The following is a 115,343-nucleotide window of genomic DNA, read 5'->3' as shown; positions in this document are numbered from 1 at the left end:
TTTAATACAGCTTCGTCTCCAGATTATAACCTTCCAGGTTGTCCTTCACACGCTGCAGGAACCGGCCGCAAATCACGCCGTCCAATATCCGGTGGTCAAGGGACAAACACAGATTAGCCATCGAACGAACCGCAATCATGTCATTGATGACAACCGGACGCTTCACAATGGATTCGAATGTTAAATTAACAGCCTGCGGATAGTTGATAATCGGGTAGGATAGAATCGAACCAAATGAGCCCGTATTATTGACTGTGAAGGTTCCGCCCTGCATATCGGCTACTGTCAGCTTGCCTTCCCTCGTCTTGCGGGCAAGCTCATCGATCTCATGGGCAAGGCCCGCAATATTCTTCTGGTCCGCATTATGGATAACCGGTGTCAGGACGGACTCCTCCGTACCCACCACCAGCGAAATGTTGATATCGCGCTTGACGATGATTTTATCGACTGCCCAGATCGAGTTCATGATCGGGTAATCTTTAATCGCATTAACGACTGCCTTGATCAAGAACGCCAGGTAGGTCAGATTAATGCCTTCCCGCTTCCGGAATTCATCCTTAAGCTTGTTGCGAAGCACAACGAGGTTGGTAACATCGACTTCAATCATCGTCCAAGCATGAGGGATTTCCGTTACGCTCTGCCGCATTCTTGTCGCGATCGTATTGCGGATCGGAGTGACATCGATAAAATATTCACCCTTGCCGGGTACCGACTGCTGCTCAACCTGTACGTCAGGAAGACGCGGCGGCTCCGACAAGTGCAGGCCCGAGGAGCGTACGCTTGGAAGCTTGGTCTCAGCCGGTGCAGAAACCGCCTGTTCTGCAGGCTTGCTGGACTGCTGCTCTGCGGCTCTTGGTTCATTCTTCGCGCGAGCACCCGACTCCACATAGGCAAGGACATCCTTCCTTGTAATACGACCGCCAATGCCTGAGCCGCGAATTTCCGTCAGATCCAGATTATGCTCAGCCGCAAGCCGCTGAACAGCAGGCGAATATCTTCCGCGCATACTTTGATCCTCCGCAGCTTCGCTGGTGGTTACAGCTGCTCCGGCAGGCTGTACTGCTGATACTCCAGCCGTACCTGTCTCATCAGCTGTTATGCTTTCCACCAGACAGATTGGCGCGCCTACAGGAATCGTCTCCCCTGCGCCCGCTAATATCTTGACAAGCTTGCCCGCAACTGTTGACGGCAGCTCAGCATTCACTTTATCTGTAATGATCTCGCAAATCGGCTCATACATCTCGATCTCATCGCCCGGCTGCTTCAACCACTTATCAATCGTTGCCGAAACAAGCGACTCCGCCAGCTGCGGCATGACGATTTCCGTTACCGATTTCATCATTGCTCATCCCCTAATACCTTCTAATAAAGCGCTAATTTACGCATGGCATCATACACTTTGTCACGGTTTAGCATAAAGAATTTCTCTCCAGGCGCGTTGATCGGCATGGCTGGAACATCCGGCCCGCATAATCGCATAATCGGAGCATCCAGCTCATACAGCAGCTCTTCAGCGATAATCGCCGCAACCTCGGCACCGACTCCGCCTGTCTTATTGTCCTCATGGACAATGAGAACCTTTCCGGTCCTGCGCACAGCTTCCAGAATCGCTTCCTTGTCAAGCGGCTGAATCGTACGCAGGTCAAGCACATGTGCTTCAATGCCCTCACCGCTGAGCTCCTCGGCAGCCTGCATAATAAAATGCAGCGGCAGGCTGTAGCCAATCACCGTGATATCCTCACCTTCGCGCAGCACATTGGCTTTGCCGATCGGCACCGTGTAATCCGTGTCGGGCACTTCACCGCTTACCAGCTTGTAGCACTTCTTGTTCTCAAAGTATAAGACCGGGTCTGGATCGCGCACCGCTGCCTTCAAGAGACCTTTAGCATCGTAAGGAGTATATGGAGCTACGATTTTCAAACCTGGTGTGCCAAAGAAAACAGACTCCGGACACTGCGAGTGATACAAGCCCCCAAAAATCCCGCCGCCGATCGGCGCGCGGATTACTACGGGACACTCCCAGTCATTGTTCGAGCGGTAACGGATCTTAGCCGCTTCGCTAATAATCTGGTTGGTAGCCGGAAACATAAAGTCGGAGTACTGCATCTCCGCGATTGGCTTCATTCCGTACATGGCTGCCCCGATGGCAACGCCGGCGATAGCCGACTCAGCCAGCGGCGTATCAAGTGCCCGCATCGCGCCGAATTCGTCGAGCAGTCCCTTGGTTGTGGTGAAGACACCGCCCTTAAGACCGACATCCTCACCCAGCACGAAGACATTCTCATCACGGGCCATCTCTTCCTTCATGGCTAGCCGGATCGCATCTATATATTCAATGACTGGCATGGTTAGTTGCCTCCCTCTTCTGCGTACACATGCAGCAGAATATCCTCTGGTGCAGGGAATGGCGCTTTGTCTGCATAAGCAGTCGCATCATCAAGCTCAGCCTTGATGGCAGCCGAAAGCTCCTGCTCCTGCTCCTCTGACCATAGTCCGCAATCGATCAAGTATTGTTTAAATTTAGGAAGGCCGTCCTTCAGCTTGTTCTCCTCGACCTCTTCCTTCGTCCGGTAAGCCAGATCGTTATCAGAGGTGGAGTGCGGTGACAAGCGGTACATCATCGCTTCAATAAGTGTAGGGCCTTCACCGGCAACCGCGCGCTCCCTGGCTTCCTTAACAACCCGATATACTTCCAGCGGATCGTTGCCGTCCACACGAATGCCGGGAAATCCGTAGCCAAGTGCCCTGTCGCTGATTTTCCCGCTTACCTGCCGGTCTATGGGAACCGAAATCGCGTACTGGTTATTTTCACACATCAAAATAACCGGCAGCTTATGTACCCCGGCAAAGTTGCAGCCTTCATGGAAATCTCCCTGGTTGCTCGAACCGTCACCAAAGGTAACAAATGAAACAAACTTCTTGCCCTTCATCTTCGCGGCCAGCGCGAATCCTACAGCATGCGGCACCTGAGTAGTTACCGGACTGGAACCTGTCACAATACGCAGCTTCTTGCTGCCAAAGTGCCCGGGCATCTGACGTCCGCCGCTGTTCGGGTCCTCGGCCTTGGCAAATACCGACAGCAGCAGATCTCTCAGCGTCATGCCAACCGACAGAACGAAGCCGTAATCGCGATAGTAGGGGAGAAAATAATCCTGCTCCCGGTCGAGTGCATAAGCTGCCGCTACCTGAGCGGCTTCCTGACCAATCCCGGAAACGTGGAAATTAATTTTGCCTGCCCGCTGCAGCAGCAGCATCCGCTCATCGAATTTTCGGGCCGTCAGCATGGTGCTGTACATCTGCACGGCCTGCTCATCTGTCAAACCGACCTCACGGTGGCGAAAAGATTGGGTGACTGATTCGGTCTTAGCCATTATGCAGCCTCCTCTTCCTGGTAAAGTTCACTAGTATAAGTCTGTAGTTCCAAGTATTAATCGTTGATCTTAACACCAGGTACTAATAGTTGCTACAGCTATTATAACGCGAGTGGGCAAAAAAAGAAAATGTATCGTTTTGCACACCAGGCTGTATTTAAAACGCAAGCGAATTGCCGTCTACAGCCAGCATGGCTTCACCCAAGGCTTCGGATAGTGTCGGGTGCGGATGAATGAGCTGCCCTACTTCCCACACGGAAGCATTAAGCAAATCAGCAAGAGCTGCTTCCGTAATAAGATCCGTGACATGAGGCCCGATCATATGAACGCCCAGCACATCGCCCGTCGCCTTATCAGCCACCACCTTCACGAATCCGTCCGTCTCTCCCTTAACGACCGCCTTCCCAATTGCGGCGAATGGGATTTTCCCTGTCTTCACTTCAAAACCTTGGCTGCGCGCCTGGCTCTCCGTCCATCCCAGTGAAGCGACCTCGGGTCTCGAATAGACACCTCTTGGAATCCGGTGTGCCTCCACCAAATCAGGCTTCTGACCGGATAAATGCTCCACTGCAAAAACTCCTTCATGAGCAGCGGCATGAGCAAGCTGAACACCGCCAGTCACGTCGCCGATCGCGTAAATATGCGGCTCCCTCGTCTGCAGCATGGCATTCGTCTTCACAAACCCGTTCTGAACCTGGATATCCGTCGCTTCCAGACCAATCTCCTGGATGTTGGCCTCACGTCCCACGGATACGAGCATAGCAGCGGCTTCCAGCTGCAAATGGCCATCGGCAGATTCCGCTTCAATAGCAACTCTGCCTTCCCCCGATTGACAGGATTCAAGCTTAAGGTTAACCTTCGTCAGAACGCGTATTCCTCTTGTCCGGAACAGCTTCATCAGCTCAGCCGATACATCTTCATCTTCACCTGGAAGCAAGCGGTCCGCCGCCTCGACAACCGTTACCTGAGCGCCAAAATCATGCAGCATAGAAGCCCACTCGACGCCAATGACACCACCACCCACAATTAAAATACTGCTTGGCAGTGCCTTCATTTCGAGCACATCATCGCTCGTCATTATATGTACGCCATCATAGTTCAGATGAGGTAATCTGCGGGGTCTGGTCCCGGTTGCAATAATCAGGTTGGCTGAAATAACTGTCTCCATTTCGCCATCAGCCAGCTCAACAGCTAGGGCTCCGCTGCGCGGCGAAAAAATGGACGGCCCAATAATACGGCCCTTGCCTTTGATAACTTCGATCTTATGCTTATTCATCAGATACTGCAGCCCTTTATAAAGCTTATCCACGGTATCCGCCTTCCGCTTGGATACGAGGTCATAGCGGAGCGTGCTTTCTCCCCCGGTTACCACACCGAATTGTTCGGCTTCCTTGACGGTATGGTAAACCTCTGCGCTTCTAAGCAGAGATTTGCTAGGAATACATCCTTTGTGCAGACAGGTGCCTCCCACTTTATCCATTTCAACGATCGCTACTGTCTTCCCGAGCTGTGCCGCCCGAATAGCGGCCGTATATCCGCCCGGTCCACCGCCGAGCACTGCAACATCCACTTGGATGGTCATGTCCATTCGCCTTCTTTCGTATGTACAATTTCGCTCTCTATTGTACCTGTTTTCGGGCACAATAACATGTCCAAATTCGCAAAATGGACAGGTTAAACTGAAAAGGGTATGATAGGAGCAATGCAACTAGCACTTGTTGTTGTAGGAGGGTACCGGCGTGAGACAAGTCATCGCCCGTTTTATCGCCATTCTACTGCTCGTCATTCCCGGCTTCATGGCCACCTACGGCTTCTTGCTGCTTAAGGATTCGCTGTTTGTATTCTTCTCGGAATACGGCAACAATGAAGCAGTGGCTCCAGCCTTTCAGTGGGGCAAGTTTATCGCCGGAATGCTGATGTTTATGGCAGGTGTCGGTTTTATCGGAGGCTGGATTTTCTTTCGGGACCGTAAACGCAATTATGTTGCCCCCCGCTTCAAACCGAAAAGACCGCGCCCGCCAAGACAGGATGCTTGAGCGACAAGATGATGATAATTGGGCACCAGCAGTGGCATCAACTATACTAAAAACAACACCGTCACACTTCGGAGAAATCCGAAGCGAGGGCGGTGTTGTTTGTTGTCATGACCTGCTGCGGATTTAAGAATTAATCCTCACGCTTTCAGGACACCTTATGCTCAATGCGCAGCTTGTCAGCTACCATCGCGATGAATTCGCTGTTGGTTGGCTTAGATTTGCTGATGTTAATGGTGTAACCGAACAAGTGGCTGATGGAATCAATGTTTCCGCGAGTCCACGCGACCTCGATAGCATGACGAATGGCTCGCTCGACTCGTGAAGGCGTTGTCTTGAACTTCTCAGCGATTGCCGGGTACAGCGTTTTGGTGATTGCGCCAAGAATCTCAATGTTATTGTACACCATTGTAATCGCTTCACGAAGATATTGATACCCTTTAATATGAGCAGGAACACCAATCTCATGAATGATGCTTGTGATGTTCGCGTCCAGATTCTTGCCTTTGGCAATTGGTACGACATTGGACTTCGGCAGAGAAGATGTATAGTTGGAACCAGATACAACGGCTGGGTTGCCTACCAGCTGGCGAATCCGGTTAGCCAGGATTTCCATATCGAACGGCTTCAGTATGTAGTATGAAGCGCCGAGCTGGACAGCCTTTTGCGTAATATTCTCTTGACCGAATGCCGTCAGCATAATGATCTTAGGCATTGGATTGAGGTTCATATCACGAAGCCTCTCCAGTACACCCAACCCATCCAAATGAGGCATGATAATATCCAGAATAAGAATGTCAGGCGTCTTTCTTGATTCCTCGAGCAGCCTGAGCACTTCTTCACCATTGTAAGCTACACCGCTAACCGTCATATCACTCTGTTCTGCTATATACTCCGATAATAAGTTAGTAAATTCTCGGTTGTCATCTGCGAGTAAAACCTCAATTCTTTGCAAGTCTGAGTCCTCCCTTGACCGATTTGGATGAAGCATGTTTTTGCTATTATAACATTTTCGACATCCCCCATAAAATTCCTTCTGTCGAAAATTATTTTTCTTTATTTTTTTTCACAGCTTCTATATAATTAATATTTTATTACATAAGGTCTCCTCTTTCGAAGTTTTCCGTATTGATTCGACAATCCTCAGGTGCCTCAAAGAAAAAATCTTAAGGCGCTTTAACCCGCCTTAAGATTTTGCTGTGGAGTGCTGCTCTCCAGTAAAATCCCTGCATCCCGCAGCATCCATTCGATATAACAGCCATAGCCCGATGAGGGATCATTCACGAATACGTGGGTCACTGCCCCAACGATCTTTCCGTTCTGGATGATGGGGCTGCCAGACATGCCTTGAACAATCCCGCCTGTCTGTTCCAGCAGCTTCGGGTCAGTGATCTTAATCACCATCCCCTTCGTTGCGGGAGTCGTTTGCTTTGAGACATGTGTAATTTCAATGTTAAACTTCTCAACACGCTGTCCGCCTACGACTGTATAGATTTGAGCTGGTCCTTCTTTAACTTCCTCTGCGAACGCGACAGGTAAAGTTCCGCTTGTATATGTCGGCTTCGGAAGCTCCTTCATCTTGCCGAATATTCCAAACTGCGTGTTGTGCTCCACATTGCCAAGCACTTTGCCTTCCTTCACAAAATGTGCTCTCTTCTCACCAGGTTCCCCGCTCGAGCTCTTGTTGATTGAGGTTACACTCGACTGAACAACCTGCCCCTCGCCAACCTTAATGGGCGTCTGGGTGTCCATATCCGTAATCACATGCCCGAGAGCGCCATACACACCCTGATCCGGTGCATAGAAGGTTAAAGTGCCCACACCAGCAGCGGAATCACGAATGTACAGACCGAGCCGCCAAGCCTTATCCTCTGGATCGTAGGCAGGCTTCAAATCTTTAGTTACGATCTGTGAGCCGCGCTTGATCTCGAAGTGCAGAGGTTTGCCTGAGCGGCCAGCCTTATCCACAATCTTGCTCATCTTGGCCACTTCATTCAGGTAGGAACCGTTGACCTTAACAATCAGGTCCCCCAGGCGGATATCGCTGTCTTGACCTGGCGATACCTTAACTCCTGGCTTCGTCTCTACTTGGTGATGGCCTACAACCATAATACCATCTGACTTCACTTTAACGCCGATCGTCTGGCCTCCGGGCACAACGCGGAGATCAGGAACAACATTAAGTTTAACTGTCTTAAAGGGTATACGACCAAATAATTTCATCTTCATCTCTGTTGTACCGCTATGGGACGGGACCAGGGATAAAGGCTCGTTAAGGTCGACCTGAGTTGATGCACTGGCCGATCCATTCACCTTGACAACATCCGGATCAACGGTTACCTTGGCATGAACCGGCATTAAGTAGTCCAATTGCTTCAATTGGCCGGAAAAAAGCCTGAGCTCACTTGGAAAAGCCGCGAAATGCTGCAACGGGGCGGAGAAGCCGATCATGCAAACGAAGAACACGAGAATTAATCCTAACCAGCGTTTCCGGTTACTTGCGTTCAATGATTTTCACGCTCCCTAGGTTTCCGTCTCCTGACGAAACGTCATTCGCCAATGGCGTACCTATAAGGTAACCTTGCCCCCAGGGTTTTATGACCGATAAAACCTTCCCGTAATACCTTCCATTACGCGCCCTTCTGTCTGCCGGCTAAATCAAGCATTTCCTGCGCATGGAGCCTTGTTTTGTCCGTGACCTCCACACCGCCCAGCATACGAGCAAGTTCTTCAATCCGTTTCCCGCCAACAAGCTCCGTAACGGAGGTTGATGTGCGTTCATTACGGATGCTCTTACGGATTTCATAATGGTGATCCGCCATACAGGCCACCTGCGGAAGATGCGTAATCGAGAATATCTGGCATCTGTCCGACAGGACAGACATCTTCTCCGCGATCGCCTGTGCTGCACGGCCGCTAACACCTGTGTCCACTTCGTCGAACACCAGCACGGGTACTTCGTCGATTGCCGCAAATATTGTCTTCAGAGCGAGCATAATTCTGGACATCTCGCCCCCGGAAGCGATTTTGCTCAATGGCTTAAGCGGCTCACCCGGGTTGGCAGACAGCATGAAGACCGCTTCATCTACTCCATGTGGTGTTAATCGGAAGCTGTCTGTTCCTTCCTGCAGCTTGTCCAGCTTCACCTTGAAGGTGGTGCGTTCCATCTGCAGCTGCTTAAGCTCCCTCTCGATTTCTGAAGCCAGCTTGTCAGCCGCATGGTGACGAAGTCCGGAGAGCGACAATGCGAGCGACATTGCGCGATCGTACAGACGGCCTTCCTCTTCGCGAAGCCGCTGCAGATGCTCGTCACGGTTCTCAAGCTTGTCTACATCAGACGATATCTTGTCATAATAAGCCAATATGTCTGGAATCTGCTCGCCGTATTTGCGTTTCAGACCATTGATAAGATCAAGCCTGTCTTCGATTTCGGCTAGACGTTCGGGATTAAACTCCACCTGATCGCGATAGTCACGGAGCTGGAACGATACGTCCTCTGCCTGATAATAAGCGGATTGAAGCTGCTCCACCAGCGGCTCCAGCACGGTTGGGTCGTAAGAACGGATGTCTTCTAAATGGCTTAGCGCCTTGCTTAGAGCCTCCAGTCCTTTCGTTCCGTAGAGCAGTGAATAAGCTTCGGTTGCATGCTCCATAAGCCGCTCGGCGTGCATCAGCTTCCGTCTTTCCTCCTGGAGCGATTCATCTTCCCCAGGTACCAGACCGGCAGATGAAATCTCCTCTATCTGGAACTTGTACAAATCAAGCATCTGCATATTGTGACGGGAAGACTCTTCAAGCTCCCGCAGCTTCGTACGTGTCTGCTGAAGCTTATGATAAGCCGCCTGATAACCGCGTTTTTTCTCAGCCAGCGTATCGCCAGCGTACAAATCGAGCCACTCCAGATGACGGTCAATTCGAAGCAGGGATTGATGCTCATGCTGGCCGTGAATGTTAACCAGACAATCGCCGACTTCCTTCAGCATGGTCAAGTTAACCACCTGGCCATTAATGCGGCTGACACTCTTCCCGTGAGCGGACAGCTCACGCCTGATAATCAGCATTTCTTCACTCGAAGCGCCTATGCCCAGCTCGTTAAGCACACGCCATACACGATGACCTGGATGGAGGTCGAACATCGCTTCGATTTCAGCCTTGTCACATCCGTAGCGAACCATATCGGAAGCACCGCGTCCCCCGATGATGAGGCTGAGTGCATCAATGAGTATCGATTTGCCTGCTCCTGTCTCACCTGTCAACACATGAAAACCGTTATGGTAGCTTACAGACACTTGCTCGATGACCGCCAAGTTTCGAATGGACAATTCCCGAAGCATGTTCTCTCCCTCTCCTTCTCTCATTACCATGTGTAATTGGCGTATCCGCCATTCATCAAAATTCTGTCCTCTGTCAAACCAGAATTCAGTTCAGCATATCCAGCAGTGACTGTACAATCTCAGTGCTCTGTTCTCTTGTCCTGCAGATGATTAGAATGGTATCGTCACCTGATATAGTTCCCATAACTTCCGACCATTCCATATTATCAATCAGGGCCGCAATGGAGTTCGCTGTGCCCGGCAGGCACTTCATCACGACAAGATTGTCGGTGTAATCAACATGAACAAAATTATCGAGCATGGCTCTGCGCAGCTTGTGAACCGGGTTAAACTTCTGTTCCTGGGGAAGCGAGTAACGATACCTGCCATCTTCCGTCGGAACCTTGATCAGCTGCAGTTCCTTGATATCCCTCGACACAGTGGCCTGGGTAACAATCATCCCTCCGCGCTTGAGCGCATCGACCAGGTCATCCTGTGTCTCGATGGGTTCGCTATTAATAATTTCTCTGATCTTCAAGTGGCGTATTGCCTTCATTCCGCAGTTCCTCCTAGCCCTGAGCCGTTATCTGAAACGTCAGGGTCCGTATCCATTTGTCGCGTGCATCCATAATAATAATTCCCTCTGTGCCAGGCACAAGCAGTGCGTACATGAACAGCCTGTCCCGCAGCCCGCTGCCTGTCCACTCATAGGGCATCCGGTCACGAGCCGTCTTCACGAGGTAAGTCAATCCATCCCTCTCGGCCACGTAATCCACATATAACCGCGTCTTTAACTTCTCACCGTCCAGACTGATTGTGACAGGAATCCGGTGTTTGCCGGAAACTACTTCATAGCCTGACTGCTCAAGAAATTTCACATTCTCATCATCAGGCGCAAGCTCTTCACCATCGCCGAGCAGAACCACCCGGGACCCTGAAGGCTCATGAAGCCATGCATAGAAAGAGCGGAACAGCCAAACGGCAAGAAAGGAACCCGCCACCGCCATGATGACCCAATCAGCCGCATTCCCCAAATTCATCCCTCGTTTCTTTAGGTAACATTACCATAAAGATTCGCGCACAGGGGCCGCAATTCCTTGTCAGCATCAACTGCGAACATTTGTTTGCTTTCAGTTTACCAGATCATAAATCAGATTTCCAGTACTTCATAAAAAAAGAGATAAAGCCGCAGTCCGCAGCCTTACCTCTTCGTTCCTTAATTCTATTGCTTCCTAATTTCATCCAGCCGTGAACGTCCCTTTGGCCTCAGCCACAAGGGCATCAATGGCAGCGGAATCCGGTACGTTCGCTTCCCCTTCTCGCCACTTCCAATATGCGAGAAACTCAATATTCCCTTCCCCGCCGGTAATCGGGGAGAACGTAAGACCGTGCAAGCTGAACCCAAGCTCGGCAGCAAAACCGAGAATCCTGCTGAGTACTTCCGCATGAACGGCAGAGTCGCGAACAACTCCTGATTTCCCGACCTTCTCCCGTCCGGCTTCGAATTGCGGCTTAATAAGGGCTACTACGCCTGATCCCGTTTCGAGAAGCCCGGACAGCGGAGGAAGGATCAGCTTTAGCGAAATAAAAGAAACATCAATTGTAGCGAACGTAGGCCGCGGTCCTGTCAGATCGCCCGGCTGTGTGTAACGGAAATTGGTCCGTTCCATAACTTCGACCCGGCTGTCCTGTCTAAGCGACCAATCCAGCTGGTTGTACCCCACATCTACAGCGTAGACAAATGAGGCGCCATTCTGGAGGGCACAGTCCGTGAAGCCCCCGGTTGATGCCCCTATGTCGAGCATAACACAGCCTTCCAGATTTAATTCAAACTGCCGGATAGCCTTCTCCAGCTTCAGACCGCCCCGGCTGACATAAGGATGCAGAGCACCCTTGACGGTTATCTCAGCTGTCCTAGGCACCTTCGTCCCGCTCTTCTCGATCCGCTCGCCATTTACCAGGACAAGGCCTGCCATCAAGGCAGCCTTCGCCTTCTCCCGGCTTTCATAATGCCCCTGCTCTACAAGCAGTACATCAATCCGTTCCTTGTCGGCCATTCACTCACCATCACCTGTCATCATGCTTTATTGGCCTGTTGCCCGCTGCCGCTGCCGCGGCATCATGCCGGTTACCTCTGCTGCAACCCGCTCCGGTGTCAATCCAACCTCTTCACGCTGTTCCTTGATCGAACCATGCTCGATAAAGGCGTCCGGAACACCGACAATACGAATCTGCAGGCCATATTCGCCCCGCAGCGAGTAATGCTCCAGTACGGCACTGCCAAGACCGCCCTGCTGGGTTCCTTCCTCCAGAACGATCATCGGGATCCTCTCTTCCGCCAGCTGCTGCAGCATCTCGGCATCCAGCGGCTTGATAAAGCGGGCATTGACAATTCGCAGCGATAACCCTTCGCGCTTCAGCAGCTCTGCCGCTTCTTCAGCCACCTGGATCATTGGACCTGCGGCAAGCACAACGGCTGACTCACCTTCACGAACGGTTTCCCACTGGCCAATCGGGATAGGCAGCGGCTCCGGATCAACCTCAACGCCACGGCCTGCCACACGGGGATAGCGCACAGCGATTGGACCATTATCATAGTCAACTGCTGTCCTCATCATCCGCCGAAGTTCATTCTCATCCTTAGGCATCATGAGCACCATATTAGGAATATGCCGCAAATAAGCCATATCGTATACTCCATGATGCGTCTCGCCGTCAGGCCCTACGAAGCCGGCCCGGTCAATGGCAAATATAACATTCGCGTTCTGCCGGCAGATATCGTGAACGACCTGGTCGTAAGCCCGCTGCAGGAAGGTCGAATAAACGGCATATACCGGCTTCAGTCCCTCCATGGCAAGCGCGGCACACATCGTCGCGGCATGCTGCTCGGCAATCCCCACATCAATCATCCGGTTCGGGAACCGTTCGGCAAACTTGAGCAGTCCCGATCCGCCCGGCATAGCCGGCGTCACGGCAACGATCCGGTCGTCCTGCTCCGCCAGCTCGATCAGCATCTGGCTGAACACCTCCGTATACATCGGAGGGCCAACTGCCTTGACCACCTGGCCGGATTCAATTTTGTAGGGTGTAATGCCGTGCCACTTGTGCGAATCCGCTTCAGCAGGCGAGTATCCTTTGCCTTTGAGCGTCAAAGCATGAATCAGTACTGGCCCATCGACATTGGCGGCCTGTTGGAATGTTTCCAGCAGCTTGCCAATATCATGACCGTCGACCGGTCCTAAGTACGTATAGCCCAGTTCTTCAAACCACATACCGGGCACCATCATATATTTCACGCTGTCCTTGAGCCGTTCCGCTGTCTTGGCCAGCTTTCCGCCAATCGCCGGTATCCGCCCAAGTAAATGCTGCAGGTCATCCTTGGCTTTAATATAATGCTTGTCGGAGCGTATCTTGCCCAGATAGTTATGAAGGGCGCCAACATTCGGGGCGATTGACATTTCATTGTCATTCAGGACCACAATCAGGTTCTTCTTCTCGTGGCCGATATGGTTCAGCGCTTCGAGCGCCATACCGCCTGTCAGGGCTCCGTCTCCAATAACGGCAACAACCTTGTTGTCTCCGCCCTGCAGGTCTCTTGCAAGCGCCATGCCCATGGCTGCTGACAGCGAAGTGCTGCTGTGCCCTGCCTCCCAGACATCATGCTCGCTCTCGGCGCGTTTGACAAAACCGCACAGACCCTTGTACTTGCGCAGCGTGTCGAAGCGCTCCATGCGTCCGGTCAGCATCTTGTGCACATATGCCTGATGACCGACATCATAGATGAATTTATCCTTCGGGCTCTCAAATAAGTAATGCATCACAACCGTAAGCTCGACAATGCCCAGGTTCGGGGCAAGATGCCCGCCTGTAACCGACAGCTTTTCAATAAGAAATTGACGGATTTCAACCGCCAACTGCTCCAGCTGCTCCGCTGATAGACGCTTGAGGTCTTCAGGGCACTGGATATGTTCGAGCAGCATGTGTTTTCCTCGCTTTCTTGGACTGAAAACACTGTTGTCCAAAGAATGTCCAACGTTGTCGTCTATTATATCACATGTCGCCATTTCATCCCAATGCCTTGCGCATTCCGGTCTGGCGTTAATGATCTCTCTTCATCAGGTAATCCGCAATACCAAGCAGCCTGTCTGGATAAGCGAATCCGGCTTCTTCAACCGCTTGCTTCGCTTCCGCGGTAAGCCGCTCGACTTCTTCACGGCTCTTGTCCATGCCAAGCAGATAAGGATAAGTGACCTTATTCTGCTCTACATCACTATTCGTCTTCTTGCCAAGCTTAGCCTCATCGCCAACCAGATCCAGGATGTCATCTTGAATCTGAAAGGCGAGCCCCAGCTTTCTTCCGAAGATCCCCAGCGCTTCAAGCTGACTGGAGCTTGCACCGGCTGTCCGTCCACCGGCCTGCACCGAGAAGGCAATCAGATCACTCGTCTTGTGCAGATGAATGTAATCGAGCTCCTCGATGGTTGTAATCCCCTGTTCGCCGAGCAGATCAGCTGTCTGTCCGCCAACCATGCCGGGAGCCCCGGCAAGACGGGCGAGCTCCTCCACTATAGCGAGTGTGGCTTCCGCCGATACTCGGCCATTCTTCGCTGCCTGGGCAACGCAGTAGAAAGCATGAGTCAGCAGGGCGTCTCCGGCCAGAATTGCAACCGCTTCCCCGAAAACCTTGTGATTCGTAGGCTTGCCACGGCGGAAGTCATCATCATCCATAGCAGGGAGGTCATCATGAATAAGTGAATACGTATGTACCATCTCTATCGCACAAGCAATCGGCATGGCTGCACCCGCTGCCTCCGCTTCCCCATTCACTGCTTCGGCGGCAGCTAAAACAAGGACAGGCCGGAGCCGCTTGCCTCCTGCATTAAGCGAATACAACATCGCTTCACGCAGGCGCTCAGGCACATCCCATTCCTGCGGGAGCGCCTGATGCAGCGCATCCTGTACGGCTGCCGCTTTCTCTGCTATATAGTCAGCTGTGCTAATCTGCTTCAAATTATTCCCCTCGATCCTCTTGGCCTGGAGCAAACGGCTTGCGCTGCACGCCGTCTTCCGTCTCAATCAGCATTTCGATCTTGCGTTCCACGTGCTCGAGCTTGCTGCCGCACAGCTGTGACAGCCGCATGCCTTCCTGGAACAGCTCAATAGCTGTTTCCAGCGGCACATCGCCATTTTCAAGCCTTGTCACAATCTCCTCAAGCTGCTCCATCGCTTCTTCAAATGTTTGTGTCGTTTCCTTCTGTTCCACCGCTTTTACCCTCTCCTTTCATTCCCCAAACATGACAGTCCAAACTTCCGTCCGCAAGACGGACATGGACAAGATCGCCGGGCTGAACATCCTGAATGGATTTAACCAGATGCTCTTCCTTCTCGTCATATATAAGGCCATATCCTCTGGCCATTACTTTAAGCGGACTTAGGGCATCCAGCTGCCTTACCGCAGAGCCAAGCGCAGACCGCCTGTCCCTGACCTTCAGGCGCATGATGCCTTCCAGCTGCTTCTGCAGGTCAGTGAGCCGATCAGCAGCTGCTTCCGCGCGCGCTCCGGGATGAGAACGCTTAAGAGCCCCCTGCAGACGAACCAAGCGTTCTCTGCTGCGTTCCGAACGACGTACAAATCGGGTGCGCAGCTGTTCCTTCAGACGGTCCAGACGCTGGGCAGGCTCAAGCAGGTACCGGCGCGGGTGCATGAATAACGGGGAACGCCTCACGCGCGCCAGACGTTCCTTCCTCACCTGGACGGTATGCCTCAGAGCCTGTGCCAGCCTGCGTGAGGCTTGATCAACCTGCTGTCTCATCTCCATCAAGTGAGGAACCGCAAGCTCAGCAGCAGCGGTTGGCGTCGCGGCGCGCAAATCCGCAACAAAATCGGCAATTGTATAATCCGTCTCATGACCTACCGCCGATATAACCGGAATTAGCGAGCCCGCGATAGCCCTTGCTACCGACTCCTCGTTAAAGGCCCACAGCTCCTCGAGCGAACCGCCGCCCCTTCCTACAATCAGTACGTCCACCTGCTGTTCCCGGTTCAAAAGTTCTATGGCCTTTACGATAGCAGGCGCTGCCTGGGGGCCCTGAACAAGCACGGGAACAAGACTTACATGAACATTCGGAAACCGGCGCTCGAGCGTAATGAGAATATCCCGAACCGCGGCTCCCGTCGGGGAGGTCACCACACCAATCGCTTTGGGAAGCCGCGGTATCGACCGCTTGCGCGCCGGATCAAACAGCCCTTCTGCCTCAAGCTTTTTCTTGAGCTGCTCAAAAGCAAGATACAGGCTGCCAATACCGTCCGGCTGCATCTGGGTTACATAGAACTGATAGTTGCCGTCCCGTTCATAAACAGAGAAATTGCCCCTTGCCATTACCTTGGCGCCCTCTCTCGGTATGAAGGGAAGGCGCTGGTTATGAGAGGCAAACATAATGCATTTCAGGCGGCTGTCGCTGTCCTTGAGCGTAAAATACATATGACCGCTTGAATGATGCGTGAAATTAGAGATTTCGCCGCGGAGCCAGACATCGCCAAGAAGATTGTCCGACTCCAGCTTCATTCGGATATATCGTGTGATTTCCTTTATGGAATAAATGCGGGGCTGTTTAGCCATAGACATCATCACTCCCCGATGCCGTGTATCCGTTTTGCCGCTTTCAGCGTATTTTTGAGCAGCATGGTAATCGTCATTGGGCCTACGCCGCCCGGTACCGGTGTTATGTATCCCGCGGTCGTAACCGCATCCGAATAGTCTACGTCACCCGCAAGCTTGCCGTCTTCCAGACGGTTGATGCCTACGTCGATCACAACTGCACCCGGCTTGATGTAACGGGAATCAATCGCTTTGGCTTTGCCAATCGCTACGACCAGGATATCCGCCTGCCTTGCAATCTCGGCCATATTCTCGGTACGGGAATGGCAGATTGTTACCGTTGCGTGCTCCCGCAGCAGCAGCATGGAAACCGGTTTGCCGACAATGTTGCTGCGGCCGATCACGACAGCATGCTTGCCTGCTATCGATACACCCGAACGTTTGATCAGCTCAATACACCCGGCTGGCGTACAGGGCAGCAGACTGTCATCGCCGATCATCAGATTGCCGGTATTCAGCGGATGGAAGCCATCCACATCCTTCTCTGCGCTGATTGCATTAATAACCGCTTTCTCGTCAATGTGGGAAGGCAGCGGAAGCTGAACAAGGATCCCATGAACCGACGAATTCTCGTTAAGAGAAGCGACGAGTTCAAGCAGCTCCTGCTGAGATGTCGATGCCGGCATGCGGTGCACCTCGGAGTGAAATCCCATCTGCTGACAGGCCTTCTCCTTGTTCCCGACATAAACCTGCGAAGCGGGATCCTCACCCACCAGCACGACTGCTAGGCCCGGCTTAATCCATTTGGCAGCCAGCTCCGCCGTTTCCTGCTTCAGTTCCTCACGGATTTGATCCGAAATCGCTTTACCTTCAATTCGCTGTGCTGACATGATATCCCCACTCTCCCGTTCGTTTGTTCGCTTACTGCTTGTCCTTTGCCTTCAATTCCTCAACAGCCTTCAGCAGCCGGCCCAGCACGCCGTTGACAAATTTACCGGATTCGTCCGTCCCGAAGTGCTTGGCGAGCTCTATCGCTTCGTTCACTACGGCTTTTGGCGGTACATCCTCACGATATACCAGCTCATAATAAGCGAGCCTCAAAATCTGGCGGTCTACGCGTGAAAGCCTGTCCACCTGCCAGCCGGTCAAATACTGCTGAAGCATATCGTCGATTTCAGCCAGATGATCCCTCACTCCTGCAACCATATCATAAGCAAACCGGCTGAGCGCCTGCAGCCCGCTTCCGCCAGCTTCTACTTCACTGTCTTCCTGCCCCGCTTCCTCGACAATCATGGCCACCGCTTCCTCGGCAGACACCTCATTCATTTCCATCTGGTACAAGCTCTGTACCGCAATCTCACGCGCTAGTCTCCGCTTCATATGTCCTCCTGCAGCAAATTGTTATGGGAACAACGAAAAAAACCTATGATCTCCTCCCTGCCCCGAACGGACTGTAAGCCGACGTCCGGCGTACGGAGGAAATCACAGGGCTATTTGAACCATCTCCACCGCTCGTTTAACCAACCGGTTAAACGTTCCCATGGAAAGACCGGTCCGGTTCGCTCGTCCTTCAGTCTTCCAACATAATAGCCGATAAACGTTAGTAAAGCAAAAAAAAGCATGTCCCAGAAGCCGGCAATCAAGTAAATGCACCCGAAGAACACACCGGCCGCCACGCCGGCGATCCGGCCTCCGTACGTTGACAGGATCTCCTTCCACATCGCCGATGACCTCCTTTATTCGACGCGGCTCTTGAACGTCTGGGTTTGCACGATATTGGCTACAAATACCGAAACGCTGGATACCGGTATACCCGTTATTTCCTCCACATGCTCCTTGACAGCACGCTGAATTTCCTCTGTAACAAGCGGAAGAGAGGTTTCCCCGTCTACAACCGTACGCAGCATAATATCAAGGCCTGATTCAACGATCCGGATACGGGCACGCAAATCCTTGACACCGCGCTGCTTGGCAGCCGCTTTGAGCGCGAGATTCTCTACCGTTTCCACGGAGATTCGGATATCGCCAAATTCCGTACGCTGGTCAATGGAAGGAGAGGATGCATTGCCTCTTCGCAGAGCCACATACAGGAAGCGCAGGCTGATTAACAAGATAATGACAGATACCGTGATGACGATTCCTTGCAGCAGACGGTCCGTTCCGTATAAGGATTCCACCCAATCTTCCGCTTCCCTCTCAGGAATGATCCTGCTGACCAGAAGAAGTGCCACAACACTGACGGCAAAGCCGATGATACTGTAAACAAGCAGCAGCAGCCTGTCCATGATTTTGGCCAACGTTCTTACCCCCTTATGTAGAGATGACCGCATGAAGTGTTATATAAGAAAATAATCCCCCTTCTGGCGAGCGGCATGCCGTCCACGAGGGGGAGATAACCCAAGCGATCGTTCCTAATTACTTGACTCTGTAAGCTGAATCTTCCTCTGCCGGCTTATCAGCGTTCTTGAAGTGGACGTCATGAATATGAACATTCACTTCGACAACGGTCAGGCCGGTCATCATTTCGATTGACCGTTTGACGTTGCGTTGAATTTCTGCAGCAATCTCGGGAATGCGGTTGCCGTATTCGATAATGATGGACACATCCACTGCAGCTTCGCGCTGCCCGACCTCAACCTTAACGCCCTTGGATAAATTCTTGCGTCCGAGAAGCTCAGCAATACCACCTGCGAACCCGCCGCTCATGCCCGCTACGCCTTCAACCTCCACGGTTGCAAGACCTGCAATGACCTCGATGACTTCTGGCGCGATCTGGATGGTGCCCATATCCGTTTTCTCGTAATCGGCGGCTATCGTATTGATCTCCATGTTACACCTCCCGAAAAGTTGCGTTAGCTCTTTAAATCTAGCACTCATGCTGAACAGCTTATCCGCAGTCTTATTACTATACTATAACATTCGGCGTGATTTATGACAAACCAGTGGAAATGTCACAAACCCGCGCCACGCTTACTTTTATGGTGTGTTTACATCGTATTCTTCCAGGAATTTGATATCAAAATCTCCCTCAGCAAACTTGGGGTGATTAAGCAGCTTCAGATGGAACGGGATCGTCGTCCGAATGCCTTCTACAGCAAATTCGGCCAGGGCCCTCTTCATCCTGCTGACCGCTTCTTCCCTCGTCTTGCCCCAGACAATAAGCTTCGCAATCATGGAATCATAATGCGGAGAGATCACATAGCCGGGATAAGCGGCGCTGTCCACACGGACACCAAAGCCCCCAGGCGGCAGGTAAAAATCGATCTGCCCAGCAGCGGGCATGAAGTTGCGGTCCGGGTCTTCGGCATTGATCCGGCATTCGATGGCCCAGCCGTCAATAACCAGTTCCTCCTGGTTGAAGGACAGCGGGTTGCCTTCAGCTACCGAGATCATTTCCTTGATTAAGTCAACACCGGTTATCATCTCGGTTACCGGGTGCTCGACCTGAATCCTGGTATTCATCTCCATGAAATAGAAATTGCCATCCGGCCCGAGGAGGAACTCCAGGGTACCGGCGCCCGAATACTCAACCGCAAGCGCGGCGCGCACAGCCGCCTGTCCCATTCGTTCGCGGAGCTCAGGCGTCATGACTGGACAAGGAGCTTCCTCTACGAGCTTCTGCCGGCGGCGCTGCACAGAGCAGTCCCGCTCAAACAGATGAACTGCGTTGCCGTGCTTGTCGGCCATGATCTGAATCTCGACATGCTTCATGCCGGTCAGGTATTTCTCAAGATAGACACCGGCATTGCCAAATGCCTTCTGAGCTTCCTGCTGGGCTGTCGAGATCTGCTGGATCAGCGACTCTTCATTGTCTGCGATGCGGATGCCCTTCCCTCCGCCGCCGGCTGTTGCTTTGATAATTACCGGGTAACCAATTTCCCTGGCGATCAGAACCGCCTGATCAAGGTCTTCTACCAGACCATCCGATCCCGGGATAACCGGAACATCCGCTTCCTTCATCGTAAGCTTGGCAACCGCCTTATCACCCATACGGGAGATAGCCTGCGGCGAGGGGCCGATAAAGGTCATATTGCAGGACTCCACGATTTCCGCAAAGTCGGCATTCTCGGCAAGAAAACCGTAACCAGGGTGAATCGCATCACAGCCGGTTAGCGTGGCAACGCTCATAATATTAGTCAGATGCAGATAACTGTCTTTCGATAATGTTGGTCCAATACAGTACGCTTCATCCGCAAGCCGGACATGAAGCGAATTGCGGTCTGCCTCTGAATAGACGGCAACCGACTGAATACCGAGCTCGCGGCATGCGCGGATAATCCGCACAGCGATCTCGCCGCGGTTGGCGATCAGGATTTTATGAAATTTCAATGCTTAAACCCCTTTCAGCTTTGAGGTGCATACCGCATTCACTCCGGTTTTACCAAGAAGAGCGGCTGACCGAATTCTACAAGCTGTCCATTCTCGACAAGCACGTCCACAATCTCTCCGCGCACTTCTGCCTCCAGCTCATTCATGAGCTTCATGGCTTCCAGTATGCAGACGACTGTCTTCTCGCTTACCCGGTCGCCGACATTAACGAACGGTCCCGCTTCAGGTGACGGGGAACGGTAGAACGTGCCGACCATCGGAGAAGTAATAGAATGCAGATTGCTTTGTGCAGCTGCTTCGGGCTGCTGTGCCGCTGGCGCAGGGGCCCCCTGCGCGGCTTGGACCGGTTCCGGAGCCGGTGTATATGTATGCGTGACAGGTGCCGTCTGGATGACTTCTGTCTTTCCCGGTTTGCGGATAAGCAGGCGGCTGCCTTCGTTCTCGATTTCGAGTTCTTGCACCGAGGTTGAGTCGATGAGCTTGACCAACTCTTTGATCTCGCTGAGCTTGAACATGGACGCTTCACTCCTTAGACTTTGTAACGCTAGCTAATAACCAAGCTTTCACATACCGTTTGTATTATAGCACAAACATTTCGGAACACGAACCCATTTTTTTGCGGGCAAACAAACCGTTCCCCGCTCGCTTTAAGTCACGGCGGGGAACGGTCTTCTTTCGGCAACTCAAGGAATATACTGCACAGATACCTGGCTGGCTGGTACTTCCATAGTATCGGTTACCTTATTAATAATGTCTGCGGCCTCTGAGCGTTCGAGCTGTTCGCTCTCCACGAGCACCTTGTACGTCCCATTCTCTTCGGCGATAGCCACCTTGCTGAAGGAGTTCTGAAGCTCCATCTCAATCGAGGTTAGCTTCTCTTCCATCTGCTCAAGCTTATCAAGCTCTTCGAGAGCAGCCGTCGCTTCTGTGTCGTCGTGCTTGGTGTCCGACACAATTCCCATCAGCCGGTCCATTTCCTTCTGGAACTCTTCATTTCGTGCATACAGGTACTTCTCAAACTCATCCCCGCCAGTCTCGGCTCCCATAGTCTCAAGCCCCTTCAGCACCTCTTCGTCTGTCAGCGCTCCCGTTCCCTTCCCGTTCTGAGCTTCCGACTCGGCAAGCCAATCGGCTCCCGCAGGGCCTTCACTGACCTCAACACCATCCTGCAATTCAGTTTGCTGAACCGTGTCCGCCGTCAGACTTCCCGAACCGCTGTCCAGATCCTCTGTAAACAAGTAATACGCTGACAAGACAACCATCAAACTCAGCATAGAAACAAGCCAAACCGTTTGTCTCTTCGTATTCATATTCTCCTCTTCCTTCCCGGATATAGACTTTTTCAAGCGACCTTTCTTTTATGGACGGGCATCAGGCTACCCCTGCTTCCTTGGCACCACGGATATGCGATGAGAGGCAATGTTCACGCCGCGCTGCACAGCATCCTCAATCAGCTTTCGCACCGTTGCATTCTCGGCACCCTTGGCCACCACCAGAATCCCCCGCACCCGCGGTTGAATCTTTTTGATTACAACAGGAACACCATCGCCGGACACCTCATAAATGACAACCTGGCCTTCCTTGGTTTCAGATGTGATGTGGCGCCTGCCGCCCTTGACATCCGTTTCCTCTGTTACCTGTTCGGCTGTTTTCCCGTTCTTCTCATACACAACTTCTTCAGTGGCATCCACTGTCACAAGAACATCAACTGTGCCGACCCCCACGATTTTTTCCAGTATATCTTTAAGGCGGGTTTCCAACGGCCCTTCGATTCCTTCAAAAGCGGAACCCTCACCGGACTGCCGTCCCGCAAAAGCTTCCTGGTCGGCTGGCGGCTGATTTTCCGTGTCCGCAGCCGGCTCAACTTCCTGCATGGTCAGAAACGAATTAACGATTATCAGTCCTATGCCCAGGCAGCCGATCAGCAGCAGCCATCTTAAGGACCGGACCCGCTTAGGCCCTCCAGGCCCGCCGCCGACCGCAGACTCCAGACCATCCAGCCATTTTGCCAACTTCCCTCTCTCCCTCCGTCAACTCCTTGGCCGCTTCTATGCCGGCATCCTGATCACGATTTGCTCCGGCTTCACCCCCCAGCGCTGGTATACTAGCTCCTTAATCACTCTGGCAGTCTCCGCATCGGCTTGAGTCCATTTCTCTTCATTGTTCCATGCAGGAAGACTTTCCTGTATGCCCGAATGCCCCCGTTCGACCTGCACAGGATCGATCTCTTCAATGACGACCGGAAGAGCTTCTGCCGCTTGCACAGCGCCAGATGTGGCTGACCGAGCATCCTCTGATGCTTGCCCTGTATGGCCAGAACTCTCCTCTTCTGCCTTGTCCCTCCTAATTTCAGCCATCGTAATGGTAACAGACTTCAGGACAGGGCCCTTATCCTTGTCAACCAGCAGCTCTACTGCCACATCAGCTACATCGCCGCCTACCACTTGCTCGGCTGCCGCCTCAATCTCCCCTTCTAATGTTCTTGCCGCTAGCTCGGCCGCCTGCTCGTTCCGCTTGCTGCGGAGCTCTTCGGCACGCCTCTCGATGTCCTCTAGGCTGGGCATCCGGGGAATGTCCCTGCTGGAGGCTTGCTCCCAGCTGCGCAATCCCGCTTCAAGCAGCTCATCCGCATTGCCCTTCACGAGGGACAGAATTGGTGACAGCATAGCGAGCAGAATCAACAGTCCAAGAACCAGTCTTACGTAGCGGTGGTATGCCTTGCCGGGAACAAGCAGATCGATGACGGCTGCCAGCAGAACAATCCCCAGAATCTGTCTCAGCCAGTCGCTCAGCCACACCATCATGCCGCTCACCCTCCCGCTACCTGATCATGATCGCCGCATTTCCGGCTGTAATAATAATGGTCACTGCCAAAAAAAACATCATCCCGACTGCCGCCAGCGACGCGAACACGAAGATCATCGTCTTGCCGATTGTCTCGAGACAAGCTGCTATCGGACTGTTCCCAAGCGGCTGCATAACCGCTGCGGAAATCCGGTAGATAAAGGCAAGGACCAGGATCTTGATGGCAGGAAAGGCACACAGGAACAGCAGGATGACCACACCTGCGATACCAATCGCATTTTTGACCAGCAGAGAAGCTGACACCACCGTATCCGCCGCATCCGAGAACATCCGCCCCACAACCGGCACAAAATTGCCGGTTACAAATTTGGCTGTCCGGATCGTTACACCGTCCGCCACCGACCCTGTGGCGCCCTGCACCGATATCACGCCCAGAAATACTGTCAGCAGAAGTCCCAGAAGGCCGACACCAAGGGTTCGCAGCAGGTTTGCCAGATGGGTCACCTTGAAGCGGTCCGTTATTGCGCTGGCGATGTGCAGGACAGCCGAGAAGAACAGCAGCGGGAACACCAGCGCATAAACAAGCGTGCCTACCGTGTGGATCATGAAGACGATCAGCGGGTGAACGACGGTTACTGTTACGACACTGCCCATTGATGCAAGCAGGGTTAGCAGCAGCGGAATCATCGCCATCATGAACTGGATCATGCCGGCAATCGCGTCCTTCGCGTAGCCGATCGCCGAGTTGAAGCTGTTGACAGCAAGCACTAGGAGCACCATATAGGCAATCGCGTAACCCACCTTACTGACCGCGTTCCGCTCGAACGCATTTTGCAGAGTCTCCAATATCATGCAGAATACCGCCAGAAGCACGATGGTAACGAGCAGCTTGCCGCTGTACAGGACCTCGAAGAGGACAAACCGGAGCAATCCCTGCAAAACCGTCTTGAAGTCCAGCCCTTCCCCGCCCGGAATAATCATCTCCATAAAGCTCGGCATATGCCGGTCTGGAAACAACCCGCCGTAATCCTTCATCAGCTTATCCCAGTAACGCTCAATCGGCTGCGTATCCAGTCCGGCAAGACCCTGCTCCGTCATTGTGCCGCCTGCTGCTCCGTCTTCGACCGTCTGACCGCTCCCCTCCGCCGCCGATGGAACGGAAGCCGAGAGTACCGGCGAGTAAATAACCAGAAGCAGCTGAATGAGCAGAGCTGCGGCCATGAGCTTCTTCATATATGCGATTCGTCCGGCAGCACCGATCATGCGCTATCCACCTCCCGGCAGAAGGCCAAGGACGGTCTCGATGATGACTCCGATAATGGGTACGCCCATCACCAGGATAAGCACCTTTCCTGCAAATTCGATCTTGGTGGCGATGCTCTCCTGTCCCGCATCCCTGACAATCTGTGCGCCGAACTCGGCTATATACGCGATTCCGATGATTTTCAGTATGGTCTGCAGGTAAACACTGGGTATACCGGATCGCTCCGCCAGCTCCTTAAGCACCTGTATGACCGCATCGATCTTTCCAATCAGAAACAGAAACACGTAGATCCCCGTAAATGCTGCCAGCAAAAAGGCGAACATCGGCTTGTGCTCCTTGATGACAAGAATCAGCACCGTTGCAATCAGTCCAAGACCGACGATCTGAATAATTTCCACTGCAGTCACCTACTTGTCCGTGTTTACTGGAACAGAAAGATCGTCTTGATTTCTTGAAACAAATCGTTCAGCAGCCTGACAACCATAAACAATACGACAACAAAACCGATAACTGTCACCCAGTGTGCCATATCCTCTTTGCCCATCTGCTTCAATACGGTATGGATCATCGCGATGATGATGCCAATGCCCGCAATCTGAAATATGGCGCTGACGTCAATATTCATCTTCCGGCCCCCCGCTACACGATAAGAATGACGACTAATGCAGCAGCCAGAACACCAAGACTCTTCCACATCTTGCTATAGCGGGCCTGCTCCTCGCGCGCCGTCTCTTCCTCCGTCTGAATCTGCAGCATCGCGAGCCGCAGATGTTTCATTTGATCTTCCCTGTCGCTGATGCCAAGAGCAGCGCCCAGCCTGCTTAGCGATGCCTTCTCGGACTGCCGCATGGCCGTTCTTCCCCATCCTGCCTCGAGCGTTCCTTCCCAGCATTCATGAAATGATGAGCCATCCTCCAGGAGAAGGCGCTGAGCCGCTTCTCGGAACAGCTCCTGAACGGGCCCCCGCGTATGTCCTGCCGCACGCTCCAACGCTACCGGAAGAGGTGTTTGTCCATAGCCGATTTCAGTTTCCAGACGCTGCAGTGCGTGAGCAAGCTGCCGGAGCTGTGCAGTTCGGTCTGTGTATTTGGCCGCCTGCTGAAATCCGATCATCGTGCCCGCAAAGAGGATCAGAACCATGCCAAGGGTACTGATCATGGGCTTCCGCCTCTGCCGATCTTCACTGCTGCCGCAGGAAGCGGGGCGCCAGCAGAGGTTCTATCAAGCGGCAGTGTCGGCGACCTTGCGCCTGGCTGACCTTTACCGTTCTTGACCGCTATGACATGATGGGCAGTGCCGGAAGCCGTTCTCCGCAGCTCAATAACCAGCTCGAAGGCACCCTCTTCCAGCAGCCTGTTCAGCACCGGCCTCCTCGCAGCCTCTTCAAGGTTAGCCGCATGAGCAGTAGCTATTACTGCAACGCCCGCATGGGCAGCCTCGCGAATCGCATCTCCATCCTCCACCCTGCCAATCTCATCCACGATAAGCAGCTCAGGCGACATGGAACGCAGCAGCATCATCATCCCTTCCGCCTTGGGACAGGCGTCAATAACATCAGTTCGCGGACCGACATCAAAGGTCGGCACGCCCCTGACACAGGCAGCGATCTCGGAGCGCTCGTCCACAATGCCCACCTTGCGGGCCGGCCAGCCCCGCCCGGCGCCTTGGCCCCATCTGCCGTAGCTGGCTGACCGGGCGATATCGCGAATCATCGTGGTCTTGCCCTGCATCGGAGGCGCGAGCAGCAGGGCGGACAGCAGACTGCCCCTCAGCGGTTCCAGGAGCCTCGGCATTAACCGGTCAGCGACTCCCGAGATATCCCTTGCTATCCGTATATTGAACCCGCTGACATCGCGCAGCCCTCTGACCAATCCGCCTTCGAGTACCGTTCTGCCTGCAAGGCCGATACGATGCCCTCCAGCAACCGTAATGTAGCCTCTGCGAAGCTCCTCTTCCATTGCGTACAAGGAATGATTTGTGATCCGCTCCAGCAGCTTCCGGCAGGACTCTGACGATGGCTTGTACGCTTCTTGGGGATTGATGCCGCTCCAGCCGTTCTCCCCCGTAAACCCGTAACCGCCCGCGAATCCGATTTCCAGAGGTCTTCCTTCCCTGATGCGGATCTCTTCCAGACTTTCCTGTACCTCTGCGGGCAGCTTGCCCAGCATCTGGTATATTTCCGCCGGCAGAAGATGCTTTACCCCGTTCAACATCCTGTACCGCCTCCCGGTATGAATTGCTTGTTCATTCCTAGCCTATGCTTGCCTGCTGGCCAAATATGACAAGCCCGCTCAAAGTTTGCGAGACGTGTTTGCTATTTTTTGAGAATGCCGATCAGCAAACAGGTTATTCCCGCAAGCACCCAGGCAAATTTGCCAAGCGACAGCTTGTCGGAAATGCCGATCAAGCCGATTGTGGTCGTCGTAATGAGAATAAGCGGGCCGACGAGCGCCAACGAAGAATTGATGACAAGCCCCTTCTCAATCGAGTTGAACCGGAGAATGAGAAGCGCGGCCAATATTTCAATGCTTCCTGAGAGAATCCGCAGCATCCCCATGGCCAGAACGACTTTATTGATCACCTTTGGTTGCCTCCTTTTGAAATGCCTTTAGTACAACCTATGCAGGCTTGTCATTCCTCATGCCGGGCACCTGCCCTTCAGCCGCTGCATATATTGCTGCAGGGTTGTTACGAGCAACCGAAACTGTGAAGTAAGGAGACATTCTACTATGGAGGTAACCCCGAGTAAGGTATGGCACCCGCTTCTATACAATCCGGGCGGTCAGCGCGACATGAGCCGGCTGACTGGCAGCGGTGCCGGACGCAAGGCTCTAGGCGGCGGCAGAACCATGGTGCTCGATAAGGGTCTGGGCTTGAACGGCTTCACGGACCTCATTGACACGGCAGGCACTTACATTGATTTCATAAAGCTTGGCTTCGGAACCGCCCCTCTCTATCCGACTGAGCTGCTTCTGCGTAAAATCAGCTACGCCAAGCTGCACGGCATCATCATTATGCCAGGAGGGACGCTGCTGGAAGCGGCTGTACACATGGGTGTAGAGGATTCGTTCTTCGATTCCGTGTGCCGGCTTGGCTTCGACGGTATAGAAGTGTCAGACGGCACGATTGAATTGACGCGCGAGCATCGGACGGCGCTGATCCGGGAGGGTGTCTCGAGAGGCTTGACGGTCTGTACCGAGTATGGCAAGAAGGAAGCCGGGTCTGTAATTGATCCCGAGGAGCTTGCACGAACTTCTGAGGAGGATTGGCAGGCGGGAGCGGACCTGGTCACGATCGAAGCCAGGGAATCCGGTATGGATGTCGGCCTGTTCGATAAGGAAGGGAGCTGCCGGCAGGATACCTTCTCCAGAATAATGAGCACCGTACAAAAGCCGGAAAGCATCTTGTGGGAAGCGCCCCTAAAGGAGCAGCAGGTGTTTCTCATCAAAGCAATCGGGGCGGATGTACACCTCGGGAATATTCCGCCTGCTGATGTGATGGCACTCGAGGCTATGAGGCGCGGCCTGCGCAACGATACGTTCGCGGTATCCAAGACGCCGTCCGCCTACATGATTTAATAAGGGCAAGGCCGGAGGTAATCTATTATGATGAGAATACAGGTCATTCCCAATACTGGTGAAGCAAGGACCGACCAGTTCCTGCATAAGACGACGGTTGTCATCGATGTGCTTCGGGCAACCAGCACCATCGTTACGGCGCTCGCGGAAGGAGCCAGCGGCGTTCTGCCTGTCGAGACAGTCATGGAGGCCAAGACCTTGCATAGGCAGGGTGATTTACTTGGCGGTGAGCGGTTCTGCCGCAAAATTGCCGGATTTGATCTGGGCAATTCACCGTGTGATTACCAGTCCGGCGCCGTCTACGGCCGGAGGGTGCTGCTCACGACGACCAACGGCACCAGAGCCATTCACAAAGCCGGCCGAAGCGACCATGTGCTCGCAGGCTCTCTACTTAATGCAGAGGCCTGCGCAGCGGCAGCAGCCCTGCTTCGCAGGGATATTGTCATGTTCTGTGCCGGTACGCACGACGAGTTTGCTTTTGAAGATGGTCTCTGCGCCGGTCTCCTGATCGACCGTCTGCTGCGAATTACCGGCGAAGAGACCGAGACGGATGATCTTGGTTTAGCCATGCTTGGCTTTTACCGCAGCAATGCGGACAGTATTCCGGAAGCACTGCTCCGCTCGGCATCCGGCAGGCGGCTGACGAAGCTGGGTTATGCTCAGGATGTTACCTTCTGCTCGCAGATCGATCTGTTTGATGCGGTGCCGAGACTGTCAGGCGATACGATGACGATCGTATAATGTAGAACTGCGATGCCTTTCGAGTGCATCCAAGAGGGCATGTCATAAATCCCCGGCTTGGACATACAATGGATTGAAACCTGTTCGTCAGGTTAATCTGTCAGGCTGGGAGAATCGGCATGAGCGGTGAAGTTATACTTGTCGTCCTGATCATTATTGGACTTATCGGCAGATCGCCCATCATTGCTACGGCGGCATGTTTTTTGCTAATCGTCAAACTGATATCACTGGATCGTTTCCTGCCCGCCATTGAGCGCCGGGGACTTGAAATCGGGCTGTTGTGTCTCACCTTTAGTGTCCTAGTCCCCTTCGCATCCGGACGGATTCAAGTCAAGGAAATTATGGGGGCACTTACGTCCTGGCCGGGCTGGATCGCATTGATTGGCGGCGCAATCGCCACCTATGTCAACGGAAAGGGACTTGAGATGCTGAAGTTCGATCCGCAGTTAATTGTGGGTCTGGTTATCGGCTCCATACTCGGCATTGTCTTCTTCCGGGGTATTCCGGTTGGCCCCTTGATGGCAGCCGGCATTACAGCCATCCTCTACAAGCTGTTGTCCCTGCTGTCTGACAGAATATCATGAAGATTGCGGCAGGGAATTTCACAAAAAAAAGGGACTGAGTCTCCCCGGCTGGGAAAACTCAGTCCTTCTTGATGTGACAGGATGACGATTACCGGCGCTCCTGAGGTCCGCCAACGAAGGCATGCTCAGCTGTATCAAGACCAAAGGCCGTATGAAGCGAGCGCACCACTTCATTCAATTGCTCGCCCGAGATGACGCAGGAACACTTGATTTCCGACGTGCTGACCATCTTGATGCTGACGCCTAGGCTGGAGATGGCTTCAAACATTGTCGCAGCAACGCCTGGGTTGCTGACCATTCCTGCCCCGACGATCGACACTTTCACCAGCCCGTCTTCGGAGGATGTCTCCCGGTACGGCACCCGTGTCCGAATGGTTTCGATTACTTCAATCGCCTTGGCTTTGTCCTCTCCCGACACAGTGAAGGAGAAATCAGCCTTGCCATCCAGTACACCGCTCTGCACGATAATATCCACATCAATACCGACTTCCGCCAGCGCCCCGAATACATGAGCCAATACGCCCGGCTCGTCTTCTACGCCCAGGATCGTTATTCTTGCGACATTCTTGTCAAAGGCGATACCGCGGACGGCTATCCCTTGCTCCATAACCGCTTCCTCCTTTACATACGTGCCCTCATTCTTCGTGAAGCTTGACCGTACTACAAGACAAACATTGTAATGCTTCGCATACTCAACGGCGCGCGGATGCAGCACAGCAGCACCGAGGTGAGCCAGCTCCAGCATCTCATCGTACGAAATCTCATCCAGCTTGCGGGCATTCTTGACCACCCGCGGATCAGTTGAGTAAACACCGTCCACATCCGTATAAATTTCACAGACGTCGGCTTTAATCGCAGCTGCCAGTGCAACGGCCGTTGTATCGGAGCCGCCGCGTCCCAGTGTCGTAATATCGCCTTCTTCCGACATTCCCTGGAAGCCTGCCACAATAACAACTTGACCTAGTTCCAGCTCACCTAAAATCCGCTCCGGCCGGATATCGGTAATCTTGGCTTTCGCATGTACCGATTCCGTACGAATACCTGCCTGCCAGCCAGTTAACGATACGGCCTTGCCGCCTTGTGCCTGAATCGTCATCGACAATAACGCCATGGAAATTTGCTCTCCGGTTGTCAGCAGCATATCCATCTCGCGTGCCGGCGGATTCGGGTTGAGCAGCTTCGACTGATCGATCAGATCATCCGTTGTGTCCCCCATAGCCGATACGACAACGACGATCTTGTTGCCCTCTTGCTGTCTCTCGATAATCCGGCTTGCAACCCGCTGCATCCGCTCAGGCGAGCCTACGGAACTGCCGCCGAATTTCATCACTATCAATGACAATGTCGTTCAACTCCTCACCATGTCATTCGCATACAAGTAATTATTATAGCAAAAAGATAAAGGCACGAATAGGACTTTATGTATAAAAAGAACCCGCCCGGAATAAGCCGGACGGGCATGACTACTAGGCACGGGAGATATATTTGCCTTCCCGCGTATCGATGAGCAGCACATCGCCTTCGTTAATGAACAGCGGAACCTGTACGTTTAGGCCTGTCTCAACCTTCGCATTCTTCGTAGCGCCGGTTGCCGTGTTGCCCTTAATGCCTGGCTCTGTCTCAATAACCTTCAGCTCAACGCTATTCTGCATCGTGATCCCGATGATTTCGCCTTTGTAGCTTGCGATATTAACGTTCATATTTTCCTTAAGGAAGTTAAGCTCCCATTCAAGCTGGCTCTTGTCCAGGTTGAACTGGTCGTACGTTTCATTATCCATGAATGTATATTCATTGCCGGAATTGTACAAGTATTGCACTTCGCGGTTCTCGATAATGGCGCGCCCGATATTCTCACCTGCACGGAATGTCTTCTCAACCAGGTTGCCGTTACGAAGGTTCTTGAGCTTGGAGCGTACAAACGCTGCGCCCTTGCCCGGCTTTACGTGCTGAAAATCAACAACTGTAAAAATGTCGCCGTCCACCTCAACGGTCAGGCCTGTTTTGAAATCGTTAACTGAGATCACTGAAAATTCCCTCCTAATAAATCTGCATCATGGACCTTAACCCAGAACGGTCAGCTCTTTCGGGGATGAGGTTAATATTTTAATCCCGGTGTCGGTAATGACAATGTCGTCCTCGATCCTGACGCCGCCGAACTGCGGTATGTAGATGCCTGGTTCGACCGTAACCGTCATGCCGGGTGTTAAAACCGTGTCGCTCTTCAGGGACAGCCGCGGCGCTTCATGGATCTCCATGCCGAGACCATGGCCGGTGCCATGTCCAAAAAACTCACCATAACCATACCGTGTTATGATATCTCTCGTCAAGGCATCCGCTTCCCGTCCAGTCATGCCCGGCTTGATATGCTCAAGCGCATGCAGCTGGGCTTCCAGGACGATGTTGTAGATCTCCTTATGCTTGTCTGACGGCGTCCCGTATACAACAGTCCGGGTAATATCCGAGCAGTATCCCTTGTACAGCGCACCGAAATCAAACTTGATAAACTCATCGCGCCCGATCTTCCGGCTGCTCGCTACCCCGTGAGGCAGTGCGGAACGCTCACCCGAGGCGACGATGGTCGTAAATGAGACAGCGGATGCGCCGTTGCGCCTCATAAACCACTCCAGCTCCAGTGACAGCTCAAGCTCGGTTCGTCCGGATTCGATAAAGCCTTGAATATGCTTAAAAGCCGCATCTGCCAGTTCGCAGGCTTCCTGCATAATCGCAATTTCACCCGGCTCCTTGATGATCCGCAGGTCTTCAACTGCTCCGCCAGTCGGGTGAAGGGTAACCGGTGCAAGTGCTTCCGACCATGCCAGAAAATCAGCATGTACCACATGGTTTTCCTCAAATCCGAGCTTCGCGATGCGCTCGTTCTCTGCCAGCTCCTTCAGCGTATCCAGCCAGTTCTGCGCATGCTCCACAACCTTATAATCCTTTGCCTGCTCCGGGGCTTGCGTCATATACCGGAAATCGGTCAGCAGGTAGCTGCTCGTTCCGGTGATCAGCAGCATGCCGGCTGAACCGGTAAATCCGCTAAGATAGGCCCGGTTGACTTCTGAAGCAACCAGTATTGCATCAAGACCCAAGTTTTCCAGCTTGGTTCTCAGCTTCTCGATCCGCTGTTTAGTCATGGCTCTTCCCTCCTCTGAATGTGCAGGCTGCCAAGCATCAGGCCTGCTGCCTGATTACGTCTGCCAGGGCCTGCAGACCAAGCGTATAACTGCCTGCCCCAAAGCCTGCAATCTGGCCAGCTGCAACCGGAGCAATGACAGACACGTGCCGAAAAGGCTCCCGCTTATGTATGTTGGACATATGAACTTCAACAACCGGAAGCCCGACAGAGCTTAATGCATCTCTAAGCGCATAGCTGTAGTGGGTCAATGCGCCCGGGTTAATCAAGATACCATCCATCGTTCCGAAGGCAGCATGAATCCGGTCGATAAGCACGCCCTCATGGTTAGACTGGCAGAAATCCAGCTCCACCTGCAGCCCGGCCGCCTGTTCCCTCAGCATGTTCTCAATGTCGGACAGCGTCCGGCTGCCGTAGACACCCGGCTCGCGCACACCAAGCATATTCAAGTTCGGTCCGTTCACAACGAGCACCTTGGCCATCAGGCCACCTCCGGTCGGCAATTATTAGCGATTACGTAAAAAGATCACACGACATTTTACCATAATCTGCTGCACCTTGAGAAGAGCCCTTAATGGACAGTAATAGGTTCCCGGCCTGCTTCGTTATGATATTCAAATGCGATAGAGTACCCGATAAACAGGCCCCACAGCAGAAAAATACAAAGCATAGTTGCCAACGTATTCCAGCCAATAACATTCGGCGCGCCAATAATCTTTAGAGCGGGAGCGCCGATAATAATGACAGCGCCGTACCAGGCTCCGCCATAGATTAGCCCCGGCCATGGACCCTTGAAACGGCCTAACAGCAGGTAATACAAAAGGGCGGCCACGGCAGAAAATCCGACATACATCATAATGCCCATCGCATGGCCCCAGTACGTGACGAGGAACGTTCTTCGGAAGAAAGGCTCCGCAAGATAGCCCGGGATTATTTTCGTAAAAGACAGCGAGTAAAGCATCCAGTGCAGAAGCCCCCAGATCAAACCGGCAAAGAAGCCAATTTCCAGACAATAGAGCCAAGGATTGGTGCGTTCCGCCTGCTTCTTCTTGCGCGCCTGCATTAATAACGTGGACATAATTCACATCATCCTCCAGCCTAAGGTTAAGTTTACGGGCTTTAGTATATGCAGGAGGTCTTTCCTTCAAACAGCGGCTAAAGCTGCTCGTCTGCACGGTAGCAATCCACTCTTAAATCAAGTAAAATAATGATAGGCGCCATTGACCGGCGCCAGGCAAGCAGACCGAACAAGGAAGGTGGAGCACGAGTTGTCTCAAGAAGCAAGAAACATATATGGCGGACAAGCCGTTATTGAAGGCGTCATGTTCGCAGGCAAGCACGTGAATGTAACCGCCGTACGGCGGAAGAACGACGAAATTGTTTTTTATGAGGTGCCCAAGACTTCAGCCAACTGGGTCCGCTCACTCAAGAAGATTCCGCTGGTTCGCGGGGTTGTGGGCATCGCCGAGTCGAGTGCCAAAGGGTCGCAGCATCTTAATTTTTCCATAGAGGCTTATGCGGAGGATGAAGCGCAGGAGGAAGGCAGCAAGTCTGAATCTCAACCGGCTAAGAAGCAGGCGCCCAGCGAAGAGCCTAAATCCGGCTGGAGCTTATCCATGCTCTTCGGGGTCGCCATTGCAGGCGTCATTTCCTTCATTATCGGCAAGGTGGTATTCACTGCCGTCCCGGCCATAGTTGAGGAGCTGCTGTTCGGCAAAGCATTTGAAAATGTCATTGTGCATAATTTTATTGAAGGCGCGATAAAGATATTGTTCCTGCTCACTTATTTGTATGTTATTTCCATGACGCCTCTGATTAAGCGGCTTTTCCAGTATCATGGTGCCGAGCATAAGGTCATCAGCGCTTATGAGGCCGGTGTGGAACTGACGGTCAGCAACGTTCAGAAGTTCACGCGTCTTCACTACCGCTGCGGCAGCAGCTTTATTATTTTATCGGTCATTGTCGGAGTGATCGTATACTCCTTCTTTACTTGGGACAATTTATGGGAAAGAGTGTACATTCGGCTGCTGCTTCTTCCTCTTGTGCTGGGGCTTTCTTATGAGGTGCTGCGCTTCACCAACGCCCTTCGCGAAACACCTGTGCTGCGGTATCTGGGTTATCCGGGGCTTTGGCTCCAGCTGCTTACCACAAAGGAGCCGACAGACGATCAGGTGGCTGTATCGATCGCCTCCTTCAACCGCATGCGCGAGCTGGACGGCCAGCCTCCTGCCATCAAGGTGGTTTAACTTTCGTTCCTTACAGCAGTCAGAGCAGCTGAAGTTCGATTTGGAAAGGATGGATCGCCTTGCGTAGAAAATGGAATCCCTTGATGATCGTACTGCTGGCATTAATCATCATCGGGCTAATCGAAGATTTAGCCCATGATCCTATTCAGCTGTTGATTCCGCTTGCCATATTCGGCACCGTCTTCCTGCTCTACAAGTTCCCGCCGGGAGGTTCCCGGCGCGGGAAACCGCCCGTTCGCAAAACGGCTTCCAGCAGCCGTTCCAAGAACAGCACCCGCAGCCGAAAACCGGCACCCTTCCGCGTCATTGAAGGCGGCAAGGACGACGACAATCTGCCGAAGTATCACTAACCGAGCGGGAAGTAACGGTCAAAGAAGGCATCCGCCTGCTGAAGACCTGCGTTAAACAGCTTCTCGCTTAACTCCTCATTCAGATCAAACTGGGTAGACCGAACACCAAGTGTCGGAATCTTCACTGTCCGGCTGCGGTACTGCTTCTCAATGTAGCGCTCGTCATGCGCCTGCATCATCGTTTCGAATATAGCCTGAAACATCGACAACGGACCGCGGATTTCCCGCGGTTCGTTGTCGTTTTTGCCCACCAGCTGAAATCCGATCGTCACAATCCCTCCACCAGATGCCGGCTTGCCGCCTTCGCTCCCATCGAACAGCCACAGCGGAAAGTTGCTGAGCAGCCCTCCATCGACAATATAGGCAAACCTGTGACCAAATGACAGCTCTCCTCTTACCGGCTTCTGCAGCGGACTCTTCAAGCGAAGAATAACAGGGTCAAAGAAAAAAGGTATGCTGGTGCTCATGCGCACCGCTCGCGCAACCTCCATCTTCATCGGATTTCCCCCGTACATCACAATGTCATCCGGCAGGACAAGAATCCGGCCGTTGGAAATATCTGAGGCGACAATGGTCAGCCTGCCCTTCGGCAAGTCCTCAAAGGTACGAATACCGCGCTCCAGCAGCAGCCTTCTCATCCAGTATTCCAGTGCCTCACCGGAGTACAGCCCTTTCCTTATCATAAGTCTGGCCGCCGGTCCAATCCAGCGGATGCTGCTCATCCGGCTTCGCTTCAGGAATTGGCGGTAAGGTGTCTGTCCGATGATCATCTTCAGTTCAGCGGCACTATAGCCTGCCGCCAGCAGAGATGCCACGATGGAACCAGACGAGGTACCTGCAAGCCGGTTAAAGGCAATTCCTCTCTGTTCCGCAGCATACACGGCCCCGGCCAGGGCAATTCCCTTAACGCCGCCACCCTCAAACACTGCATTAATCTTCATGTCAGCTGTGTCTCCCCGATCCGCTGAACCTATGATATGAAGCTAGGCATCGGTTCACGATATGCAGGTAGGCTTGGATGATATGTATGGTAAAAAAATAAGAACCGGACACGCTTGTTATGCGTATCCGGTCCTTATTCACTATCCAATTCATTGCGGATGGCTGCAAGTTCCTCCAGCCTGTTCTTATCACGATTAAAGTATTCTACCAGCGTTTCAATACAGGTGATCGAATCCCAGCTCAGATGATGCTCTATGCCTTCTACATCCTTGTAAATGGTCTCCCCGGGAACACCAATCATTTCGAGGAAGGACTCCAGCAGCTGATGGCGGTCGACAAGGCGCTTGCCCATCTTCTTGCCTTTGCTGGTAAGAACCAGCCCTCTATATTTTTCATAAATCAGGTAGTTATCCTTATCGAGCTTCTGGATCATCTTCGTAACCGAAGACGGGTGAACCTCTAGGCCCTCGGCAATATCGGACACACGTGCATAGCCCTTCTCGTCGATCAGCTTATAAATTCGCTCCAGATAGTCTTCCATGCTCGGTGTCGGCATTGAAAGATCCCCCTTGATTAACCGATACGGCTCTCGTTGAACAAGTATTTATTCTAGCATAACCTGTCCTTAAGCGCCACCTTTACCTAAGACAAGCATGAACTTTCCTGTGATGAACAGAGGCCCGATTCCACAGACTAACCCATATTATGATCTAGACCATTCCGGGATTCAGCCTGCCCGAAAGGAGCTGCCAATGCGTACAACAACCATGGAACGCCCTGTCCGAACCAAGGGTTCCTTTGTGCCGGAGCTTGTTTATTTTGAGCCTAACGCACTGGATTACCCTAAAGGACAGCGGATATTTGAGTGGGTCAAGGAAACCGGTATTCCGTATCGAATGACAACTTCTCATAACCGGATAACCAACTTGCCCGGCGAGACAGAGCTTGAACAGTACAAGATCGCCAAACGGACTCTGGTCGTCGGCATTCGTAAAACACTAAAATTCGATACCTCCAAGCCTTCGGCAGAATATGCCATTCCCATTGCAACCGGCTGTATGGGCCATTGCCATTATTGTTACCTGCAAACAACTCTCGGCGCAAAACCCTATATTCGAGTATATGTAAATACAGACGCGATTATGGAAGCAGCCAAAGGCTATATCGAAGAACGGGCGCCCGAAATCACCAGATTTGAAGCTGCCTGTACATCAGATCCCGTTGGTCTTGAGCCGATTACAGGCAGTCTTGCTGAGCTGATTGAGTTTATGGCGGAGCAGCCGCTTGGCCGGCTTCGATTTGTGACGAAGTTCCATCATGTCGATTCACTTCTGAATCTAACGCATAACGGCAACACCCGAATACGGTTCAGTGTTAACAGTAAATATGTTATCAAAAATTTTGAGCCGGCCACCTCCAGCTTCGAGCAGCGAATTGAAGCAGCAGCGAAGATTGCAGGTGCCGGCTACCCGCTCGGTTTCATTATTGCACCGATTATTTGGCATGACAACTGGGAGGAAGGTTACAGCGAGCTGCTGGACTCGCTCGCCAAGGCTCTGCCTAAAGAAGCATCCGGCGGTCTCACCTTTGAGCTTATCCAGCACAGGTTTACCAAAACTGCGAAATCCGTAATCGAGAAGCGGTATCCGAAGACCAAGCTGGAGATGGACATTGAGAAGCGGAAATATAAGTGGGGCCGTTGGGGGCAAGGGAAATATGTGTATCCCGATGAACAAGCCTATGCGCTCCGCATGCATATCTCAGAGCGCATATTTGAACATTTTCCAGACGCGAATATCGATTATTTCACCTGAGCCGCTGCTGTCAGAATTTAAGCCATTCGGGCGTGATCCCGTTCAGCCAAACGGTGATTCTTGTCATCTGGTCAGTGAACAGCAGGATGCCCATCACGATCATAACCGCCCCGCCTATCTTCATAATCCGGTTGGAATATTTCAGGATGGCACGGGTAGAGCCAAGGAAGAAGGCCAGGATGAAGAACGGAATGGCAAAGCCAAGTGCGTAGGCTGTAGTCATGGAAAACCATGAACCGGGCGAGGTGGCCTGCAGGCCAAGAATCGCAGCGAGAATAGGGCCAATACAAGGTGACCAGCCAGCTGAGAAGCCGATCCCGAATATAAATGAGCTTATGTATCCCGTCTTGCCGGTCCTCAGATCAAGCTTCATCTCCTTCATTAGGAGCTGGGGCTGGAAGATGCCGAGCAAGAACAGTCCCATCAGCATGATCAAAATGGCAGACAGTCGCCGGATCAGTTCCTGATAATCACTGAAGAAGTCAGCGAAGGCGTTAACCCCGTATCCCAGCGTATAAAAGAGCAGCGAGAAGCCCAGGATGAAGAACAGCGTATGAGTCATAGTGCGAAGCCTGACCTGCTTCGGCTTGTTCTCATCCTTAAGCTCGCTGACAGATATGCCGGTAATGTACGACAAATAGGATGGGTACAGCGGCAGGCAGCATGGTGAAACAAAGGAAGCAAAGCCTGCGCCAAACGCCAGCCAAATATTCACATCAGACATCGTTAACCTCCCGTGTTTATCTCTTCACAGCGGCTTTGCCCATCATCAGCACCAGCATAATGGCAATAAGCAGCAGCACAATCGTAGCGCCGGGCGCCAAGTTCCAGAAGCCGGCGATCATGAGGCCTGCTATAACAGCAAACTCTGCCACAAGGACAACCAGCACAACAGATTGTTTAAAGCTGCGGGCGACAATCAGGCTGCAGGCTGTTGGAATCGTGAGCAGAGCAGAAATCAGCAAGGCTCCGACGATTTTGATTGAAACTCCAATGACAAGAGCCGTAAGAAAACTAATCATCAGATTGAAGTAGCGGGTCGGCAGGCCATTAACAGCCGCCGCATCCTCGTCGAAGGTCATCAGGAACATTTCTTTGAACTGCATGACAATTGCCCCGATCACGATCAGTGTTACTGTCCCGATCACCAGCAGATCGGTATCGTTCAATGTATAGATGCTGCCAAACAAATAGCTGTTTATATCGACGCTGAATCCTCTGCCAATCGAGAACAGCAAAGAAGCGAGCGCAACACCGCCAGACATGATAATGGCAATAGACAGCTCTGCGTACGTCTTATAAGTTTTGCGCAGCTTCTCAATCGCGAAGGAAGCTGCGAGAGCGAATAATAATCCAACTCCAAGCGGGTAAACGCCAACCAGGAAGCCTAAGGCGACACCGGCAATTGAAACATGAGCCAGCGTGTCGCCAATCATGGCAAGCCGTCTCAGAACGAGAAAAAGGCCCATTAACGGTGCCGTTATTCCTATCAGCACACCGCCAAGAAGCGCTCGCTGAAAAAATTCACTTGATAATAGTTCCAATGGAATAATGCCTTCCTTCCTAACCGGACGTTAGACTCTTAACGACCCTGCAGCCGCTGTCCTAGGTGAGTATATTATGTTATGAATGGGCAAGCTGCTGTTCCATGGTTTGACGAAGCCCCTTCAGGCTGTGCGTCAAATCCGTTTCCACACAGTTTTCCACATCATGCGAATGTCGAACATAAAACTTCAATTTCCCGCTTTCCTGTGCCGGCTGGTCGCCCAGATAAGCACGCATCCGTTCCATTTCATGGGAAACCATTAAGAATGTTATATTATGATGCTTGTGCATGTGCTGAATCATATGAAAAAAGTTGTCCTGGGTTTCAGCATCAATGCCAACGGTCGGCTCATCCAGTATGAGCAAAGCCGGATTATTAATAAGCGCTCTTGCCAGAAAAACCCGCTGCTGCTGTCCGCCTGACAGCATGCCGATCCGTTTGGCAGCCAAATCCTCAATCCGCATAGCCTGCAGAGCATCATCACATTTGATCTGATCGGCTCTGCTGATCCGCCGGAACAGCTTGCGCCTGCTGTACAGCCCGGATAGAACGACTTCGCGAACCGTCGCAGGAAAAAGTGGATTGAAGGAATTTTTCTGCGGCACATAGCCGATTTTCTCCCAGTGGTCAAAGCTTCCTACCTGCTTGCCGAACAGAGAAACCGTTCCTGACTTTGGCTTAAGCAGTCCTACAATCATCTTGAGCAGGGTCGTTTTTCCCGCACCATTGGAACCGATCAGCCCGACAAAATCACGTTCTCTGACAGACAGGTTAAGACCTTGTATCACCCGATTTTGTTCATAACCGAACGATACATTCTCCAGTGTTATAATTTCCTGGTGACAGCCTGCCGAACGCCCATCCCTGACCGCATCCTTCATTACCGTCCACCCTCCTTCAATAAAGTCTGCCAGGGGCCTTGAACGGCACCTGGCAGACTTGCGTAGTCTATATTATTGTAATGCCTTCTTTAAATTTTGCAAGTTTGTCTCCATTAGCGTGAAGTAATTGTCCCCTCTTGCTTCCTGTTCGGGCGTTAAGCCTTCAATAGGATTCAGAACAAGCGTATCCACCTTCGCTTCGTTCGCCAGCGTTTGTGCCAGTGTCGGAGAGACCATTTCCTCAAAGAAGATGTACTGAATATTGTGTTCTTTCACATAGTTTGCAATACGGATAATATCCTGAGCCTTCGGCTCTGCATCAGGTGACAATCCCATAATGGCAATCTGGTTCAGACCGTAATCTCTGCACAGATAGCCAAATGCCTGGTGGGATACAACGATGTCACTCTTGGATTTCCCTGCCAGCTCTTCCGCAAACTTCTGGTCGAGCTCATTCAACCGGGCGGCCAAATCTTCATAGTTCGCCTCATATACAGCCGCATTGTCAGCGTCAATCTCTACCAGACTATTCTTAATATTCTCGGCCATCTGGATAGCCGACTTCGGGCTGACCCAAGTGTGCGGATCTTTGTCCAGCGAGTGGTTATGGCTGGATTCCGCCTCGTCCGTATGCTCGTCCTCGTGGCCGTGCTCCGCTTCACCTTCAGCCTCATGTGCATGCTCGTCCTCGTGGCCATGCCCCGCTTCACCTTCAGCCTCATGTGCATGCTCATCCTCATGGCCATGCTCTGCTTCACCTTCAGCCTCATGTGCATGCTCATCCTCATGGCCGTGCCCCGCTTCCGGATTGCCGTCAATAAGTTTAATACCCTTACTTGCTTCTAGCGTCTTGACCGTATGACCGCTGCCCAGCCCCTGCAGGAAATTATCTACCCAGCCTTCAAACCCGGCTCCATTGTAGATAAACAGCGCAGCCTTTGATGCCTTTGTCAGGTCCTGGCTCTTCGGCGTCCAATCGTGAGGCTCTACGCCGGCAGGAATAAGATTCGTAACATCCACCCGATCCCCGCCAATCTCATTGGCAAGATAATAAATCGGATAAAAGCTTGTCACAATATTTAATTTATCCGGATTGTCATTCGCAGCCTTGTCACCGCCAGAACAGGCAGCCGTCAGTATTAGCAAGGAAGCCAGCAGCAGAAGCCCTGCTGAACGGATTAACCGGTTCTTAGCAGCTTGCCATTTACGCTTGTTCTGTACATCCAATAATAGATTCATTCATTTAATCCCCGCTTCACCTATAATCTCTTCTTCGTAATCGTTACAATTACGCTTATGATTATATAGCCGGGTGGAATAGCTGTCAATGCCTTATCCGAATTATAGCCTGCTGTAATCCGCTCACATTGGAGCCGCCAATAGCGTGCATCAAAAAAGCAGCCCCGTTTCTCGACGGGACTGCTGCCTGTTGTTGATTATTTCACGATAGCGCCGTTCGGCATGCTGTTCGGCACCGTTGCCACTGTCAGCTGGTCGCCCTGAGACGCAGCAAGGATCATTCCCTGGGACAGCTCCCCGCGCAGCTTGACCGGCTTCAGATTGGTTACACAAATGACTTTCCGTCCGACCAATTCCTCTGGCTTGTAATGCTTGGCGATGCCGGATACAACCTGACGGCGCTCAAAACCCAGATCAAGCTGCAGCTTCAGAAGTTTATCCGCCTTCTTGACCGGCTCCGCCTCCAGAACCTGCGCCACCCTCAGTTCCACCTTGGCAAAATCATCAATTCCGATTTCCGGTAGGCTCTCAACCTCCGGTACTGATACGGCTTCCGTCTGTGCTGCCCCGTTCCCGGGAGCCGGCTCAGCAGCAGCCTGCGGCTGGCCGCCGGTCATGGAACTGGCGATATACTGCACTTCGTCAGCCACCTCAAGCCGCGGGAACAGCGCCTGCTCCTTGCTTACTTTCGTTCCGGCCGACAGGCTGCCGAACTGCTTCGTGCTTTCCCAGGTCGTCAGTTCACCCGGCTCAATACCCAGCTGACGCCAGATCGCTGAAGGCGCTTTGGTCAGGAAGGGTTGGATCAGGATGGAGATAATGCGCAGCGATTCCGCCAGATGTGCCATGACAGATGCCAGTTCGCGCCTTGTCGCCTCTTCCTTGGCCAGCACCCATGGCTGTGTCTCATCAATATACTTGTTCGTCCGGCTCACCAGCTGCCAGATCGAGGCGAGCGCCACCGAGAACTCCATCTGGTCCATAGCCCGCTCTACACTCGCAACTGTTTCCGCGGACATTTCACTCAGCAGGGCATCAAAGGACGTTACATTGCCTTCGTAGGCCGGAATTTCTCCGCCAAAATACTTGTCTATCATAGCTACCGTCCGGTTCAGCAGGTTCCCCAGATCGTTGGCAAGATCAAAGTTAATCCGCTCTACAAAATTCTCAGGCGTAAACGTCCCATCCGCGCCGAACGGCACTTCCCGCAGCAGATAATAACGGACAGCATCCAGGCCATATCGGTCAATCAGCATATTCGGATCAACCACATTGCCTTTGGACTTAGACATCTTGCCGTCCTTCATCAACAGCCAGCCGTGGGCAAAAACTTTCTTAGGCAGCGGCTCGCCAAGCGCCATCAGCATAATCGGCCAGTAGATCGTATGGAAGCGGACTATCTCTTTGCCCACCAGCTGAACGTCAGCAGGCCAGTACGTCTCATATTTGCTGCTGTCCTCCGACCCGTAGCCAAGAGCGGTAATGTAATTGGATAAGGCATCGATCCACACATAGATAACATGCTTCGGGTCACCGGGCACCTTTACGCCCCAGTCAAATGTAGTACGCGATACAGCCAGATCTTCCAATCCCGGCTTGATAAAATTGTTGATCATCTCATTGCGCCGCGATTCCGGTTGAATGAACCCTGGATTCTCTTCATAATACTGCAGCAGCCGGTCCGCATACTTGCTCATCCGGAAGAAGTAGCTCTCTTCTTTGACAAGCTCAACGGCACGCCCGCAATCCGGACAGTTACCGCTCTCAAGCTGCCTTTCCAGGAAGAAGGATTCACATGGCGTACAATACCAGCCTTCATAGGTTCCCTTGTAGATATCGCCCTGCTCCAGCAGGCGCGAGAAGATTTGCTCCACTACCTTCTTATGTCTAGGCTCAGTCGTACGGATGAAATCATCATTCGAGATGTCCAGCTTCTCCCAGAGGTCCTTAATTCCTGCCACGATGCCATCTACGAACTGCTGCGGCGACTGGTCCTTTTCCTTTGCCTTCCGTTCGATCTTCTGCCCGTGCTCATCAGTGCCGGTCAAGTACCGCACATTATACCCGCGCAGCCGCTTGTATCTCGCCATCGCATCGCCAGCCACCGTGGTGTAAGCATGTCCGATGTGCAGCTTGTCGCTTGGGTAATAGATCGGTGTCGTAATATAAAAGCTCTTGTTCGCCGTCATCCAGTCATTCCTCCTCATTATGGTTCAGGTTATAGAAACCCGCCAAAACGCAAAAAAACCCCCGTCCGTATGGGACGAGAGCTCAGCTCACGTGGTACCACCCAAATTCCTTCCGGGCGCTTTAGTGCGCAGGGAAGCTTCGTTCGTGCCGCCCAGCAGCGGCTAGGACCTGTAACGCGGTCTAACGTTCCGCTTTGCCGCCCTAACGCTTGGGCACAGCTCAGCAGGAATACCTCCAGGACCATCTTCCACAGCCGCTCCTTACCGGTTCCCAGCTTATCCGGCTCTCTGAAAAGGGCAATCACCATGTACTCATCCGTTCATTGGCCTACTCAATATGAAACATATCCTGACAGAATCGTACCTAATTGATCTTCTATTGTCAAGGTTTAGAAGCCTTTGGCGGAACAGGGTCGATTCCGCCCGGATGAAACGGATGACAGCGGCAGATCCGCTTGATAGAAAGCCAGCTCCCCCGCAGCGCCCCATGTGTCTCCAGCGCCTCCAGCGCATACGCGGAGCAGGTCGGATAGAAGCGGCAGGTAGGCGGCTTCAGCGGAGATATGAAAGAACGGTAAAAACGAACCGGACCTTGCAGCACCTTGCGCATCCTAAGAAGACACCTCCTAGCCGTCTGAGCCTGCAGCCGCCGCTTCTGCTTCACCTGTGCAGTCCTTGCAGTAGCCGAACACTTCAAATTTATGCTTCACAACTTTAAATTCCTCGGGAATCTCCGTCATATCCATAGGACATAACGTAAGCGGGTAGGTCTTCCCGCAATGCAGGCAGATCAGGTGATGATGATGATGGGCTTCACGGCAGTGCGCCTTGAACTTTACCCCTTCCTCAAACATGACCTGCTCCAGAACACCCAGCTCATCCATGACGCGAAGATTCCGGTAAACCGTGTCAAAACTCAATCCTGTATAATAACGGCCCATGTGATCATATACATCCTTAGGTGATAAGTACCCGGGCGAATCGGCAAACAGCTTGGCCAGCGTCTTGCGCTGATCGGTGATGCGCAGCCCCGCCTCAGACATTAACCGGATGATTTCGTCAGTCTGCATCTCATCTTCCCTCCGGCGGCTATAATGATATCATCATGCCGTAAAAAGCTCGTCCCGTCAATCATCCAAGGCAGCCGCTCCAAAAGATAAAACCCCTGATTCCACAGTCGGAATCAGGGGTCAAATAAGTTGTATGATATCAGATGCCTACCAGCGGATTTCCGGCAGTGGACTGAAGAGCATATAGATCGGCAGATTGCTGCCCGATGCCAGCACGAACGTTATCTCAACTGTCTCGGGAACATTGCCGGTGCGATGCAGCACGACGGTCTCCCCGTTGTTATTGAGAATGCCCGACTGCGGCGCTCCTACTACATTACCGTTAACGGAGAAGGCGCCGGCATAATGGCCGCCTCTGGCATTGATCCCGATCAGAGTCCGGGGAGCAACATTCGTGAGCTTCATCTTGTAGAGCACCCCATAGTTACCCAAATTCCATTCCAGTTTGCCAGTGGTGTTATCAATGCCGTCCAGATGGGTATCCACTTTTTTGTCACCCAGCATGATATACTGCGGCTTTCTGCCGAGACCGTCGACCTCTGCCCCGTCGATTACCCGTTCCGCATTATAGAAGGTTCCGCGTACATGGTACTCATCCCGTGACATCTGCTGCAGTGATTTTACTGCCGTTACCGGGTCCTCATTCTCACGCACCACTACAATCTGATAGCGAATCGGCTGGTCCGACATCATATCGACATGTGCTGAGAAGACCTGGGTGTCCTTGATAGGTGCTTTGGCCAAATCAGATGCTACAATCTTCGTCTCACCTGGTCTTAACGTTTCATACGTATAAGGCGCATTCGCGTTCAAGGCTTGCAAATAGCGTGTAACGGATTGGCGGCCGGCTGTTGACACGTAGGTGGTCGGACCGCCGATACCGATTGGTCCGGTACCCACCCGTGCTACCGTACCGTTAATGTTCGTCGCAAGCAGATACATCTTGACATTATAGCCCGTGCTGTTCCGGTTGTGGAACATGAATCTTGTCTTGCCAGTCAGGTCATCCTGGTAGGCGATACCGGTAGTAAGCCACTTCTCCGGACTATTGCTGCGCACCATCTGCGACGGCTCGTTGTGGAACTTGTGATTTACGACCCCATATTCCAGTACTTTGGCGCCATTCATTTCGTACTTGGCGCCAACCGGCGTATACAGCTGGTTATATTCTTCACGGGTGTACAGCACTTCCTCCGTAACCGTCACCAGCTTGGTTACCACGTTAACCATCCCGTGCTGGTCCTCAACCTCCAGTGTCACGCGCTTCTCACCAGGCTCGAAGAACACCGGCTCGTTGCCCGTCCAGACTCTGCGGGTGATTGCATTCTCATCGTCATAGCTCCGGTCGATATAGGTAACCTGCTCACCAATCCGGTAGGCTGGCTTCTCAGTTGCAAAATCCGCAACCGGCGGCTGATTCGGTGTACGCACGGTAATCGTAACGCTGTACGGCTCACTCCATGTCCCGTTCTCGTCCATTACCCATCTTGTGATGACATAAGTGCCTGCCGACTCGTAGTATTCCTGCCGGCCTTCCCAGCGTTCGTCTATGATCTTGTAAGGACCGTTACTTGAAGACAAGTCCTGAAATGTTACTCTCGTTTGACCTGCATAGATAACGTCCGGACTTACCTTGAAGGTCGCGACCGGAACCGTACTCCAGGTAATCGTGATATTGCCGCTGTTGGCCGTGATCGTACTGCCGGTGAGGTTGGACCACATCCGGATTGGAACCATCAGGAAGCCATTTTGGTTATAAGCAGGGCCTGGTCCCTGAACGCTGGCACCATTAATCTTGATAATCGAGCTGCCTGCTTTGAAACGGATTTCCTTCGATCCGCCCTTTGCTACCGATTCCCTTGTCTTCTTGTCATAAGACAGCGTGTAGCCAAAAGGATCTGCAATGCCGCGCAGCGGCAGATAAGCCGAGCCCTTAATGATCGTGACCGGCTGAGCAGCCTTCATTTCCTTACCGTTAAAATAAATGATGTCACTATTCTTCTTCATCTGCAGGATACTGCCGCCGCTGCGTGCTGCTGCAGGCTCTGCCGGGGAGAATTGTACCGAGATAATAAGCAGCGATAATACCATTAACCATTTCAACGATTTCATGCTTTGTCTCCTTCACCTTCTGATTTCCCTTAAGTCCAAATTTCATCCGCCTGCAAGCTGCAGACGGACTTCTTCCTGCCGTTCCCGCTTTCCTACTTGGGCAGACCTATTCCTTAAACGCCTTAGAATCGTAAAAGTTGCGTAAATGGGAATTAAAAAATATGAAATATATTTCCAGGCTATCCCTTAACCATTCAGATGCATGTCAATCAGCAGGACAGCTGCCATCGCCACAAAAGCTATAACTGCCAGAATACCCGACAGCAGGCGCCGCCTGTTGAGAACCGCTGCCCGTCCGGCATCGCCGCTGCTTCGCGCCTCCTGGTAGCTGCGGTTTTGAAACAGAAACAGAATCAGCAGGGCAACGAAACAGATATTACAACCAAACCAGAGCATTGTATACATGGAATCCCTTCCCTCTCACTATTAGCCCATTTAACCTTGAGAACATTTGTCCTGCGACGGGTTCACATTTTGGACATTTTTTCGAAGGTCGATTAGGCGGTCAACATAGTAAAATTGTATTATACATCACATTGTAAGGAGTTGAATGCAGGTGAGGAAGAAAATTTCGGGCATCTCTGCAGCCCTTGTGCTTATCCTGCTGATTTCTGCCTGCGGGGGAAGCAATACCAGTCAATCAAACGCACCTGCAGAAACAGCCGGACAGCATGCGGAGCATCATGAAAGCCATACTGCAGCTAATGGGGATCTGCGGGAAGCCACTGCTTCTTCAGACGAGCTTCCGTCCTTCCTGGATTCCAAGCCCGAGGAGCTGGTGAATGTATACCGCCTTGCAGCCGAGCACTCTGACCTTCTCGACTGGATCCCGTGCTATTGCGGCTGCGGAACAATTGCAGGCCACACGAGCAGCCGGAACTGCTTCATCTATGAAGTGCAGGAAGACGGAACCATGGTTTGGGATGATCATGGAACCCGCTGCGGTACCTGTCTGGATATCGCATTTACAGCTGTCATGAAGCAGAAGGAAGGCCTGTCCGTTCCAGAAATCAGGCAGTTCATTGAAGCGCGGTATGCAGAGTCCGGTGAGCCAACACCGACTCCCCAGTATACTGGAGTTTAGTCTGATTTAACGATAACAGCCAAACAGCCCCCGTGAATCGTCCCTTGGACAAGGGCAATCACACGGGGGCTGTTCTTGTGCTAGTGCTTTTGCGCTCTCCCTGCGGCTACATAAACCATCGGTCCAGGATTAGTCCGAATACGACCGAGCTTACAACCGCTCCTGCGAAGGAGAGCCAGCCCGCCTTGTACCGCAGCTGAAACATGCGCAGAATACCAAGACTGAGAAGCGAGAAAATAAGCAGTATAAAGACCGCCCCTGTTATAAACAGACTGGCGGAAACCTCACTAACATCCACGAGCGACACAGCTTCAACACTCCCTTATCTTAGTTCAGGCCATTTATTTTGCATTATAAGGGAATTGCCTGTGAACCGCCAGCATGTAAACAATAATTTGTCATAAAAAATGTGCGATTGATCACATTTTATTCACTAATCAAACCGGATTCCAACCTCTACATAGCCAGGATTCACCCGTCTCTTCTTCATTTTGATCTGAAGCACACCTGAGCTGTACAGCGCTTTAGCGCTTGACGGGATAACAAGCCTGGGCAGATCCGCATATTGATCCCCTTCCGCCATTCCTGCCAATTTCACCCGGTCCGGCCGGACGAGAACCCGGATTACCGAAAAATCGGTATCTCGCGGGAGCGGAAACTTAACGATTATAAACCGATGGGTTTCGAATACATCGGCCTGCTTACGAGAGGAGCTCTTCAAACCGGTATTGGCACCAGGCTTCCTGGAGAGAGAGCCGCTGACCGCTTTGCTTACCATCTCATTGATCCAATCCGCTGAGCCGAACATGCCAAGACCTTTAAGCACTCCCTGCTTCTCCAGCCACTCCTCTAAATGGTTCAAATCAAATGGGCTGCCGCCCTTGTTCTGATCTTCTGCTGCCATATACTGTTCACCTCTGTTCTCATCCCTGCAACTCTGCATATCTCACGATAAGAACAGTTTATTCCAGCGGGCAGTGGCCGGCAACCGTATGGACAGACGCCCCAAGCCTATAATTGCCGTATTTATTGGAACCGTTGGGCCATTGCCTGCATATAGTTACTATAAGTCTTAAGTATCGGCCTCAAGCCGGAAATGAGGTGTGCTATGCCTGCAATTGTTGGATATGTGAATATCATTAGTGTCGGTTCCTCAGGCATCGTTCAATTCGGCGATGCGCTGCGCCTCTCTCCCAACAGTACGTCCAAGGCTTACGCCGGATCGGGCTCTTTCCTCACAGGGGCATTAACCAACGCGAACAACGCCGTGAGTGCAACGAATTCAGTAGACCCCGATGTGCAGGACAGCGCCAATAATCAAGCGCAAGTGGTATAACAGCCATGAATTTGACCGTGCACCAGCATATTACGATTCAGCAGCTGCGGGTGGATAGCGTATCGAACTCTTCCGTTCTTCAGGTTGGAAGTGCTGGAGCGATCAGGGCATTGTCTCAGTCTTATGAAGCCCCAATCGCTAGCAGCGGCGGTCTGTTGTCGAAGGCTGCCACCCTTGGTCTGGTTCCGCTTCCCAACCCGTCCTAGAAGGAGGTATGATAATGACCTCTGACCCTAACGCCTCATGGTCGGCATGGTATGAATACTGGTACACGATGCATCATGTTATTCTGGAACAGAAAGCCACGCTGGAAACAATGGAAAACCGCCTGGAATCACTGGAACGAAGGATAAACGAGCTGGAGCAGAAGCCTTCCTATACGGTGGAACGGCTGGAATATCATTTTGACCAGCTAAAGATTCAGCAGCTTGAAGGAACATTGAATATAGGCATGTCCCCGCCAGGAACCGAGCTTTCCAAGGATATTGACCAGCTGGTGGTGCCAGACCAACCGGCCGCCTCCAGCCAGCCGGTCCCGCCGCCTGCCCCCGTACAGGAAGACGGCTTCCTTGAGGTCCTTGAGCGTGTATCGTTCTTCATCGACAGCCAAGCCTTGATTTATCTGGAAGAGCTGGAGGAGAAACTGGAGGTAAGGCTCGACGCACATCACCGAAGGCTGATCGTCCGGGATATCCAAGGCCAGTCGGAGACTCGGGCCCGCTATTACTGGAACAAGCTTCAGGAGGATTCTGCAGCAGATGCTTCCGGCATGGCAATCCGGCAGCAGGAAGCCGCTTCGCGTACGATTCGTGATCTAAAAGAGGCCATCAGGCTGTATCTGCTGAGGCTTAAGGACATGATCGCCGGCAGCAGTCCAGAACACGGCCCGGAAGGATCGCCTGACATTTCATAATATTGTTCCGTACAGCTGCATCCTACGAAAGAGGTGAAGCTTATGCAGGTACATATCGTTAATCACAGCCTCAGTGTCGGTTCAATACGAATGATAGGCGTTTCATCTTCATCCCTGGTTCAAGTAGGGGATACAGACTGGATTAGCCTGTATTCCTATTTTGACTCGCCTCCCGATTCGCTGGTACGTTTACCGCTTGTTCCACTCGCAGCTCCAGACCCGCTGGACGATCAGCCTGAGGCTGAGGATACAAGCAGTTTCTTCTGGGAATCGATGAATGAATGGGAAACACAGCACGCCGATATGCTGGAAGAGCAGCAAGAACAGTTCTGGTCCGAGGCGTTTAATAATCTCGAAGAGGATGACAGCTGATGGTATTGCGCAGAACCTCGGTTGTCGGCCTGCTGTCCGCCAATGATATATCATTAAGCAGTATCGTTCGGATTGGCGACCAGGAGCAGTTTGAGCCCAGACTGCGAGCATTAGCAGTTGTGGACGATACGGACAGGGGCTGGACGGAAGAAGTGTATTTTCCATCCTACCCGCTCTTTCAGCTGCCAAGACCGGAATGGCCAGATTCATTAACTGCTTCTGTTGATGGAACAGAGCCAATCATCCTCTCCAAAACGGATGCGAATCCTGCCATTCGGGCAGGCGTCGTAAACGTCATCGCCATGGCTGGTTCATCCCTGCTGCTTGTCGGCAGCTGCGGGAAGGTTGAAGCAGAGGCCAGGTTGAAGAAGATCAGGATTGTTAGAGGGCGGGCATAACTTAAATAGTCGGCTGGCACAGGCAGCCGTCCAAACCTGCCGCAGGCTCCCGCATATATTGATGATGTGATCCGAATGCTCACAATCAAGATTGCGGGGAGGGATTATCCATGACATATCCGGTTGGCGGTGCAGGCGCAGCAGCAGGCTGCGTACCAGTTGGCGGCGGTCTCTGGACGAGTACAGGTATTATTCTGGTTCTCTTCATCCTGCTTGTCATCATCCTGCGTGCAGGCTGGTTCTAAAGGCCAGCAATCATGCGCATGGCGTGCATAACAGCGAAAGGACAGCCAATATGCAGATTGCCTGCTGCTTGTTGGCTGTCTTTATTTGCCTAGTATATTATGCATGAAGGCGATTCTTACAAGAAGCTCGGCAGCAATGCAGCGCCGAGCATGATGAGCATAATGCTCGCAGCAGCTGCGATAAATCCGGCGTCCTTTCGGCCAAGCTTCAGCTTCACTGCCCGCCTGACACGCTTCATCTGTCCGAAACCTCTGATTTCAAGCGAAGTGGACATCAGATCCGCCAGCCTCAGCAGCGCATGCATATAGGGAATGATGATCGTATGCAGCATACGAACCGGTACCTTGCCCGGCATAACCGGCCGCTTCCCTCTTGCTACTGCGATCTTGGAAAATCTCGCCCATTCGCTGAGCAGCAGCGGGATAAACCGGAATAGTATGGAGATCATCAGTGCAATCGCCCTGCCAACTGAGGGGTTTAGCCGCAGCGCGAGCAGCGACTGTTCAACTGCCCGCTGCAGCTTAAAGGGCGTCATTAGTCCTAATAAAGGCAAGCCCAGCAGCATGATTTGAAACAAGCGAAACATCCGGAACAGCGGAGGCTCCGCACTTGCCAGAGAGAAACCAAGAGGATTAAATTCCAGACCGGCGATAATTGGCGTTACGACTAGTGCAATCAAGTACATCTTAATGATTATACGAAACGGGCGAACCAGCGGGTACAAGCCCGCCGCCACGGCTGCTGACACACCCAATCCAAGCACTGCACCGGTCCAGGTTTGCTGAATAAGAAGGCCGAAGGAAACAAGCATATAAGCCAGCCATAGAGCTCGCGGATCGCGTTTCGACCACTTCTCCCACAGTTTCAGACTCGCTCCTGACCGTTCATTCGCAGGTAAGCTTCCAGCGTTAATCTGGTCGTTCGAACAACCATCACATGAGGCTATCCTTCCATCATCACGAGTCCTGCCGCTGCGCCCGTCCTTCACCCTTCCTGCTATAACAGCAGCCAGTTCAGCTGGACTCAGCGGCCTCGCTGCCGCCCATTCCTCCCCGGCAAGCCTCTCCCGCTGAACATTCAGAAGGGCAGCTGTCCGTACGGTTTCAGGCAGCCGCACCCCTTCTGCCGCGTACTCTTCATCCCCGGCAAATCGCGCGGCCCACTCTGCGGCTGAAGCCGCCTCTCGTATCCGCCCGTCTTCAAGCACAATAATATTATCCGTAATCTGCCAGAGGGCATCCAGATCGTGCGTAATGATCAGCGATCCGCCTCCCCGCTCTGCCTGCCTGGCAAGCAGCTGTCTCAACAGGGAGATGCCTTCGTCATCAAGGCCCGCGGTCGGCTCATCCAGAAGCAGCCAGGACGGCTCTGACGCAGCCAGACAGGCCAGCGCAAGCCTTCTCTGCTGACCGCCGCTCAGCGACCACGGTTCCCGCTGCAGCATCTGCTCTGCCGGCCCCAGGCCGAATGCCTCCAGACAGCGCTCCATGCGGGCTGCCTGATGTTCTTCCGCGATTTGGTAAGGGCGCATCGAGTAAGCAAGCTCCTCGCGAATTGTCTGGCAGAACCAGCCGCTGAATGAGCGCTGCTGGGCCAGCCCGAATTCCAAGAGCGCCTGCTGCTGAAGCTTGCCCTCAGACCATAAGGGGTAATCTCCGTAGTGAATTGAACCCGAATCCAGACTGCGCAGTCCCGCGATCGACTCAAGCAGCGTCGTCTTCCCCGCACCGTTAGCTCCAGTAATTAACGTCGTTCTTCCAGAGTGAATAGTAACACTGATCCCATGAACTAGCCTGTTACCTGATCCATCCTCCGCGGACACCGTCAGGTCAATAATTCGTATATCAGCCGCCAAGGCGTTTCACCGCCTCTTCCAGCATATCGGGCGATAAGGGCAGAGGTGTCAGCTGGAAGCCGAGGCCGGCAAGCTCAAGCGCTGTCTGAACGGAATAGGGCGGTTCATAACCCAGCTGCGCACAAGGCGAAACCGCCTCATCCGGGCCAGGCAGATAAAAGGCCTCAACCGAACCATCATAAACGATACGTCCGTTGTCCATGCCGATGATACGGTCCGTATGCTTAAGACCATCAAGCCGGTGCGAGATCCACAAGACCGTCATTCCGCTCTGCCACAGCTCACGAGCCGCTGCGTGTACAGCAGCCCTCGATGAGGCGTCTAGCATTGTATCCGCTTCATCGAACAGCAGCAGAGGAACACCGCAGGCTAGACAGCCGGCGGCGGCAAGCAGCTGCTTCTGCCCCCCTGAGATCGTATCCACCTTCCTGTCCCGCAGTTCCCACAGCCGGCAGCGTTTCAATGAAGCTTCGGCCGCGTTAAAGACAGCATCGGGCTCCATTCCCTGCTGTTCTAGCAGCAGTATCAGGTCCTCCCACGGTGTCTGGCCGACAATCGATGCCTCGGGATCCTGCGTGACAATTGGCAGCGGCACGTTCCCAGCGAATCCCCGGTTCATCATTCCTTCCGCAGCAGCATTGCCTTGGGCTATTCTGTCAGCATGACCGGCAAGCAGCATGCCCAGTGTACTCTTGCCGCTGCCGTTGGGCCCCACCAGCTGGATCCACTGTCCCGGCTCAATCTCTAGCGTAATTGAGCTGAGCAGCTGAACGTGTTCCGCCTCGCTATCTGCCATGTCATCCGCTTGTCCTGTCATATAAACACTTACATCTTTTAACTGGAGTGCTTGTGTTGAAGTAGTAATCGTCAAAAAATACCACCGGCCCTCTTCCCGAATCCGCGAAGCTGTGATAAAATCCATTTTGGTTAACCAACATGATAGATAAAGGTTAACAAATTAAAAAAGAAGGTGCAATCATGTCCTTAAATGTTAGGAGTCTAGTTTACACAGCATTATTCTCAGCCCTGTTCGTCGTTTTCACAGCCACACGTTTTACACTAGGCTTTAGCGACGTACCCATTACGCTGCAAAACCTGGCTGTCATGCTTGCAGGCGCATTTCTAGGCGCTCGCTATGGATTGATCAGTATGGGATTAGTCGTTGCCTTGATCGCAGTTGGCGTGCCTATTGGCGGAGAAGGAGGTATTTCCAGAATATTGGGTCCTACCGGCGGCTTCCTGTTCGCCTTCCTGATCGAGGCCATGCTCATCGGGTACCTGGTCCGCAAGGTTATTGCAAGCCGGCGCAAGCTTGGCATCAGCCTATTCTACGCCGCTCTGTTCCTGGTGTTCGTGCTGGCAGGTGTTCTGCCGAGCTACGTTATCGGTGTTCCCTGGCATGCTGCGGTAAAGGGCTTTACGATCACCAAGTCCCTTACACTAGCCTGTTATCCGTTTATCCCCTTTGACATCGCCAAAGCGGTCATTGCGACAGTTGTTACAGGTGCCATGTACCGTTATATTCCAAAGCTTCATTCCCGGCATACAGCCGAGAAGAGTGGTCTGCGTTCAGAGATGCACGGGTGATTAGTTTGAACAAACCTTCCGGAGTATCAGCATACATACAAAAGCCGGCTCACCATTTGGAACTATCGTTCCAGGCGGTCAGCCGGCTTTTTGCTTATCTGATAGAGTTAACCTGTACCCGACTCTGCATTAATCGCTGCAGTCTTCCGTTTCGGGCGCACTTGCGCTTTCCACATCCAGCCGCTGGGCTACTGTATCACGAATAACCGAAATGACCAGCTGGAGCAGGTAGTTGATATCGGATTGACTCTGCTGGAAATCGGAAACAATCGGAATCGCATCCAGCTCATCCTGCAGAGCATCGATTTCGCTTTCAATCTTGTCCACCATCTTCTGGTTCTGGAAGGACTGGAAAGCTACGATTTCCTTCTGCTTCTTCTTGATTTGGCTGATCAGTGATTGAATCCGTTCGTTGCCGTTAATCTGCTTCTCAGCCCGGCGGTAATGCTGAACCTCCTCGGAGGTGTAGATCATTTCGGCCAATTCCTTAGCCTTAGCCATGATATCTTCCCGGATCAGAAGATCTCGGGTATCGAATACGGGTACGGACGAGCAGCTGTGCCCTTCCTCATGACCGTGTCCGCAGTCATGCCCGTGCGTATGCTCTTGTCCACTCTTCGTGTCGCTCGCTTGCTGCCTTGCTGTTTGTTCTGCCATTAATGTATACACTCCTATTACCGCAGGCTGCCTGGAATCAGGATACCGCCTCGGCCGTCTGCTGATGAACCGGTTCCGCCTTGATATACCAGGTCTGCGCTTCGGTCACTCGTACCTGAATGAATTGTCCGATCCATTCCTTCGGCCCTTCAATATGAACCAGCTTGTTTGTCCGGGTGCGGCCGGACAGCACGTCGGCATTGTTCTTGCTCTCGCCTTCCACAAGCACTTCAACGATCTGGCCGCGAAGCTGCTCATTGCGCTCCCTGCTCAGCTCACCAATCAGGTCATTAAGCCGGCGGAGCCGCTGCTTCTTCACTTCCATCGGCACATTGTCTTCCATGCCGGCAGCCGGTGTGCCTGCTCTTGGCGAATAGATGAAGGTATAAGCCGAATCATAGCCAACCTCGCGCACAAGCGACAGCGTGTCCTCGAACTGCTCCTCTGTTTCACCCGGGAAGCCAACAATAATATCCGATGTCAAGACGACATCCGGGATGACCGCCTTGATTTTGCGGACAAGCTCCAGGTAGGATTCACGGGTGTACTTCCGGCTCATCCGCTTGAGAATCTCTGTACTGCCCGATTGTACTGGCAGGTGAATATGCTCAACCAGGTTTCCTCTGCGTCCCAGCACTTCAATAAGATGATCGTCGAAGTCACGCGGATGAGAGGTTGTAAACCGGATGCGCGGAATAGCTATCTTCTGGATATCTGCCATCAGGTCACCAAACCGGTACGAAATATCTTCAAAGTCCTTGCCGTATGCGTTCACATTCTGGCCAAGCAGTGTTATTTCCTTATAGCCCTGACGGGCCAGCTCCCGGACCTCTGCGATAACGTCTTCCGGTCTGCGGCTCCGTTCCTTGCCCCGTGTATAAGGCACGATACAATACGTACAGAACTTGTCACAGCCGTACATAATATTGACCCAGGCGCGCATGCCTTCACGCTTCTTGGGAAGATTTTCGATAATGTCGCCTTCCTTGGACCAAACCTCTACGACCATTTCCTTACTGAACAGCGCATCACTCAGCAGCTGCGGCAAGCGGTGGATATTGTGTGTGCCGAAGATCAAATCGACGAATGCATGCTTCTGCAGAATCCGGCCGACAACCGACTCTTCCTGAGACATACAGCCGCATACCCCCAGAATGAGTCCCGGCTTCTCTGTCTTCAGATGCTTGAGATGGCCCAGCTCCCCAAACACCTTGTCCTCCGCATTCTCGCGGATCGCACATGTGTTCAGCAGGATAACATCTGCTTCGTTCCGGTCTTCGGTAGCGGTATAGCCCATCTGCTCGAACATGCCCTTCATTACTTCGGTATCATGCTCGTTCATCTGGCAGCCATACGTATATATAAGATAATGCTTCCCGTTTCCGAGTGAACGCAGCTCCTCGGGCACCGCCTGATCATACAGCACGCGCACTTCTTCCTTGCCGCGCTGCTTCTCCTGGCGGTAGTTCGGCTCAGACATAATATGAATGTCTCGTCCGCCGATCCGGATTTTCTTGCCTTGTTCATCTTCGGAAATGATCTTTGCGCCCGAGAAGTCGAAATATTTACTGAAATCTTTCGTCTCTTTCGTCACAATGCATGTCACTTCCTTTATGCCAAATCGGGCAGGAGCCAATGCCAAGACGATTCGCTCCGCTTGTTCCTGCCCACATTGTATCAAATTATAGCATGAAATGACCGCACCCGCTACCGTCTAGCTGCTGGCGAAGGCTTGGACCTAACAGCAAGCTGTCACTGTTGGCTGACCCTGTTACTCGACGATCTCTGCCATATCGCCGGTCTTGGCGCCTGCAGCGTTAGCCTCATCCGTGTCGATATGCATATCAAGCGCGAAGTCAGGCGACACGCGAGCGACTACATTTTCAAGCACCATGCCGCGCTCTCCGCCCAGCCGCACCTTCAGAAGCTGCTTGTCCGCGATGTTCCATTTCTCAGCATCGGAGGTGTGGAAGTGAATATGGCGGGCAGCCACGATGACGCCTTCCTCAATCGTCACTTCGCCTGCAGGTCCCTTAATTGTAATACCAGGCGTACCGGCAATGTTACCGGACTCGCGAACGGGCGGGTTAACCCCTATCGAGAAGGCATCGGTACGAGAAATTTCCAGCTGTGTGCGGCTGCGTGCAGGGCCTAGAATACGTACTTTGGGGAAGCTGCCTTTGGTGCCGACAACCTCTACTGTCTCATTGGAGGCAAATTGACCTGGCTGGGACAACGGCTTCATCTCGGTCAGCTGGTAGCCTGCTCCGAACAGCTTCTCAACATGCTCCTGTGACAGATGGATATGACGTGCGGATACGCCTACTGGTACTTGTTTCATGATAAAATCAACATCCTTTCAGTTCAGCTTAATTGTTTGGAATGAATTATCCTACCATCACTATTACCCCATGCAGGAAAAGGCATACGACCAGATGCGTCGTATGCCGAAAAAGAATCTTTTACTTGAATTCTGCCACCAATTTGTCAAATTGTTCGGAAGAAAGCGTCAGATCCTGCTTATGCAGTCCGTCAGTACTAAAACCGGAAATCATATCCTCGTAAGGCTTACGTTCCTTGTTCTGATAAATGAGGCCTGTCAGCATACCATTTGTTTCCATGATTTTGTTCATTGCCGCCACGCGGTTGCTTGGATCATAATCCGGGAACTGCTCAAGATTAATAACATGCTCCTTGAACCAGTCGTAAGTGTTCACCTTGTTGAAGGTGACACAAGGGCTGAATACGTTGATCAGCGAGAAGCCTTTGTGCTGCAGACCCTGCTCAATCATGCTCGTAAGCTGCTTCAAATCGCTGGAGAATGACTGGGCGACGAAGGTAGCGCCAGCCGACAAGGCGATCTCAAGCGGCGAAAGCGTGGACTCGATCGAACCCTCTGGCGTAGATTTAGTCTTGAAGCCCTCAGCACTGCGTGGTGAGGTTTGCCCCTTGGTCAGACCGTAAATCTGGTTATCCATAACGATATACGTCATATCCAGATTACGGCGGATCGCATGGACCGTATGTCCCATGCCGATTGCGAAGCCGTCGCCGTCGCCGCCTGATGCAATAACGGTCAGCTCACGGTTCGCCAGCTTAACACCTTGTGCAATCGGCAGCGCACGCCCATGGATGCCATGGAAGCCGTAGGCGTTAATATAGCCGGAAATACGGCCCGAGCAGCCGATCCCCGAAATAACAGCCAGACTTTCCGGTTCAAGACCGACATTGGCGGCTGCCCGCTGAATCGCTGCTTGCACGGAGAAGTCCCCGCAGCCAGGACACCAGTTCGGCTTCACATTGTTGCGGAACTCTTTGAAAGTAGCCATCGTTAGTTCATCTCCTTACAAGCTTTATGCACTTCGGCAGGAAGGAACGGGTTGCCGTCATACTTAAGCAGGCTCTTAATTTTGTCGCCATAGCCGGCATGCAGCTTCACCTGTGCAGCGAGCTGGGCAGTTGCATTGTTCTCTACGACGATGACTCTCTTCGCTTGCTCGATATACGGTGCCAGCTGCGCTGTCGGGAACGGATGGATCTGGCGAATCGTTACATGATTGCTTGTCACGCCGTCGGCGGCCAGCCGCTCTCTCGCCTCATCAATGGTGCCGCCGGTCGAGCCCATGCCAATGATCAGCAGTTCCGGCGACTCGTGAGGCGCATCCACCCGGATCGCATCCCTGATCTGCAGGGTGTTCAGCTTATTAAGACGCTTATCCATCATCTTCACCCGGTTTACGGCGCTTTCGGACGGACGGCCAACCTCATCATGCTCAACCCCTGTTACATGATGCAGGCCGCCTTTAACGCCTGGAAGAACACGAGGCGAAATGCCGTCCTCTGTGAACTCAAAGCGCTTGAACTGTTCAGCGTTATCTTCAGCAGGTGCATCTTGAACCAATTTACCGCGGCGGATCTCCACCGTGCTGTAATCGAACACTTCACAGGACTGCTTGCCGAGCGACAGCTGCAGATCTGTCATCACAATAACGGGAACCTGATATTCTTCGGAGATATTGAACGCTTCAATTGTATCATAGAAGCAGTCTTCGATTGATGCCGGTGCAATGACCACCTTCGGAATCTCACCGTGTGTTCCATAAACCATAGCGTTCAGGTCCGACTGCTCCTGCTTGGTAGGAAGACCTGTTGACGGACCTCCGCGCTGCGTGTCGACAATGACGAGCGGCTGCTCCGTCATGCCTGAGAGGCCGATGGCCTCCATCATCAGAGACAGGCCGGGACCCGCAGAGGCAGTCATCGTGCGGACGCCTGCGTAGTTTGCGCCAATCGCCATCGTTACCGCTGCGATCTCGTCCTCCGTCTGAACAACCGTGCCGCCGAACTTCGGCAGCTTCTTGATCAGGTATTCCATGATCTCGGAAGCAGGCGTGATCGGGTAAGCAGACATGAGCCGGCATCCGCCCGCGATTGCTCCGAGGCCGATCGCCTCGTTGCCGATAATGAAGAGCTTCTGCTTGCCGTCAGCGGGACCCAGCCTGAAATCCTCCAGCGGGCCGCCAGCCTGCTCCAGGACAAACTCAGCACCGCGCTTTACCGCTTCGATGTTCTTCTCCACGATAGCTGGACCCTTGCGTCCGAACTCTTCTTCCACCGCCTTGTTGAACACCTCGAGCGGCAGACCCAGAAGTGCCCAGGAAGCACCGGAGGCCACCATGTTTTTCATCAGTGACGTACCAAGCTCTTCCGCAATGGAGGTTATAGGCACTGCAAACAAGCGGGCATTTACATCCTCGGGGACAGTCGGGTTAAACTTGGCATCCGCCACAATAACCCCGCCGCCGCGAAGCTCATGAGCATTCAAGTCAATCGATTCCTGGTCGAACGCTACAAGTATATCAAGATCATCCGATATCGCACGCATTGGCGCCGTGCTGATCCGGATTTTATTATTCGTATGCCCGCCTTTAATCCGTGAGGAGAAATGACGGTATCCATAAAGATAATAGCCCAGACGGTTTAGTGCAGTCGAAAAAATACGGTCCGTACTTTCAACGCCTTCCCCCTGCTGTCCCCCGATCTTCCAAGACAATTGACTGATCAAAATGCCCAACTCCTCTTTTGGTTAACGTGTCTCTCCGACACTTATCGACATATAAATTATTTTTTTCAAAGGTCAAATAAATTTTATGACTTAGGGGCACAAATTTCAATACATTTATCACACTTCCAAACATAGTTCTTTTCGATTATATTCATATCAAAACGAGAACGGAGCAAAAACCTTCAGGCTTCAGGAAGATTCTCCGCAAGAAAACGGAAGGCATTGCCCTGAATCCATTTGTGCGCGGCTGTCTTCCCGTACCGGCTGTACAATTCATTCATAAAGGCAGGTATGTCACCGGGATGAGCCAGATCTTCGATATGCTGTCCGATTCCATCAAAATCTGAACCAAACATAATATTGTCTTCTCCGCCCAGCTCGCAAATATAATCAATATGTCTTAGCAGATCGGAAGTCCTTACTGAACCTTCATGCTTCACAAACCATGGCACATAAGTAACGCCGATCAATCCGCCCTGCATAATAATGGCTTTGATTTGTTCATCTGTCAAATTCCGCGGATGGCTGCATACCGTCCGGACATTGGAATGAGAAGCGATCACCGGCTTAGCTGTCCGGTCAACCGTGTCCCAGAACGAACGCTCCGACAAATGGGAAACATCGACCAGTATGCCCAGCTCATTGCACAAACGCACCAGTTCCCTGCCTCTGCCGGTCAGCCCGCCGCTTCTGGGCTCCAGAATGCCATCAGCCGCCCAATTGGCATGATTCCACGTAAGCCCAAGCGACCTGACACCCAGACGTTGCAGGAGCCTGAGCAGGGCCATATCGCCCTGCAGTGCATCCGCTCCCTCAATTGCCAGTACAGCACCTGTCCGGCCAGCCTGAGCGCAGGCGTGCAGCTCTGCGGAGGAGCGGACGAACATCATATTCGGGCAGGTTAAGATATGCTGGTAAAAATGGTCGACGGCGCGCAAGAGGTTGTGTACGCTGCTTTCAAGCTGTTCCGGTATATATACAGCAAAAGTTTGGAGCAGAGCATCAGCCTGCTGCAATCGCTCATAGGTAACATCAAGACCCTCTGCACCAGACCCTCTAAAGCTGTCAGCTTCCCCGGTTAAGAGCTTGGCAAGCACATCACAATGGAAATCGATCATTCCCTGTTTCATCTCTACCTCCACCTCACTGACTTCATCTAATGAGTTATGTACTGAGCGGCTTTGCAGCTTATGCAGGCGCGCAAAAAAACCTGCTTACTTGGTGTAAACAGGCCATTTCACTATTATACGGCTGTTATCTGGGCTCCACAATCAGCTTGATCGCTGTGCGGTCTTCTCCGTCAATCACTATATCTGTAAACGCTGGAATGCAGATGAGGTCCACACCGCTTGGCGCCACAAATCCCCGTGCAATTGCAACTGCTTTGATCGCCTGGTTTAACGCACCAGCCCCGATGGCCTGTAACTCTGCAGCTCCACGTTCGCGCAGTACTCCTGCCAGCGCACCGGCAACAGAATTTGGGTTGGACTTTGCTGAAACTTTTAATACTTCCATGTAAAGTACCTCCTCGGGAATGATGGTTGGAACCCATTACTCAATCATATTCGAGGGCGGACAAAAAATTCCTGCTTCCTGAGAGCTTAATTCGCAAACTGTTCCGAATTGCGCGACACTTTATAGGACTAGAATGGATAGAAGACGCTCCTATTCTTAAGTCCTATCCGCTAAGAACCATGAAGAAAAGCCAGCCTTTAGCGGCTGGCCAAAGTTAAGCCTGTTAGAGCTAGCAAAGCTACATGAGCAGCCATTCGTCTTCCGTAAGCCGGATCTTCGTGATCGAATTCGCGCGGCCCGTCTGCTCATCCAGGTCTGCAATTAAGGCATGGAAATGCCATTTGCCCTCATCCACCACGAAACGGACAGGGAGCTGGGTCAGGAACCTGTGCTCAACAGCTGTGCGCTCCATCCCGAGAACACCTTCCTTGGAGCCGACCATACCGCAATCGGTCAGATAAGCCGTGCCATTCGGAAGGATGGTATCATCATTTGTCTGCACATGCGTATGGGTACCAACTACAATAGATGCCCGTCCATCCAGATACCACCCCATTGCAATCTTCTCCGAGGTGGCCTCGGCGTGAAGATCAACAAGGATACAGGATGTCTTCTCTTTCAGCTCGGCGATCAGCTCATCTGCTGCCCGGAACGGACAATCAATCGGCGGCAGGAAGGTTCTGCCCTGCAGGTTGATGATACCCAGCGACTTGCCGTTGGCCTTAATCAAGGCACTTCCCTGGCCTGGTGCTCCCGGGGGAAAATTAGCCGGACGAACCAGGCGGGGTTCATCATCAATCCACTCAAAGATGTCCTTATTATCCCATGTATGGTTACCCATCGTAATGCCGTGCACGCCCCACTCAAAGAACTCCCGTGCAATCGCTCCTGTTATCCCGCGTCCGGCAGCCGCATTCTCACCGTTCACGATAATAATATGAGGATTATACTTGCTGCGCAGAGACGGAAGCACCTGCTTCAGTGCGCTGCGCCCCGTATTCCCGACGATATCACCAACAAACAATACTTTCATTGCAGAACCTCTTTCTAATACACCGAAAAGTGGCTGGAAACCAGCCACTTTTCGGTGTGTCCTGTACGGACCATTTTATTTGGCGTATTCGACCGCCCGCGTTTCACGAATAACCGTAACTTTAATATGTCCCGGATAATCAAGTTCATTCTCGATCTTCTTCGTTATATCGCGTGCCAGACGGAATGCTTCCGTATCATCAATCTTATCCGGCTGGACCATTACGCGCACTTCGCGTCCAGCCTGGATTGCGTACGATTTCTCAACACCTTCGAACGATTCCGTAATGCCCTCAAGCTTCTCCAGACGCTTGATATAGGTCTCCAAGGTCTCCCTGCGGGCTCCCGGACGTGCCGCCGACAGGGCGTCAGCCGCACCGACGAGCATCGCTATAACCGAAGTGGCCTCACAATCGCCGTGATGGGATGCGATACTGTTAATGACGACCGGATGCTCCTTATACTTCTTCGCAAGCTCGACACCGATCTCAACATGAGAGCCTTCGACTTCATGATCAAGCGCTTTGCCGATATCATGCAGCAAACCGGCTCTTCTTGCCAGTGTAATATCCTCACCAAGCTCGGCTGCCATAAGACCGGTCAGATAAGCAACTTCCATCGAGTGCTTGAGCACATTCTGTCCATAGCTTGTCCGGTACTTCAATCTGCCGAGAATCTTGATCAGATCCGGATGCAGGCCATGAACGCCAACCTCGAAGGTTGCCTGTTCACCGTACTCGCGAATCCGCTCATCGATCTCTTTGCGGGACTTCTCAACCATCTCTTCGATACGTGCCGGATGAATTCGTCCATCCGCCACAAGCTTCTCGAGGGATGTACGCGCAATCTCCCGACGAATCGGATCAAATCCCGATAATATGACCGCTTCCGGCGTATCGTCAATAATGAGATCGATACCGGTCAATGTTTCGAGTGCTCGGATGTTACGTCCTTCACGGCCGATGATCCGGCCTTTCATCTCTTCGTTAGGCAGGGATACGACAGATACGGTAGTCTCCGCCACATGGTCCGCCGCGCAGCGCTGGATAGCCAGTGAGATAATATCCCGCGCTTTCTTGTCGGCTTCTTCCTTCGCCTGCTGCTCAATTTCTTTAATCATTTGAGCTGTCTCATGACGGACTTCCTGCTCGACGTTCGTGAGAATGATTTGTCTAGCATCCTCCATCGTCAAGTTGGAGATCCTCTCCAGCTCGGTTGTTTGTTTTTTATAAATCGAGTCGATCTGTTCCTGCGTTTCCTCGATCCGTTTCTCTTTGTTGGCTACCTGCTCTTCTTTGCGTTCTAGCGCTTCAAGCTTTCGATCCAGGGACTCCTCTTTCTGCAGCAGCCGTCTTTCCAAACGTTGAATTTCATTACGACGTTCACGGATATCCTTCTCTGCTTCGGTACGGAGTTTATGGACTTCATCTTTTGCTTCGAGCACCGTTTCTTTTTTCAGTGCGTCCGCTTCTTTTTTGGCGTTTTCTACGATATGCCCGGCGGCTTCTTCCGCACTGGAAATTTTGGCTTCGGCAATCGACTTTCGAACATAATAACCTACCCCAAAGAAAATCGCGCCAACAACGAGAACGACCGGGATCCAGATTTCTAGCATCTTTCTCACCTCCTCGTTGCACCAAGGCTAAAGCATTGGATAATATTAGGTTTTCCAGCCGGTTTCCATACCGATTGTTTGCAGCTTAGTCGAAAATAATCGATCTGAATCAATTTTTGGAAGGAAAATCGATTCAAAATAGAAAGGAATACAGAGTTATTTTATCCGTTCGCAAATTCAATTGTCAAGCCAATCCGTATCATCCGGCTCATCTAATTCACGGACGACCTCCTGAACGGCCTGCCTGACAGTCTCGCCGGTGTAACCCCTCCGCATCAGAAATTGCGACAGCTTCATTTTCCGTTCTCTGAATTCCCCTTTCACGTAGGGCCATTTCTTCGAGGCTGCCTTAACAGCAGCCTCCAGCTCAGCACCCGGATCCAGTGCTTCAACAGCATCAGCCGCCTGTGTGCGGCTGATCCCCCGCTGCAGAAGCTCCTGCTTGATCCTCAGCCTGCCCTTGCCTTGGCTGCGCGCCCGCTGTCTGGCAAACTGTACCGCATAATCGGCATCATCCACGAACCGCTCGGCTTCCAGGCGGTCTGCGGTCAACGCTATAATCTCCGGTTCCAGTTCCTTGCGTGCGAGGTACCGTTCAATTTCCTTCCGGGTCCTCGGCTTGGCACCCAGATAGGCTACCGCAAGCGAATAGGCCCGATGACGGTCATCCTCCGCCCTAATGAAGGGGAGATCTGACTCCTTCACCCAAGCGCCCTTCAGCAGCCGGTATTTGATCATTATATCTTCATGGACGGACAGAACAGGCTCCTCTTCCCCGTCCCGATAAAGCGCATACCGTCCCTTCTGCTTACGCAGCTGAGTGACGGTGACAATCTGAAACATTCCATCTTCAGACTCGATGTGCATAAATACGACTGACTCCCTCCTGATACCAATCCTGCCCGGCCTGATCGTATGAACTTATCCTTCATGTGACGAGCCGAGACCATATTCCCCCTCCATGCCAAAACAAGGCACCTCCGTAAAGGTGCCTTGCTTCCTGAATAATTACGGATTATACGAGTCCTTCAAACTCTTCTTCCAGCTCTTCCTCATCATCCGGTGTTTCCGTAACCGTGACAACACTGCCTGTCAGGTTGTGAGCTTCACGGATCTGACGGTCGATAACCTCAGCGACATCTGGATGATCCTTCAGATACTGCTTGGCATTCTCACGGCCTTGGCCAAGACGTTCGCCATTGAAGGAGAACCAGGCGCCGCTCTTCTGGACGATATCGAGGTCCGTACCGATGTCGACAAGACTTCCTTCACGGGAGATGCCCTCGCCGTACATAATGTCAATTTCAGCCTGCTTGAACGGTGGAGCCACCTTATTCTTCACAACCTTGATGCGCGTACGGTTACCCACCATGTCGTTGCCCTGCTTAATCGTCTCGACACGTCTTACTTCCAGCCTTACACTGGAATAGAACTTCAATGCACGGCCGCCCGGCGTTGTCTCCGGATTGCCGAACATCACGCCTACCTTCTCACGAAGCTGGTTGATGAAGATGGCAATCGTCTTAGACTTGCTGATGGCGCCTGACAGCTTACGAAGGGCCTGAGACATCAGACGAGCCTGCAAGCCGACATGAGAGTCCCCCATCTCGCCTTCGATCTCGGCTTTCGGCACGAGCGCGGCCACAGAGTCAATGACGATGATGTCGACTGCACCGCTGCGCACCAGCGCTTCAGCGATCTCAAGAGCCTGCTCACCCGTATCAGGCTGGGAGAGCAGCAGCTCATCAATGTTAACCCCCAGCTTGCTTGCGTACAGAGGATCCAGGGCATGCTCGGCATCGATAAATGCGGCTTGTCCGCCCACACGCTGCACTTCCGCAATGGCATGAAGCGCCACTGTCGTCTTACCGGAGGATTCCGGTCCGTATACTTCAACAATGCGGCCTCTTGGCAAACCACCAATACCAAGGGCAATATCTAATGCGAGCGATCCGCTCGGTACTGTTTCAACCTGCATACCGGCATGCTCGCCTAATTTCATAATGGAACCTTTACCGAATTGCTTCTCTATCTGGCGTAATGCCATTTCCAATGCAGCGCGACGATCAGACAACACACTCACATCCTTATTCCGTGATATTTAAATCATACCTCATTTCGAGGCCCTTGCCAAGCATTTTTTCGAACATACATTCGCTTTTTTTCTGGACAACAGTCCTGCCTAATTCATTACCCAATCCTAACCACAAAAAATAAAAACCGCAGCAAAGTAATCTTCGCTACGGTTCTTCCGTCATCTGTTTATTATTATAGCCAGGCCGCTATATTTTGACAATGCCGTTCACACTTTCGTCAAATCCCACTCATTCTCTTCCACAAGCGGAACAGCGCACTCTTAACGGCACGCAGCCTGATTACGCCCCTGTTGCCGCTGAGCTGCAGTTCATGGACTTCTGTGTCCAGACCCTTAGCAGCAATCGCCACGTAGACTAGACCAACCGGTTTGCCCTCCGAGCTTGACGGACCCGCTACGCCCGTAATCGACACACCGAAATCCGCTCCCGCCGTCTCCATAATCCGCTCAGCCATGAGCGCTGCAGTCGATTCACTTATGGCTCCAGGTGCCCCCTCACCTTCCAGCTGGCCAAGAGGTATGCCCAGAAGAGTGTGCTTCATAGCGTTCGTGTAGGTGATGACACCTCCGCCAAATGCGCCGCTGCTGCCAACAACACTTGTAAGAAGCTCGGCCAGCAGGCCTCCTGTGCAGCTCTCTGCAGTGGCAACGGTCTGGGCGCTGTTGCGAAGCTGATTAACGACTGCCTGTTCAATTGGGATATCCTCTTTGGCATACAGATATTGTCCGACAAGCGCCTCGATCTGCTTCACCATACCGTCAATCCGGGCATAGGCCTCCGCCTCATTGACGCCCTTGGTGGACAGCCTTATAGCTACCTCTCCTTCCTTCGCATAAGGAGCAATGGTAGGATCGGATTGTCCTTCAATCAACGGGAGCAGAGCGGCCTCAAGAGAGGATTCACCGATACCCGAGAAACGAAGAATACGGGAGTACAAAGCATTCGTACGTCCGCTGATGCGGCGCAGCCAATCCGAGGCGGGTCCGTCAAACATCGGCTTCATTTCGCGGGGCGGACCAGGAAGCAGCAGATAATGCTTGTCATCAGCCGTCAGTGCATTCCCGACTGCCAGCCCCGTTTCGTTATCCAGGGCTTCCGCCCCTTCAACCATAAGTGCCTGCCGGCGGTTGCTCTCCACCATATGCATGCCGCGCGAGGAGAAGAGCTTCTCAATCTTGGCCATAGACGGCTCATGCATGACCAGCTTCCTGCCCAGTAATTCAGCAAGCGCATCCTTGGTCAGATCGTCCTGCGTGGGGCCGAGACCACCGGTGAAGATCAGCAGATCCGCTCTGGAGCGTGCCGTTTCAATGGCCTGCTGCAGCCTTGCGGCGTTATCCCCCACTACAGTCTGATAATATACATCGATCCCCAGGTTCGCGAGACCTTGGGAAAGGTACTGCGCATTCGTGTTCACGATCTGTCCGAGCAGCAGCTCGGTACCTACGGCGATTATTTCTGCTTTCATCCTGGCCCTCCTGTTATGTAATGAATCGTCCGCCTGCCTCTAGCCTATAAAAAACATCATTCCGCCAGGAATGATGTCAAGATGACCAAACGGCATGCTGCAGCGTTCACACGCTTCCGATTGGAGACATTACCCGCGTTTACCGGAGCGGGATAACGTTTTTATTTTTGACAAAGTAGTCAATCCCCGAATACACCGTAATCAAAGCGGCAGCCCAGGTGGCAATTCGGTCAAATGGAATACCGTAAAACGCAAACGGAAAATTATTAAGCAGCAGGGCAATGATCATCGTGATCTGTACCGCTGTTTTCCACTTGCCCCATTTGCTTGCCGCCATGACAGAACCCTCAAGCAGCGCAACCTGCCGCAGGCCTGTTACTGCAAACTCCCGGCTAATAATGACGATGGCGATCCAGGCTTCGAGTTTATCCATTTCGACAAGGGAAATGAGTACAGCCGCAACAAGCAGCTTATCAGCAAGCGGATCAAGCAGTTTGCCAAGATTCGTTACCTGCTTGTTCTTGCGGGCAATGTAACCGTCCAACCCGTCAGTACTGGCGGCAATAATGAAAATAAGGGTGGCTACGATCTGAGTATACGAAATCGAGAACTCTCCCACCGAGAGCCGCCCCAAATTCAGATTCACAAGCAGAAAAAACATGATGATCGGCACCAGGAATATGCGCGCAAGCGTTATACGGTTGGCAAGGTTCACGCAATTCCCTCCCCGGAGAGATCAAACTCATACGCATGCGTTATCCGAACTTTCTGAATGGCCCCAATCTCCGGTCTGCAGCCCGATATAAAGACTTCTCCGTCAATCTCCGGCGCATCGTAAGGGGAACGGCCAATGAAGACATCACTGCGGCCGTCATAACGCTCTACTAACACGTCAATCTCCCGGCCGATATACTTGCTGCCGAGATCCTTGGAGACATCGCGCTGAATCTCCATCAGCGTATTGGCTCGCCACTCCTTCACTTCATCAGGCACCTGGTCCGGCAGCCTTGAAGCAGGAGTGTCCTCCTCACAGGAATAAGTGAACACGCCCAGGCGGTCAAATTTGAGCTCCCGCACAAAATCACATAAAGCGTTAAACTCTTCTTCCGTCTCACCCGGAAACCCGACGATGATCGATGTGCGGATAGCTGCCTCAGGAATACGGGACCGGATTTTGGCTACCAGCTCACGCACGTCGCGCTGGCGTCCGGGCCGCCGCATCCGTTTGAGAACCCGGTCTTCACTGTGCTGAAGCGGCATGTCAATATATTTGCAAATCTTGGGGTTGTCGGCAATGGCATCAATCAGCTCATCCGTGAAAAATCCAGGGTACGCATAATGCAGACGAACCCAAGCAATCCCTTCTACCTCACTCACACGGTTCAGCAGTTCAGGCAGCATGAAGCGGTCGTACAGGTCCGTGCCGTAATTGGTGGAATCCTGCGCGATCAGGCTGACCTCCTTCACGCCTTGAGCGGCCAGCTGCCGGACTTCTCCGAGAATGGATTCGATCGAGCGGCTCTTGAATTTCCCCCGCATGATTGGAATGCTGCAGAACGTGCAGGCGTTGTCACAGCCCTCAGCAATTTTAACATAAGCTGTATATCGAGGGGTTGTCACCTGACGCGGCAGGTCCCGGTCGTAATCAAAGGCCGGATTGCCAACCCGAACCGGCTTCTTCCCGCGCAGCGCTTCATCCACTATCGTGGTTATATCGTGAAAATCGCCAGTTCCGACGATCCCGTCGATCTCTGGCATCTCTTCCATTAACTGCTTCTTGTAGCGCTGTGTCAGGCAGCCGGATACGATTAATGCCTTAAGCCTTCCGCTCTCCTTCAAATCCGCCATATCCAGAATCGTGTTAACGGACTCTTCCTTGGCAGCATCTATGAAGCCGCAAGTATTAACAATGATAACTGTCGCATCCTCAGGCGTATCAACCAGCTGATAGCCGCGCTGATGAATCAGTCCCGACATGATCTCCGAGTCGACCAGATTCTTCTCACAGCCAAGCGTGACTACTTTCACTCTTTCTGTCATTGTTGAAGTCCCCCAAATCTAATCCCCTAAACGTTCTAAACAAGTATAATACATCGTTGAATTGCGTGTCAAAAAAGCAAAAAGCCCTCCCGGCCGTATCCGATACGGTGTTTCGGGAGGGTTGCGATTAGCGGTAATTGGTAAACTGAAGCTCAATTCCCAGATCGGCTCCGCGCAGCAGCTGCATGACCGCCTGCAGGTCATCACGGCTCTTGCCTGTTACCCGAATCTGGTCGCCTTGGGTTTGGCTTTTCACTTTCAGCTTGGAATCGCGGATCAGAATATTGATTTTCTTCGCAGCATCCTGCTCAATCCCCTGCTTGAGCTTAATTCTCTGCCGGACGGTCCCCGCGGAAGCCGGCTCGATTTTGCCATACTCAAGGTTCTTGATTGGAACGCCGCGCTTTACCATCTTCCCTTGTAAAATATCAATCACGCTCTTCAGCTTATAGTCATCGTCCGAGACGACAACAAGCTCTTCATTCTCAAGCGCAATGCTGCTCTTGCTGCCTTTAAAGTCGAAGCGGGTCTCAATTTCCCGTTCCGCCTGCTGCACTGCGTTGCTCAGCTCCTGCATATCTACCTTGGACACGATATCAAAGGAATTTTCCGAACTCAAATTCAACAGCTCCTTCAGCGGTACATATGTTCTTGTGTCCAAAATTATACATGATCCTGCCGGGCGGATGCAAATGGCGGGCAGCACAAAAGGCCCTCCTATGGAGAGCCTTCTCAAACAGCTGAACAAGCTTAACGAGCACGTACAGGATTCCGAAACATATCCAGAACGCCAAGCACGATATGTGCAAGGCCGAATCCCAGAATGCCGTATCCCCAGGCGCTAGGTGACATGTACCAGCCCAAAAGGCTGACCACAACGCCCAGACCGGCAACGATCCAACTGACAGTCATATGCTGTACCTCCCGCTTGTCATGAAATGGTGTCGTTCATCATCATTCCCGCAAGCGGACTATTCTATTCAGTCCCTATTCGGCTGCTGCTGCAGCCGGTTCAATAATAAAACGCTTCGTAACCTTGCCGCCAAGATCAAGCGGCACACCGTCGATCTTCACTTCTACACTGGTCGTATTGCCGATACTCATGTAGACGGTGCCTTCAACCTCCCGGGTTACGGTGTTAGGCCCGGATATCGTTTCGAAGACCAGCTTTTCACCAGTCCGGTTGTTCTTGCGCAGCTCCACCCAGCTCTTGTTACCGTCGCCTGTAACGGAAATCTCATACTTGTGGACACCACCAGTGCTCAAGGCCATCTTGTCCGTGGAATTGCCCACACTTTCGACGAAAGTAATGGTTGTGACTGCTTCTTCTTCAGGCTCGGTCTCAGCCGGTTCCTCTGCGGCCCCGTTAGTGTCAGATGATGGAGCATCTGCCCCCTGTCCGGTGTTGTCCGCATTGGCATTGGATTTGCCACTGCCAGTGTTCTCTGCCCCTGGGTCTTCGGCAGCAGGATCGGGCGCTTCAGCACGGTCTGTTATCTTGGAGTCGTCAACAATCCGGTTGGCCTCTCCTTCTGGTTGCTTTACAACATACGTATAAACCACCGCTCCGATCAGAAGCAGGAAGGACCACATCATAATCCGGAAGCCCCATTTGCTGAACCGGTCCGAGGAACGTGCGGAACGTCTTTTCTGTATGATGGGCTGTTCCGGAATGGGCTCTGATGCCTTTGACGGTATCTCCTGCTGATACATCGAAAGTACTTCCTCCGCATCAAGCCCAACTGTTTCCGCATAATTCTTTACAAAAGCCCGCACATAGAAGTTGCCAGGCAGTACGGCATAATTCCCTTCCTCTATCGCTTCGAGATAACGCTTCCTGATCTTCGTAAGGTCCTGAATATCCTCCAGGGAATAGCCTTTCTCTTCGCGGGCATTCTTCAGGAGATTGCCTAGTTCTGACATGCGCTCACCCCCTCTTGTCATTATAGATCGTTATAGTTGGACGTAAACGTCTCATACGTAATTTCTTCATCCGGCGTGTTGCGAAGCTCGATAATGCAGTCGAATATCCCGTAGTCATAATGTGATTCCTTGATGAAGATATCGGGATGCTCAATCACCTTCGTTGCCGGCATCGCCATAATTTCCTGCAGCAGCGAAAAGTGCCTTTCATTAGACCGGATGGTGCTGACAATACCGTCAATAATAAAGATATTGTTCGGGTTCATTTCCTCTTCCGAGAGCTGGCTGCGAACGGTTTGTCTCAGAAGGGTTGAAGAGACGAATGCCCAACGCTTGTTGGAGCACACGCTGCCTGCTATGATGGATTCCGTCTTCCCTACCCGCGGCATTCCGCGAAGTCCAACCACCTGGTTTCCTTCTCTTTTAAACAATTCACCCAAAAAGTCAACCAGCAAACCAAGTTCGTCCCTTGTAAAACGAAATGTTTTGCGGTCATCGGAATCCCGTTCAATATAACGGCCATGACGGACCGCTAAAATATCAACAAGCTTCGGAGGCCGGAGCGCATTAACCGTAATATTGTCAACCTTCTTCAGCATCTTGCCGAGCAGCTCGATCTTCTCGCTGTCATCGGTCTGCAGGAGCATGCCTCGCGTGCGGTCCTCTACCCCGTTTATCGTCATAATATTAACTTCAAGCATACCGAGCAGCGAGGCGATATCGCCAAGAAGACCTGGCCGGTTCTTATGTATTTTGTACTCCATGTACCACTGCTTATCTTCCATGCTGCACCCCATAGGTGAATTTATAATAGTAGGTAGCCATTAGCGAATAAAATCTAAAGACTTGCTTAATTATAGCATTATTTTCTACATTTTTCGCCATGCTTCGTAATTAAAAAAATTGATTCGTTCAAATATACAAGCCCGCCTGCAAAAGATTGCAGAAAAGCCCCCTAAACCGGGAGGCTTCTCTGCAACAAAGGGTGGTTAAGCGTTGTTCTCCGACAGCTTTACCATCAGCTTGGCAATGGTCTTGCGGTCAGACTCGTCGCCTACATCCCACAGCTCCTTCAGGACGCGCTCTTCATCATTCTTGGGATCAACCTTCTCATCCAGAAACTGACCGATCTCGAAGGCAAGCTTCGTGATTGTTTCTTCAGTCAAACCAATACGCTTAGCCGCTTGCACACGCTCACCGAGAAATTCCTTCCAGTGATCAAACTTTGTCAGAACGGTTGTCATGTTCCTCATCCTCCTCGGGTTTACTGGTACAATAAAGGAATGATCAACAGTTCTAGTGTGGCCTTACAGGCTATAATTATTCGACGAATAAGGACATGGAAAAGTTTCAGCCTGACCTTACGTGTAAATGCCGGCTTTAGGTTAGCCAGCCGCCGTTAGGACTAATGATCTGGCCGGTTATGTAGCTCGACTCGGGAAGCGAGAGAAAGTAGACGAGCGAAGCGATTTCATCCGGCTGGGCAAAGCGCCCTGCAGGAATCTCTTCCTGCAGGGCCGTCTTATCCGCCTGCTCCAGATTGTCGAGCATCATCGTATCCACAGCACCTGGGGCTACGGCATTCACCGTTACCCCTGAAGGGGCGAGCTCCTTCGCCAGCGCTTTCGTAAAAGCATTCATGCCGCCCTTGGTGGTTGAATACAGCACTTCACAAGAAGCACCTGACATCCCCCATATGGAAGAGACGTTGATGATCCTGCCATAGCGCTGTTTCACCATCGCAGGCATAAACATCTGTGTGCACAGGAACATTCCCTTCAGATTCACGGCCATTACATCGTCCCACGTATCTTCCGTCACATCGGATAGCATGCCAAAATGTGATATGCCTGCATTATTTACGACTATATCCGGGATCATTCCGCGCTGTTCCAGCTTATCCTTCATCCGAAGGAGCTGCTCGCGGGAGCGGATATCCGCGGATATCGTCATCACATTCGCACCGGAACGCATGCATTTACGTGCCGTCTCATTCGCAGCTTCATGCGAATTCAGGTAATGAATGACGACATTCATACTCTCAGCCGCAAACCGGCTGGCAATGGCAGCCCCGATCCCCTTACTCCCCCCGGTCACGAGGACTGTCATTTCGTTCAAAGGTTTCATAGTTACTAAGCCTGCTCCTTCCTGACAATCGAAACAGCCATCTGCGCCCAGTCAAAATGCTCCTTGAGCCGGCTGTTAACCTCTTCAATTCCTATTGATTCATAGACCCTGAGCAGCTCGAACAGATCGGCATCCCGGAACCGGTAGCGCGTAAATTCATTAGCAATCGCTTCGGGAGAGTTCAGCATTCTCAAATACCCGCCTACGCGCTTGCGCTTCGTACGCTCGAAAGCCTCCTGTTCAATCCCCTTCTCCTTAAGGGAATCGACAGCATCACGGATTCGCTTCAGCAGCTCATCAGGATCACGTGTATCTCCGCCCATGACTGAGAAGCAGTAATCCAGGCTGGCGTTGTATTCGCTGCCGAAGGAATCGGATATCAAATTATCGTCATACAGCTCCTGATACAGCGAGGAGCTTGAGCCCATGATCGATTCCAGCATCAGCTTGGTGGTGATATCCTTTCGAACGAGTTCCTCCGCTGTATTCGGCAGCTCCTTTTCTTTGAAACCGAACAGGCATTTAGGAAGCGAAACCGGCAGTGAGATAGCTGCGTTTGCTTGTTTTACCGAAACGGGCTCCTCATCAAATCTCCGTTTGATCTCCCCCTGCTCCGCAAACGTCTTCTTCGCCTGGTTATCCCTGATCAGCTGCATAACCTTCTCCGCCTCCACCCCGCCAACGACGAAGAGAATCATGTTTGACGGATGGTAGAAGGTTTCATAACAGCGGTACAGCGTCTCCTTCGTAATCTTCCCAATGGACTCGGCAGTCCCGGCAATATCGATATGAACAGGATGGTTGTGGTACATGGCATCAATCAGGCCAAAATATACCCGCCAGTCCGGATTGTCCCGGTACATATTGATTTCCTGCTCGATAATGCCTTTCTCCTTCTCCACATTCTCGTCCGTAAAATAAGGATGCTGGACAAAATCAAGCAGTGTGTTCAAATTGTCTTCAATCTGCTGAGTAGCGGAGAACAAATACACGGTACGGTCAAAGCTTGTGAATGCGTTGGCCGATGCGCCTTGGGAAGCAAAGGTGGCAAATATATCGCCTTCGGGCTCTTCAAACATCTTATGCTCCAGAAAATGCGCAATGCCGTCCGGGACCTTCGTGAATTCGCCGTCTCCTATCGCAAAATGGTTATCGACCGACCCGTACTTCGTCGAGAAGGTCGCATATGTTTTCTGGAAACCCTCTTTGGGAAGCACGTATACTTCAAGACCGTTTGGCAGCTTCTCGTAATAAACCGTTTCCTGTACAGCAGGATACACAATCGCTTCCACCGCTTATGCCTCCTTCTCGTCGCGCAGGAAATAAATCGTATCCAGCTTCACCTGTTTAGCGACACGTACGATATCATCTTTAGTTACAGCTTCGACTGCTTCAAGCAGTCCGGCAGCCGTTCTTTGCTTGCCTGACAGCACGGAGTTGAAATCAAACGCAATGATCTCAAAGGCAGAATCCTGCAGCTCGCGGAGATGGTTTCCGATCATCGCCTTCGTCTGGGACATTTCCAGCTCATTAATGTCACCGTTCTCCATCGAAGACAGCTGCTCTTTAATAATATTGGTTGCACGTTCATAGTTGTCAATTTCAATGCCAGACTGAACAGTCAGCAATCCCTTATGCCCGTCAAACCGGGAAGCGGCGTAATAAGCGAGGCTCGCTTTTTCACGAACATTCAGGAACAGCTTGGAATGCGGATAGCCGCCGAGTATGCCATTATACATCAGTGCAGCCGGATACTCGGGATCGCTGTAGCCCACATTCGCCCTAAGGCCCATGTTCAGCTTGCCCTGCCCGACCTCCATGCGTTCGACAACCGTCTTCGGCTCCTTCGCTTCATAGCGGGTCTTCGGCATTCCATAGAGACTAGGTGCGCCTGCTGGCATCTTGAACGACTCAGCGACAAGGGCTTTCACTTCATCCAGCGTCGTATCCCCACATACATATAAGTCAAATGTGGCATGCTGCAGCCATTCCTGATAATAGGCATGCAGAGATTCCGGCGTTATGCCGTCCAGATCCTCTATTCTACCCAGCGCATGCAGGCGATAAGGCTCACCTTCACACATCTCTTCCAGACAGCGCTCGGCCGCATAGCGGATTTTATCGTTGATAATCGCTTCCAGCTTTTTCTTCAGCGTGTTCTTCTCCGCCTCCACGTACTTGGCCCGGAACGCTCCATTCTCCAGAGCCGGGTCAGTAACAACCTCACCCAGGAAACGCAGCGAAGCGGCAAGCAGTGAATCGCCGGAGGATACAAACCTGTCATGTATAACATCCATACGAAGCTGTACGATCTGGGAATCTCCGCGCTTCAAGACATCAAATCCGAAGCCCGCTCCATACATATCGTCCAGTCGTTCACGAAATGCTTTTGTTTCCGGTGTAGATGCCGTTCCCCGTCTAAGAACGAAAGGGATGAGCGCCGCATTCGTAACGGAAGATTCTGCGAGCGGCACACCGGCGTATAACGCAATGGCGAATGTTTTGAACCGTTTGGTCGGCATTACATGGAGCCTGATCCGGTTCAACTGTCCCCGTTCCATACTTGCTTTAGTCACGCCCTCAGCTCCCTTTCGCATCATATCATCGAAAAATACAAACCTTTCCATCTCAGTGGATACGTTCATTCTAACCTATCGTAAATGCAAGAAGCAACCCGCTCCTGTGGCGGGCGGGCTGCTCACTTTTCTGCTGAGACTACATACAGAATATATGTTTCCCGATTTTCTTGACCTGCGGACGTGTCCAAATCCATGCCGAAGTGGCAGTATCCGGATTGAAATAGTACAGGCAGCCTCCCGATGGGTCCCAGCCGTTGATAGCATCCTGAACGGCTTGCCGTGCCCGTTCGTTAGGAGTCAGCCAGATCTGCCCGTCTGCTACCGCTGTGAAGGCGCGAGGCTGGAATACCACCCCGGATGCGGTATCCGGAAAGCTCTGGGAAGTGACGCGGTTGAGAATAACAGCTGCCACCGCTACCTGACCTTCATACGGCTCGCCGCGCGCCTCGCCATAAACAGCATTTGCCATGATCCGGATATCATTATCTGACAAGCCCAGATGGTTCGAGCGTGCCAAATTGGTCCCGCCCTGGCGTTGGCCCGTGGCAGCGCCTGCCCCACCACCGCCGGTATTGCCGCCTCCAGCCCGGTTGCCTGCAGCCTTGCCTGTGCCGCCAGTGCCTCCAGCAGCGGGCGGCAGTTCATCTGCAGTAGGCTTCCAATTCTTCGTTGCCTCCCACAGCTTCAGCTTGGTCTTGCCGGCTACAATCCCATCTGATTTCATGCCAAATCTCCATTGAAACCAGGTAACTGCATTCTGGGTTTTCGGGCCAAACTGGCCATCCACTTTCCCATCATAGAAGCCCAAGTATTTTAACCTGCCCTGCAGCTCATAGACATCTTTGCCTGTTGAGCCTAGCTGCAGAGTTGCGTTGCTGAACGTTTCGCTTGACATCCTCTTGCCGAATTGCTGGATTGTAAAAGCACCGAACAGCAGGCTCACAATGACAGCAGTTACGATAATCAGTCGAATTCTCATGCTTTTAATTCAGCCTTTCTATCGCATAATGGAGTAGCTGTGAATCGTTCATAGTATGCTGTATCGCTGTCGAACCTATGCAAATATCACTGATGTTTCCACCACTCCACGACAAGAAAAAACCTCATGAGGTTTTCCTCACGAGGTTACACGGCTGGCTTGCATTTGTTCAATGGACATCAGTACTTCTCTCGGCTTGCTTCCTTCATATGGTCCGACAATACCTTTGGCCTCCATCTGATCAATCAGTCTGGCAGCCCGGGTATATCCCACACGCATACGCCGCTGCAGCAGAGACACTGAGGCCTGCTTGGCTTCAACTACAATCTGTACAGCTTGATCGAACAGCTCATCCAGATCATCTTGCTCCGCCATTGTACTCTCATCAATCTCTGGAACCAAGTCCTCCTTGTATTCCGCCTCTGCTTGTTCCCGGGAGAAGTTAACAACTGCTTCCACTTCCTGATCGGACAGGAAGGCGCCCTGTACACGTATCGGCTTGGACATGCCAACCGGCAGGAAGAGCATGTCTCCGCGGCCAAGCAGCTTCTCGGCGCCTACCATGTCCAGAATGGTACGGGAATCCACCTGGGAGGAAACACCAAAAGCGATCCTGGACGGAATATTGGCCTTAATTACACCCGTTATGACATCCACGGAAGGACGCTGGGTAGCGATGATCAGGTGAATGCCCGCTGCTCTTGCCATCTGAGCCAGACGGGTTATGGCATCCTCGACATCTCCGGCTGCAACCATCATCAGATCCGCCAGCTCATCAACAATAACGACGATATACGGAAGCACTGCTGACGGATTGTCCTTCATCAAGGTGTTGTAGCCTTCAATATTCCGGGTACTCGACTTGGAGAAGAGCTCATACCGCTTCTCCATCTCAACGACGATCTTCTTGAGAGCGAGCGAAGCTCTACGGGGATCGGTTACAACTGGCGCAAGCAGATGCGGTATGCCATTATAGACGTTCAATTCGACCATCTTCGGGTCGATCATCAGAAACTTCACTTCATCGGGCGCCGCTTTGTACAGGATGCTAGTAATGATCCCGTTAATACAGACGGATTTACCCGAGCCCGTTGCACCGGCGACCAGAAGATGCGGCATCCTGGCCAGATTGCCGACAATCGGCTGCCCGGAAATATCCCGTCCAAACGCGATGGACAACTTGGCGGGAGCCTGCTGGAAGGCTGCAGTCTCCATCACCTCACGCATGGTCACCATCGAGACCTCAGTGTTCGGAACTTCAATGCCTATGGCCGATTTACCGGGAATTGGCGCTTCCATCCGGATATCCTTCGCGGCCAGCGCCAGTGCGATGTCATCGGTCAGGCTGACGATCCTGCTGACTTTCACGCCAGTGGCGGGCTGTACCTCGTAACGGGTTACGGCAGGTCCCCGAACGACATCCAGAACCTTTGCTTTAACTCCGAAGCTCTCCAAGGTCATCTCAAGCTTGCGCTTGGAATCCGATGTATCGGCAGGGCCTGACTTGCCATGCTGAGGCTTCGCAAGAAGACCGAGTGGCGGCAGCAGGTAGGGTCTGGACAGCTGCGGCGGACCTTCTGCTTCTGCCGCTAGAGATGAAGATGGAGCCTGTCCATTATGTACAGCCTGAACTGGGCTGCTGACAGCGTCAGATGGCAAGTCCGTACCTGGATCCACATCATCCTGCCCGCCGTCCTCGAGGGAGCCTGCGGCATCAGCAAGTGGTGCAGGCGGAGCGAGCGAGTCCGGCCAATGAGCTGCCGCCGGCTCTCCCTGAACCTGATGTTCTTCAGCCTCCACCCAAGGCGTAGTTTCCGCTTCTGCTGGTCGTGCCCCCTCTTCGCTATCTCCATAATCAGGGAATCCCGGCGCATCCACTGGTTCAGCTCCGTACTTATCCTGCGGCCAGGTACTCTGCTGCTGTTCAAACAGCGGTGCTTCATCCTGGTCGTCATCAAACTCCAGCGGCTCTCCGCTTTGCCTTGCGGCATACTCAGTTGATGGATCTGGTGCTCTCTTCTGCCCTTGAAACATATTGAAAAACAAAGGCTTACGCTTCCTCTCCGGAAGCGGCTCGAAGGTATCGTCGTCGTCCATCACTTCATCATCATCCAGGACCATAAGCGGAACGTCCGGATCCTTGCCGGCTTTTCTCCTCGGAACAGTCTGAACCGCCTGCGAGGCGGACGAGCCTGCGTTCATCTTCAGCCTCAGCAGCTTGATCATCCGGCCTCCGCGCTGCTTCAGCATCCTGGCCAGCTCAACATATGACTTCCCCGTCATCAGCATGAAGGATATGGCAAACATCACAATCATGATAAACTTCGCGCCGAAATATCCGAACAGCGCGTACAGCAGCGAATATTGAATTGCCCCCGCATAACCGCCGCTTATATCCTTGTTCAGCATCGAGCCGTCACCCGGTACAGCGGCTGTCAGCAGTGCGCCTCTAATATCGTTGCCAAGCTGATGCAGGATCGCACCGCTGGACAGCATCCCGGTCGGCGCCAGCTTCCGGTCGATTTCAGATATAGCGCTCATCAGCGTCAAGGCAAGCACAGTCAGGACAATACCCGTCTTGCGGTTCGACCATCCACTCGGCCATGTCCGCTTTACCATAACGGCAAGACCAATATAAATCCCTATTAGCGGCAGGACAAAATAAAACTTGCCGAGCAGAAGGCCGGCCAGCTTGGACAACGAACGTCCCACGGCAGCTTCTCCCGACAAGGCAATTACCGAAACGGTAATAAGCAGAATACCGTACACTTCATATTTAAGCTGCGCGCCGATCGATTTCTTCTTTCTCTTCCGTTTAGCCAACATCGGTCACCTCTGGTATACGATTATACCATAAGAGGACAGATGTTCCTATTCGTCTTTGGCTCTGAATGCAAAATCGTTATCCTTTCAACTGCGGACCGTAGGTGTACAGCATACCGGGAGACAGCTCAGGCTTTAAGTAGTGATGTAGCGGACATTCGATGATGCGGACAATCTTGCCGATTCCCGGGTACACCGGTTCCAGCTCCAGCTTCATATCGCCCGAATGCAGCTCAATTGTCGGCTTGTGCTCATTCTGCTGGTGAAAGCCCTGAAGCACAACCTCAAGCGGCAGGATTGTATGAAGTGTCATTGCAGGGTCCCCCCCGGCTGGCCCTGCCTGCGCTCGTCAATACGGCGGTTAAGCTCTGCAATGGCATGACCAATCCCTCCCACTGCATCAATCAAGCCGTCTCTCACCGCGTCCGAGCCAATAACCGTTGTCCCAATATCGCGTGTTAATTCCCCGGTCTTGAACATCAGTTCCTTGAAACGCGTCTCGGAGATGTTCGAATGCGAAGTGACGAACCGAACGACACGCTCCTGCATTTTATCAAGATATTCGAAGGTTTGCGGAACGCCTATTACAAGCCCGTTCAACCGGATTGGGTGAATGGTCATTGTTGCCGTTTCGGCAATAAATGACTTGTCCCCTGCTACCGCTATCGGCACTCCGATCGAGTGGCCGCCGCCGAGAACTAATGTAATCTTAGGCTTGGTCAGGGATGAGATCATCTCTGCGATTGCAAGACCAGCCTCCACATCCCCGCCAACCGTATTCAATACGATGAGGATACCTTCCACCTTGGGATTCTGCTCGGCTGCCACGAGCTGAGGGATCAAATGCTCATACTTGGTTGTCTTGTTCTGCGGGGGCAGTACCATATGGCCTTCAACCTGGCCAATGATAGTCATGCAGAACAGGTTTGATTCAGCAGCAGGCGTGGATGTCTGCCCAAGCTGCTGGATGGTTTGAACAATCGGGTTGGTTACCTTGCTCGGATCCATAGGAACAGGGCCAGGATCTGGCTGCTCCATAGTAAACTGCTGCTGCGCTTCATGTTCGGTTGTCATCTCAATTCCTCCCTATTTAACCCTTTATGGTGCGGCTTGTCATAGTATGGAATCAAGCGCGTCTTTTATACCAAACAAAAACAGCTTTATGGCGAACTTCCGAAGAAGCTACCATAAAGCTGCAAATGCTTGTTCTATTGGAACCGGGTCGGGATCTTTCGAACAGTTAATGGTTATAGACTAAACTTCCATAATAATTGGCAGGATCATCGGACGGCGGCGTGTTTGCTCATACAGGAAACGGCCCAGCGCATCCTTCACGTTCGTCTTCAGAGATGCCCATTCATTCACGTTGTCGCTCATCAGCTTATTAAGCGTGGAAGTGACAATCCGGTTGGCCTCTTCGAGCAGACCCTCCGACTCACGGACGTAAACAAAGCCCCGCGAAATAATGTCAGGACCAGACATAATCGCTCCGTCCTGCTTGCTCAGTGTAACCACAACAACCAGAATACCATCCTGGGACAGTAGCTTGCGGTCGCGAAGCACGATATTGCCGACATCGCCAACACCAAGACCGTCAATCAGGACATTGCCTGCCTGCACTTTGTTGCCTTTGCGGGCGTTTCCGCCCTGAATTTCAACTGTATCCCCGTTATCCAGCAGGAAAATATTCTCCCGCTCGACACCAACAGCTTCACCCAGCTGGGCATGCTGTCTCAACATTCTGTACTCACCGTGAATCGGAATAAAATACTTTGGTTTGATCAGGTTCAGCATCAGCTTCAATTCTTCCTGACTGCCGTGACCGGATACGTGAACGCCAGATACGGAGCCCGGCCCATAGATGACGTTGGCTCCCAGGCGGAACAGCTCATCAACTGTTCTTCCCACATATTTCTCATTGCCCGGAATCGGTGTAGCCGCGATAATAACGGTATCACCAGGTAGAATATCTACCTTGCGGTGAGTCGAACGCGCCATGCGTGTCAGTGCTGACATCGGCTCGCCCTGACTGCCGGTCGACAGAATGACTACACGGTCAGCCGCCATCTTGCCTACTTCCTCAGGCTCAATGATCATTCCCTCCGGAATGTTCAGATAGCCGAGCTCGGAAGCAATGGTAACGACATTGACCATACTACGGCCAATTACTGCAATTTTGCGACGGGTTGCCATAGCGGCATTGATAACCTGCTGAATCCGATGCACGTTCGAAGCGAAAGTAGCAACGACTACCCGCTGCGTTGCTTTCCGGAAGATGTCTTCAAACTCTGTTCCGATTTTGCTCTCGGATGGTGTAAAGCCAGGACGCTCAGCATTCGTGCTGTCAGACAGCAGGGCAAGTACCCCTCTGCTGCCGATCTCAGCCATGCGCTGAAGATCTGCATACTGATCGTTAACCGGTGTGTGATCGAACTTAAAGTCACCAGTGTGCACAACCGTACCTTCCGGTGTATCGAGACATACGCCGACCGAATCCGGAATACTATGATTTGTGCGGAAGAATGTAGCTTTGATTGTACCGAGCTGAACTTCAGAATCCGCATTAATCAGAATTCGTTTTGTCTCGCCAAGCAGACCTGCTTCCTTAAGCTTTCCTTCAATCAGACCAAGGGTCAGCTTCGTTCCATAGACTGGTACATTCAGGTGACGAAGTACGTATGGAAGCCCGCCAATGTGGTCTTCATGACCATGAGTTATTAAAATGCCTCTTACTTTATCCCGATTATCGGTCAAGTACGTAATATCCGGGATAACGATATCGATCCCCAGCATGTCCTCTTCCGGAAACTTCAGACCAGAATCCACCACAACAATGTCATTACCATATTGAATGACATACATATTCTTACCGATTTCACCGACGCCGCCCAATGCAAATATAAGCAGCTTATCTTGGTTGTTCTTCTTAGACAAGTAAATCAGTACCTCCTGTATACGTTGGACGTCGATCCAAACATTATTTGATTTTCAAAGATTTGCCGCACCCAGTCACTTGACATCATTATACATGATTGAAAAGACAAAACACAAGTGAAGGCCGAAAGATAGCTGGATTATTAGCGTTCCCAAAAACAAAGAACCGATGCTAGACATCGGTTCTTTACGGGTAAAATCACAGTAATTTGTTGATGAAAGCCGCTTCCGCCTCGGTCACATCGACCAGCGGCAGCCTGACACCGCCAACCGGCATACCCTTCTGCCTTAGCGCATATTTGACAGCAACCGGATTGGGAACAGGATGAGGGCAGTCAAACATGCCCTTAAATACCGGGTAACAGGCTTGATGCAGCGACGCTGCTTCTTCAGAACGGCCATCCAGATGCGCCTGAATCAGCTTCTTCATCTGTCTGCCGATAATATGGCTAGAGACGCTGACAATTCCATACCCGCCGACTGTAAGAACAGGAAGGGTAGTACTGTCGTCTCCACTGTAAACCTTAAAGCTGTCTGGCGTGCTCGTGACAATCTTGGTGATCTGGTCCAGAGGAGCGCAGTCCTTCGTGGCTACGATATTACCGATAGCTGCCAAACGAATCGTTGTCTCTGCAGACATGTTAACACTTGTTCGGCCAGGTACGTTATATAGTATGACCGGAAGGGACGTAGCTTCCGCAACAGCTTTAAAATGTTGGTATAACCCTTCCTGACTTGGCCGGTTATAGTAAGGCACGACGACGAGTACTCCATCAACCCCACACTTCTCAGCCTCACGGGTCATATGGATCGAATGAGCGGTACTGTTGCTGCCTGTACCCGCGATTACTTTACGGCGTCCTCCCACCTTCCGGACAACAAACCGGAACAACTCGAGCTTCTCTTCATCGCTGAGCGTCGGTGACTCACCTGTTGTACCAGCTACGACCAGGCTGTCGCTCTCCTGCTCGTTAATCAAATAGTCAATTAACCGTTCCGTCGTGACCCAGTCGATCTGACCATTGCTGTCGAAAGGGGTGACCATCGCGGTGACAAGTCTTCCGAAATCCATAATGACTCCTCCTGTGAAGTGTCCATGCGCCGGAGCGAGCGCTTATCCGTTAGTCTGAAAGCAACGCTTCATATCTGACTTCGTATATGCTCTATTCCGGGTGAACGCCAATAATTCGCCGGATCCTGCAGCAGCCTGCTGCCGGCTGTATCAGTAAGTAAATCCTTTTGTTACAGATCCAACCCGAATTTTGTGTGGAGCGCTCTGATCGCCGCAATCATATCTGACTGACGAACGAGTACCCAAATCGTTGAATTGGAATCTGCTGATTGCATAATTGCGATTCCTTCCTCGGTCAGCGCCTCTACAATGCGGGCCATGACACCAGGTACGCCATTCATGCCGCCCCCGATAACGGATACCTTCGCACAATCGCGAATGGCTGCCGGCTCATAGCCAAGCTTCTTCAATGCGGCCACTGCACGGTCAGCTTCACTGTCAAATACCGTATATACCGCACCGTTTGGGGTGACATTAATAAAATCAACACTGATATGATGTTTCGCCATCGCTTGAAATACACCTAGCTGTACATCCGCTTGACCGGCAGTATTACTAACCGTAATCTGGGTCACAGGCGCAACATGGGCAATGCCGGTTACAGGCCGGTCTTTAACGTCTCGCACCTGTCCGGTCTGCCTGGAGGAAACCAATGTTCCTTCCTGATCTGAAAAAGTCGACCTCACACGAATCGGTATATTGCTTTGGGCGGCGACTTCGACTGCCCGGGGATGGATAACCTTGGCTCCTTGTCGAGCCATATTGCAGATTTCATTATAACTAACCGCTTCTAGCGGTCGAGCGTTCTCAACCACCTTGGGATCGGCCGTTAATATTCCCTCAACATCGGTATAGATATCTACCATTTCCGCCTGCAGCGCTGCACCTATCGCAGTAGCTGAGGTATCGCTGCCTCCGCGGCCAAGTGTAGTAATCTCACCGTCATCGGTCATCCCCTGAAAGCCCGTGACAACGACAACCCGCCCCTGATCCAGATGACGGACCATAGCGGCGGGATCGATACGGGTAATTCGGGCGTGGCCATACTGGTTATCCGTACGGATACCGGCTTGACCGCCGGTTAATGCAACCGCAGGTATACCTTCGGATTCCAGCAAAGAGCAAAGCACGGCCGCGGAGATCATTTCCCCGCATGCCATTAGAAAATCCTGCTCCCGGGCTGATTGTGAACCGCTCGTAAGTGTAAGCAGTGTATCGGTAGCATAGGGTGAGCCCTTACGTCCCATAGCGGAAACAACAACTGCCAGCTGATAGCCCCTGGCACGCTCCCGCTTAATATGCTCGATCACATGCTGCCTGGCTTCTTCCGTTGCAAGCGATGTACCGCCAAACTTTTGTACTAAAATGGCCACTGTTTCGTCCTCCCTAAATCGGGAAGTACGTCAATCGGCTGTTATAAGCTAAGAAATCAGAAGTTAAATGGATGAGTCCTATTTCGCTGCAATATATTCTGCGATCTGCACAGCATTCCATGCTGCGCCCTTCATCAGATTATCCGAAACGATCCACAGATTTAGACCTTTGGTATTGCCGAGATCCCTGCGGATCCGACCGACAAATACATCCGGCTTGCCGGCAGCTTCTGTAGCCAGCGGATACTGCTGATTATCCATATCATCAACAACAGTGACTCCTGGAGCCTCTGACAACAGCTTCTTGACGTCTTCCAGCTCGTAATCAGATTTCAGTTCGACATATACGGATTCAGAATGGCCATGAACGACTGGGATTCTGACGCATGTCGCTGTAACATCAATCGACTCGTCGCCCATGATTTTCTTCGTTTCGCGAATCATCTTCATTTCCTCTAAGGTATAGCCGTTTTCCTGGAACTTATCAATCTGCGGGATTGCATTAAACGCAATCTGGTGCTTTACAGGCAGGGAACCAACAGGCAGGATATCAGGATTAACCGGATTTCCTTCCAAGGCTTCCTTCGTCTGGCGAAGCAGCTCATCAATTGCCCGGCTTCCCGCCCCGGAAACAGCCTGATAAGTTGAAACGAGGACTTTGCTGATTCCGTACTTGTCATACAGCGGCTTAAGAGCCGCAACCATCTGAATAGTCGAACAATTCGGATTGGCAATAATACCGTTATGTTCCTCGACCTTGCTGATATTCACTTCGGGCACTACGAGCGGTGTGTTCGGATCCATACGGAATGCATTCGTGTTATCGATGCAGACAGCCCCGTGTTCAACTGCATGAGGCGCCAGCGCTTTGCTGACATCTCCGCCAGCACTGAATAGTGCAATATCCACACCTTTGAAGCTTTCCGGCGTCGCCTCTTCCACCGTTATGTCCTGGTCTCTAAACTTGATTGTAGTACCGGCCGATCTTGCGGAAGACAGCAGCTTCAACTGGTTAATCGGGAAATTTCTCTTCTCAAGAAGTCCGATAATCTGTTCTCCTACTGCGCCTGTCGCCCCAACCACGGCAACGTTAAACAATTTCTGATTTGACATATGGTTCCGTCTCCCCTCTCTAACTGCTTCAAGCTATGCCGCAGGCTTACCATGATACATTCTTACGCAAATAGAAACCTATGTTTATGAAAACGATTAATAATTGAACCGCTCAACCAGCAGAGGCTGCAGCTGATTCCCCTGTAGTGCGGCTTCACAGGCCTCCAGGCACAAATCCATCCGGGCCACAAGCGAGTTAGGCTTCTGCTCTGGGCTATCCTGGCCGAAAGGCACGAAGTATACATTCTTGGCAACAAGTAGCTTAGCGATGTTGGCTGCATTTAGACCCAGGCCGTCATTCGTGGAAATTGCCAGCACAAGCGGCCTGCCATTGCGCATCTGTGATTTCGCGGCCATGAGAACGGGCCCATCGGTCATTGCATTAGCCAGCTTACTTGTGGTGTTGCCCGTACACGGCGCAATAATAAGTACATCCAGAAGCTTGGAGGGTCCAAGCGGTTCGGCCTGCACAATGCTGGAAATAATCTCGTTTCCCGTTATCTCCTTCAGCTTACGCTGCCATTCTGCGGATGTTCCAAACCGTGTGTCCGTCGTCATAATCGTCTGTGAGACAATCGGAACTACATTAGCACCTGCATCTACAAACCGCTTGATCTGCGGCATAATCTCTGCAAATGTGCAATGCGACCCGGATAATGCATACCCGACCGTTATGCCCTGCCAGTTCATTGCTCATCCCTCCGCTCCGTTGTGTCTTCCTGGATCAGGCGGCTGACACAGTCAGCAATAATCCGACCAGCCGTTTTGGGAGCCACAACACCGGGAAGTCCGGGGGCGAGCATCGCTTTGATTCCACGCTTCTCAGCGAAGCGGAAATCTGTTCCGCCAGGTTTTGACGCTATGTCAATAATGACGGCGCGAGATGGCAATTTAGCAATAATTTGCGCTGTGACTATCATAGTCGGAATTGTATTAAAAAGCAAGTCGATATTCCCCGTATGATGCACGAGATTGCTGGTATCTACAGGCTCAAAACCCATTTCCAGCGCTCTTGCAAAATGATCCTCGCGGCGTACGCCCACCTTCACTTTCGACCCCATTCCCTGCAGCGTCCGTGCCAGTGTAAACCCTGTCCGGCCAAATCCGAGAACCAGGGAATTGGAGCCATGGATGGTAATATCCGTGTTCTGAATCGCCATCATAACGGCACCCTCAGCAGTTGGTATGGAATTGAAGATGGCCACATCATCCCTCTCAAACAGCTCAACTAGCTGGATACCGTGCTTGGCACATAACTGCTTCAAATATGGTTTGGCCATTCCGGTATATACTTTACAGTGTTTAGGCAGCCGGGCTATATGCTCATCGAGCAGTCTGAGCTCCCTGTCACTGAACACGGCCGTGATTACACCTTCATCATCTGTGCCTACAGCTGGCAGCAGCAGGGCATCAGCAGCCTGCAGCATTTCACATTCGAGCTCCGCATGAACGGCCCCGTCCAGCGGCGTATGAAGTCCGTCAAAACCCGCTACGGTTACCGATGCATCAAGCTCAGTCAGCTTGCGGATCACCTCCAGCTGACGTGCATCTCCGCCCAGCAGAACAACATTTACTCCTGTGAGCAACAATCCCACTCCTCTCCTGTGCTTCATAAGCCATAAACCATCATATGCTCGCGCCCAGAAGGGGGTGAAAAACAAGTAAAGGACGATCCGCAGCAGCCTGCTGCAAATCGTCCTTCACTGCAAAATACCAGCTTATTTGCCGGTGTGGCCGAATCCGCCTTCGCCCCGAACGGTATCCGGGAGCTCGTCCACTTCCTCAATATCGACGTGAGGGACAACTTGAAATACCATCTGGGCAATACGCTCACCGCGTTCAATAACGAACGGTTCCTGTCCGTGATTAATCAGCAGCACCTTTACTTCCCCGCGGTAATCTGCATCTATGGTGCCTGGAGAATTAAGGCATGTTATGCCATGCTTGTAGGCAAGTCCGCTTCTTGGGCGAATCTGGGCTTCAAGCTCCGGCGGCATTGCCATCGCAAAGCCTGTCGGTATCAGCTGTCTCATGCCCGGAGCAAGTGTCACGGGTTCCTGAACAGCAGCATGAAGATCAAAGCCTGCAGCCCACTCGGACATTTTCTGAGGAAGCTGGATATCTTCGCTGCCAGGCAGCCGTTTGAATTTAACGCGGTACAAGTATATCCCTCCCGACTGAAGCAGCCGCCTTATCGCTTGAACCCACCATAGCCACGGCAAACGGTACCTCCAGCATTCTTCCGGTCACATCCTTGATATCCTTCATGCTGACTGAATCAATTCTCTCCAGCATCTCGTCGATCGTATAGTGCCGGCCAAGCATAAGCTCGTTCTTGCCAATGCGGTTCATCCGGCTGCTTGTGCTTTCCAGGCTGAGGATCAAGCTACCCTTAAGCTGTTCCTTGCCGCGGTGAAGCTCGCTGTCTGTCAGGCCATTGGCTGAGATTTCGCCAAGCTGCTCAATTGTCAGATCCAGCACATCTTTTGTCTGTTTCGGCGCCGTGCCTGCATAGACTGTGAACAAGCCAGTGTCGGCATACGAAGTATGATAGGAATATACGGAATATGCCAGCCCGCGCTTCTCGCGAATCTCCTGGAACAGCCTAGAGCTCATTCCCCCGCCGATCGCATTATTGAGCAGAATCATGGCATACAGCTGCGGATCTGCGATTGAGCAGCCCGGGAAGGTGAGACAAAGATGGTTCTGCTCGGTTTTCTTCTTGTGGAAGAGGTACTGCCCCTTGAACGCAGGTGAATGAAGCTCCGGCGACGTGCCTCTTCTGTCGAAGCGGCCAAAATGCTTCTCAAGCAATTCCAGCACCTGGCGGTCTTCCACATTGCCGGCCATTGCGATGACCGTATTATCAGTTCTGTAATGGGCGTTCATATAAGAACGCAGATCTTCCGGTCCCATGGCAGTCAGACGTTCTTCCAGCCCCAGGATGGAATAAGCGAGCGGATGGTCGCCAAACGAAGCACGAGACGCTTCATCATGGACCTTGTCATCCGGTGTATCCTCATACATGGAGATTTCCTCCAGGATGACATTCTTTTCCTTCGCCAGCTCCCCCGCATCAAACTGCGATTCAAAAAACATATCCGCCAGCGCGTCCACAGCGATTGGCAAATGCTGATCCAGCACCTTGGCAAAGTAGCAGGTATACTCCTTCGAGGTGAAAGCGTTGACATTGCCGCCGATTCCATCGAACAGGTCTGCGATATCCTTAGCAGTGCGCTGCTCGGTGCCTTTAAAGAGCATGTGCTCGATAAAGTGGGAAATACCGTTATCTAGCAAGGTTTCATTGCGTGAACCGTTCTTTACCCAAATTCCAAACGAGACCGATCGACAGGTCGGTATGTTCTCGATGACAACTCGTAATCCGTTTTGTAATGTGTATCTGTTCACCGGGTCTCCTCCTAAAAAAATCAATGATTCCACTATAGCAGAATTAACTACCTGCCTCAACTTCCGGGAAACGCGCAGGTGACAGTGTCTCTGTCACGGTCCCCAAAGCCAGCCCTTTTTCCCTGACCGCGGCAATCATGCCCTTCAGCGCATCACGCGAAGAAGCGGTAGGATGCATTAATATCAAGGAGCCAGGTCCGGTCTCCCGCGAGATCTTGCTTATCATCCATTCGGGAGCCGGCTTCTTCCAATCCACCGTATCAACGGTCCACAGCACCGTCTTCAGCCCCTCGGCAGCGGCAACTTCGATCGTCGTTTGATTAAAAGCGCCCGAAGGCGGTGCGAACCAGCGGTTCTTTACGCTGAGCTTGCTCCTCAGCAGCTCCTCCGTCCGTGTTATCTGCTGCTTCTGGGCAGCCCGGCTGATTCGGGACATATCCGGATGGGAATAGGCATGATTGGACATCTCGTGTCCATGATTCATGATGTCTTTAGCCAGCTCTTCGTTTTTGCTCAGCCAGGTGCCATCCAGGAAGAATGTGGCCTTTACCTTTTCCTCATCCAGCGTATTAAGAATATCCGGCAGGTATTCATTACCCCAGGCTACATTGATCATAATCGCAGCCATTGGCTTATTCGGATTGCCCCGGTAGACGGGATATGGCCCCAGATCCTCCAGATTAATCTCAGGCTGAACTTCTCTATATACGAGCTGAAGCGGTGATCCCTTGGGACTGGATGAGGTTCGTGAATAGGAGGCATCGATATCTACCTCAAGACCGCTGTAACCGGGAATCGCTTTCCATACGGGATCGACCTTGGCATTGACCGGCTTCTGGTATCGCTCTTGCGCTTCCTGTCTAATCCGTTGCAGCAAGGGGTCAGCTTCAGCAAATACCGTATCTGCCCTTACCGCGTCAACACCCGATTTAATGCTGTCAATGTACCGGCCGAGCTCCCACCCGCCCGTACCCAGCATAATGACGGTAACAAAGCTGACGACCATCAGCAGCACTTTCTTCTTATCCACGCCGCCCCCTCCTGCTCTTCACAATCGCTGCTACCATTTTATGTTCAGAAGGACAAGATTATGTAAGAGGGATGTAAAAAGGCAAACAAAAAAGAGACAGAATAGCTCTGGCTCTTTGTTGGGTGTCTTCTTGGATGGATCGGTTCCTGATTAGGCTTCGGTTTCAGCTTGCGCAGCCAGTACAGCTTTGCGGGACAAGTTAATACGTCCTTGCTGATCGATCTCCGTAACCTTCACTGTAATTTGATCACCAATCTTGACAACATCTTCTGTTTTGGCAACACGCTCGGAAGACAGCTGGGAAATGTGTACCAAGCCTTCCTTGTTCGGCATGATCTCGACAAACGCACCAAACTTCTCAACACGCTTGACGGTTCCCAGATAAACTTCACCGACAACGACTTCCTTGACGATGCCTTCGATGATTTGGCGGGCACGCTGATTCATCTCTTCGTTCGAAGAAGCGATGAACACCTTTCCGTCCTGTTCGATATCAATCTTGACACCAGTTTCCTCGATAATCTTGTTAATAATTTTGCCGCCTGCTCCAATAACATCACGGATCTTATCCGGATTAATCTGCAGGATCAGAATCTTCGGCGCGTACTGTGACAGGCTTGTCCGCGGTGTCTTCATGACTTCCAGCATTTTGCCCAGAATATGCATGCGGCCTTCACGGGCCTGCTCAAGCGCCTCAGCAAGAATAGCACGGTCAATACCATCAATCTTGATATCCATCTGGATAGCCGTAACGCCTTCCGCTGTACCAGCTACCTTGAAATCCATGTCGCCAAGATGGTCTTCCATCCCCTGAATGTCGGACAGGATAGAGAAATGCTCGCCATCCTTGATCAGACCCATTGCAATACCGGCAACAGGCGCTTTAATCGGCACCCCTGCATCCATCATCGCAAGCGTACTGGCGCAGATACTTGCCTGGGAAGTGGAACCATTCGACTCCAACACCTCGGATACCAGGCGGATTGTATACGGGAATTCGGATTCTGAAGGAATGACCTTGGCAAGCGCACGCTCACCCAGGGCGCCATGACCGATTTCACGACGGCCGGGAGCACGAAGCGGACGAGCTTCACCGACGCTGAACGGCGGGAAATTGTAATGGTGCATGAAACGCTTGGTCTCCTCAAGATCAATACCATCCAGGATCTGGACATCACCGAGCGCACCAAGCGTACAAATGCTGAGCGCTTGCGTCTGGCCGCGTGTAAACAGCCCGGAGCCGTGGGTACGAGGCAGCAGTGCAACATCACATTCAATCGGGCGAATCTCATCCAGGCCGCGGCCATCCGGACGGACCTTGTCATGAGTGATCAGACGCCGTACTTCTTCCTTCACGATGTCGTACAGCACTTCCTTCACGTCGCCCAGAAGGTCGGGAGTTTCGGCGTAAGCTTCCTCAAAGTGCGCCACCGTATCGGCATTCACCGCATCAATTGCTTCCTGACGGGCATGCTTTTCCGGAATTTTAATCGCTTCCACCAGCCTGCTGGATGCAAAGGCACGAACCTCTTGGTTGACCTGTTCGTTGACTGCATGGAGAACAACGTCCATCTTAGGCTTGCCAGCTTCAGCTACCAAATCTTCAATGGTCTTTACAATCTTCTTGATTTCATCATGACCGAACATGATCGCTTCAAGCATCACGTCCTCCGGCACCTCATTGGCTTCCGCCTCTACCATCATGATGGCGTCCTTCGTACCGGCAACTACGACGAAAATATCCGTTTTCTCTTCCTGCTCAACAGTCGGGTTAATGACAAACTTTCCGTCCACACGGCCAACACTAACACCGCCAATCGGTCCTTTGAACGGAACATCAGAGACAGACAGCGCCGCGGATGTACCGATCATCGCCGCTATTTCCGGCGGGCAGTCCTGATCCACACTCATAACAATGTTCACGATCTGAACATCATTACGGAAGCCTTCCGGGAACAATGGACGGATCGGGCGGTCAGTCAGACGGCTCGATAGAATAGCCTTCTCGCTTGGACGTCCTTCCCGCTTAATGAAGCCGCCCGGGATTTTACCAACTGCATATAGACGTTCTTCATAATTCACAGTAAGCGGAAAAAAATCCAGGTCCTTAGGCTCCGATGAAGCCGTTACGGTGCAAAGCACAACCGTCTCGCCATAACGTACCGTTACAGCTGCGTTCGCTTGTTTAGCCAGTCTGCCGGTTTCAAGCACCAGCGGGCGTCCTCCAAGCTGCATTTCAACGCGATGAGTCATTTTCATCCTCCTTGCTGCCGAGATACAAATAGCATTTCCGGCAGTATGTATTCATTATCCGTTCTACTAAAATCCATTCTACAACACCCCCGGCATTCCTGCCAGAACGTCCTCATATGTCAAAAAGCAACCCGGTAAAGGCCTTGCCGCCGGAATCCGGACGGCTTGACAACCAGGTTGCTTTTCTCCCACATGATTAGCGGCGCAGGCCGAGTTTTTCGATCAAAGCACTGTAACGACGAACATCCTTGTTCTTCAGGTATGCCAGCAGCTTACGGCGCTGACCTACCATCTTGAGCAGACCGCGGCGGGAGTGATGATCCTTCTTGTGCTCCCGAAGATGCTGCGTCAAGTTGACGATGTTCTCCGTCAGGATAGCCACTTGTACTTCAGGTGATCCCGTATCGCTCGCATGTGTCTTATGCTGTTCGATCAGTTCATTCTTACGTTCTTGTGTGATTGCCATCCTATGTTCACCTCCTTCATATAATCGCCGATGGCCTCGACGCCGTCGGTGAGAGCGGACGACCAAGCCATGGTTCGATTGCGCCCTATTAGCCGCAACGAGAATCAGTATACCATAACCGCAGGGACAAAGTAAATGTTTCGTATGAATCGCTAGAAATAATGGCTATCGGCCGTACTGGGGACCACTTCCATGCAGACCGGCCAACAGGCTTTTGGCTTCTTCGGCATCCTGTTTAATCTGACTGACCAGCTCCTGGACTCCGCTGAATTTCCGCTCAGGCCTTAGGAATGACTGAAAGTCGACTGCAAGCTTCTGTCCATATAAGTCCCCGCTGTAATCAAATAAATGGACTTCCAGCTTCGCTTCTCCCGGCAGCTCGTGGAATGTAGGCTTAACCCCAAGATTCATCACGGCCGGTCGAACAGAGCCATTCTCAAGCAATGCGGTCACCGCATACACGCCCAGCTTAGGCAGCATATAGTTGGCATCCTCCGCTATGTTGGCCGTTGGAAAGCCAATCGTACGTCCCCGGCCTTCCCCCTGCGTCACCGTACCCGAAATGCGGTATGGCCGTCCCAGCAAACGCTTCGCTGCACTTACATCGCCCGCCAGAAGAGCTTCCCGGATGCGGGTACTGCTCACTTTGATTCCTTGGTCAACAAGAGGCGGAATCACGGTCACGGACAATTCCCGTCCGCCTAGCTCCCGCAGTGTTTCGGGGGTTCCTGCCCCCCTGCTGCCGAATGTGAAATCAAAGCCGACAACCGCCTCATCAACCCGAAGCTCCCGCAGCAGTTCCTGGACGAATTGCTCTGGCGACAGTGAGGCGAGTGTTTCATCGAAGTGAACCACGTAAGCCAGGTCCACACCAATACTGGCAAAGAGCTTCAGCTTCTCCTCCATTGGAGTTAACGCTGACTCATACTGCCTTCCATGCCCAAGAACTTCTTTGGGATGCGGATGGAATGTCATCACGGCAGCAAGACGTCCAGTCTCCGCTGCTCGCCTTACAGCGCGGGAAATGACGTCTTGATGTCCGAGGTGCACCCCGTCAAAATGCCCGACAGCCATGACTTTACTGCGGCTGGCCTGAACAAGTGATTGACTGTCGAACGGGTAACGCAAACGTATGATTTCCACAGCTGTTACACCTGCATTTCTTTTTCCTATCCTCTTTGCTGATCAGGAAAATACTTTTATGGGAAGCAGCAAGCCTGCATTCCGGTCCGCTTCGTAAAGGCCGATGAAATGGCCTTCCTCCGCATACAAGCGCAAACGAACATGCTCATGACCCAATATGTCTTCCTCCGTGCGCACAGCAGCAAGCGGTATCTTCTGGCCCTGCATCGCTCTGCGGGCATGGTCAGAATCCGTCACTGCTTTCCTTAAATAGCTAAGCGCCCGGTCAGAGGGAATTAATCTGGAAGAGAGCTCACCGCTCGCCATCATCGCCTCGATCTGCTCAAGGGTCAAGCATTCCTCCTGGGTAAAGCCGGCTGACATCGTCCGAACCAGGGAATCCATTGAAGCTGGTACGCCAAGCTTTTTGCCAATATCGACGCAGAGTGTACGGATATAAGTGCCTTTTGAACAGGATACAGCAAAACGGATCTTCGGCAGCTGCTGCTGCAGATCCATATCCAGAAGGCTGATTTCATGAATCGTTACCTTGCGGGATTTGCGCTCCACCGTCTGGCCCTCACGAGCGAGCTCATACAGCCGCTTGCCGCCAACCCGGACAGCGGAATACATTGGCGGAACCTGTTCAATTTCGCCAATAAACCCGGCCACAACCTGACGCACATGTTCTTCAGTCACATCCACATGATCCAACCGCTCTGTGACCGTACCGGTCATGTCCTCGGTATCGGTGGCAATGCCCAGCTGAAGAACTGCCTCGTACGCCTTAGGGAGCTCCTGCAGGTATTCAACGACCCGCGTCGACCGCCCTAACGCAAGCGGGAGAACACCCGTTACCTGGGGATCAAGCGTACCTGTATGGCCAATACGTTTCATCTTCACCAATCTCCGGACCTTGGCCACCACATCGTGTGACGTCCAGCCGGCGGGCTTCCATACCGCCAAAATTCCATCCATCTTTTTTAGTCCAACGCCTTTCTAACGGTATCCACAACAGCAGCCATAGCATCAGCAAGAGGTCCGCGCACCCGGCACCCGGCTGCGCGTACATGCCCGCCGCCGCCGTAAAGCTGCGCAACAGCGGCTACGTCGAGGCGCCCTGCCGAACGCAGACTCACCTTGACATCACCTTCGGCCGTAACCTTGAAGAGCATACCGCATTCCACGCCGTCAATGTTTCGTGCATAGTTGACGAGCCCTTCAAGATCCTCCGGTGCAGCACCGGTATCAGCCATATCTGACGGCTCAATATACAGCCAGCCGACCCTGCCGTCTTCTGTGAACGTCAGCCTGGACAGCCCCCGCTGCAGTACCTTCAGCTGCGGCATGGTCATCTTCTCGAGAAGATGATCCGCCAGCTCGAATCCCTTCACCCCGATTTCAAGAAGCTTCGAAGCGATCCTCATTACGTGTGGACTTGTGCTTGAATAACGGAAACCTCCGGTGTCTGTCAACAGACCGGTGTACACGGCTGTTCCCGCCCCAACCTCAAGCGGAATACCCGAACGCTCGATCAAATCAAACAGGATCTCCGCCGTTGCTGCAGCATTGCTGCGAATGACATTGACTGTTCCAAAACCGTCATTAGTGGGATGATGATCAATATTCAGCAGCTCTCTGCCCTGCTCAAACAGCTCGCTAACCTGTCCAATCCGGCGGAAATCTGCGCAATCGACCGCTACAATCCGGTCATATGTACGGCCAGGATTGGTTAAGGAGTAGTCGATAATTTGATCCGACTCCTCCAAATAGGCCAATCTGGCGGGAAAGTTCCCTTCGTTGATCATGGTAACGCGCTTGCCAAGCTTCTTGAGAAGCCAATTCATGATCAAGGTTGAGCTGATGGCATCCCCATCAGGCTGAACATGGGAGACAACCAGAAAGTCGTCTCCCTCACGCAGAAATGCGAGCGCATTGTCCAGCTCAGCCAAATATTCCTTTGTCAGTACGGTCATACCGTATCATGCCCCCGATTGATCTCCACAAGCAGCGACTCAATCCGGCTTCCATACTCGATGCTGCTGTCAAACCGGAATTCCAGCTCCGGCGTGTGCCGGAGACGAATCCGTTTGCCAAGCTCGGAACGGATAAAGCCCGACCCTTTTGCCAGAGCCTTGAGCGTATTTTCCTTCTGCTCATCCGATCCGAGAACACTTAAATAAATACGTGCCTGTGACAAGTCACTTGTTACATCGACACCCGTTACGGTAATAAACCCGATACGAGGGTCCTTGAGCTCGGTTTGAATAATCTGGCTCAATTCCTTCTTGATTTGTTCACCTACACGCCCAACTCTCACCTTAGCCATGCTTCATCACCTCTCAACGGTTTCCATGATGAACGCTTCGATCGTGTCCCCTTCTTTGAGGTCATTGAAGTTCTCGATGGTTATACCACATTCATAACCCTGTGCAACTTCCTTCGCATCATCCTTGTAACGTTTCAGGGAATCGATCTTGCCTTCGAATACGACAATACCGCCGCGGATGATCCGCACTTCTGCCGCACGGGTAATTTTACCCGAAGTAACCATACAGCCTGCAATGGTGCCGACTTTGCTTACCTTGAAGAGATTCCGGACTTCAGCATGGCCAATGACCACTTCCTTGTACTCCGGATCCAGCATGCCTTTCATTGCCTGCTCAATCTCATCAATGACGTTATAGATAACACGGTGAAGACGGATATCTACCTGCTCTTGGTCGGCATTGGCTTTCGCCTGCGGCTCAGGACGGACATTGAAGCCGATCACAATCGCGTTAGAAGCCGAGGCAAGCGTAACATCAGACTCCGTGATCGCACCGACGCCGCTGTGGATAATCTTTACGCGAACGCCTTCGATGTCAATCTTGGCAAGCGAGCCCTTCAGCGCTTCAGCCGAGCCTTGAACGTCAGATTTGATAATAACGTTCAGGTCTTTAATTTCGCCTTCTTTGATGTGTTTATACAGATCGTCCAGTGTGACTCTTGAATGGGAGCCCAGCTCGGTCTGGCGCTGCTTGATCGCACGGCGGTCTGCAATTGCCCGTGCTTTACGCTCGTCTTCAAATACCATGAACGGATCACCCGCGAGCGGAACCTCGGTCAAGCCGGTAATTTCGACCGGTGTCGACGGGCCGGCTTCCTTCAGTCTGCGTCCCTTATCATTAACCATGGCACGTACACGTCCGAAACAGTTGCCTGCAACAAATGCGTCGCCAACCGACAATGTACCATGCTGCACGAGAATACGGGCAACCGGTCCCTTGCCTTTATCAAGCTCGGCTTCGATAACGGTGCCGCGTGCGCGCTTGTCAGGATTTGCTTTATAATCATTTACTTCTGCAATCAGCAGAATCATTTCCAGAAGCTCTTCAAGATTCTGACGCTGCTTGGCGGAGATATTAACGAAAATTGTGTCGCCGCCCCACGCTTCAGGCACAAGCTCATACTCAGTAAGAGCCTGCATGATTTTGTCAGGGTTAGCTCCTTCTTTATCAATCTTGTTAACAGCCACAATAATTGGCACACCGGCCGCTTTAGCATGGTTGATCGCTTCCACGGTTTGCGGCATAACGCCGTCATCTGCGGCAACAACCAGAATTGTGATATCCGTTACCTGTGCACCGCGTGCCCGCATTGTCGTAAAGGCTTCGTGACCCGGTGTATCAAGGAACGTAATTTTCTTGCCGTTAACTTCGACCTGATAGGCACCGATATGCTGAGTGATGCCGCCTGCTTCTCCGCCTGTTACATTTGTCTCACGGATTGCATCAAGGAGTGTTGTTTTACCATGGTCAACGTGACCCATGATGGTCACTACCGGAGGTCTAGTGGACAGATCTTCTTCCTCATCCACTTCTTCCACAGTATCAAAATTATCTTCGTCTACCGGCAGCTTGATTTCGACTTCAATTCCATAATCGGAAGCGACAAGCTGGATGGCGTCAAGATCAAGCTCCTGATTAATGGTTGCCATTATGCCAAGGAACATCAGCTTCTTGATTACTTCGGAAGCATCCTTGTGAAGAAGCTTAGCAAGCTCGCCTACGGTCATATTGCCGCGGACGATAATTTTCTTAGGCGTATTATCAATCTTCTCGCGCCGTTCGAAATTCTGGTTCTGGCCGCCGCGCTTGTTCCGTCCGCCGCGGTTGTTGCCCTTAAAGCCGCCGCGGTTGTCATCAAACCGCTTGCCGCCGCCTTGTCGGTTGCCGCCGCCGCCAGTATTGTTCTTCTTCGGCCCGCGGGAAGCATCTCCAGCGCCTGCTGGTCTTCCTGCACCCGGACGCGAATCACTGCGTGTGCCTTGTGCCTGGCCTGTGCGTGGTGCACCGCCTTGGCCTTGTGGAGGACGCTGTCCACCCTGTCCTGGACCTTGGCCGCCTTGGGCCGGTCTGTTAGAACGCTGCTGGCCGCCTTGGCCGCCTCCGGCTGGACGATTCTGACTCTGGCCGCCGCCCTGCGGGCGCTGACCACTCTGCGTGCTGCCGCCTGAGCGCGGCTGCTGACTACTATTGTTATTATTCTGAGTTTTCGATGTCGTTGAGTTCATAATCCCCTGCTTATCCTGGTTTTGGTTTTTGTCATTCTGTTGCACTGTATCACTGCTGCCGCCTGCCGCCCCTTGAGGGACGCGCTGGTCACCGGCTTGATCGGGTTGGGAATGGAGCGCTGGCTGACGGGAGTCACTGCTTCCTTGGATGACGGCTTGTGCGGCCCCTGCAGGCTTACGCTCCTGCTGCGGCTTAGGTGTATCACTCGCACGCCTTGCTGCCGCATTCTCCTTAATGTCGCGGAAGAAGCCTTCTACCTTGGACACCATTTCATTTTCCATGACGCTCATATGATTGTTAACAGGCAAGTTTAAGCGCTTCAGGATCGTAATGATCTCTTTGCTGCTCATGTTGATCGATTTCGCATATTCATAGACGCGTAATTTATCCTTGTTGTCCTGTTTAGTCAATATTCTCCACCTCCGAATGTTTACCGAGTTGCTTCCGAATCAGGCTCGCAAATCCTTCATCGGCAATGGCGACTATAACACGCGCCTCCTTTCCGATGGCTGCTCCGAGCGTATACCGGTCGAATGCTTCCACCAGCTCAACGTCGTAAGTCGCACATTTATCACGGTATTTCTTCCTGGTATTGTCCGAAGCGTCGGCCGCCACAATGACCAGCCTGGCTTTGCCCTGTTTTACAGCCTTGAGCACCGTTTCATCGCCGGTGACAAGCTTGCCCGCACGCATAGCCATACCAAGAGCCGACAGCGCCTTATTCGTCATCTGCAGCCAGCTCCTTGCTTGCAAGAAACTCATCTTCCACCGCAATGAAGTCCTGCTCAAGCTGATCATAAATTTCCGGATCGACTGACAGCTTCAGCGCACGGTCGAACGCCTTGCTCTTCTTGGCGAGCCTGAAGCAGCCGGCCTTGCCGCACAAATACGCTCCCCTGCCCGCTTTCTTTCCTGTCAGATCAATCCGTACTTCTTCGTCCGGGGTGCGGACGACCCGGATCAATTCCTTCTTCGGCATCATTTCCTGACAGGCGATGCATTTGCGGAGCGGAACTTTTCTAGGTTTCATTGTTCTCTCCTCCGTATCATTCAAATACGCTGACCGCCGCGGTGTTTGTTAACCGTCGTAAGAAACCGAATCCTGCGGCATCGTATCACCGGTGGATCTTGGACGGTCAAATTCCTGCTCCGCCTGCGTTTCACTCTTGATATCGATTTTCCAGCCGGTCAGCTTGGCGGCAAGACGGGCATTTTGACCCTTGATACCAATGGCAAGCGACAGCTGGTAGTCCGGCACAATGACACGCGCCATCTTCTCCTGCTCAAATACGATGACCTCGATAACCTTGGATGGACTAAGCGCATTTGCCACATATTCCTCCACGTTCTCGGACCAGCGCACGATATCGATCTTCTCGCCTTTAAGCTCCGAGACAACCGTCTGGACACGAAGACCCTTCGGTCCAACACAGGAGCCCACCGGGTCCACTTCGGGATTGCGCGAGTATACGGCGATCTTGGAACGGAAGCCCGCTTCCCGTGCTACGGAACGAATTTCTACCACTCCATCGTAGATTTCGGGAACTTCAAGCTCGAAGAGCCGTTTCAAGAGGCCCGGATGCGTACGGGACAGAATAATCTGCGGACCCTTCGTAGTGTTTTCCACCTTTGTAATGAAGGACTTAACACGATCGCCATGCTTGAACTTATCCGTCGGCATCAGCTCGGTAAGCGGGAGTACCGCTTCCACCTTGCCGAGATCAACGAACAGGTTGCGCACATCCTGGCGCTGCACGATACCGTTAACGATATCCTCTTCCTTATCAATGTAGGCATTATAGATCAGTCCGCGCTCGGCTTCCCGTATGCGCTGCGTGACAACCTGCTTGGCCGTTTGGGCCGCAATCCGGCCGAAGTCACGAGGCGTCACTTCGATTTCCGCGATATCATCCAGCTGGTAGTGCGGGTTGATTTCACGGGATGCTTCAATGGAAATTTCCATCCGAGGATCGAGCACCTCCTCCACCACCGTCTTGCGGGCATACACCTTAATGACGCCGGTGTGACGGTTAATCTCGACACGAACGTTCTGCGCCGTGTTGAAATTGCGCTTGTAGCTGGAGATCAGCGCCGCCTCAATAGCCTCCAGCAGCACATCCTTGGCAATTCCCTTATCTCTCTCGATCTCCGACAGCGCTTCAATAAAATCCATACTCATTGGAAAGTTGCTCCCCCTCTCAACAAATTAAAACACGATAGCCAAGCGCGCGCTGGCAATCTTGGCGTAAGGTAAGGTGTGTTTCTTCTTGCCCGCTTCCACTACTGCTTCATCCCCGTCAAACGAAAGCAGCTTGCCTTCGAATTCCTTGAGGCCACCGATTGGCTCGTAAGTTGTAATAAAGACATGCTTTCCGACCGCCTTCGCCATGTCTTCCGGTTTCTTGAGCGGACGCTCTGCACCCGGTGAAGAGACCTCGAGAAAATACGCATCTGAGATCGGATCCTCCTGATCGAGACGTTCGCTGACGTACTCACTGATCCGGCCGCACTCGTCAATATCGATACCGCCTTCTTTATCTACAAAAATGCGGAGGAAAAAGTTGCTTCCCTCCTTGACGTACTCGATATCAACCAGTTCAAACCCGTTATCTTCTATGTACGGACGAACCATCTCATCGACAGTGGATTTTATATTAGCTTTGCTCACCAATGTGTGACCTCCCGGGGGAAATATTTCTAAAGGTCCGCAGACAAAACGTAAAGAGTGGGTTTCCCCACTCTTCTGCAGACACAATATCAACAGCATTACCAGAAAAATTATAGCATAACCAGTCTATAGTGACAAGACAAATGAAAATGGCCTCTTCCGTTTTCAGGCTAGAACAGCGACAGCTGATTGGATTCCGGCAGCCCCCGGAAGCAGCCCATGCCAGCCAGCAGCTCGACAATTGTCTTGGAAGCACGGGACTTCTGCTGGAAGTCCTCCACGGACAAAAAGTCGCCTTCTTCTCTTGCCGCCGCAATATTTCGGGCCGCATTGTCGCCGATTCCGCCCACCGCTGCAAACGGGGGAATCAGGGAATCACCGTCAATCAGGAACTTAGTGGCATCCGAGCGGTACAGATCAATCGGCTTGAAGGAGAAGCCGCGGGCTGTCATTTCGAGCGCCATCTCCAGAATCGATATCATGTTCTTTTCTTTCGGCAGCGCCTGGAAGCCCTTCTCTTCGATTTCAATCAGTTTCTTCTTGATTGCATCATATCCCTGGCAGAGCAGCTCCAGATCAAAATCCTCCGCACGAACGGTAAAATAGGTCGCGTAATAGGCTATCGGATGGTAGAGCTTAAAGTAAGCTGTGCGCACAGCGGAAATAACGTAAGCGGCGGCATGCGCCTTCGGGAACATATACTCGATGCGCAGGCAGGAGTCAATGTACCACTGCGGCACCTTGCAGCGCTTCATCTCATCAATCCACTCCGGCGTGAGTCCTTTACCCTTCCGGACGCTCTCGGTAATTTTAAAGGCCAGTCCTGCATCCATGCCCGCCTTATAAATCAGATACAGCATGATATCGTCACGACAGCCGATAACTGTCTTGATGTTGCAGGTTCCATTCTTAATGAGCTCCTGCGCATTGCCGAGCCAGACGCCGGTACCGTGTGAGAGTCCCGAAATCTGCAGGAGGTCGGCAAAGCTTGAAGGCTGCGTTTCCTGCAGCATCTGGCGGACGAACTTCGTCCCCATCTCCGGAACGCCATAGGTAGCGACCGGTGTACGGATCTGTTCGGGTGTAACGCCGAGTGCCGTCGTGGAGTTGAACATGCTCATAACCTTCGGATCATTCATTGGAATCGTCGTCGGGTCCACGCCAGTGAGATCCTGCAGCATCCGCATCATCGTCGGATCATCGTGTCCCAGTATATCAAGCTTCAGCAGGTTCGCATCGAAAGCATGGTAGTCAAAGTGGGTCGTCTTCCATTCGGCGCTTGTATCATCCGCCGGAAACTGGACGGGCGTAATATCCTCAACCTCGATATAATCGGGAACGACCACAATGCCGCCGGGATGCTGCCCGGTGCTCCGCTTGACGCCTGTACAGCCGCCCGCCAGGCGATTGAGCTCGGCGCCGCGCCATTTTTTCCCTTGGTCCTCTTCATACTTCTTCGCAAAGCCGTAAGCCGTCTTCTCGGCAACCGTACCGATCGTTCCGGCCCGGAATACGCTCTTCTCGCCGAACAATACCTTGGTATAGTTGTGCGCATGCGGCTGGTATTCTCCCGAGAAGTTCAAGTCGATATCCGGCACCTTGTCGCCCTTGAAGCCGAGGAACGTCTCGAACGGAATGTCCTGTCCGTCACCCTTCATCGGCGCCCCGCAGCTTGGACAGTCCTTATTCGGAAGGTCGAAGCCGCTAGGAACGCTGCCGTCTGTAAACCATTCGGAATGCTTGCACGACCTGCACAAATAATGCGGCGGCAGCGGATTTACCTCCGAGATTCCGAGCATCATGGCTACAACGGAGGAACCGACGGACCCCCGGGAGCCGACCAGATAACCGTCATCGTTTGACTTCTTAACAAGCCGCTGTGAAATAAGATACAGAGCCGAGAAGCCTGCCTTGATAATCGGAATCAGCTCCCGCTCCAGCCGTTCGGTTACAACTTCGGGAATTGGATCGCCATACAGGCTGCTCGCTGTGTTATAGCAGGTTTCGCGCATTTCCTCGTCGGCACCCTCGATAACAGGGAAGAACGGCTGATCCGGGAACATTTCGAACGCTTCGAACCGGTCCGCCAGCTCGATCGTGTTCGTGACCACGACCTCGTATGCCTTCTCCTCACCAAGGAACTTGAATTCCTCCAGCATCTCATTCGTTGTGCGGAAATGCGCATCCGGCTTGCGGATATCCTTAAGCGGACTAAAGCCCGTAATGCCGTGAATGGTAATATCGCGGTACATCTTGTCCCGCGGATTCAGATAATGCACATTTCCCGTTGCAATGACCGGCTTACCGAGCTTGTAGCCGATTTCGCATACACGCCGGATTGCCTGCTCGATCTCGGCCCGGCTGCCGACCAGTCCTTTGTCAACCAGGTGCATGTAGAAGCCGACCGGCTGAATCTCCAGCACATCATAGAACCGTGCTGTCTCCTCCGCCTCCTCTATCGTCTTGTTCAGCACCGTTTCGAAGAATTCACCCTTCTCGCAGCCCGAGATGACGAGAAGGCCTTCGCGCAGCTCAACGAGCTTGGATTTGGGAATACAGGCTACACGCTTGAAGTATTCCGTATGCGAAAGAGACACAAGCTTGAATAAATTTTTCTTGCCGACTGCATTCAGCGCGTAGATGCCGCAGTGAAAAGGACGGCTATTCGAGAAATCCAGCCCTACATAATCATTAAGCTGATGAAGGCCGGTAATATTGCGGGCAGCTGCGTCAGCAATCAGGCCAAACAGCACGCCTCCAAGCGCGATCGAGTCGTCAATCGCCCGGTGGTGGTTGTCGAGACTGACTTTATATTTGTCCGCCAAAGTATTCAGACGGTGATTTTTCATACTTGGATGGATGAAGCGGGCAAGCTCCAATGTATCGAGCACCGGGTTCATGACCTCGGGAATCCCGATCGCCTTGCAGTTTGCTTGAATAAAACCGATATCAAACCGGGCGTTATGCGCAACCAGTACGGCATCGCCAATGAATTCAACAAACTCTCGCAGCTTAGGTTCAAGCTCCGGCGCATCTCTGACCATCTCATCGTTAATATTGGTCAGCTGCTGAATATGATAAGGGATTTTCTCATGCGGATTAATAAAGGTTGAGAAGCGGTCAATCTCCTTCCCCTCCCGCATCTTGACGCCTGCAAGCTCGATGATTTTGTTGTTAATGATCGACAAGCCCGTTGTCTCAATATCGAACACAACATATTCGGCCGTCTGCAGATCTTCTTCGCGCGGATTAATAACCATCGGAACGGAATCGTTCACGACATTGGCTTCCAGTCCGAACAGCACTTTCATGTTATTCTTCTTCGCAGCTTTATAGGCTTCCGGATAACTTTGAACCCCGCTGTGATCGGTGATCGCTATCGCTTGATGTCCCCACTTGGCTGCCGTCTTGATATAAGCATCCACTGGTGTCACCGCATCCATGGTGCTCATGGTTGTATGCAGATGAAATTCAACACGCTTCTCCTTAGCATCATCCATTCGCTCCGGCGGCGCTTTAACCTCGTGAAGATCGTTAGGCATCATCACCAGCTCAGGCTCCATCATAAACCGGTCGTATTCAACACGGCCGCGGGCCCGAATCCACTTGCCATTGGCAAGCAGGCTCAGCATCTTCACATCGTCCTTGGTCTTCGCGAACATCTTCATCATAATCGAGTCGGTGAAGTCCGTCACATTGAAGGTAAACAGTGTGCTGCCATTGCGGAGCTCCTTGGACTCAAGCCCAAACACGGCCCCCTGTACGGTGATCTTCTTCTCTTCCTCTTGAATTCGGATGATCGGTACAGGCTCTTCCCGAATGTCATAACCGACGACCAGCCGCTCCGGCGCTTCGCCGCTATCATCAGGCGGTTCGGATTGCACGCTGGCCATAATCTGCTGAACGACCTCTCGCTCTTCCTGTACCCGCTTCTGGGTGAACTTCTCGTATTCCTCCTGGCCATACCGGCCAGCAGCAAGCTTGACCTTGCAGGTACGCTTGAAATACCGGTTGAAGAAACGGACTGCTTCCTCATCAATCCTCTTCTTGCGGGCCATCTCGAGCGTGGTGTCATCAAGCAGCGTAAGCGTCAGCAGCTCACCCTCGGCCTCGAACTTGGCTTTGCCCAGCCAGCCGTTTACCGAAGCCATCTCCTGCTGGGCCCACTCCACGAAATAATCCCAGTAGGCTGTCAGTACCTGATCGGTCGTGATGGCTGTCTCGTAATCCAGAACAAATGAAATGTCAGCGATATGTCCAAGCTTCTTGCGTACCGATTCGCAGAACAAACGGTATGCCTTATAAGGCAGTATGGACGTTTTGCGGATGCAAAACGTCCATTCCCGGTTATTTGCGCTAACGGCCACATGATCGATATATCCATCTCCAAAATAGGTGTTCATAACCTCTTCCGGCAAGCCCGCCTGCTGAAGCAGCAGCTCAAACCGCTGGCGTTTATCCCCCGTGTGGCTCATTGCTTCCTCCCCCATACTGCTGTGCTGCTATATCTTAATCAATAGGCGCGGGCAAACACGACCGTGTGTTTCGCCTTGTCTCCGCAGACCAGACAGCTTGACTTCTCGGCTGTCGGCTTGAACGGAATGTTGCGGCTTGTTGCGCCTGTCTCTTCCTTAACCTGGCGTTCGCAAGCTTCCGAACCGCACCATCCAGCTTCTACGAAGCCACGCTTGTCTTCAAGGAAAGCCTTCATCTCATCCAGCGTGTCCAGTGATTTGAAGTTTTCCTCACGGAACGCCTTGGCCTTCTCGAACATATCGTGCTGAATTTCCTCCAGCATGGACGTAACTTCTTCTGCCAGACGATCCTGCGCCACTATACGCTTCTCGCCCGTAATACGGGAGACAAGCACCACTTGTCCATTCTCCATATCACGCGGACCAAGTTCAAGACGCAGCGGAACGCCGCGCATTTCATATTCATTGAACTTCCAGCCCGGACTGACGTCCGCCCGGTCATCCACACGCACCCGGATGCCTGCCTGCTTCAGTTCGCGATACAGCTCGTCCACCCGGCCAACAACCTGTTCACGTGTCTTCGGCGGTCCGATTGGAATCATAATAACCTGTGTCGGCGCTACCTTCGGCGGAAGTGCAAGCCCCCGGTCGTCGCCATGCACCATAATCATCGCACCGATCAGCCTGGTGCTAACCCCCCAGGACGTCGTATGAGCAAACTGCAGATTGTTGCTGCGGTCCAGGTACTTGATATCGAAGGCAACAGCGAAGTTAGTACCCATAAAATGTGATGTGCCCGCCTGGACTGCACGGCCGTCCTTCATCATCGCTTCAATCGAGTAGGTATCAACCGCGCCAGCAAACTTCTCTGAAGGCGTCTTCTGCCCCATAACGACCGGAATCGCAAGAAACTCCTCAACAAAGTCACGGTAGATCTCCAGCATCTGCATCGTTTCCTGCCGTGCCTCTTCTTCCGTTTCATGCGCTGTGTGGCCTTCCTGCCACAAGAACTCACTTGTTCTCAAGAATGGCAGGGTACGCTTCTCCCAGCGCACCACGTTAGCCCACTGATTAATCAGCACAGGCAGATCACGGTAGGACTGAATCCACTTGGCATACATATGACCGAACATCGTCTCCGAGGTCGGACGGATGGCAAGACGCTCCTCAAGCTTCTCTCCGGCAGCCTCGGTTACCCATGGCAGTTCAGGATTAAAGCCCTCAACATGCTCCTTCTCCTTCTGGAAGAAGCTCTCGGGAATGAAGAGTGGAAAATAGGCGTTGCGGTGACCGGTTTCCTTGAAACGGCGGTCCAGATCACGCTGGATATTCTCCCAGATCTCGTAGCCTTCCGGCCTGAACACAATACAGCCGCGGACAGGAGAATAATCCATCAGCTCTGCTTTCTTGATGACATCGATATACCATCTTGAGAAATCCTCACCCTGCGGTGTAATTTCGGTTACAAACTGCTTATCCTTCGACATAAGTGCCTCCCAGCCCCATTCTGACAAAAATGAGCTCAAAACGCCTGCGCCGGCTCATGCAGCCCTGGTCAGCAGGCGTTTCGTTTAACCCTGTATCAAATTCAGTATATCATTATACGTTACGGCCAGCATCAGCAGCATCAGCATGGCAAAGCCGATAAAGTGAACCATACTTTCCCTGTTCGGATCAATCGGTCTGCCTCTAACCGCCTCAATTCCGAGGAAAATCAACCGGCTTCCATCAAGTGCCGGCACGGGCAGCAGATTGAAGATGCCCAGATACAAGCTCAGGATTGCCGTCCAGGATGTCAGCTGTTCAATCCCTTTGGCAGCTATTTCCCCTGTGAATTTCGCTGTCTTAACCGGTCCGCCCAGATCATCGAGCTTGAAATCACCCATGATAAGCTTTTGGAACATTTCCATGATCAATACGGTCGTATTTTTCATGGCTTTTCCAGCAAAGGTTACCGTCTCGACAATACCGGCAGCTCGCGTGGGATATCCAGCGGAAACGCCGACCTTACCCATTTGGGCTTCTTTATCAAAAGCTGGTGTCACTTCTATTTCCATTACACTGTTATTCCGGACGATGACCCAATTCATCGGCTTCTCAGCGGACTTTCCGATCAGATCGATCATCTTGTCATAATCGGTTCCGATCGCTTCCCCGTTAATGCTTCTAATCTCGTCACCCACCTGCAGACCTGCCTTGGAAGCAGGCGCTCCGGCAACAACTTCGCCAATAAGCAGCTTATCCGGGTTGTCAACAGGCACCCCTGACATCTGAATATAGGCCATGAACAGCACGAACGCAAGCACAAAGTTCATTGCAGGACCGGCAAAAATCGCCAGCGCACGCTGGCCGACAGTCTTGCTTCCGAATTGGCGGTCAAACGGAGCGATCTGCGTCTCTCGTCCGCGAGCTACGATCTCTGCCTTCCGGTCAACGCCAAACCGCTCCTTCTCCCCGTCGACATCCAGAACAATTTGCAGTGCGTGCTCAAGATCAATGGAAACCACTTCACCGCGCACCACATTGCTCCGTTCATCCAGCCGGTCAAGATACACCCTGGTGACAGCGCCGTTCGTCAGCCTTACGGCTACCGTCTGCCCGGGCTGAACCTCGACAATTTCGGGGTCCTCCCCAGCCATGCGGATAAACCCGCCTGCCGGAATAAGACGCAGTGTATACCTCGTCTCTCCCCGCTTCAGCGAAAACAGCTTCGGACCGAAGCCGATCGCGAATTCCCGAACCAAGATACCGGCCCGTTTAGCAAAATATAAGTGACCCCACTCATGTATTGAAACGATCACAAAAAACACAAGCACGGTCAATAATACGACTTGAACCATTCCCATCTTCGAAGCAGCCTCCTGTTCGTAACGGCCTGTACTTAGATTATCATTATTCCATCGGCCGATACAAGAGAACCGCAGATGACGATCTGCGTCCCCTTATATATTGAGCGCTGCCGCTTCTCTGCGTGCCCATCCATCCACTTCCGCAATGGCGGCAAGATCTGGAAGATTACATGCCTCGTGGCGTGAGAGCACACGCTCTATCACCTGCTCGATGGCCAGGAAGCTGATCTCTCCACTCAGAAACCTTGCAACCGCCACCTCGTTCGCCGCATTGTAAACAGCGGGAGCTGACTGGCCGGCACGGCCGCATTCAAATGCCATTCTGAGACACGGATACCGTTCGAAGTCCATCTTGCGGAAATTCAGACTCCCAAGCTGTGCCAGATCAAGCGGTTCTGTCGGCGATGGCCTCCGATGCGGATATGAGAGGGCATATTGAATTGGAATTCGCATGTCCGGCCAGCCGAGCTGAGCAATAACACTATTATCGACAAATTCGACATAAGAATGAATGATGCTCTCCGGGTGAAGCAGGACATCCAAGTCGTCATAGCCCGCACCGAACAGCCAGTGGGCTTCGATTACTTCGAGACCTTTGTTCACCATGGTAGCCGAATCAATGGTGATCTTGGAGCCCATTGACCAGTTCGGATGACGCAGCGCCTGTTCGACCGTTACCCCTTCCAGCTCCTGACGGCTCTTATCCCGGAAGGAACCGCCGGAAGCGGTGAGTGTTATCTTCTTGACTTCCGCTCTATTCTCCCCGTTCAGGCATTGATAAATGGCCGAATGCTCACTGTCTACCGGCAAAATATCCACACCCTTGTCGGCAGCCTGCCGCATCACGAGGTGCCCTGCCGTCACAAGCGTTTCCTTGTTCGCGAGCCCTATCCTGGCTCCTGCATTTATGGCCGCCATTGTTGAGCGCAGCCCTTGGCTGCCGACAAGAGCGGTCACGACACAGTCAGCACCTGTATCAGCGGCAACCTCATCGAGGCCTTCTTCACCATACAGCACCTTAATCCCGGCAGGCAGCATACCCCTGGCTTCCTCGGCTGCGTCTCTGGTTGCGAGACTGACTTTCTTAGGGTGAAAACGCAGCGCCTGCTCCACCAGCAGCTGGACATTCGTTCCTGCTGCAAGGCCGGCAACCTGATACTGTCTAGGGTCATTCGCGATTACATCAAGCGTCTGCGTACCAATGGAACCGGTAGAACCAAGAATCGATATTTGCTTCAATAGTCGTGTCCTCCTAAGCCAGTAATCCTGTCAGTGTAAGCAGCGGGAACACAATGAGCCAGCTGTCACAGCGATCCAAGACGCCTCCGTGTCCGGGGAGCAGTCTGCCTGAATCTTTCACACCCCGGAGGCGTTTATAAGCGGATTGTATCAGATCGCCGAACTGTCCGGCCGAGGAGGCAAGCAGACCGATAAGCAGAGCATGTCCGATTGTAAGGACGGCCGGAGCCGCTAACCAGAACAGCACTCCGACAATCAGGGACATTACAATGCCGCCTACCGCTCCCTCTATCGTTTTGTTCGGACTGATCGCTGGCCACAGCTTCGTCCTGCCGACCGCCCGTCCAACAAAATAAGCGCCTATATCGGATGCCCATATACAGCCGAAGGCTATGGCCGTATACAGAAGCCCATAATCTCCGTGGGCGCGAACCGTCATCATTTCCGAGAAGCCGTACCCGACATATACCGCTCCCAGCAGCAGAAGAGCTGAAGCGTCCAGCGTCTCCCTATTCTTCGTAACAACTGTCACCGACAAGAGCAGCAGCATCAATATCCAAACGACAGCAGCCAGCGAAGGCTCTGACAATCCAGCATGCTCCCATGGCGTTACGATAACAAGCATTCCTGCAAATCCGATTAGCGGCATAAGATCGAACCAGCGATAGCCGTTTAACCGGACAAACTCGAAATAGCCGACCACCGCCAGAAACAGGAGCAGTCCTTCATAGAACCAGCCCCCCAAGATGGCCATAATGCCAAACACAAGACCGGCGAATACGCCTGTAACCATTCGTTGTTTCACTGCTTCGCCACTCTCCAGTCGGCTTTACAACCCGCCGTAGCGTCGTGCTCGCCGTTGGTATTCGCTGACCGCCTCCAGAAAATGCTCCTCTGAGAACTCCGGCCAGTAGACCTCTGTAAACCATAGTTCGCTGTACGCCAGCTGCCACATCATAAAATTACTGATTCGCAGTTCACCGCTTGTACGGATGAGCAGATCGGGATCCGGCATGCCGCCCGACAGCAGGCGCGCTTCAAAATCCGCCTCGGTTAGCCCACCCGGCTGCAAATGCCCCTCAGCAGCCTCTTGACAGAGCTGACGAACTGTATCCATCATTTCTTTGCGGCTGCCATAATTCAGGGCAAAGTTCAAAACAAGGCCGGTATTGCCGGCTGTTCTCTCGATAGCTGTCTCAAGTGCCTGCAGTGTATGCGAAGGCAGCCCTTCCTTATAACCCATCATTCTAACTTGTACATTATTAGCAATTAGTTCCTCTAACTCAATGGCAAGAAATTCCTGAGGCAGCTTCATCAGAAAATCAACTTCAGACTTTGGTCTCTTCCAATTCTCTGTTGAAAATGCATATAGGGTCAGGTATTTGATACCCAGCCGATCAGCTGCCATCGTGACCCGTTTAACTGCCTTCATGCCGGAGTGATGCCCGGCAACCCTTGGAAGTCCGCGGCTTTTGGCCCAGCGGCCGTTTCCATCCATAATGATGGCAACATGCTGCGGTATATTATCCGGTGACAGCGTCTTTACAGATGGTTTTCGGCGGAACCGGCTGCGAATCCGATCTAACATTCGTTTTCCTCCCACAAGGGCAAATACAGGCAACTGGCAAACCAGCTTCATGATTGTATGTATGAATACAGCAGCTTCTCACGAAGTTAAACGGCCCGCGCCGTCTGCGACGGGCGAGCAACGGTATTACTGGTATGCACAGCGGAGAAGCGCCTGTTTGGCATGCTTACGATTTGAACAAGCCCCACCTTGTCGGAGGGGCACAATCAGCTTCACTAAACTTCCATAATTTCTTTTTCTTTATTAGCCAGAACTTTATCCACTTCCGCGATATAGCGGTCGGTCGTCTTCTGGATATCGTCCTGGTGACGACGTGACTCATCTTCGGAAATATCGGTCTTTTCCAGCTTCTTGATATCATCATTGGCATCACGGCGGATATTGCGGATTGCTACCTTCGCCTCTTCGCCAAACTTCTTCGTAGCCTTAACGAGCTCAGCACGGCGTTCCTCCGTAAGAGCCGGGATACCAATACGGATTACGGCTCCGTCATTGGACGGTGTCAAACCAAGGTCCGATTTCAGAATCGCCTTCTCAATAGCGGCCAGAGAGGATTTGTCCCAAGGCTGAATGATCAGCGTTCTGGAATCCGGCGTATTAATGTTCGCTAGCTGATTAACCGGCGTCATGGCACCGTAGTATTCCACCTGAACGCGGTCAAGCATAGACGGAGTTGCGCGCCCTGCGCGAAGTGTCGATAAATCACGCTTCAGAGCGTCGATTGCTTTACCCATGCGCTCTTCCGCATTTTTCTTGATGTCCTGTGGCATATTAGCTGGCACTCCCTTTCACAACGATGGTACCGATTTTTTCACCCATAACAACGCGCTTGATGTTGCCGCTCTCGGTGATTGAGAAAACAACGAGTGGGATGTTATTATCCATACAAAGCGATGAAGCGGTAGAATCCATTACGCCGAGGTTGCGGTTTAACACTTCCAGGTAGGTCAGCTGCTCGAACTTCTCAGCCGAAGCGTCTTTAAATGGATCAGCTGAATATACGCCGTCCACTTTATTTTTGGCCATCAGGATAACTTCCGCTTCGATCTCAGCGGCACGCAGTGCGGCTGTCGTATCGGTCGAGAAGAACGGATTGCCCGTACCTGCGGCAAAAATAACGACGCGCCCCTTCTCCAGGTGGCGAATCGCCCGTCTGCGGATATATGGCTCAGCAATTTGCTGCATCGCAATAGATGTCTGTACCCTGGTTGGGACATCGATTTGTTCAAGCGCGTCCTGCAGAGCAAGCGAGTTCATGACGGTGGCAAGCATTCCCATGTAATCCGCTGTCGCACGGTCGATCCCTTTGGCTGTGCCGGCAATACCCCGCCAAATGTTACCTCCGCCAACAACAATTGCAACTTCCACATTCAGTTCGACCACTTCTTTAACCTGTTCAGCGATCGAAGAAATCATCGCTGCATCGATTCCATAACCGTTTTGACCTGCGAGCGACTCACCGCTCACCTTCAGGACAATTCGTTTGTACACGGGATGATCCACTTTATTACCTCCATCTTTGACCTCTTTCGCGAGGCAGCATAAATAAATAATTCAAGCAGGGTATGGAAAAGCGGGGCAGAAGTACCGCCCCGCCGTTATCGTCGGATTACAATTTGGCTTGCGACATAACTTCTTCAACGAAGTTGTCCTGTTTTTTCTCAAGGCCTTCGCCCAGTTCGTAACGAACAAAGCGGCGGATCGAGATGTTCTCACCGATCGTGCTGATTTTCTCGTTCAGAAGAGCGGAAACTGTCTTGTCCGGATCTTTAATGAAGCTTTGTTCCATCAGACAGAACTCTTCATAATACTTGCCCATACGGCCTTCTACCATTTTCTCAACGATGTTAGCCGGCTTGCCTTCGTTCAGCGCTTGAGCTTTAAGAATTTCCTTCTCCTTCTCAAGGTCCTCTTGCGGCACTTCTTCACGACGGACATATCTCGGATTCGCTGCAGCAATTTGCATGGCAATGTCGCGCACGAAATCACGGAACTGGTCAGTCTTGGCAACGAAGTCCGTCTCACAGTTAACTTCTACCAGAACTCCAATACGACCACCGGCATGAATGTAAGATTCAACTACGCCTTCAGTCGCTGCGCGGCCTGCTTTGTTAGCTGCCGCTGCCAGACCCTTTTCACGAAGAAGTTCGCTGGCCTTCTGCAGATCGCCGTTCGCTTCCTCCAACGCTTTCTTACAATCAAGCATGCCTGCTCCGGTTTTCTCGCGCAATTCTTTAACTGCACTCGCATTAACTGCCATTATAAACCCTCCTGAAATGTTATAAGTCGATTGTTTGGACTGCTTGTATGTAACACACGGGATGACTCAATTGGGTGCTGGCTCTTAA

119 protein-coding genes and 1 pseudogene are annotated in these 115,343 nt (G+C 52.3%); 15 read left to right on the top strand and 105 right to left on the bottom strand.

The genetic code is table 11. The features are described from left to right. Position 1 precedes the first annotated feature (1 nt). From DNH61_RS22780 to lpdA, 4 genes are all read right to left on the bottom strand, one after another. Complete coding sequence (locus DNH61_RS22780) at positions 2 to 1,339, bottom strand: dihydrolipoamide acetyltransferase family protein (protein WP_111149403.1); 1,338 nt, start codon at positions 1,337 to 1,339, stop codon at positions 2 to 4. 23 nt (positions 1,340 to 1,362) lie between these two features. Beyond that, positions 1,363 to 2,346 carry an alpha-ketoacid dehydrogenase subunit beta gene (locus tag DNH61_RS22775; protein ID WP_111149122.1) on the bottom strand — a complete coding sequence of 328 codons (984 nt, stop codon included), beginning with the start codon at positions 2,344 to 2,346 and terminating at the stop codon, positions 1,363 to 1,365. 2 nt (positions 2,347 to 2,348) lie between these two features. Further along, positions 2,349 to 3,371: a thiamine pyrophosphate-dependent dehydrogenase E1 component subunit alpha gene (locus DNH61_RS22770; RefSeq protein WP_111149121.1), complete on the bottom strand. Its 1,023-nt coding sequence runs from the start codon at positions 3,369 to 3,371 to the stop codon at positions 2,349 to 2,351. A 157-nt stretch (positions 3,372 to 3,528) separates the two neighbouring features. Further along, the gene (gene lpdA / locus DNH61_RS22765; protein WP_111149120.1) at positions 3,529 to 4,953 is read right to left on the bottom strand and encodes a dihydrolipoyl dehydrogenase; all 1,425 of its coding nucleotides are present in this window, start codon (positions 4,951 to 4,953) and stop codon (positions 3,529 to 3,531) included. Between the two features lie 157 nt (positions 4,954 to 5,110). Here lpdA and DNH61_RS22760 point away from each other — a divergent pair, with 157 nt between their 5' ends. Further along, complete coding sequence (locus DNH61_RS22760) at positions 5,111 to 5,407, top strand: DUF2627 domain-containing protein (protein ID WP_111149119.1); 297 nt, start codon at positions 5,111 to 5,113, stop codon at positions 5,405 to 5,407. Between the two features lie 145 nt (positions 5,408 to 5,552). On the opposite strand, the gene spo0A is transcribed toward DNH61_RS22760, so the two are convergent. The 26 genes from spo0A to DNH61_RS22630 form a co-directional block, all read right to left on the bottom strand. Further along, the gene (gene spo0A, locus DNH61_RS22755) at positions 5,553 to 6,359 is read right to left on the bottom strand and encodes a sporulation transcription factor Spo0A (RefSeq protein ID WP_111149118.1); all 807 of its coding nucleotides are present in this window, start codon (positions 6,357 to 6,359) and stop codon (positions 5,553 to 5,555) included. 221 nt (positions 6,360 to 6,580) lie between these two features. After that, complete coding sequence (gene spoIVB, locus DNH61_RS22750; RefSeq protein ID WP_111149117.1) at positions 6,581 to 7,912, bottom strand: SpoIVB peptidase; 1,332 nt, start codon at positions 7,910 to 7,912, stop codon at positions 6,581 to 6,583. A gap of 122 nt (positions 7,913 to 8,034) precedes the next feature. Beyond that, complete coding sequence (recN, locus tag DNH61_RS22745; protein ID WP_111149116.1) at positions 8,035 to 9,738, bottom strand: DNA repair protein RecN; 1,704 nt, start codon at positions 9,736 to 9,738, stop codon at positions 8,035 to 8,037. A gap of 85 nt (positions 9,739 to 9,823) precedes the next feature. Further along, positions 9,824 to 10,273, bottom strand: coding sequence for a transcriptional regulator AhrC/ArgR (ahrC, locus tag DNH61_RS22740; RefSeq protein ID WP_111149115.1), 450 nt, complete (start codon positions 10,271 to 10,273; stop codon positions 9,824 to 9,826). Positions 10,274 to 10,286: 13 nt separating this feature from the next. Next, positions 10,287 to 10,757 (bottom strand): hypothetical protein, encoded by a 471-nt coding sequence (locus DNH61_RS22735; RefSeq protein ID WP_111149114.1) that lies wholly within the window; start codon positions 10,755 to 10,757, stop codon positions 10,287 to 10,289. 198 nt (positions 10,758 to 10,955) lie between these two features. Beyond that, entirely contained in the window at positions 10,956 to 11,774 is an 819-nt protein-coding gene (locus DNH61_RS22730; protein WP_111149113.1) for a TlyA family RNA methyltransferase, read from the bottom strand. A 27-nt stretch (positions 11,775 to 11,801) separates the two neighbouring features. Then, positions 11,802 to 13,697 carry a 1-deoxy-D-xylulose-5-phosphate synthase gene (gene dxs, locus DNH61_RS22725; protein WP_111149112.1) on the bottom strand — a complete coding sequence of 632 codons (1,896 nt, stop codon included), beginning with the start codon at positions 13,695 to 13,697 and terminating at the stop codon, positions 11,802 to 11,804. A gap of 118 nt (positions 13,698 to 13,815) precedes the next feature. Beyond that, positions 13,816 to 14,727 carry a polyprenyl synthetase family protein gene (locus DNH61_RS22720; protein WP_425452302.1) on the bottom strand — a complete coding sequence of 304 codons (912 nt, stop codon included), beginning with the start codon at positions 14,725 to 14,727 and terminating at the stop codon, positions 13,816 to 13,818. Between the two features lies 1 nt (position 14,728). Then, complete coding sequence (xseB, locus tag DNH61_RS22715; protein WP_146241129.1) at positions 14,729 to 14,941, bottom strand: exodeoxyribonuclease VII small subunit; 213 nt, start codon at positions 14,939 to 14,941, stop codon at positions 14,729 to 14,731. Positions 14,942 to 14,948: 7 nt separating this feature from the next. Then, on the bottom strand, positions 14,949 to 16,337 hold the full coding sequence (xseA, locus tag DNH61_RS22710; RefSeq protein WP_111149110.1) for an exodeoxyribonuclease VII large subunit: 1,389 nt from the start codon (positions 16,335 to 16,337) through the stop codon (positions 14,949 to 14,951). Between the two features lie 8 nt (positions 16,338 to 16,345). Then, positions 16,346 to 17,206 (bottom strand): bifunctional methylenetetrahydrofolate dehydrogenase/methenyltetrahydrofolate cyclohydrolase FolD, encoded by an 861-nt coding sequence (gene folD, locus DNH61_RS22705; protein WP_111149109.1) that lies wholly within the window; start codon positions 17,204 to 17,206, stop codon positions 16,346 to 16,348. A gap of 31 nt (positions 17,207 to 17,237) precedes the next feature. After that, entirely contained in the window at positions 17,238 to 17,696 is a 459-nt protein-coding gene (gene nusB / locus DNH61_RS22700; RefSeq protein WP_111149108.1) for a transcription antitermination factor NusB, read from the bottom strand. Between the two features lie 110 nt (positions 17,697 to 17,806). Next, a complete protein-coding gene (locus DNH61_RS22695) occupies positions 17,807 to 18,037 on the bottom strand; it encodes a DUF2273 domain-containing protein (RefSeq protein ID WP_111149107.1) in 231 nt (76 codons plus the stop codon). A gap of 15 nt (positions 18,038 to 18,052) precedes the next feature. Beyond that, the gene (gene amaP, locus DNH61_RS22690) at positions 18,053 to 18,613 is read right to left on the bottom strand and encodes an alkaline shock response membrane anchor protein AmaP (protein ID WP_111149106.1); all 561 of its coding nucleotides are present in this window, start codon (positions 18,611 to 18,613) and stop codon (positions 18,053 to 18,055) included. A 118-nt stretch (positions 18,614 to 18,731) separates the two neighbouring features. Continuing rightward, entirely contained in the window at positions 18,732 to 19,139 is a 408-nt protein-coding gene (locus DNH61_RS22685; RefSeq protein ID WP_111149399.1) for an Asp23/Gls24 family envelope stress response protein, read from the bottom strand. A gap of 153 nt (positions 19,140 to 19,292) precedes the next feature. Beyond that, on the bottom strand, positions 19,293 to 20,645 hold the full coding sequence (gene accC, locus DNH61_RS22680) for an acetyl-CoA carboxylase biotin carboxylase subunit (RefSeq protein ID WP_111149105.1): 1,353 nt from the start codon (positions 20,643 to 20,645) through the stop codon (positions 19,293 to 19,295). Between the two features lie 38 nt (positions 20,646 to 20,683). After that, the gene (accB, locus tag DNH61_RS22675; protein ID WP_111149104.1) at positions 20,684 to 21,160 is read right to left on the bottom strand and encodes an acetyl-CoA carboxylase biotin carboxyl carrier protein; all 477 of its coding nucleotides are present in this window, start codon (positions 21,158 to 21,160) and stop codon (positions 20,684 to 20,686) included. Between the two features lie 168 nt (positions 21,161 to 21,328). Then, a complete protein-coding gene (locus tag DNH61_RS22670) occupies positions 21,329 to 21,955 on the bottom strand; it encodes a SpoIIIAH-like family protein (protein ID WP_111149103.1) in 627 nt (208 codons plus the stop codon). Positions 21,956 to 22,021: 66 nt separating this feature from the next. Beyond that, positions 22,022 to 22,657 carry a stage III sporulation protein AG gene (gene spoIIIAG, locus DNH61_RS22665; RefSeq protein WP_111149102.1) on the bottom strand — a complete coding sequence of 212 codons (636 nt, stop codon included), beginning with the start codon at positions 22,655 to 22,657 and terminating at the stop codon, positions 22,022 to 22,024. A gap of 36 nt (positions 22,658 to 22,693) precedes the next feature. Next, on the bottom strand, positions 22,694 to 23,449 hold the full coding sequence (gene spoIIIAF / locus DNH61_RS22660) for a stage III sporulation protein AF (protein WP_111149101.1): 756 nt from the start codon (positions 23,447 to 23,449) through the stop codon (positions 22,694 to 22,696). A gap of 16 nt (positions 23,450 to 23,465) precedes the next feature. Further along, complete coding sequence (gene spoIIIAE, locus DNH61_RS22655) at positions 23,466 to 24,713, bottom strand: stage III sporulation protein AE (RefSeq protein WP_245948301.1); 1,248 nt, start codon at positions 24,711 to 24,713, stop codon at positions 23,466 to 23,468. Between the two features lie 3 nt (positions 24,714 to 24,716). Beyond that, the gene (gene spoIIIAD, locus DNH61_RS22650) at positions 24,717 to 25,112 is read right to left on the bottom strand and encodes a stage III sporulation protein AD (RefSeq protein ID WP_111149100.1); all 396 of its coding nucleotides are present in this window, start codon (positions 25,110 to 25,112) and stop codon (positions 24,717 to 24,719) included. 23 nt (positions 25,113 to 25,135) lie between these two features. After that, a complete protein-coding gene (gene spoIIIAC, locus DNH61_RS22645; RefSeq protein WP_111149099.1) occupies positions 25,136 to 25,339 on the bottom strand; it encodes a stage III sporulation protein AC in 204 nt (67 codons plus the stop codon). Between the two features lie 14 nt (positions 25,340 to 25,353). Continuing rightward, positions 25,354 to 25,872 (bottom strand): stage III sporulation protein SpoIIIAB, encoded by a 519-nt coding sequence (gene spoIIIAB / locus DNH61_RS22640; RefSeq protein WP_111149098.1) that lies wholly within the window; start codon positions 25,870 to 25,872, stop codon positions 25,354 to 25,356. Then, on the bottom strand, positions 25,869 to 26,927 hold the full coding sequence (gene spoIIIAA, locus DNH61_RS22635; RefSeq protein WP_111149097.1) for a stage III sporulation protein AA: 1,059 nt from the start codon (positions 26,925 to 26,927) through the stop codon (positions 25,869 to 25,871). Before spoIIIAA ends, spoIIIAB begins: the two co-directional genes overlap by 4 nt. A 101-nt stretch (positions 26,928 to 27,028) precedes the next feature. Continuing rightward, complete coding sequence (locus DNH61_RS22630; protein WP_181438828.1) at positions 27,029 to 27,295, bottom strand: YqhV family protein; 267 nt, start codon at positions 27,293 to 27,295, stop codon at positions 27,029 to 27,031. Positions 27,296 to 27,443: 148 nt separating this feature from the next. Here DNH61_RS22630 and comA point away from each other — a divergent pair, with 148 nt between their 5' ends. From comA to DNH61_RS22615, 3 genes are all read left to right on the top strand, one after another. Continuing rightward, positions 27,444 to 28,292, top strand: a complete 849-nt coding sequence (comA, locus tag DNH61_RS22625; RefSeq protein WP_111149096.1) for a phosphosulfolactate synthase — start codon at positions 27,444 to 27,446, stop codon at positions 28,290 to 28,292. A 27-nt stretch (positions 28,293 to 28,319) separates the two neighbouring features. Beyond that, on the top strand, positions 28,320 to 29,033 hold the full coding sequence (locus DNH61_RS22620) for a 2-phosphosulfolactate phosphatase (RefSeq protein ID WP_342771476.1): 714 nt from the start codon (positions 28,320 to 28,322) through the stop codon (positions 29,031 to 29,033). 119 nt (positions 29,034 to 29,152) lie between these two features. After that, complete coding sequence (locus DNH61_RS22615; RefSeq protein ID WP_111149095.1) at positions 29,153 to 29,617, top strand: DUF441 domain-containing protein; 465 nt, start codon at positions 29,153 to 29,155, stop codon at positions 29,615 to 29,617. 88 nt (positions 29,618 to 29,705) lie between these two features. Here the strand turns inward: DNH61_RS22615 and DNH61_RS22610 are convergent, their stop codons facing one another. The 5 genes from DNH61_RS22610 to DNH61_RS22590 form a co-directional block, all read right to left on the bottom strand. Beyond that, positions 29,706 to 30,959 carry an aspartate kinase gene (locus DNH61_RS22610; RefSeq protein WP_111149094.1) on the bottom strand — a complete coding sequence of 418 codons (1,254 nt, stop codon included), beginning with the start codon at positions 30,957 to 30,959 and terminating at the stop codon, positions 29,706 to 29,708. 124 nt (positions 30,960 to 31,083) lie between these two features. Then, positions 31,084 to 31,641 carry an elongation factor P gene (efp, locus tag DNH61_RS22605; protein ID WP_111149093.1) on the bottom strand — a complete coding sequence of 186 codons (558 nt, stop codon included), beginning with the start codon at positions 31,639 to 31,641 and terminating at the stop codon, positions 31,084 to 31,086. Positions 31,642 to 31,677: 36 nt separating this feature from the next. Then, complete coding sequence (locus DNH61_RS22600; protein WP_111149092.1) at positions 31,678 to 32,751, bottom strand: M24 family metallopeptidase; 1,074 nt, start codon at positions 32,749 to 32,751, stop codon at positions 31,678 to 31,680. A 37-nt stretch (positions 32,752 to 32,788) separates the two neighbouring features. Continuing rightward, positions 32,789 to 33,232, bottom strand: a complete 444-nt coding sequence (gene aroQ / locus DNH61_RS22595) for a type II 3-dehydroquinate dehydratase (RefSeq protein ID WP_111149091.1) — start codon at positions 33,230 to 33,232, stop codon at positions 32,789 to 32,791. A gap of 89 nt (positions 33,233 to 33,321) precedes the next feature. Further along, the gene (locus DNH61_RS22590) at positions 33,322 to 33,828 is read right to left on the bottom strand and encodes a YqhR family membrane protein (RefSeq protein WP_245948300.1); all 507 of its coding nucleotides are present in this window, start codon (positions 33,826 to 33,828) and stop codon (positions 33,322 to 33,324) included. 244 nt (positions 33,829 to 34,072) lie between these two features. Here DNH61_RS22590 and DNH61_RS22585 point away from each other — a divergent pair, with 244 nt between their 5' ends. Together DNH61_RS22585 and DNH61_RS22580 are read left to right on the top strand one after the other, a co-directional pair. Beyond that, a complete protein-coding gene (locus DNH61_RS22585; protein WP_111149390.1) occupies positions 34,073 to 34,996 on the top strand; it encodes a DUF1385 domain-containing protein in 924 nt (307 codons plus the stop codon). A 59-nt stretch (positions 34,997 to 35,055) separates the two neighbouring features. Beyond that, a complete protein-coding gene (locus tag DNH61_RS22580) occupies positions 35,056 to 35,346 on the top strand; it encodes a hypothetical protein (RefSeq protein WP_245948298.1) in 291 nt (96 codons plus the stop codon). Here the strand turns inward: DNH61_RS22580 and DNH61_RS22575 are convergent. Both DNH61_RS22575 and mntR read right to left on the bottom strand, forming a co-directional pair. Continuing rightward, positions 35,343 to 36,287 (bottom strand): patatin-like phospholipase family protein, encoded by a 945-nt coding sequence (locus DNH61_RS22575; protein ID WP_111149089.1) that lies wholly within the window; start codon positions 36,285 to 36,287, stop codon positions 35,343 to 35,345. The genes DNH61_RS22580 and DNH61_RS22575 overlap by 4 nt on opposite strands. Before the next feature lie 134 nt (positions 36,288 to 36,421). After that, positions 36,422 to 36,844 (bottom strand): transcriptional regulator MntR, encoded by a 423-nt coding sequence (mntR, locus tag DNH61_RS22570; RefSeq protein WP_111149088.1) that lies wholly within the window; start codon positions 36,842 to 36,844, stop codon positions 36,422 to 36,424. Between the two features lie 196 nt (positions 36,845 to 37,040). On the opposite strand from mntR, the gene splB reads away from it, so the two are divergent. Continuing rightward, entirely contained in the window at positions 37,041 to 38,102 is a 1,062-nt protein-coding gene (gene splB, locus DNH61_RS22565) for a spore photoproduct lyase (protein ID WP_111149087.1), read from the top strand. A 10-nt stretch (positions 38,103 to 38,112) separates the two neighbouring features. Here splB and DNH61_RS22560 read toward each other — a convergent pair whose 3' ends face one another. The 9 genes from DNH61_RS22560 to DNH61_RS22520 all read right to left on the bottom strand — a co-directional run bounded on the left by DNH61_RS22560 (position 38,113) and on the right by DNH61_RS22520 (position 47,544). Continuing rightward, positions 38,113 to 38,826: a cytochrome c biogenesis CcdA family protein gene (locus tag DNH61_RS22560; RefSeq protein WP_111149086.1), complete on the bottom strand. Its 714-nt coding sequence runs from the start codon at positions 38,824 to 38,826 to the stop codon at positions 38,113 to 38,115. A gap of 16 nt (positions 38,827 to 38,842) precedes the next feature. After that, a complete protein-coding gene (locus DNH61_RS22555) occupies positions 38,843 to 39,646 on the bottom strand; it encodes a metal ABC transporter permease (protein WP_111149085.1) in 804 nt (267 codons plus the stop codon). 79 nt (positions 39,647 to 39,725) lie between these two features. Further along, a complete protein-coding gene (locus DNH61_RS22550) occupies positions 39,726 to 40,529 on the bottom strand; it encodes a metal ABC transporter ATP-binding protein (RefSeq protein ID WP_111149084.1) in 804 nt (267 codons plus the stop codon). 72 nt (positions 40,530 to 40,601) lie between these two features. Then, positions 40,602 to 41,768 carry a metal ABC transporter solute-binding protein, Zn/Mn family gene (locus tag DNH61_RS22545; protein ID WP_111149083.1) on the bottom strand — a complete coding sequence of 389 codons (1,167 nt, stop codon included), beginning with the start codon at positions 41,766 to 41,768 and terminating at the stop codon, positions 40,602 to 40,604. A gap of 197 nt (positions 41,769 to 41,965) precedes the next feature. Then, positions 41,966 to 43,957 (bottom strand): methionine--tRNA ligase, encoded by a 1,992-nt coding sequence (metG, locus tag DNH61_RS22540; RefSeq protein WP_111149082.1) that lies wholly within the window; start codon positions 43,955 to 43,957, stop codon positions 41,966 to 41,968. A gap of 382 nt (positions 43,958 to 44,339) precedes the next feature. Then, positions 44,340 to 44,567 (bottom strand): membrane protein insertion efficiency factor YidD, encoded by a 228-nt coding sequence (gene yidD / locus DNH61_RS22535; RefSeq protein WP_111149081.1) that lies wholly within the window; start codon positions 44,565 to 44,567, stop codon positions 44,340 to 44,342. Between the two features lie 16 nt (positions 44,568 to 44,583). Next, entirely contained in the window at positions 44,584 to 45,027 is a 444-nt protein-coding gene (locus tag DNH61_RS22530; protein ID WP_111149080.1) for a Fur family transcriptional regulator, read from the bottom strand. A gap of 147 nt (positions 45,028 to 45,174) precedes the next feature. Then, entirely contained in the window at positions 45,175 to 47,139 is a 1,965-nt protein-coding gene (locus DNH61_RS22525; protein WP_111149079.1) for a stalk domain-containing protein, read from the bottom strand. A gap of 186 nt (positions 47,140 to 47,325) precedes the next feature. Further along, complete coding sequence (locus DNH61_RS22520) at positions 47,326 to 47,544, bottom strand: hypothetical protein (RefSeq protein ID WP_111149078.1); 219 nt, start codon at positions 47,542 to 47,544, stop codon at positions 47,326 to 47,328. 151 nt (positions 47,545 to 47,695) lie between these two features. On the opposite strand from DNH61_RS22520, the gene DNH61_RS22515 reads away from it, so the two are divergent. Continuing rightward, on the top strand, positions 47,696 to 48,223 hold the full coding sequence (locus DNH61_RS22515) for a PCYCGC domain-containing protein (protein ID WP_245948297.1): 528 nt from the start codon (positions 47,696 to 47,698) through the stop codon (positions 48,221 to 48,223). 106 nt (positions 48,224 to 48,329) lie between these two features. Here the strand turns inward: DNH61_RS22515 and DNH61_RS22510 are convergent, their stop codons facing one another. Together DNH61_RS22510 and DNH61_RS22505 are read right to left on the bottom strand one after the other, a co-directional pair. After that, positions 48,330 to 48,530: a hypothetical protein gene (locus tag DNH61_RS22510; RefSeq protein ID WP_111149076.1), complete on the bottom strand. Its 201-nt coding sequence runs from the start codon at positions 48,528 to 48,530 to the stop codon at positions 48,330 to 48,332. Between the two features lie 126 nt (positions 48,531 to 48,656). Next, positions 48,657 to 49,127 (bottom strand): Hsp20/alpha crystallin family protein, encoded by a 471-nt coding sequence (locus tag DNH61_RS22505; RefSeq protein WP_111149075.1) that lies wholly within the window; start codon positions 49,125 to 49,127, stop codon positions 48,657 to 48,659. 204 nt (positions 49,128 to 49,331) lie between these two features. Between DNH61_RS22505 and DNH61_RS22500 the strand changes: the two genes are divergently transcribed. From DNH61_RS22500 to DNH61_RS22475, 6 genes are all read left to right on the top strand, one after another. Next, positions 49,332 to 49,559: a spore germination protein gene (locus tag DNH61_RS22500; protein WP_111149074.1), complete on the top strand. Its 228-nt coding sequence runs from the start codon at positions 49,332 to 49,334 to the stop codon at positions 49,557 to 49,559. A 5-nt stretch (positions 49,560 to 49,564) separates the two neighbouring features. Next, entirely contained in the window at positions 49,565 to 49,765 is a 201-nt protein-coding gene (locus DNH61_RS22495; protein ID WP_111149073.1) for a spore germination protein GerPB, read from the top strand. Between the two features lie 14 nt (positions 49,766 to 49,779). Further along, positions 49,780 to 50,472: a spore germination protein GerPC gene (gene gerPC, locus DNH61_RS22490; RefSeq protein WP_181438827.1), complete on the top strand. Its 693-nt coding sequence runs from the start codon at positions 49,780 to 49,782 to the stop codon at positions 50,470 to 50,472. A gap of 42 nt (positions 50,473 to 50,514) precedes the next feature. Then, positions 50,515 to 50,844, top strand: coding sequence for a hypothetical protein (locus DNH61_RS27130; RefSeq protein WP_342771474.1), 330 nt, complete (start codon positions 50,515 to 50,517; stop codon positions 50,842 to 50,844). Then, positions 50,844 to 51,242 carry a spore germination protein GerPE gene (locus tag DNH61_RS22480; RefSeq protein ID WP_111149071.1) on the top strand — a complete coding sequence of 133 codons (399 nt, stop codon included), beginning with the start codon at positions 50,844 to 50,846 and terminating at the stop codon, positions 51,240 to 51,242. The genes DNH61_RS27130 and DNH61_RS22480 overlap by 1 nt, the downstream gene beginning before the upstream one ends. Positions 51,243 to 51,352: 110 nt before the next feature. Further along, positions 51,353 to 51,487: a sporulation protein YjcZ gene (locus DNH61_RS22475; protein WP_111149070.1), complete on the top strand. Its 135-nt coding sequence runs from the start codon at positions 51,353 to 51,355 to the stop codon at positions 51,485 to 51,487. 116 nt (positions 51,488 to 51,603) lie between these two features. Here the strand turns inward: DNH61_RS22475 and DNH61_RS22470 are convergent, their stop codons facing one another. Both DNH61_RS22470 and DNH61_RS22465 read right to left on the bottom strand, forming a co-directional pair. Next, the gene (locus DNH61_RS22470) at positions 51,604 to 53,343 is read right to left on the bottom strand and encodes an ATP-binding cassette domain-containing protein (RefSeq protein WP_111149069.1); all 1,740 of its coding nucleotides are present in this window, start codon (positions 53,341 to 53,343) and stop codon (positions 51,604 to 51,606) included. After that, positions 53,333 to 54,160: an ABC transporter ATP-binding protein gene (locus DNH61_RS22465; RefSeq protein WP_181438826.1), complete on the bottom strand. Its 828-nt coding sequence runs from the start codon at positions 54,158 to 54,160 to the stop codon at positions 53,333 to 53,335. The genes DNH61_RS22470 and DNH61_RS22465 overlap by 11 nt, the downstream gene beginning before the upstream one ends. A gap of 161 nt (positions 54,161 to 54,321) precedes the next feature. Between DNH61_RS22465 and DNH61_RS22460 the strand changes: the two genes are divergently transcribed. Continuing rightward, positions 54,322 to 54,930, top strand: coding sequence for a biotin transporter BioY (locus DNH61_RS22460; protein WP_111149067.1), 609 nt, complete (start codon positions 54,322 to 54,324; stop codon positions 54,928 to 54,930). Positions 54,931 to 55,059: 129 nt separating this feature from the next. Here DNH61_RS22460 and DNH61_RS22455 read toward each other — a convergent pair whose 3' ends face one another. The 55 genes and pseudogenes from DNH61_RS22455 to tsf form a co-directional block, all read right to left on the bottom strand. Continuing rightward, positions 55,060 to 55,587 (bottom strand): YlbF/YmcA family competence regulator, encoded by a 528-nt coding sequence (locus DNH61_RS22455; protein WP_111149066.1) that lies wholly within the window; start codon positions 55,585 to 55,587, stop codon positions 55,060 to 55,062. 37 nt (positions 55,588 to 55,624) lie between these two features. Continuing rightward, complete coding sequence (gene miaB, locus DNH61_RS22450) at positions 55,625 to 57,181, bottom strand: tRNA (N6-isopentenyl adenosine(37)-C2)-methylthiotransferase MiaB (protein WP_111149065.1); 1,557 nt, start codon at positions 57,179 to 57,181, stop codon at positions 55,625 to 55,627. A gap of 177 nt (positions 57,182 to 57,358) precedes the next feature. Continuing rightward, positions 57,359 to 57,931: a phosphate propanoyltransferase gene (locus DNH61_RS22445; protein ID WP_111149064.1), complete on the bottom strand. Its 573-nt coding sequence runs from the start codon at positions 57,929 to 57,931 to the stop codon at positions 57,359 to 57,361. A 118-nt stretch (positions 57,932 to 58,049) separates the two neighbouring features. Continuing rightward, a complete protein-coding gene (locus tag DNH61_RS22440; protein ID WP_111149063.1) occupies positions 58,050 to 58,916 on the bottom strand; it encodes a 2-oxoacid:ferredoxin oxidoreductase subunit beta in 867 nt (288 codons plus the stop codon). Positions 58,917 to 58,918: 2 nt separating this feature from the next. Further along, a complete protein-coding gene (locus tag DNH61_RS22435) occupies positions 58,919 to 60,652 on the bottom strand; it encodes a 2-oxoacid:acceptor oxidoreductase subunit alpha (protein WP_111149062.1) in 1,734 nt (577 codons plus the stop codon). Positions 60,653 to 60,834: 182 nt separating this feature from the next. After that, positions 60,835 to 61,782, bottom strand: coding sequence for a dipeptidase (locus tag DNH61_RS22430; protein ID WP_111149061.1), 948 nt, complete (start codon positions 61,780 to 61,782; stop codon positions 60,835 to 60,837). A 124-nt stretch (positions 61,783 to 61,906) separates the two neighbouring features. Further along, on the bottom strand, positions 61,907 to 62,167 hold the full coding sequence (locus DNH61_RS22425; protein ID WP_006286829.1) for a stage V sporulation protein S: 261 nt from the start codon (positions 62,165 to 62,167) through the stop codon (positions 61,907 to 61,909). A gap of 238 nt (positions 62,168 to 62,405) precedes the next feature. Next, positions 62,406 to 63,200 (bottom strand): TIGR00282 family metallophosphoesterase, encoded by a 795-nt coding sequence (locus DNH61_RS22420; RefSeq protein ID WP_111149060.1) that lies wholly within the window; start codon positions 63,198 to 63,200, stop codon positions 62,406 to 62,408. 75 nt (positions 63,201 to 63,275) lie between these two features. Then, positions 63,276 to 64,814, bottom strand: a complete 1,539-nt coding sequence (gene rny / locus DNH61_RS22415) for a ribonuclease Y (RefSeq protein WP_111149059.1) — start codon at positions 64,812 to 64,814, stop codon at positions 63,276 to 63,278. A gap of 177 nt (positions 64,815 to 64,991) precedes the next feature. Continuing rightward, complete coding sequence (locus DNH61_RS22410) at positions 64,992 to 65,681, bottom strand: RecX family transcriptional regulator (protein WP_245948296.1); 690 nt, start codon at positions 65,679 to 65,681, stop codon at positions 64,992 to 64,994. A gap of 148 nt (positions 65,682 to 65,829) precedes the next feature. Next, positions 65,830 to 66,888, bottom strand: coding sequence for a recombinase RecA (gene recA / locus DNH61_RS22405; RefSeq protein ID WP_111149058.1), 1,059 nt, complete (start codon positions 66,886 to 66,888; stop codon positions 65,830 to 65,832). 239 nt (positions 66,889 to 67,127) lie between these two features. Further along, positions 67,128 to 68,378, bottom strand: a complete 1,251-nt coding sequence (locus DNH61_RS22400) for a competence/damage-inducible protein A (protein ID WP_111149057.1) — start codon at positions 68,376 to 68,378, stop codon at positions 67,128 to 67,130. A gap of 139 nt (positions 68,379 to 68,517) precedes the next feature. Beyond that, entirely contained in the window at positions 68,518 to 69,093 is a 576-nt protein-coding gene (gene pgsA, locus DNH61_RS22395) for a CDP-diacylglycerol--glycerol-3-phosphate 3-phosphatidyltransferase (protein ID WP_111149056.1), read from the bottom strand. Continuing rightward, positions 69,090 to 70,418, bottom strand: coding sequence for a 30S ribosomal protein S12 methylthiotransferase RimO (gene rimO / locus DNH61_RS22390; RefSeq protein WP_111149055.1), 1,329 nt, complete (start codon positions 70,416 to 70,418; stop codon positions 69,090 to 69,092). Before rimO ends, pgsA begins: the two co-directional genes overlap by 4 nt. A 127-nt stretch (positions 70,419 to 70,545) precedes the next feature. Beyond that, positions 70,546 to 71,037 (bottom strand): YajQ family cyclic di-GMP-binding protein, encoded by a 492-nt coding sequence (locus DNH61_RS22385; protein WP_111149388.1) that lies wholly within the window; start codon positions 71,035 to 71,037, stop codon positions 70,546 to 70,548. Between the two features lie 131 nt (positions 71,038 to 71,168). Next, on the bottom strand, positions 71,169 to 71,330 hold the full coding sequence (locus tag DNH61_RS26150; RefSeq protein WP_146241121.1) for a DUF4175 domain-containing protein: 162 nt from the start codon (positions 71,328 to 71,330) through the stop codon (positions 71,169 to 71,171). 75 nt (positions 71,331 to 71,405) lie between these two features. After that, positions 71,406 to 72,341: a RodZ domain-containing protein gene (locus DNH61_RS22380; RefSeq protein ID WP_181438825.1), complete on the bottom strand. Its 936-nt coding sequence runs from the start codon at positions 72,339 to 72,341 to the stop codon at positions 71,406 to 71,408. Between the two features lie 20 nt (positions 72,342 to 72,361). After that, entirely contained in the window at positions 72,362 to 73,126 is a 765-nt protein-coding gene (locus tag DNH61_RS22375; protein WP_111149053.1) for a DUF3388 domain-containing protein, read from the bottom strand. Between the two features lie 204 nt (positions 73,127 to 73,330). Next, positions 73,331 to 73,585, bottom strand: a complete 255-nt coding sequence (locus DNH61_RS22370) for a DUF3243 domain-containing protein (protein WP_111149052.1) — start codon at positions 73,583 to 73,585, stop codon at positions 73,331 to 73,333. A 136-nt stretch (positions 73,586 to 73,721) separates the two neighbouring features. Beyond that, entirely contained in the window at positions 73,722 to 74,468 is a 747-nt protein-coding gene (gene ymfI / locus DNH61_RS22365) for an elongation factor P 5-aminopentanone reductase (RefSeq protein ID WP_111149051.1), read from the bottom strand. Positions 74,469 to 74,473: 5 nt separating this feature from the next. Further along, positions 74,474 to 75,760 (bottom strand): EF-P 5-aminopentanol modification-associated protein YfmH, encoded by a 1,287-nt coding sequence (gene yfmH / locus DNH61_RS22360; protein ID WP_111149050.1) that lies wholly within the window; start codon positions 75,758 to 75,760, stop codon positions 74,474 to 74,476. Positions 75,761 to 75,763: 3 nt separating this feature from the next. Next, the gene (yfmF, locus tag DNH61_RS22355) at positions 75,764 to 77,044 is read right to left on the bottom strand and encodes an EF-P 5-aminopentanol modification-associated protein YfmF (RefSeq protein WP_425452301.1); all 1,281 of its coding nucleotides are present in this window, start codon (positions 77,042 to 77,044) and stop codon (positions 75,764 to 75,766) included. A gap of 139 nt (positions 77,045 to 77,183) precedes the next feature. Beyond that, positions 77,184 to 78,026: a spore cortex-lytic enzyme gene (gene sleB, locus DNH61_RS22350; RefSeq protein WP_181438824.1), complete on the bottom strand. Its 843-nt coding sequence runs from the start codon at positions 78,024 to 78,026 to the stop codon at positions 77,184 to 77,186. Positions 78,027 to 78,164: 138 nt separating this feature from the next. After that, complete coding sequence (locus tag DNH61_RS22345) at positions 78,165 to 80,852, bottom strand: DNA translocase FtsK (protein WP_181438823.1); 2,688 nt, start codon at positions 80,850 to 80,852, stop codon at positions 78,165 to 78,167. Positions 80,853 to 80,928: 76 nt separating this feature from the next. Next, positions 80,929 to 81,162: a YlzJ-like family protein gene (locus tag DNH61_RS22340; RefSeq protein WP_111149048.1), complete on the bottom strand. Its 234-nt coding sequence runs from the start codon at positions 81,160 to 81,162 to the stop codon at positions 80,929 to 80,931. Next, positions 81,159 to 81,887, bottom strand: coding sequence for a ClpP family protease (locus tag DNH61_RS22335; RefSeq protein ID WP_111149385.1), 729 nt, complete (start codon positions 81,885 to 81,887; stop codon positions 81,159 to 81,161). The genes DNH61_RS22340 and DNH61_RS22335 overlap by 4 nt, the downstream gene beginning before the upstream one ends. Positions 81,888 to 82,103: 216 nt before the next feature. Beyond that, positions 82,104 to 83,783: a ribonuclease J gene (locus DNH61_RS22330; protein ID WP_111149047.1), complete on the bottom strand. Its 1,680-nt coding sequence runs from the start codon at positions 83,781 to 83,783 to the stop codon at positions 82,104 to 82,106. 199 nt (positions 83,784 to 83,982) lie between these two features. Then, the gene (dapA, locus tag DNH61_RS22325) at positions 83,983 to 84,855 is read right to left on the bottom strand and encodes a 4-hydroxy-tetrahydrodipicolinate synthase (RefSeq protein ID WP_111149046.1); all 873 of its coding nucleotides are present in this window, start codon (positions 84,853 to 84,855) and stop codon (positions 83,983 to 83,985) included. A 170-nt stretch (positions 84,856 to 85,025) separates the two neighbouring features. Next, on the bottom strand, positions 85,026 to 86,228 hold the full coding sequence (gene dapG, locus DNH61_RS22320) for an aspartate kinase (RefSeq protein WP_111149045.1): 1,203 nt from the start codon (positions 86,226 to 86,228) through the stop codon (positions 85,026 to 85,028). Positions 86,229 to 86,306: 78 nt separating this feature from the next. Then, entirely contained in the window at positions 86,307 to 87,341 is a 1,035-nt protein-coding gene (locus tag DNH61_RS22315; RefSeq protein ID WP_111149044.1) for an aspartate-semialdehyde dehydrogenase, read from the bottom strand. A gap of 96 nt (positions 87,342 to 87,437) precedes the next feature. After that, positions 87,438 to 88,031: a dipicolinate synthase subunit B gene (locus DNH61_RS22310; protein WP_111149043.1), complete on the bottom strand. Its 594-nt coding sequence runs from the start codon at positions 88,029 to 88,031 to the stop codon at positions 87,438 to 87,440. Beyond that, on the bottom strand, positions 88,028 to 88,927 hold the full coding sequence (gene dpsA / locus DNH61_RS22305) for a dipicolinate synthase subunit DpsA (protein ID WP_111149384.1): 900 nt from the start codon (positions 88,925 to 88,927) through the stop codon (positions 88,028 to 88,030). Before dpsA ends, DNH61_RS22310 begins: the two co-directional genes overlap by 4 nt. A 132-nt stretch (positions 88,928 to 89,059) precedes the next feature. Continuing rightward, complete coding sequence (dut, locus tag DNH61_RS22300) at positions 89,060 to 89,503, bottom strand: dUTP diphosphatase (RefSeq protein ID WP_111149042.1); 444 nt, start codon at positions 89,501 to 89,503, stop codon at positions 89,060 to 89,062. Next, the gene (locus tag DNH61_RS22295) at positions 89,490 to 90,749 is read right to left on the bottom strand and encodes a M16 family metallopeptidase (protein WP_111149041.1); all 1,260 of its coding nucleotides are present in this window, start codon (positions 90,747 to 90,749) and stop codon (positions 89,490 to 89,492) included. The genes dut and DNH61_RS22295 overlap by 14 nt, the downstream gene beginning before the upstream one ends. 43 nt (positions 90,750 to 90,792) lie before the next feature. Next, positions 90,793 to 91,728, bottom strand: a complete 936-nt coding sequence (locus DNH61_RS22290; RefSeq protein ID WP_425452310.1) for a polysaccharide deacetylase family protein — start codon at positions 91,726 to 91,728, stop codon at positions 90,793 to 90,795. Positions 91,729 to 91,929: 201 nt separating this feature from the next. Further along, positions 91,930 to 94,032, bottom strand: coding sequence for a polyribonucleotide nucleotidyltransferase (gene pnp, locus DNH61_RS22285; RefSeq protein WP_111149040.1), 2,103 nt, complete (start codon positions 94,030 to 94,032; stop codon positions 91,930 to 91,932). 196 nt (positions 94,033 to 94,228) lie between these two features. Then, positions 94,229 to 94,498, bottom strand: coding sequence for a 30S ribosomal protein S15 (gene rpsO / locus DNH61_RS22280; protein WP_111149039.1), 270 nt, complete (start codon positions 94,496 to 94,498; stop codon positions 94,229 to 94,231). 165 nt (positions 94,499 to 94,663) lie between these two features. Beyond that, positions 94,664 to 95,590: pseudogene (locus DNH61_RS22275) on the bottom strand (bifunctional riboflavin kinase/FAD synthetase); the annotation flags it as partial. 93 nt (positions 95,591 to 95,683) lie between these two features. Next, positions 95,684 to 96,598: a tRNA pseudouridine(55) synthase TruB gene (gene truB, locus DNH61_RS22270; RefSeq protein WP_111149037.1), complete on the bottom strand. Its 915-nt coding sequence runs from the start codon at positions 96,596 to 96,598 to the stop codon at positions 95,684 to 95,686. Between the two features lie 5 nt (positions 96,599 to 96,603). Further along, complete coding sequence (locus DNH61_RS22265; protein ID WP_111149036.1) at positions 96,604 to 97,596, bottom strand: DHH family phosphoesterase; 993 nt, start codon at positions 97,594 to 97,596, stop codon at positions 96,604 to 96,606. Continuing rightward, positions 97,593 to 97,949, bottom strand: a complete 357-nt coding sequence (gene rbfA, locus DNH61_RS22260) for a 30S ribosome-binding factor RbfA (RefSeq protein ID WP_111149035.1) — start codon at positions 97,947 to 97,949, stop codon at positions 97,593 to 97,595. Before rbfA ends, DNH61_RS22265 begins: the two co-directional genes overlap by 4 nt. 6 nt (positions 97,950 to 97,955) lie before the next feature. Then, positions 97,956 to 100,586, bottom strand: coding sequence for a translation initiation factor IF-2 (gene infB / locus DNH61_RS22255; protein ID WP_111149034.1), 2,631 nt, complete (start codon positions 100,584 to 100,586; stop codon positions 97,956 to 97,958). Next, positions 100,579 to 100,905, bottom strand: coding sequence for a L7Ae/L30e/S12e/Gadd45 family ribosomal protein (locus DNH61_RS22250; RefSeq protein ID WP_111149033.1), 327 nt, complete (start codon positions 100,903 to 100,905; stop codon positions 100,579 to 100,581). Before DNH61_RS22250 ends, infB begins: the two co-directional genes overlap by 8 nt. Further along, a complete protein-coding gene (rnpM, locus tag DNH61_RS22245) occupies positions 100,895 to 101,206 on the bottom strand; it encodes an RNase P modulator RnpM (RefSeq protein ID WP_111149032.1) in 312 nt (103 codons plus the stop codon). Before rnpM ends, DNH61_RS22250 begins: the two co-directional genes overlap by 11 nt. Positions 101,207 to 101,254: 48 nt before the next feature. Continuing rightward, positions 101,255 to 102,355, bottom strand: coding sequence for a transcription termination factor NusA (gene nusA / locus DNH61_RS22240; RefSeq protein ID WP_111149031.1), 1,101 nt, complete (start codon positions 102,353 to 102,355; stop codon positions 101,255 to 101,257). Positions 102,356 to 102,382: 27 nt separating this feature from the next. After that, positions 102,383 to 102,844: a ribosome maturation factor RimP gene (gene rimP / locus DNH61_RS22235; protein ID WP_111149382.1), complete on the bottom strand. Its 462-nt coding sequence runs from the start codon at positions 102,842 to 102,844 to the stop codon at positions 102,383 to 102,385. A gap of 170 nt (positions 102,845 to 103,014) precedes the next feature. Then, positions 103,015 to 107,319 carry a PolC-type DNA polymerase III gene (locus DNH61_RS22230; protein ID WP_111149030.1) on the bottom strand — a complete coding sequence of 1,435 codons (4,305 nt, stop codon included), beginning with the start codon at positions 107,317 to 107,319 and terminating at the stop codon, positions 103,015 to 103,017. A 38-nt stretch (positions 107,320 to 107,357) separates the two neighbouring features. After that, positions 107,358 to 108,806 (bottom strand): proline--tRNA ligase, encoded by a 1,449-nt coding sequence (gene proS / locus DNH61_RS22225; RefSeq protein ID WP_111149029.1) that lies wholly within the window; start codon positions 108,804 to 108,806, stop codon positions 107,358 to 107,360. A gap of 84 nt (positions 108,807 to 108,890) precedes the next feature. Next, entirely contained in the window at positions 108,891 to 110,165 is a 1,275-nt protein-coding gene (gene rseP / locus DNH61_RS22220) for an RIP metalloprotease RseP (protein WP_111149028.1), read from the bottom strand. A 96-nt stretch (positions 110,166 to 110,261) separates the two neighbouring features. After that, positions 110,262 to 111,407 carry a 1-deoxy-D-xylulose-5-phosphate reductoisomerase gene (locus DNH61_RS22215; RefSeq protein WP_111149027.1) on the bottom strand — a complete coding sequence of 382 codons (1,146 nt, stop codon included), beginning with the start codon at positions 111,405 to 111,407 and terminating at the stop codon, positions 110,262 to 110,264. A 13-nt stretch (positions 111,408 to 111,420) separates the two neighbouring features. Then, the gene (locus DNH61_RS22210; RefSeq protein ID WP_111149026.1) at positions 111,421 to 112,212 is read right to left on the bottom strand and encodes a phosphatidate cytidylyltransferase; all 792 of its coding nucleotides are present in this window, start codon (positions 112,210 to 112,212) and stop codon (positions 111,421 to 111,423) included. A gap of 24 nt (positions 112,213 to 112,236) precedes the next feature. Then, complete coding sequence (locus tag DNH61_RS22205; protein WP_111149025.1) at positions 112,237 to 112,995, bottom strand: undecaprenyl pyrophosphate synthase; 759 nt, start codon at positions 112,993 to 112,995, stop codon at positions 112,237 to 112,239. 215 nt (positions 112,996 to 113,210) lie between these two features. Then, entirely contained in the window at positions 113,211 to 113,765 is a 555-nt protein-coding gene (gene frr / locus DNH61_RS22200) for a ribosome recycling factor (protein WP_111149024.1), read from the bottom strand. 1 nt (position 113,766) lies between these two features. Continuing rightward, on the bottom strand, positions 113,767 to 114,498 hold the full coding sequence (gene pyrH / locus DNH61_RS22195) for a UMP kinase (protein WP_111149023.1): 732 nt from the start codon (positions 114,496 to 114,498) through the stop codon (positions 113,767 to 113,769). Positions 114,499 to 114,604: 106 nt separating this feature from the next. Beyond that, on the bottom strand, positions 114,605 to 115,255 hold the full coding sequence (tsf, locus tag DNH61_RS22190; protein WP_111149022.1) for a translation elongation factor Ts: 651 nt from the start codon (positions 115,253 to 115,255) through the stop codon (positions 114,605 to 114,607). Between the last annotated feature and the right edge of the window lie 88 nt (positions 115,256 to 115,343).

The organism is Paenibacillus sambharensis, assembly GCF_003233845.1.
Taxonomy (GTDB): domain Bacteria; phylum Bacillota; class Bacilli; order Paenibacillales; family Paenibacillaceae; genus Paenibacillus_I; species Paenibacillus_I sambharensis.
This window is presented reverse-complemented; position numbering and strand designations above follow the sequence as displayed.

What these genes read in the sequence shown, in the direction of transcription:
- DNH61_RS22475 (WP_111149070.1), top strand. Translation starts at nt 51,353, where the DNA reads ATGACATATCCGGTTGGCGGTGCAGGCGCAGCAGCAGGCTGCGTACCA.
- xseA (WP_111149110.1), bottom strand. Translation starts at nt 16,337, where the DNA reads ATGGCTAAACAGCCCCGCATTTATTCCATAAAGGAAATCACACGATAT.
- rbfA (WP_111149035.1), bottom strand. Translation starts at nt 97,949, where the DNA reads ATGGCTAAGGTGAGAGTTGGGCGTGTAGGTGAACAAATCAAGAAGGAA.
- DNH61_RS22575 (WP_111149089.1), bottom strand. Translation starts at nt 36,287, where the DNA reads ATGAAGATTAATGCAGTGTTTGAGGGTGGCGGCGTTAAGGGAATTGCC.
- DNH61_RS22440 (WP_111149063.1), bottom strand. Translation starts at nt 58,916, where the DNA reads ATGGCTACTTTCAAAGAGTTCCGCAACAATGTGAAGCCGAACTGGTGT.
- DNH61_RS22520 (WP_111149078.1), bottom strand. Translation starts at nt 47,544, where the DNA reads ATGTATACAATGCTCTGGTTTGGTTGTAATATCTGTTTCGTTGCCCTG.
- DNH61_RS22730 (WP_111149113.1), bottom strand. Translation starts at nt 11,774, where the DNA reads ATGGCCGACAAGGAACGGATTGATGTACTGCTTGTAGAGCAGGGGCAT.
- DNH61_RS22505 (WP_111149075.1), bottom strand. Translation starts at nt 49,127, where the DNA reads ATGGCAGCAGAAGATCAGAACAAGGGCGGCAGCCCATTTGATTTGAAC.
- proS (WP_111149029.1), bottom strand. Translation starts at nt 108,806, where the DNA reads ATGTCGAAGGATAAGCAGTTTGTAACCGAAATTACACCGCAGGGTGAG.
- dxs (WP_111149112.1), bottom strand. Translation starts at nt 13,697, where the DNA reads ATGCTGCTCGAACATATCCAGTGCCCTGAAGACCTCAAGCGTCTATCA.
- DNH61_RS22600 (WP_111149092.1), bottom strand. Translation starts at nt 32,751, where the DNA reads ATGACTAAACAGCGGATCGAGAAGCTGAGAACCAAGCTGGAAAACTTG.
- DNH61_RS22590 (WP_245948300.1), bottom strand. Translation starts at nt 33,828, where the DNA reads ATGTCCACGTTATTAATGCAGGCGCGCAAGAAGAAGCAGGCGGAACGC.
- DNH61_RS22585 (WP_111149390.1), top strand. Translation starts at nt 34,073, where the DNA reads ATGTTCGCAGGCAAGCACGTGAATGTAACCGCCGTACGGCGGAAGAAC.
- DNH61_RS22480 (WP_111149071.1), top strand. Translation starts at nt 50,844, where the DNA reads ATGGTATTGCGCAGAACCTCGGTTGTCGGCCTGCTGTCCGCCAATGAT.
- DNH61_RS22370 (WP_111149052.1), bottom strand. Translation starts at nt 73,585, where the DNA reads ATGACAACCGTTCTGACAAAGTTTGATCACTGGAAGGAATTTCTCGGT.
- spoIIIAA (WP_111149097.1), bottom strand. Translation starts at nt 26,927, where the DNA reads ATGTTGAACGGGGTAAAGCATCTTCTGCCGGCGGAAATATACCAGATG.
- DNH61_RS22775 (WP_111149122.1), bottom strand. Translation starts at nt 2,346, where the DNA reads ATGCCAGTCATTGAATATATAGATGCGATCCGGCTAGCCATGAAGGAA.
- sleB (WP_181438824.1), bottom strand. Translation starts at nt 78,026, where the DNA reads ATGAGAATTCGACTGATTATCGTAACTGCTGTCATTGTGAGCCTGCTG.
- DNH61_RS22250 (WP_111149033.1), bottom strand. Translation starts at nt 100,905, where the DNA reads ATGACGAATAAGGCGCTGTCGGCTCTTGGTATGGCTATGCGTGCGGGC.
- DNH61_RS22410 (WP_245948296.1), bottom strand. Translation starts at nt 65,681, where the DNA reads ATGCACATCGAGTCTGAAGATGGAATGTTTCAGATTGTCACCGTCACT.
- splB (WP_111149087.1), top strand. Translation starts at nt 37,041, where the DNA reads ATGCGTACAACAACCATGGAACGCCCTGTCCGAACCAAGGGTTCCTTT.
- DNH61_RS22695 (WP_111149107.1), bottom strand. Translation starts at nt 18,037, where the DNA reads ATGTGGAAGGAGATCCTGTCAACGTACGGAGGCCGGATCGCCGGCGTG.
- DNH61_RS22465 (WP_181438826.1), bottom strand. Translation starts at nt 54,160, where the DNA reads ATGACAGGACAAGCGGATGACATGGCAGATAGCGAGGCGGAACACGTT.
- DNH61_RS22550 (WP_111149084.1), bottom strand. Translation starts at nt 40,529, where the DNA reads ATGAAGGATGCGGTCAGGGATGGGCGTTCGGCAGGCTGTCACCAGGAA.
- DNH61_RS22670 (WP_111149103.1), bottom strand. Translation starts at nt 21,955, where the DNA reads ATGAATACGAAGAGACAAACGGTTTGGCTTGTTTCTATGCTGAGTTTG.
- DNH61_RS22430 (WP_111149061.1), bottom strand. Translation starts at nt 61,782, where the DNA reads ATGAAACAGGGAATGATCGATTTCCATTGTGATGTGCTTGCCAAGCTC.
- metG (WP_111149082.1), bottom strand. Translation starts at nt 43,957, where the DNA reads ATGACGGCGAACAAGAGCTTTTATATTACGACACCGATCTATTACCCA.
- aroQ (WP_111149091.1), bottom strand. Translation starts at nt 33,232, where the DNA reads ATGGCCAAGGTGCTCGTTGTGAACGGACCGAACTTGAATATGCTTGGT.
- DNH61_RS22230 (WP_111149030.1), bottom strand. Translation starts at nt 107,319, where the DNA reads ATGAGCCACACGGGGGATAAACGCCAGCGGTTTGAGCTGCTGCTTCAG.
- rny (WP_111149059.1), bottom strand. Translation starts at nt 64,814, where the DNA reads ATGCTAGAAATCTGGATCCCGGTCGTTCTCGTTGTTGGCGCGATTTTC.
- DNH61_RS22735 (WP_111149114.1), bottom strand. Translation starts at nt 10,757, where the DNA reads ATGAATTTGGGGAATGCGGCTGATTGGGTCATCATGGCGGTGGCGGGT.
- rseP (WP_111149028.1), bottom strand. Translation starts at nt 110,165, where the DNA reads ATGGGAATGGTTCAAGTCGTATTATTGACCGTGCTTGTGTTTTTTGTG.
- frr (WP_111149024.1), bottom strand. Translation starts at nt 113,765, where the DNA reads ATGCCACAGGACATCAAGAAAAATGCGGAAGAGCGCATGGGTAAAGCA.
- xseB (WP_146241129.1), bottom strand. Translation starts at nt 14,941, where the DNA reads ATGGAGCAGCTTGAGGAGATTGTGACAAGGCTTGAAAATGGCGATGTG.
- DNH61_RS22545 (WP_111149083.1), bottom strand. Translation starts at nt 41,768, where the DNA reads ATGAATCTATTATTGGATGTACAGAACAAGCGTAAATGGCAAGCTGCT.
- spoIIIAB (WP_111149098.1), bottom strand. Translation starts at nt 25,872, where the DNA reads ATGATCAGTACCCTTGGCATGGTTCTGATCCTCTTTGCGGGCACGATG.
- DNH61_RS22770 (WP_111149121.1), bottom strand. Translation starts at nt 3,371, where the DNA reads ATGGCTAAGACCGAATCAGTCACCCAATCTTTTCGCCACCGTGAGGTC.
- pnp (WP_111149040.1), bottom strand. Translation starts at nt 94,032, where the DNA reads ATGACTCATCGCGTTGAAATGCAGCTTGGAGGACGCCCGCTGGTGCTT.
- DNH61_RS22265 (WP_111149036.1), bottom strand. Translation starts at nt 97,596, where the DNA reads ATGACCGTACTGACAAAGGAATATTTGGCTGAGCTGGACAATGCGCTC.
- DNH61_RS22380 (WP_181438825.1), bottom strand. Translation starts at nt 72,341, where the DNA reads ATGTCAGAACTAGGCAATCTCCTGAAGAATGCCCGCGAAGAGAAAGGC.
- DNH61_RS27130 (WP_342771474.1), top strand. Translation starts at nt 50,515, where the DNA reads ATGCAGGTACATATCGTTAATCACAGCCTCAGTGTCGGTTCAATACGA.
- recN (WP_111149116.1), bottom strand. Translation starts at nt 9,738, where the DNA reads ATGCTTCGGGAATTGTCCATTCGAAACTTGGCGGTCATCGAGCAAGTG.
- DNH61_RS22425 (WP_006286829.1), bottom strand. Translation starts at nt 62,167, where the DNA reads ATGGAAGTATTAAAAGTTTCAGCAAAGTCCAACCCAAATTCTGTTGCC.
- DNH61_RS22205 (WP_111149025.1), bottom strand. Translation starts at nt 112,995, where the DNA reads ATGTTAGATCGGATTCGCAGCCGGTTCCGCCGAAAACCATCTGTAAAG.
- DNH61_RS22500 (WP_111149074.1), top strand. Translation starts at nt 49,332, where the DNA reads ATGCCTGCAATTGTTGGATATGTGAATATCATTAGTGTCGGTTCCTCA.
- truB (WP_111149037.1), bottom strand. Translation starts at nt 96,598, where the DNA reads ATGGATGGAATTTTGGCGGTATGGAAGCCCGCCGGCTGGACGTCACAC.
- DNH61_RS22400 (WP_111149057.1), bottom strand. Translation starts at nt 68,378, where the DNA reads ATGAAAGCAGAAATAATCGCCGTAGGTACCGAGCTGCTGCTCGGACAG.
- gerPC (WP_181438827.1), top strand. Translation starts at nt 49,780, where the DNA reads ATGACCTCTGACCCTAACGCCTCATGGTCGGCATGGTATGAATACTGG.
- DNH61_RS22460 (WP_111149067.1), top strand. Translation starts at nt 54,322, where the DNA reads ATGTCCTTAAATGTTAGGAGTCTAGTTTACACAGCATTATTCTCAGCC.
- DNH61_RS22345 (WP_181438823.1), bottom strand. Translation starts at nt 80,852, where the DNA reads ATGTTGGCTAAACGGAAGAGAAAGAAGAAATCGATCGGCGCGCAGCTT.
- spoIIIAE (WP_245948301.1), bottom strand. Translation starts at nt 24,713, where the DNA reads ATGATCGGTGCTGCCGGACGAATCGCATATATGAAGAAGCTCATGGCC.
- spoIIIAC (WP_111149099.1), bottom strand. Translation starts at nt 25,339, where the DNA reads ATGAATATTGACGTCAGCGCCATATTTCAGATTGCGGGCATTGGCATC.
- rpsO (WP_111149039.1), bottom strand. Translation starts at nt 94,498, where the DNA reads ATGGCAATCACACAAGAACGTAAGAATGAACTGATCGAACAGCATAAG.
- accB (WP_111149104.1), bottom strand. Translation starts at nt 21,160, where the DNA reads ATGTTCAAGCTCAGCGAGATCAAAGAGTTGGTCAAGCTCATCGACTCA.
- DNH61_RS22495 (WP_111149073.1), top strand. Translation starts at nt 49,565, where the DNA reads ATGAATTTGACCGTGCACCAGCATATTACGATTCAGCAGCTGCGGGTG.
- DNH61_RS22615 (WP_111149095.1), top strand. Translation starts at nt 29,153, where the DNA reads ATGAGCGGTGAAGTTATACTTGTCGTCCTGATCATTATTGGACTTATC.
- DNH61_RS22375 (WP_111149053.1), bottom strand. Translation starts at nt 73,126, where the DNA reads ATGGAAGATAAGCAGTGGTACATGGAGTACAAAATACATAAGAACCGG.
- DNH61_RS22310 (WP_111149043.1), bottom strand. Translation starts at nt 88,031, where the DNA reads ATGAACTGGCAGGGCATAACGGTCGGGTATGCATTATCCGGGTCGCAT.
- DNH61_RS22290 (WP_425452310.1), bottom strand. Translation starts at nt 91,728, where the DNA reads ATGCTGGGTACGGGCGGGTGGGAGCTCGGCCGGTACATTGACAGCATT.
- DNH61_RS22560 (WP_111149086.1), bottom strand. Translation starts at nt 38,826, where the DNA reads ATGTCTGATGTGAATATTTGGCTGGCGTTTGGCGCAGGCTTTGCTTCC.
- nusB (WP_111149108.1), bottom strand. Translation starts at nt 17,696, where the DNA reads ATGAAGCGGAGACTAGCGCGTGAGATTGCGGTACAGAGCTTGTACCAG.
- comA (WP_111149096.1), top strand. Translation starts at nt 27,444, where the DNA reads ATGGAGGTAACCCCGAGTAAGGTATGGCACCCGCTTCTATACAATCCG.
- DNH61_RS22530 (WP_111149080.1), bottom strand. Translation starts at nt 45,027, where the DNA reads ATGCAGACTGACGAAATCATCCGGTTAATGTCTGAGGCGGGGCTGCGC.
- lpdA (WP_111149120.1), bottom strand. Translation starts at nt 4,953, where the DNA reads ATGACCATCCAAGTGGATGTTGCAGTGCTCGGCGGTGGACCGGGCGGA.
- rnpM (WP_111149032.1), bottom strand. Translation starts at nt 101,206, where the DNA reads ATGAAACCTAGAAAAGTTCCGCTCCGCAAATGCATCGCCTGTCAGGAA.
- DNH61_RS22525 (WP_111149079.1), bottom strand. Translation starts at nt 47,139, where the DNA reads ATGAAATCGTTGAAATGGTTAATGGTATTATCGCTGCTTATTATCTCG.
- DNH61_RS22420 (WP_111149060.1), bottom strand. Translation starts at nt 63,200, where the DNA reads ATGAAAGTATTGTTTGTTGGTGATATCGTCGGGAATACGGGGCGCAGC.
- DNH61_RS22315 (WP_111149044.1), bottom strand. Translation starts at nt 87,341, where the DNA reads ATGTCAAATCAGAAATTGTTTAACGTTGCCGTGGTTGGGGCGACAGGC.
- ahrC (WP_111149115.1), bottom strand. Translation starts at nt 10,273, where the DNA reads ATGAAGGCAATACGCCACTTGAAGATCAGAGAAATTATTAATAGCGAA.
- DNH61_RS22780 (WP_111149403.1), bottom strand. Translation starts at nt 1,339, where the DNA reads ATGAAATCGGTAACGGAAATCGTCATGCCGCAGCTGGCGGAGTCGCTT.
- nusA (WP_111149031.1), bottom strand. Translation starts at nt 102,355, where the DNA reads ATGAGTATGGATTTTATTGAAGCGCTGTCGGAGATCGAGAGAGATAAG.
- DNH61_RS22620 (WP_342771476.1), top strand. Translation starts at nt 28,320, where the DNA reads ATGATGAGAATACAGGTCATTCCCAATACTGGTGAAGCAAGGACCGAC.
- spoIIIAF (WP_111149101.1), bottom strand. Translation starts at nt 23,449, where the DNA reads ATGATGGTGTGGCTGAGCGACTGGCTGAGACAGATTCTGGGGATTGTT.
- DNH61_RS22335 (WP_111149385.1), bottom strand. Translation starts at nt 81,887, where the DNA reads ATGGAGCAGCCAGATCCTGGCCCTGTTCCTATGGATCCGAGCAAGGTA.
- ymfI (WP_111149051.1), bottom strand. Translation starts at nt 74,468, where the DNA reads ATGAAACCTTTGAACGAAATGACAGTCCTCGTGACCGGGGGGAGTAAG.
- dapA (WP_111149046.1), bottom strand. Translation starts at nt 84,855, where the DNA reads ATGGATTTCGGAAGACTTGTCACCGCGATGGTCACCCCTTTCGACAGC.
- folD (WP_111149109.1), bottom strand. Translation starts at nt 17,206, where the DNA reads ATGTCAGCACAGCGAATTGAAGGTAAAGCGATTTCGGATCAAATCCGT.
- tsf (WP_111149022.1), bottom strand. Translation starts at nt 115,255, where the DNA reads ATGGCAGTTAATGCGAGTGCAGTTAAAGAATTGCGCGAGAAAACCGGA.
- DNH61_RS26150 (WP_146241121.1), bottom strand. Translation starts at nt 71,330, where the DNA reads ATGACTGTCAGTTGGATCGTTGCCGGTCTGGGCGTTGTGGTCAGCCTT.
- mntR (WP_111149088.1), bottom strand. Translation starts at nt 36,844, where the DNA reads ATGCCGACACCGAGCATGGAAGACTATCTGGAGCGAATTTATAAGCTG.
- DNH61_RS22340 (WP_111149048.1), bottom strand. Translation starts at nt 81,162, where the DNA reads ATGACACTTCATACAATCCTGCCGCTTGAGGTTGTGCTTCAGGGCTTT.
- yidD (WP_111149081.1), bottom strand. Translation starts at nt 44,567, where the DNA reads ATGCGCAAGGTGCTGCAAGGTCCGGTTCGTTTTTACCGTTCTTTCATA.
- DNH61_RS22455 (WP_111149066.1), bottom strand. Translation starts at nt 55,587, where the DNA reads ATGGCAGAACAAACAGCAAGGCAGCAAGCGAGCGACACGAAGAGTGGA.
- rimO (WP_111149055.1), bottom strand. Translation starts at nt 70,418, where the DNA reads ATGACAGAAAGAGTGAAAGTAGTCACGCTTGGCTGTGAGAAGAATCTG.